Consider the following 115,343-nt stretch of genomic DNA (forward strand, 5'->3'; position numbering starts at 1 on the left):
GTGAATATCGGAGAGAAAATTTTACTTCTGCTTAAAGAAGAGATACCTGAGATAGAGTACAACAGATATATAAAACATCTTCATTATGATACAAAAAAATCTACTGCTGATACAGCTATCTTTTATGCACCAAATAATCTTGTTTTAAACTGGATTAAAAACAGATATGCCTCAAAAATCAAACATCTTTTTGAAGTTCACCAATCACTTCATCTTAATGTAAAAATTACGCTTAAAGACCAAATTCAAGACAAAAAAATAGAAACAAAAAAAGAGCAAAAACCCCAACAGCACTCGCTTTTAAACCCGTCTCACACATTTGAAAACTTTATGGTCGGCGGTTCAAACCAGTTTGCATATGCAACCATAAAAAGTGTGAGTGAAAAACCGGGTATTTTGTATAATCCCGTTTTTATCTACGGCGGTGTCGGTCTTGGAAAAACACACCTTATGCAAGCAGCGGGTAATGTTTTACAAAATCAGGGAAAAATCGTCATTTATACAACTGTTGAGCAGTTTTTAAATGATTTTATCCGTCATTTACGAAACAAAACCACGGAGCGATTTCAAGAAAAATACCGCAAATGCGATGTTTTACTTATCGACGATATACAGTTTTTAAGCAATAAAGAGGGGATTCAAGAGGAGTTTTTTCACACTTTTGAAGCACTTAAGGGCACGGGAAAACAGATTATTCTAACAGCAGACAAACATCCTAAAAAAATAGCAGGACTTGAAAAAAGACTTCAAAGCCGTTTTGAACATGGACTTGTAGCAGATATCCAGCCACCTGAACTTGAAACAAAAATTGCTATTATTGAAAATAAGTGCAAAATAAATAAAGTTATTCTTACAAAAGATATTATTCACTATATTGCAACTGTCATTGAGAGTAACGTTCGTGAAATCGAGGGAATTCTCTCAAAACTTCATGCATATTCGCAGCTTATGCATGTTGATATCGATTTACAATTTACAAAAAATGTACTCAAAGATCAACTAAGAGAAAATCGTGCAAATCTTACTCTTGATATCATCACACAAAATGTTGCAAAAGATTTAAATATCAAACCAAGCGAAATCCGCTCAAAAGGTAGAAGTAAAAACTTAGTTTATGCAAGAAGAATAGCTATCTATCTCTGCCGTGAACTCACACAAAACACGATGCCTCAGCTTGCTCAGTACTTTGGAATGCAAGACCATACAGCCATAAGTCATACACTCAAAAAGATAAACGAACTTATACAAAATGATGAAGATTTTAAAGTTAAAATAGAAGAGTTAACGAACAAAATTACGTCATCTTCTTAAAAAAGTAAAAAAAAGATATAATTGCTTAAGTGAACAAGTGTGAAAACAATTATATCGGTTCATCACATTGGAATAGCTCATAAAATAGGGTTTTAGAAGTGATATTCACATTATCACTTTCCCTTACTACTAATACTAAAAATTTTAATAATATATAGGAAAAAAATGAGAGTAACAATCCAAAAATCAATCATTGAAAATATTTTAGTTCATATGCAACCGTTTTTAGAAAAAAAAGATACTTCTCAAATCACATCTCACGTACTTATCAATGCAACAGATGCAAAGTTAATTCTAAAAGCTACTGACTACGAAATAGGGCTAATTGTCTCTACGGACAAAGTAAATATTTCTGAAGATGGAAACATTACTGCTAATGGCAAAAAACTATTAGATATCATCAGAATTTTAAAAGAGGGTGAAGTACATCTTGAAGTAAAAAATGAGCTTCTTTACATCTCTCAAGCGCACTCCAAATTTAAACTTCCTACTTTCTCATACAATGAGTTTCCTGCATTTCCCTCTTATGAAGGAAAACCACGTATTCTTATTGATTCACACTCTCTTATTGACTCTCTTAGAAAAATTACTCCATCTATTGATACCAACAATCCTAAATTTGAACTCAACGGTGCACTTATTGACATTAAAGAAAACAGTATCAATTTTGCCTCAACTGATACAAGAAGATTGTCAGTTGTCAACATCGAAAATCAGAGCAGTTCTGAACTTTCCATCATAGTTCCAAAAAAAGCAATTATTGAGATTCAAAAGCTTTTCTTTGACAATATCGAACTTTACTATGATGAAAATAATCTCATTATTCATTCATATCAGTACACTTTTTTTACAAAACTAATCAATGGAAAGTTTCCTGAATATTCAAGAATAATCCCTAAAGAAGTAGCAAATACACTCACTCTCCCAAAAGTAAACATGATAGAATCTATAAAGCAAATTACTACTATCTCTTCTGATGTAAAAATTACTTTTATAAACGATACTATTATTTTTGAATCTTTAAGTGATGATAATATCGAAGCTAAAACTGAAATGAGTTATAAAACAAACTTCTCATCCCCTTTTGTTATTGCTATAAACAGCAAATATCTTTTAGATTTTTTGAATGTTATCCATAATTCAGAATTTACGATTGGACTCAATGAGAGTAATTTACCATTTGTTCTTCGTGATGCTAATTTTAAAACAGTAGTTATGCCAATAGTCATCTAAACCACTCTTAAAAACTTTAGATTGCTCCACCTATTTACAAAAATAGGGCAATCTAAAAAACCTCTCTTCTTTGTTTAAAGCCTATAAAACTTCTTTTTAGAATAAATTAGATAAAATGGCTTAAATTATGTAAAAAGTTATATGGAGTTATTAATGGAAAATTACGGCGCTAGCAATATTAAAGTCCTCAAAGGATTAGAAGCAGTTCGTAAGAGACCCGGAATGTATATTGGTGATACGGGTCATCGCGGTTTGCATCATTTGGTTTATGAAGTTATCGACAACTCCATAGATGAGGCAATGGCAGGACACTGTAATACGATAAATGTAACTCTAACAAAAAATGGAACATGTAAAGTATCAGATAATGGACGCGGTATTCCGACTGATATGCATCCAACTGAGGGAATGAGTGCTGCTACTGTTGTTTTAACTGTACTTCACGCTGGTGGAAAATTTGACAAAGATACTTACAAAGTTTCTGGTGGTCTTCATGGTGTTGGTGTATCAGTTGTAAATGCACTCTCATCTGATCTTAAGATGACGATTTATAGAAACGGCGAGATTTTTGAACAGGATTTTAAACAAGGAATCCCTCAAGAGATTTTAAAAGTAATTGGCACAACCAAAAAAACTGGTACAACTATAGAATTTTCTCCAGACCCAAGCATATTTACCGAAACTATCATTTTTGAGTATGAGTATTTGGCTCGAAGATTTAAAGAGTTAGCCTACTTAAACCCTTTTATAACTATTAACTTTAAAGATGAAAGAACAAATGTTTCACAAACATACCACTTTGAAGGTGGAATTGCTCAATATGTTAGTGATTTAAACAAAAAGCAAGAAGTTGCAAAAGTCTTTGTATTTAGCTCTAAAATAGAAGATATAGAGTTTGACATAGCACTTATGTACAATGATACTTATGATGAGAAAGTTTACTCTTTTGTGAACAACATCCGTACTCCAAACGGCGGAACGCATGAAGCAGGTTTTAGAGCTGGTCTCACTCGTGTTATTTCTAACTACAACGCACAAAACGGTGCAGCAAAAGAGAAAGATGTAAAAATTAGCGGTGAAGATACGAGTGAGGGTCTTATCGCTGTTGTCTCTGTTCGTGTGCCTGAACCGCAGTTTGAGGGACAAACAAAAGGTAAACTGGGAAATACTTATGTAAGACCACTGGTTCAAAAATCAACTTATGAGCTTTTGAGCAAATATTTTGAAGAAAATCCAATCGAGGCAAAAGCGATAGTTGCCAAATCGTTGATGGCGGCACGTGGGCGTGAAGCTGCTAAAAAAGCTAGAGAGCTTACTCGCAGAAAAGACTCTATGAGTGTTGGAACGCTTCCAGGAAAACTTGCGGATTGTCAAAGCAAAGATGCTTCTATCTGTGAACTTTATCTGGTAGAAGGGGACTCTGCAGGCGGTTCGGCAAAAATGGGCCGTGATAGAGTTTTCCAAGCAATTTTACCTCTTAAAGGTAAGATTTTAAATGTTGAAAAAGCAAGGCTTGACAAGATTTTAAAATCTGAAGAGATTACTAACATGATTACGGCTATGGGTTGTGGCATCGGTGATGAGTATAACGAAGAGAAACTTCGCTATCACAAAATCATCATTATGACCGATGCGGACGTTGACGGTAGCCATATCCAAACTCTTTTGCTTACATTTTTCTTCCGCCACTTTAGAAGTGTTATAGAAAATGGTTATCTCTATTTGGCTCAGCCGCCTTTATATCGTTACAAAAAAGGTAAAAAAGAGATCTATTTTAAAGATGACCGTGCTATGAACGATTTTCTTATCGAAAACGGTATCGAATCTTTAGAAGAGCAGAGTGTTGGACATAATGATTTAGTCTCATACTTTAAAATGGTTGACCACTACAGAGGTTCGCTTGAAGCATTGGAGAGAAGATACGCTTTAGTTGAATTGATTCGTCACTTTATAGAAAATCCTGATTTGATAGGGCTTGATATAAAAGCAATGTATGAAAAAGTTGAAGAGTTCTTGATTCAAAATGGAAATAATATTTTAACAAAAACGATTTCACAAGACTCTATTCACCTTTTTGTTCAAACAAAAGGTGGAATGGAAGAGTTGCTTATCAATGATGACCTCTTTGCTGCTCCTCATTTTAGTGAAGCAAGTTTTGTCTATAGAAAAATCAAAGAGTGGAATTTAGATTTTAAAGATGATATTTTAAAGGTTCTTGAAAATATTATTGATTTTGCGAAAAAAGGTGCTTACATCCAACGCTATAAAGGTCTTGGAGAGATGAACCCTGAGCAGCTTTGGGAAACGACAATGACTCCAGAAAATAGAGTTCTGCTTCAAGTAACGATTGATGATGCCGAACTTGCAAGTGACACATTTACACTCTTTATGGGTGATGAAGTTGAACCTCGCCGTAACTACATAGAAACACACGCGAAAGATGTTAAGCACTTAGATGTTTAACATCTTTGTAGTGTTTAAAAATAGCAATGCTTCTTCCACAAACTAGAGAAAGAGAGTACCGCTTTAGGCTTGCTCTTAGAATGGTTCTTCCTATCTTTGCACTTGTTTTTGCACTTATTCTTCATACATTTATCACAAGTCAAAAGACTATTAGTACCTCTTTTTATATTGAAGCTACTTTAATACTTCTTTTTAGTATTTACTTTATTTTTTATCTTATCTATAAAGGTTTTGATACAAAAATAACTGATAATACTTCAAAAACTTTTACAAGAGAGTATATTTATAACTATTTAAAAAAAGAGATTAAAAATAGCAGTGAATATACACTTTTGCTTATTAGCATTGATAATCTTTATGAGATAAATAAACGCTACGGTATCAAATATGGAGATAAAGTACTCTTAGAAGTAGTTTTATGGATAGCTGAGTATCTTAAAACAAAAGAGATTACCAATTTTCCAATAGGTCGCATTAAAGGTGGTGATTTTATTATTGGATTTGGTGGAGATAAAGAGCAATATAAAACTATTATAGAATTAATGTGTCTTAAAAGTGAAGAGTTTAAAGTAGATGATATAGAGGTACAAATTTCCGCAGCTATCAATGATACAAGATTTTCAAAAAATATTGATTATCTTATGGAAAATCTTTTTGAACTTCAAAATAGTAATAAAAATGCAAAGCAGCTCATGCCAATGCAAGAGATGATAGATCCAAGTGATTTGGAGTATTTTGTTATTCAAGCAATCAAAAAAAGAGATATAGTACTTTTTACACAAGAGGCTTTTGAAGATGAAAAAACGATCTTAAAAGAGTGTTTTGTGAAGTTAAATACGACAGAACAAAAACTCTTACATCAAAAAGATTATATGAAAATTTTGGATAAATTAAGACTAATGCATGAATATGACATTATAGTTTTGGAAAAAGTTATAGAGATTTGTAAAAAATCAAAAGATGAAAAATTTGCCATCGCTATCGCACCTACATCGATTAGAAATCCAGTTGTTCTAACAAAAATCAAAGAGTTGTTTCAAAAAAATGAATGTGTCAAAGGGAGAATTATTCTGCTCTTTAGTGAGAGTGAATATTTTCCAAAAATAGAGAAATTTAACGGTTATCTCAAGCAGTTAAAAGAGTTCGGGATTATAATTGCAGTTGATAGACTAGGATCTTTGCATACATCATTTTTGTATTTAAGAGATTTAGATATTGATATGGTGCGTTTCGACTCTTTTTATAGTAAAAAGATAGATAAACATAAGTATAAAAATATTCTTAGCGGTTTTAATGTGATGGCACATGAAAAAGGCATGAAAACTTGGATAAAAATGATTGAAGATGAAGAGAGCAAAGAGTTAGCTAAAGAGATAGGGGTTGATTATTTGCAAGGCAGATTTTTAGCACTGTTAGAAAAAAATTAAGGAGTTGTTATGAAGTATGGTGAAAAAATTGTAAATGAGTTTGATATAGAAAAAGATTTGGAAATTTGGCCAAATGAGTATAAAAGAAATTATCTCATAAAGATGACACTTCCTGAGTTCTCTTGTCTTTGTCCAAGAAGTGGCTACCCAGATTTTGCAACAATACATCTCGAATATACGCCCGATGAGTGGGTAGTTGAACTAAAAGCCATAAAGCTCTATATAAACTCTTTTAGAGATAGACATATATCGCATGAAAACAGTGCAAACGAGATTTATGAAGTTTTAGAGAAAAAATTAAAGCCAAAATATATGAAAATCGTGGCGGATTATAACCCAAGAGGAAATGTTCATACTGTTATAGAGATTGACAGCTCAAAGCTTTAATATACTCTTTTAACCAAAGCAAAGCCTCGTCATAATTTTTAAATTTACCGTGCATTTGGGCTTCATAGGCATCATCTAAAATTTGAGAAAATTTTGGTGATGGATGGAGTCCAAGCTTAAGTATGTCCTTACCCATTAAAAGTGGCTGGAGCTTTTTGTCTATAATGCCTAGCTCTTCTGCTTTTTTATAGATATCTTCACATTTTTTGACCATTTTTGAATTATCATCTGTACTATAAATTGAACTGCTAAAAATCAAAAGTTCTCTAATGTTTGTCAGTGTAGCAAGTTTATAGAGTGTGTAATCATCATTTAAATTATCTAATTTTTTATGAGTTTCAACAAGTGAGACAACTCTGTGAAACAGCTCTTTTTCATTTGTAAGCTTTGATAAAAATAGCTCTATATCATTTTGTTTAAAGTTATAACAGAGTGCAGCTAACATTAAAACAAGATTTGTTTGTTCGTTAGCTGTTAGTTTCTTGACAAGTATATCAGTGATAAACATATTTTTTGTAGGAAAATCAAAGCCAAATTCATTTAAAAGGTTAAGTCCGATGGATGGTTTTTGTGATTTTAAAAGAAGTTTCTTTATCTCTTCAAATATTCTCTCTTTTGGCAATTCAGCGAGTAAATTTTTAGAGACCATATCTTTACATATAAGATATAAGTTATGTTTGATTTGAAGATTAAACCTAGCGCAAAATTGTGCGGCACGCAGAACTCTTAGAGGGTCTTGTCCAAAACTCTCCAAATCAACGGCCCGAAGCACTCTTTTTTTTAAATCTTCTCTGCCGCTAAAAGGGTCAACTATCTTTTTTTCCATAACATCGTAGCCAATGGCATTGATGGTAAAATCTCTTCTTGAAGCAGCAGTTTTAAAGTCAAGATATGGATAGACCTCTATATCAAATCCGCGATGTCCGGATTTTGTTTTGTTATCTTTTCTGGGGAGAGAAAAATCTAACTCATACCCCTTAAATTTCAGTTTACAGACACCAAAACTTTTTCCGATACTATTTACAGCCCCAAAATCTTGCAAAATTTCTTCAACTTTATCTAAAGATGAGACTCCGTAGAGTTCGATATCAATATCTTTTGATTCCTCGTTAAGAAGTTTATCTCTAACATAACCACCCACTAAAATAGGCTTAATACTGCTCTTTTTCAATGTGTCAAAGATGATGTCAAGCTCTGTAGGATAGTCTATAATTTCCATTTTTTATCTTTTTTTTGCGTCTTGCTTTTATTATATCATTGCTTTTACGTTTTTATAACATTATTTTAGATAAAATCGCAAAAAATTTACATTGGTCATTTGTACCAAATAAAGGATGCCTTGTGCAGAAAATCAGAAATATCGCAGTTATTGCCCACGTTGACCACGGAAAAACTACACTTGTTGATGGTTTGTTAGAGCAATCAGGAACATACGGCGCTCATGAACAGCATGAAGAGAGAGCGATGGACAGCAACGCTTTGGAAAAAGAGCGTGGTATTACGATTTTGTCCAAAAATACAGCAATTCGTTATAAAGACCATAAAATCAACATTATTGACACTCCAGGTCACGCCGATTTTGGTGGTGAAGTTGAGCGTGTTTTAAAGATGGTTGATGGTGTTTTGGTTCTTGTTGATGCCTATGAGGGTGTTATGCCTCAAACTAAGTTTGTTGTTAAAAAGATGCTTGCGCTTGGTAAAAAACCAATCGTTGTTATCAACAAAATCGATAAACCTTCAGCTGATCCAGAGCGTGTTGTAGATGAGATGTTTGACCTTTTTGCTGCAATGGATGCAACAGAAGATCAGTTGGATTTCCCTATCATTTACGCTGCTGCTCGTGATGGTATTGCAAAACTTGATATGGCTGACCCTGATGGAAATTTCGAGTGTATTTTTGAAACTATTTTATCTCAAATCCCAGAACCTCAGGGCGATAGAGAAAACCATACACAAGCACAGGTATTTACACTTGACTACGATAACTATGTTGGAAAAATCGGTATCAGCCGTATCTTCAACGGTGTTATCAAAAAAGGTGACAACGTTATGCTTGCAAAGGCTGATGGCGAACTTGTAAAAGGTAAAATCTCTAAACTTATAGGTTTTCATGGACTTAACCGTATGGAGATTCAAGAAGCAGAAGCGGGAGATATCGTTGCATTTGCTGGACTTGAGACAGTGGATGTTGGAGATACTATTTGTGACCCTGCAAATCCAATGCCACTTGACCCTATGCACATCGAAGAGCCGACTTTGACAGTTGTTTTCTCTGTAAATGACTCTCCGCTTGCAGGTCAAGAGGGTAAACACGTTACTTCAAACAAACTTAAAGACAGACTAGAAGCTGAGATGACAACAAACGTTGCTATGAAGCTCGAAGTTGTAGGCGAGGGTAAATTTAAAGTCTCCGGTCGTGGCGAGTTACAAATCACGATTTTGGCTGAAAATATGCGCCGTGAAAATTATGAGTTTGGTGTTAGCCGTCCGGAAGTTATCGTTAGAGAAATTGAAGGTGTTAAATGTGAGCCGTTTGAGCACCTTGTTATCGACGTTCCTGAAGAGTTAAGCGGAAGCGTTATTGAGCGTCTTGGAAAAAGAAAAGCTGAGATGAAGTCAATGGTTCCGATGGGACAAGGTTTCCAGAGAATCGAATTTGAGATTCCTGCTCGTGCGCTTATCGGATTCCGTGGACAGTTCCTAACAGACACTAAGGGCGAGGGTATCATGAACCACTCATTCTTAGAGTTCCGCCCATACAGTGGTACAGTTGAGTCAAGAAGCTATGGTGCACTTATCTCTATGGAAAATGGCGATACATTGGCGTACTCACTATTTAACATTCAAGACCGTGGTGTTCTTTTCCTTGGACCACAAACAAAAGTTTATGAGGGTATGATTGTTGGTGAGCACTCACGTTCTAACGATTTGGTTGTTAACCCAATCAAAGGAAAAGCACAATCAAACGTTCGCTCATCCGGTGCAGATGAGGCGATTAAGCTTATCCCTCATCGTGATATGTCACTAGAGCGTGCGCTAGAGTGGATTGAAGATGATGAGCTTTTAGAGATTACACCAAAAAGTATCCGTATTCGTAAAAAGTTTTTAACAGAGAGCGAAAGAAAAAGAAACAGCCGCTAATAAATCTACGTTTATGCCCCTTTGTGGGCATAAAAAAACTCCTCATCATTAAATAATTTCAACTCTTTTTAACTATGTTATACTTTTAGATAAACTTCATAAGGATAAAAAATGGATGGGTTAATGTATCCGCTCTCGCTGCTAATAGTGGCTTTAATGGCTTTTACTTTTTATCGAAACAATAGTATGAAAATGGTGTTACTCAGCTTAGCAATAGGTGTTTACATCATTTACTCTCATGAGACAGGCTATACGGCGACTGATTATAAAAATGAAGTTATTGACTCAATAGACAAGTCCGCAAAAGAGTTTGTAAAACCTATGGAAAAACCGGCATTTCAAGGGAAGTAGTTAAAAGTCTCTAAAATCTTTTAACATACCCGTGGCAGTATGGTCTGCTTCCCTTTTTTTCATAGTAGTTTTGGTGACTCTCATCGGCTGGATAAAACTCTGATTTATTGATGATTTTTGTTGCAATTTTATAGCCATTCGTCTCAAGTTTGCCGATGAGCTTGTTAACAACTTCTTTTTCATCATTGCTATTTACAAAAATTGCGGAGAGATACTGCTTGCCGATGTCTGGACCTTGACCATTCGTTTGGGTTGGGTCGTGAATCTCAAAAAATGCTTTTGCAAGTTCTTCGTAAGATATCTTGCTTTTATCGTAAATCACCTCTACCGTCTCAAGATGTCCCGTATCTGAGCGGACAACCTCATAGTAACTTGGGTTTTTCACATGTCCACCCATAAAACCAGATATGACCTCTTTGACACCATCAAGTTTTTGTAAATAGTACTCAACGCCCCAAAAACAGCCACCTGCAAAGTATGCATAAGAGAGAGCACTCTCTTTTGCATCTGGTTTTTTAACAAGGTTAAGCGAAATAGAGTTTACGCAATGTCTAGTGTTTTTTGAGGTAAAACCTTCTCCCTCAAACACATGCCCCAAATGGGCGCCACAGTTCGCGCATACTATCTCAACTCTTCTCCCATCACTATCAGAAACTCTTTTTACAGCCCCCTCTAAGGCATCATCAAAGCTTGGCCATCCGGAGCGAGAATCAAATTTTGCACTAGAATCAAAAAGCGGAGCATCGCATAGCTTGCACGTGTAGATACCACGCGATTTTTCATCTGTATATTTTCCAATAAATGGGCGTTCGGTACCTTTGTGAAGGAGTACACGTTTCTCTTCTTCTGTAAGTTGGTTGATTTTTTCTTCTAAAGATTGCAGATTGGATGCTTCTATCATTGTCAATATTAGTATGAAAATAAGAGTAAATTTCATACCGTCTCCTTTTTTGTATTTTGCACAATTATAAAAGAAGTCAATATATGAAAAGATAGAGCGTTCGAATTAGACAAATTTGTAAAGTATATTTAAAGACGGATTTTTATAGAAAAAGATATAATCTTACACTAAAATTTTAGGAGAAAAAATGCACAGAAAAAAAATATATAATCCTGAATCAAGCGAAAGTGTAAACGACAGAAGAATCTTTGGCGGTAATCCGACGGGTATTTTTGAGCTCAATGACATTAAGTACCAGTGGGCGTACAATCTTTGGGAGATGATGCTTAACAACACGTGGTTTCCAAAAGAGGTTGACATGACACGCGATGTAAGCGACTACAAACAGATAACAGATGTCGAAAAAGCGGCATACGACAAAGCACTTGCACAGCTTATATTTATGGATTCACTCCAAACAAATAACCTTATGGACAATGTCAACCCTTATGTTACATCTCCTGAAATCAATCTTATCTTAGTGCGTCAATCTTTTGAAGAGGCACTTCACTCACAAAGTTATGCAGTCATGGTTGACAGCATCTCCGCAAATTCCAAAGAGATTTATGATCTATGGAGACGTGACATGATGCTAAAAGGCAAAAATGACGCAATCGCCAGAGTTTATGAAGAGCTATCCAAAAACCCGACAGAACACAACTTTGTCAAAGCGTGTTTTGCAAATCAGATTTTGGAGGGTATCTATTTTTACAGCGGTTTTGCCTACATCTACACACTCGCAAGAAGCGGCAAGATGCTGGGTTCTGCACAGATGATACGTTTCATCCAGAGAGATGAAGTGACACACTTGGTACTTTTCCAGAACCTTATAAACTCGCTTAGAAAAGAGAGACCAGACCTCTTTACAGAGCAGCTTAAGGGCGAAGTGATAGAGATGTTTAAAGAAGCCGTAGCGCTTGAAGTAGCATGGGGAAAATACATAACAGATGGGCAGATTTTGGGACTGACAGATGCTATCATAGAGCAGTATATCCAGTATCTGGCTGATGACAGACTTACATCGGTCGGGTTTGCAAAGCTTTATAATGTGACAAATCCTATTAAATGGGTGGATGATTTTTCAAAATTTAACGACCAAAAAACAAACTTTTTTGAGGGAACAGTTGCAAACTACTCAAAAGGAAGTTTGACTTTTGACGATGACTTCTAAAAAGGGCGACTACAAACTCTATTCACTCCTTTTTGAGACAAAAGTGGGTGAGTACGATGCAAATCTCCGCACACTTCTGCAACTTATAAAAGAAACACCCCAAAACTCTCTTATCGTTGCGCCAGAGGTCTGCTTGAGCGGGTTTGACTATGAGAACTATGATGCGGCTCTTGCATTTGCCCACGAGGCAAACGAAGCACTTAAAGAGGCTTCTGATGGTAAGATTATTATCCTTACTATGCTTGAGAGACGCGGTGACGAAGTTTTTAACTTTGTCAAGATTTTCCATGATGGCGCAATTGTTTTTGAGAGGGCAAAAGCAAAGCTTTTTCGCTTTGGAGAGGAGCATAAGTTTATGTCCGAGGGAAGCGGTGAAGAGGTACAAATCGTCATAGTTGATGGCATAAAGATAGGTGTTCTTATCTGTTTTGAACTCCGTTTTAAAGAGTTTTGGCAGAGGCTTGAGGGGTGTGATGTTATAGCCATTCCTTCATGGTGGGGAGTTTTAAGAACAGAGCATTTTAGAGTGCTTACAGAGGCACTTGCAGTGATAAATCAGTGCTATGTTGTAGCGAGTGACTCACAAAATGCAGAGTGTACCGGCTTAAGCGGTATCGTCAGACCTCATGGTGAAGTAGAGCGTAACGGCGCAAAAGCCTCTTTGGAGTGTAGTTTTGATAAAAAAGAGATAGTAGCGATGAGAAGATATATGGATGTTGGCATTGGATAAAATAACCGCAATAAAAACTACAAAATTAGCCGAAGAGTGCCATAAAATATTTCCTCTAGCGCAAAACATAAAAAACGCTATTGCCAAAACAAACAGAGAAGAGTTTGTTCCTGCTGGTTTTAGACACAATGCATACAAGCTAGATGCGCTTCCCATGGGTTCGTCTCAGTGGATAAGCTCTCCGCTTACTGTTGCAAAGATGACACACTACTTAGCGCCAAAAAAAGAGGACAAAGTTCTGGAGATAGGGTGCGGCAGTGGTTATCAGGCGGCAGTTTTGTCGCATCTCTTTCGTGGTGTTTTTACTATTGAGAGGATTGAGTCGCTCATACTTGAAGCAAAACAGCGCTTTAGAAAACTTGGCATAAACAATATCCACACGAAACTTGATGATGGGCAAAACGGATGGGCGCAGTACGCTCCATACGATAGAATACTTTTCTCCGCTACTGCCAAACAGATACCTGCAAAACTTTTTGACCAACTTTGCGAGGGTGGGATTTTGGTCGCTCCGATGCAAGTTGGCGCACAGCAGATAATTGTCCGCTTTACAAAAAAAAGCGGTTACATACAAAAAGAGGAGCTTGAAGCGTGCGATTTTGTCCCTATTGTGGATGGGATACAAAAGTAGATGCTAAAGCAACTCCTTTTTTTATCTCTTTTTACACTCTCTCTTGAAGCTTCGTCAACTTTTGTAGAAGCACGCGCTCTTTATGAGATGGGCGAATATGAAAAGGCGTTAGAAATATTTCAAGGGCTTGCTCCAAGCGACCCAGATGCTGCTTATATGTTGGCAAAGATGTATGAAGATGGAGAAGGGTGTGAAGTAAACCAAAAAGAGGCGTTGAAGTGGTACAAAATCTCTTCTGCCACCTACTACGAGCAGGAACGACACAGCCCATTAAGAGAGGTGCGAAAACAGCAGAGGGAGATATATAGCTCATTTGAAAAACCGGAGGACAAAGAGACACAAAGCACGTTGCGGCAATATGCGCAATCTCTTTATAACTTCAAAGCGCATAACCCAAACTATATCTTGCCACTAAGCTATCGTTACAATGGTGACTATGCAAGTGTCAATGGGCATGAGATGAAAAAGGCGGAGACAGAGTTTCAGGTGAGTGTAAAATTTGACTTTGCTACAAATCTTTTTCGTTTTGGTGAAATATACTCCGTCGCATATACACAAAAATCTTTTTGGCAAGCCTATGCAGATTCTGCTTTTTTTAGGGAGTCAAACTATAATCCTGAGTTTTTTGTCACTTTTCCAACATCAGAGATGGGGGATGGCAGGCTGATAAAAGCGGTGCGTTTGGGCATAGGGCATGAATCTAACGGCAGAGGAGGAGAGGCTGAACGTTCTTGGAATTATCTGGACAGCAGTCTCTTTTTCCAGTATAAATCCATCCTTGCAGAGCTAAAACTATGGACACGATTGCCTGATACATATGACTATAACCCAGAACTTATCGATGTTATGGGGCATGGTTATCTTAAATTTACACTGCCTTATCAAAAACACCTCTTAGATATAAAACTAAGAAATAACTTTAGCGGCAAGGGGGCTTTAGAGTCAAATTATAGCTATCCAATTTCAAGCAGAGACGACTTTTTTTTCTATCTTAAATTTTTCAATGGATATGGTGAATCTCTTATAGACTACGATAACCATATTAAAAAAATCGGCATTGGATTTAGTATATCAAGATAGCAGAGTTAAAGAAGTTCAAGCTCTGCTTTGATTTTGTAGCTTAATGGTTTGAGTTCATTAATCTTATCGTAGTTTGCTTTTGCGTATGCAACTGTTATCTCTTTGAAGTAGAGTTTATAGTTCTCAAGGTAATGGAGCAAAAAGCTCTCTGCTTCATCATCAAGATAAAGCTCTGTTATGGTTACGACGATTTCGTTATGGATGTTGTCAAACTTTTTTTCAAGTGCAGGATTTGGTTTTTTTACAAAACTGTTTTTGATACTGCTTAGTTCTCTCCAACGAGAAATAAGTGCGTATAAACCTATGCTTGACATCTTTTTGTTGAAGGCATCAAGTTTTGCAATGCTGTTTTCATAGTGGTTTTTGAGTTTGGGTGCTTCTTGTTGAAGGTTTTTGCTTACTGCATCGATGATGGCTGCATAATTTTGAAGATTTACCGTAAGCTCTTGTTTTTTTTCTTCTGTAATTTTGAGATTTTGAATCTTTTTTGCTATGGATGAGATGCCTGCTTTGTGAGAGGGTATTTTTTCGTACTCTCCTCTCCAGATAATGGAATTTGTATCATTGACATTTTGTCTGAACTCTTCGATTAAAACTCCGCTTTTGTTCTCCTCTTTGGTAAACATAGAGGCGTTTAGGAGCAGTGATAAAGTTAAGATAGAGAGTAATATTTTCATTTTTTTCTCCATAATTTTTTTTGCAATAGTAAACTTGATTTATTACCCCATCATTACGAAACCTTTGAATACATCAAGCATTTTCATTGTAAAATATATCTAGCATAAGTGAGGGTGGTTGTATGGAAGAGATGTATGGCATAAAGTATGTAAAACCTGAAGTAGTCTTGATGCAAGATACGGGCATAGGTGTGGCAGAAGCAGCGGCTAGAACTTGTTATGATTCGTTTGAGAACAGTGAAAATGAGGCGATCAGGTCTATGGAGTACGCTATGCCTAGTAGTGATACGTGTGAGCAAATCAACACCATAGAAGAGTCAAATCTTCTAAATGATTTGGCTTGGACGCATTTTCACCACTCAATTTTGGAACATGCAAATCTGAGTTTTTTGATTCGAGGAACAAGCCGCGGTGTGCTTCAAGAGCATGCACGCCACCGCATACAAGCCATAAGTGTCAGAAGTACGCGCTATACTATGAGTTCGGTTATCAATGCCTTTGTAGCATCACAAACGACTGAAGACAAAGAATTTTTTGTAAAAAAAGTGCTTGGTTTTGATATGTTTGTCACATGCGATGAGGCATACAACAGAATCGAAATCGGAGCGATGTACGACAAGCTACGGTTTCAAGCGCAAATGGTTGCAAATTTTAATGAAATTGCCGTTGCAAAGAGTTCGCTTGGTCTTTTAGAGGAGTTTAAGGGTAACTCGGAAGCACTTTATGATGCGCTTGAGAGCGGAAAAAAGAAGCGAAATGTCGGAGATGCGTTCAAACATATCATAAGCGACAATGTTAAAGTGGATATGGTGGTGACGTTCAATCTTAGAAGTTTGAAGAACTATTTCACGCTTCGAGATAGCGGTGCGGCGTACTTTCAGATAAGATGGCTGGCTCAAGAGATGATGCGAAAAACACCATCAAAATATTTAGATTTGATAATTAAAAAAGGATAGTAGTATGTGGAAATATATTTTAGCGTCAAGTTTGTTGTTTAGCGGATGTTCTTACTTTGAGTTTAATGTGGGGATGTGTGAAAATATCGGTCCAAACGATGACCCTGCAAAAATAGAGCAGTGTAGAAACTATAACGAAGAAGAGGCGCAAAAAGCGTTTGATAATAAAAAGAAGAGCTCGTCTGCACTTCCTGAAGATGCGATAGAGTTTAAAAAAGAGGAGAAATAGTGAGTATTGAAAAAGAGTTGATTGCTAGAAGCAGCGGTAAATGTGAGCTTTGCGGGAGTAGTGAAGGTCTTAGTGTTTTTGAGATTACGCCATCGGATGGAAGTGCAGATAAATCAATCTACCTTTGTGCAACATGCAGGGAGCAGATAGAAAACCCAGATAAGATGGATGAGACACATTTTAACTGCCTTAACGAGAGCATGTGGAGTGAAGTTCCAGCCGTTTTGGTTATGTCTTACAGACTTTTAAAGAGTCTTGGAAGAGAAGATTTGGTTGATATGATGTACATGGAAGAGGATGTGAAAGCTTGGGCAGATGCTGGTGCCGGCACGCCAAGCAATATCATTGTTAAAGATGCAAACGGAGTTACTCTAAATGCAGGCGATAGCGTTGTTATCCTCAAAGATTTAGAGGTAAAGGGTGCAGGTTTTACCGCAAAGAGAGGCACAACCGTACGTAACATCACAATCCCGCAAGATGTCGAAGGACACATAGAAGGCAGAGTTAACGGAACAAAAATCTACCTCAAAACCGAATTTTTGAAAAAAGCATAAATGAAGCCTGATTATAGATTTTATGCCATTGATGATGATTTTAGAAACCCTTACGCAAGGGATCGTGACAGAATCATCCACTCTGGGAGTTTTAGAAAACTGGAGTATAAAACACAGGTTTTTTTAAATCAAGAGGGCGATTTTTTCCGCACACGCCTTACGCACTCCATAGAAGTTTCGCAAATCGCCCGCTCCATCACTTCACATTTGGGGCTTAGCGAATCTTTAGCCGAAGCCATTGCACTTGCCCATGATTTGGGACATACGCCGTTTGGACACATAGGCGGCGATACGCTTGATGAGTGCTTGAGAGAAGATGGACACAGCAACGGGTTTGACCACAATTTTCAAAGTTTCCGTGTTGTTTCGCGCCTAGAGAAAAGATACAATGGTTTTGACGGACTTAACCTCACATTTGCCACGCTTGAGGGGATTTTAAAACACTCTTACCCTTACAAAAAGAGTTTTTTACCATCTTACATCGATGAGCAGTTTCATCTTGAGACACATCCAAGCATCGAGGCGATGGTGGTGGATCGTGCCGATGAGATAGCTTATATCACGCACGATATAGATGATGGGGTTAACTCTGGACTTATCCGTTTTGAAGATTTGCGGGAGAGTGCGCTGATAGTAGAGATTTTACAAAAGGTCAAAAACGAGGGCATAAAAGAGGAAGAGGATGAGATGTTTCGCTACCGCTTTGTCTCTCATCTCATCAACCATCTTGTTTACTCACTGATAGAGTACTCAAAAGATAAGATTGACAACGCCCAGATTTATGCCGCTTCTCTTGATAGCAAGAGTGAATTGCCCATAGGTTTTGATGCAAAACTTGAGACAGAGATAAAAAAACTCAAAAAACTTCTTTTTGCAAAGCTCTATCAGCATAAAGATATCATGACTAAGATGTTCGCTGGAAAACAGGCGATTAAAGGACTTTACAGCGGTTTAATGGAAGAGCCAAAAATGTTGCCGAAGTTTTACTACAAACAACTTGAAACAAAAGAGAAGCACAGAGTTATCGCTGATTATATAGCGAGTATGAGCGACAGATACGCTTTGTCGTTTTACAATGAGATGTATGGAAGAGTGTAAGCTAAAAGAGTCAACCTAAAAATTTGATTCCAGGTCAAGCTCCATAAGAGAGTTCAAAAAAGCATGAAGAGGAAGTAGCAAATTTAAAAAATGTGACTAATAAAATATAAACAATATTGTAAAGTGCGTTATAATGGTATTTTAAAGGGTGTATGTGGGAAGTAATAAAAAAATAAAAAGGAAGTAGTATGAAAAATATTGTCATGCCAGACCCTTTTTGGGGAAGTGATTTAGCCAATATTATTTTAGATTTGGAAAAACTTAGAACCAAACAACTTGGCGGAGATGTTCCTTCTCACATATTTTTTCAACTCAAAGATATTTTTCATATTTTAGAGACTTTGGGAAGCGCAAGAATTGAAGGAAACAATACAACACTCTCAGAATATGTAGAAAAAATTATAGAAAAAAATATACCTGATGAGAGTGATGATGAAATCAAGAATTTGGAAAATGCCATAGATTTTATCGAAGAAAATACAGATGAAAATACTCTTTTTAACCGTGCTTTTATTTCAGAGATTCATCAGATTTTAACCAAAAATCTAACGCCGCCACCAAATGGTGAGGGTTCAAAAAACCCAGGAGAACTTCGAGCGCACAATGTGAGCATAAAAAGTTCGGGACACACTCCGCCTGAACATTTTTTACTCAGAGAATACTTTGAAAAGTTTATTGATTTTATAAACTTTGCACACAAAGAGCAGTACCAGCTTTTAATGGTCGCTGTTGCACATCATAGGTTTGAGTTTATACACCCGTTTGACAATGGAAACGGAAGAATGGGCAGACTACTTAACTATGCTTTTTTAATCAAACTTGGGTTTCAAGTAAAAAATGGGAGAATCATTAACCCATCATCTGTTTTTTACACAGACAGAGACAAATACTATGAAATGCTCTCTCGTGCGGACTCTTTAAAAAGTGATGATATTTTGGCGTGGTGTGAATACTTTTTGCTTGGACTAAAAAATGAGATAGAGAAGATAGATTCCCTGCTCAATAAAGAGTATGTAAAAAAACAGATTCTTTTACCTACTCTGGTTTTAGCACGAGAGAGTAAGCAGATTGCAGACCAAGAGTTTAAAATATTAGAGTACCTCATAAATAAAGATGATATGGCTATGAAGTCCGAAGAGTTGAGCTTTTTAGGGATAACAGATTCTAAGAAAAAAGCAGTAGTCATGGGTAAACTCAAAGAGAAAAATATTGTTGTTCCTGTTACTGAGGGCGGTAGAATCTACACTATAAGATTTGTAAACAACTATCTTTTAAGAGGTATTATGAAAATACTAAAAGAGAAAGGTTTTGTGTCTGATTTTTTAAATAACAACTAAGAAATAGATGTTTGTGTGAAAAATGAATGAACATGGGTAAAATGCAAAAATTACCCATATTTAAAAAATAGGTGAAATAATTGTTTGGTAGAAAAGTAGAAGTTTTGATGAGTAAGTAGAAATGGAGTAGAAATGAAGTTGAAAAGGGAAGCTTAAAAAGTGCTACAAAAGCCCATCTACACGGCTTTTAAACCGTGTAAACTTAAGCTTAGAGGCGTGATTCGTAACGTCTTAACATATAAAGACGTTTAAGCATTTTCTTGCGAGACGCAATTAAGAATTTCTTACGCTTTTCAGTTTTCGTTTCATGGAAACGACGAGCGCGAGCTTCAGTAACGATTAAGTTACGGTCAGTCTGCTTCTTGAAACGGCGGTAAGATGCGTCAAAATTATCATCGCTGCGAAGATAGATACCTGGCATATCACATCACCCACTTTCTTTAAGATTTGGAAGCGAATTGTACCATAAATAGCTTTATTTAAGATTGTGGAGAGAAAATTTGCATATTTCTTTCTAAAATTGATACAAATCAAGGCATCTTTTTTTTAAATAGGATAAAATTTCTCCGATTTAAAAATTTAGAGCGTAATGCGTTCTTACCAAGGAAAACAAAATGAAAACAATCATTTTAGCAGTCACAATATTGTTAGGTGCCCTCCAAGCTGATAACGTAGTTCACTACGACACTCAAGAAACACAAACACCGATTAGCAAGCCTAATCACCCGACTACAGATATCCGCTAATATCTGGACTTTTATTTCTCCTTCTAAAATAGGTTTATTACCGTTAACCTATTTTAGGCATAAATCTCTCTTTAACGAACCCTCTTATATAATTCTCGTATGATAAACCAAGATTCCATTGAAGCCCTTAAAGCACGCCTTGATATTGTTGATGTTGTAGGCTCTTATCTTGAGCTGAAAAAATCAGGTGCAAACTACAAAGCGCCATGCCCGTTTCATGATGAGAAGAGCGCATCTTTTGTGGTAAGTCCATCCAAGCAGATATACCACTGTTTTGGCTGTGGGGCGGGGGGCGATAGTATCAGGTTTGTGATGGAGTATGAGAAGCTAAACTACCCCGAAGCTTTGGAAAAACTCGCCTCTACTTATAACTTCTCTCTTTCATACAGTGATATCAAAAAAAACAAACCTCGCTCAGGGATTATGCAAAAGATAGATGCGTGGTACCACTCTTTGCTTGTCAAAAATCAAACAGCACTCGCCTACATCAAAGAGCGTGGTATTTATGAGAGTAGTTTGGAGCAGTTTGGGGTTGGGTACGCACCTGATTCCAACACTACCATAAACTACATAAACTCTCAGTTTTTAAATATGAGTGAAGCCATAGAGATGGGCATCGTTGGGTATGAGGGAAAGAGGGTTTTTGCGAGATTTATAGAGCGCATCACATTTCCGATTCATTCGCCAAACGGTACGATAGTCGGTTTTGGCGGCAGAACCATCACGGGACATCAGGCAAAATATATAAACTCACCTGAGACGCCATACTTTAACAAATCAAGACTTCTTTACGCTTACCACCATGCAAAAGCAACCATCCACAAGATAAAAGAGATAATCATCACAGAGGGGTATCTTGATGTTATCATGCTTCATCAGGCAGGTTTTACAAATGCCGTTGCAACTTTAGGGACGGCACTCACCCCTGAACACCTCCCTCTTTTACGCAAAGGCGAACCAAAAATCATCATGGCTTATGATGGCGACAAAGCAGGGCGTGCGGCCGCACTCAAAGCTTCAAGACTTCTTAGTATCGGCGGATTTAGCGGTGGTGTTGTCATCTTTTCGGATGGGCAAGACCCTGCGGATATGGTTAAAAAAGGCTCTGTTGAAGAACTCTCCGCCATGTTTCGCAAACCTCGCCCTTTCATAGAGTTTGTTTTGGACGAGATTTTGGCGCTCTACAACCTTTTAGACCCAAAGGCAAAAGAGAGCGCACTGCAAGAGGCGACGGCGTACCTAAAAACTCTTTCGCCGCTGCTTCAAGAGGAGTACAAATCCTATCTTGCATCACGGTTGGGGTTAAGCCCCTCTTTTGTAAAGATTGCGGGTGCGGCAAATATAAATCATAACAAAGCCATTATCGACAAGAGCCGTCATAAAGATATGTGGGAACTTACCCTCATCAAAACAGTTTTGGAAAATCCTGCATTTATAGACCAGATTTTGGATGTTTTAGACCCGTCACTTTTGCAATTTCACTCAGAAGAGTTTGCTCTGGCACTCAAAGGTGAGGCAGCACATCCTGCACTTATGGCGATTTTAGTGGATGAACAGATTAAAGCACTTCAAAGTGAAGAAGCGCTTAAGGCGGAGTTGATTGCTTTTTTGATGAAACATTATGAGAGAGAGTACAAGAAGGTAAATGCTCAAACGGAGATGAACTTTGAGCAAAAAGCCTTTCATATCCGCAAGCTTCGTGGGGTTATTACACAGCTCAAAAAAGGTGTGTTAGTGCCTTTTAAGAGTTAGGTTCTGATGGCTCTTTTGGTTTTAACGCTTTTATAGATATCTTTCTGCCGACATTTTTTGGGGCTTCAACACTCTCTTTAGGCTTTCCGTCGTAGCGGTGGTTTCTCTCGCCACTTTTACCTGAAAACTTTGCTTTGCCGCTCTCATCTTTGCCTAAAAATTTATTTGGTTTTTTATCGTACTTTGGTTTTTCAAAAGGTTTGCGTTCAGATGTCTCACCCTCTTTTTTTGGCTTGTCGTACTTTGGTTTGTCAAATGGCTTGCGTTCTGACTTTTCACCATCTCTCTTAGGTTTTTCATAAGATTTGCGCTCTGAACCATCATCTTCCCTTTTTGGTCTATCCGATTTTTGTTTATCGAAAGGTTTTTTGTCGTACTTTGGCTTGTCAAAGGGTTTGCGCTCTGCTCTTTTTGCATCACTTTTTGGTTTTAGAGAGGGTTTTGGAGCTATCTTCATCTTCTCTTGTTCAGGATACTCAAAACCTGTAACAATCTCTTGTCTGATAACTCTTCCAAGGAGTGTCTCTATGGGGTAGAGGTTGTTTTGCTCACTTATATCTAGCAGAGCAATCGCACTATCTGTTGTTTTTGCCAGTCTTGAGATGTAGAGTTCTGCACTTTGCGGTAAGTCATAGCTGATAAGAAGTTCACACTTTAGTTCAGGCACTCCCGCTAACTCTTCATCACTTAAAAGACTAACGTTAGGCTCTGTTATAGCCTCTTTTGTTAGGAGGCTGTTATCTGATAGTGCAACAACTATGCTTAAACCGCTGTTTTGAGAGAGCAACATGTTAAGAAGAGCGAGTTTTTTCTCGTTAGGACAAGGGTGGATACGGTGTTTGTTATGTTTGATAGTTATTTGATTGGTTGACATTTGAAGTCCTAAGAGGATATTTAAATGACATTGTATCTCACATTAGTGTAAAGTATGCTATTATCTATTAATATTAAATTCAGGATTATAATGTCATTTACAACACTAGGTTTGTCAGCTCCTTTACTAAAAGCTATCCAAGACCAAGGCTACACAGAGCCTACGCCGATTCAAAAACAAGCCATACCCGTTATACTTAGCAGACGTGATGTTTTAGCGGGTGCGCAAACAGGAACAGGCAAAACGGCAGGTTTTACTCTGCCACTTCTTGAGCTTTTAAGCACTACAAAACCGACAAAATCAAAACAGCGTATAAGAGCGTTGATATTGACACCTACACGAGAGTTGGCGGCTCAAGTGGGAGAGAGCGTGGAGGTTTACGGAAAGTATCTCTCATTCAAATCAGCTATCATCTTTGGCGGTGTAAGCATAAATCCACAACTTACACAGCTCCGCCAAGGTGTCGATATCGTCATAGCAACTCCAGGGCGACTGCTTGACCACGTTTCACAAAAGAGCATAGATCTAAAAGATGTCGAGTTTCTCATACTTGATGAGGCTGACAGGATGCTTGATATGGGTTTTATCAACGATATTAAAAAAATATTGGCAATTTTACCAAAACAGAAGCAGACTTTGCTTTTCTCGGCTACATACTCCGATGAGATAAAAAAACTCTCCGATAAACTATTAAATGCGCCCGTTCTTATAGAAGTTGCACGCCCAAACAGAGCTTCTGCAAGTGTAAAGCAGGCAGTTTATCCGGTTGATAGAGAGCGCAAACGTGAGCTTTTGACACATCTTATCAATGAGGGCAAATGGAAACAGGTGCTTGTTTTTACAAGAACAAAACATGGCGCAAATCGCCTCACGGGTCAGCTTGAAAAAGATGGTATAACCGCTGTTGCCATCCATGGAAACAAGAGTCAAAATGCAAGAACAAAAGCTTTGGCGGATTTTAAAGCAGGCGAGGTGAGAGTTTTGGTTGCGACAGATATCGCAGCCAGAGGTATAGATATAGACCAACTCCCGCATGTCATCAACTATGAACTTCCAAACGTACCGGAGGATTATGTTCACAGAATCGGACGAACAGGACGTGCGGGTAGCGAGGGTGAGGCGATATCGCTTGTCTGTATAGATGAGCATGAGTACCTTGCAAATATAGAAAAACTGATAAAAAACGATATCCAAAAAGTATGGCTTAAAGATTTTAAACCGGACCCGAGCATAAAAGCAGAACCCATAAATCAGGGCGGCAACAGAGGGCAGAGAGGGCAAAGACCTTCAAGCAAGCCAGAGGGCGGCAAGTCGTCACAAAGCCCATCAAAAAGCTCTGGCAACAGAAGAAGAAATAAGTAGTGTATAATTCTATCAAATAAAACAATACATAGTATAAGGAAGAAGATGAAAGCAATCGCACTCTTTAGTGGTGGGTTAGACTCAACTTTAGCATTGAAACTTCTTATAGATCAAGGCATTGAGGTTTTGGCTGTTAACATCAATACAGGCTTTGGAAGTACCAAAGATAGATATGAACATATGCTAAACCTATGCAACCAAGTCGGGGCGGAACTTAAAATCATAGACATTGAGAGCGAATTTTTGCAAGATGTTCTTTTTGACCCAAAACATGGATATGGAAAAAACTTCAACCCGTGCATTGATTGTCATGCAAAGATGTTTGCGGTTGCAAAGAGAGTTATGGAAGCGGAGGGCGCATCTTTTCTCATTAGCGGCGAGGTTTTGGGGCAGCGTCCGATGAGCCAAAACAAAGAGGCGATGCAGACGGTGCTTAATGAGAGCAACTGTGACGGGCTTTTGCTACGCCCTCTCTCCGCAAAAGCACTTGCACCGACAATCGCTGAGATAAATGGCTGGGTGGATAGAGAAAAACTTGAGGGCATCGTGGGAAGAAGCCGTGATAGACAACTTGAACTTGTGGAGGAGATAGGTCTTAAAGACTTTGAGAGTCCAGGGGGCGGATGTCTTTTGACGGATGAGAACTTTGCCAAAAAGATGTTTGACTTTATAAAACATGATACTTTTGAGGTAAAAGACATCCCAGTGATGAAGTACGGTCGCCATCTGAGACTCTCCGATGGGGCAAAACTTGTTGTTGGAAGAAACAAAGATGAAAATGTGCATCTTCAAAACATTGTAAATGAGAAGTACTACCATATAAAGACACTGGGACTTCCTGGACCTCATTCGCTTCTTAGCAAAAGCGCAACAGAGGCGGACAAAGAGCTTGCGGCAAAAATCATCTTGACTTACTGTAAAACCAAAGAAGATACGGTTTATACAATCTCTTTTGATCAAACAGAGGAGATAGAAGCGACGCCGTTTGCATCAAGAGATGCATTGCAACCTTATATGGTTATGTAATTTAAACTTAAACTTGGAGGAACACATGGCTGGAGTATATTTTGGATTTGATAACTTTAAACAACTGTTAGATTTAACGATAGGTTTGGCGCAGAGGCTTGATGAGAATCGCGCTGAGAGTTTTACGCTTCTGTATTGCGATTTTTCTAAGGTGGAGCAGTCTGTTATCGACGCTTCTCTTAAGGAGATTTTGAGAAATTCTGATGCGATTGTAAATGACAAAGCGGACTACTTTTTTGTCCTTCCCTACACGGACAAATATGGTGCTCAAATCGTTAAAAAGATGTTTTCTGAGTTTTTTGCGCAAGACTTGCATTCGCATATGGTAAGCTACCCCATCGATGGAGAGAGTGCTGAGACACTTGTTCTTGAGTTGCGAGATGGCGTAAGTGCACAACATCAAAATGATTTGAGATGTTTGGATAGCTTTAACCCTTATTGAGGCGCGTTACCAAATCTATACTCTTTAGATTTTTTGTAAAATTCGATAGCATCTGCTATCGTCTGCTCTTTATATACCTTCTTATCACACACTAATCTGCATCTGATTTTCACATTTTGAGAAGCTTGCAGGTTGGCTTCACTCTTTTTTGTTTCATACACAGACATATCCAAATCTTTTTTCAACGTCTCAAAAGGGCTTTGCGCCCATAACAGTAACGGTAAAAATAGTAGTAATGATTTCATAGACAAAATTATAACTCAATTGGAATAGTAAATGCTACTTCTTCTAAAATCTTTGAAAAAGGAGAGGTCATGGTTTTGCTAGATATGAAAAATAGTAAGGCTCCATCTTCATCTTCACCACTCAATTTATCGACTTTAAGTGAAAAACCTTTAATCTCATTTGCTGATCTTTTGAAGGGTGTTAGTAACACTAAAGATGCAAAAGCAGTCCAAAACGGCTCTTTGGTTCTTGCACTTAACGAACAGACAACTGCAAAAACAGAAAAAACTTCTTCGAAAACGCAGATACTTGCCTCTCTTATGCAAAGCGAAGAGAAAAAAGCTCCTAAAAATAGTGAAGAGCTTTTAGAGCTGAACCCAAAAGTGGTCGCAACGCTTAGTAAAGAGGAGATAAAAGAGCTTATATATGAAGCCAAAAACTACCTCAAATCAAAAATCCAAGAGAGCGATGGTTATAAAAAAGCCGAGATAAAAGAGCTTCCAACAACGCTTAAGGGGCTTGTTGAGGTTGCTAAAAAATTTGATATCGACATAAGTAAGATAACCTTTGAAGAGGTGCGTTCTAATGCTAAAGATATCGCACAAACACTTGTAGCAGAAAATAAAAAAGTAGAGACGCCAAAAGAGGCTGTTTTGGAGAAAAAAGAGCTTAAATCTGAGATGCCAAAAGCAGAAACGTCAAAAGAGACAGTTTCACAGAAGCAAGAGTTCAAAACTGAACTTACTCAAGAGCAAAAAGAGTTCAAATCTGAGATGCCAAAAGAAGCAGTGCAAGAGAAAAAAGAGCTCAAATCTGAGATGCCAAAAGAGCTAGGGCATGAGAAACAAAAGAGTGCAACCGCACAGGGTGAAGTAGCCACGCAAGCACAACAAAAAGAGCTAAAAAGCGATGAAAAAGTAAGAGAGATACCAAAAGAGCTTAAAGAGACACCTCTTTTTAAGGCACAAACTCCACTTCAACACACTTCAACGGAGCAGATTGTTCAGGTAAAAGCTGGCAATGTAACACAAAAAACAGAGCAAAAAGCACCAAAAGAGAGAGCAGATGAGACGCTCTCTCTTTTGCTTCGCGGTGAAAAAGCATCTGGTGAAAATGCATCGCTTACCGCTGACTTTTCTGTTGCCACTGCCAAGGTAGTTGCTCCAAGCGCGTCTAATGAGAATAAAAACTTAGAGCAGCTTTTGCAAGGAGACTCCTTTTCGTCACAGCAAAGTGAAAATCAGTCTGCAAAACTAGAGTCCATAGCAACGCACAAAGCCGATAGCCTTGAAGTAAAGATGAATGAAGCCAAGCAGATGATTAGGTATCTCTCGGATGATGTTAAGAGTGCTATCGATGATTACCGCTCCCCTTTTACAAGGGTTAAAGTACAGCTCAACCCGCAAAATTTGGGGGAGGTTGATTTGACCGTAGTGCAAAGAGGCAAAAATCTGCATGTTAATATCAGCTCCAACAACACAGCCATTCAAACGCTCTCCATGAACATTAACGAGCTTAGAGTGCAGTTAAACAACAATGGAATAAATAATGCTACATTTAACTTTAGTAGCGGTTCACAAGGCGGTGATGCAAATGCAAATGCAGGACAACAACAGCAACAAAACGGACAAAAAGCGCATCAAGAGTATAACTACTTTGAAAATGAAGAGACGCACGAAGAGATACTAAGCTCTTTAGAGATTATCGTTCCACGATACATATAAACAAAATCTGCCTCGAATGAGGCAAGCTTCAGTGCCATAGCGGCTAGCGAAGATGACGGAATTACTTCCGGCATCGTTTAAAAGAATGGAGGGTATCCTTCATTTTATGAAATAAAATTAAGGATTTTATTATGGCAATCACATCAACAGGTTTAAACGCAGCGACAAACGCAGAGTATGTTGCTTCGACAACAGCAGAAGATAAATCGGTTTTAGGCAAAGATGACTTTATGACGCTTCTTTTAGTGGAGCTTCAAAATCAAGACCCAACAGAGCCTATGGATAGCGAGAAGATTTTGACACAAACATCGCAGCTTGCTACGCTAGAGGCTACTGAAAACACAAACAAAGCGCTTTCAGATTTGGCTCTCTCGCTTGGTGCATCACAGCAGTTTAGTATGGTCTCAGCAATCGGAAAAACAGCAGACGTTGGCAGTAACGCGATTGTTCTGGATGAGGGTGCTGATACAACTTTTGAGATGTACTTTCCAGATGCCATAGAAACAGGAACTGTTGAGATAACAGATGTCAATGGAAATGTACTCAAAACACTTGATGTAGGGACAAATCCTAAAGGTGTCTATCAGTTTACATGGGATGGAACAAATACAGCTGGCAATGCGCTTGACAGCGGCATCTACTATGCTTCAGCAAAATATACAAATCCAGACGGCGATAGCTTAAAAACACGTATGGGCGCTTACCCGATAGAATCGGTTAAATTTGACGGCGGCAAGACTTATGTAAAACTTGGCTCATCGTATGTGGAGCTTAGTGAGGTAAAAGAGGTTTACTAAAATGATTCAGGGATTTTATACAGGGATTAGCGGTATCCAAACCCATCAGTACGGCATTGATGTCGTTGCAGACAACCTCTCCAACATCTCCACAAATGGCTTTCGTGGTTATGTTGCGGAGTTTAGCTCTCTCTTTGAAAATTACGAAAATACAGCACGTGTATCCTCAGTCGATAGCACCGTAGGTGTAGGCTCAAGTGTCCATGCAACCACAATGGATGAGTCCATAGGAACACTGGCATTGACGCAAAGAAGCACGGATTTGGCTCTTATGGGAGATGGTTGGTTTGGTATCCAAGGAGAGGGCGAACCTATCTATACGCGAGATGGCAGTTTCGTTTTTGATGTCAACAGAGACCTTGTAACCAACGATGGCTACTATGTTTTAGGAACTATGGGCAACAACATTGCAGATGGCGTACTTACAGAAGCTCAAGCAAATATACCTTTAGGCGACGTCAATGCACAGCAAAAACTTCGTTTTCCTCAAGAGCTTACCTACCCCATCACGCCAACAACTGAGGTTGATTTTTTTGGTAACATCGGTGTGGAAGATACCATAAAAGTTATCAGCGCAGAGGCGATAGATGGGCAAGGAAACAGAAATAGCATCCGTTTAGAGTTAAGCAAAGCAGACCCGCAAGTGCTTCCTGGAAGCCAGTGGGATATCAAAGCAACAGCGCAAAGTAGAGATCAAGATATCGTCTTTGATGCAGAAACAAATGAGACTACCTACCTTCCCGCAGAGGTTTATGACACGCAGTTTGGCTCTGTCTCCTTTGATGCCACAGGTGCACTTCTCTCAACCACGCTTGGAAGCATCAACAACAATGGGGCAGCTGTTTCACTGAATCTCGGGAGTGCGTATAGTGGTATTATCTCCTCAGATGGGAGTTTTACCGCTTCGAGTTCATCTAACGGCAAAGAGGGTGGAGACCTTTTGGGGTACGATATCAACCAAAATGGTCAGATTATCGCAACATTCTCTAACGGTGAGCAGAGCAGCATAGGAAGCGTGGCTGTTTTCCACTTTCAAAACGACCAAGGACTTGACCGTTTAAGCGGCACAAGATTTACGGAGTCTTCTAACAGTGGCAAGCCCATTTTTTACAAAGATGCAAACGGTCAAAATATCTTAGGAACTACTCTTGCCAACTTCCGCATAGAGGGTTCTAATGTCGAGATGGCAGCGGGTCTTACAGAGCTTATCGTTTTGCAAAGGTCTTACGATGCCAACGCAAAATCCATTACAACGGCAGATGAGATGCTCCAAAAAGCACTCAACATGAGCGCGTAAAAATTGGAACACTAAATGCTAATTACTCTTACTTTTAATCAAAAGGATTACAGATGTTAAAATCACTCTATTCAGGTGTGTCAGGACTTCAAGCACACCAAATCGCAATGGACGTCGAATCCAATAATATAGCAAACGTAAACACGTCTGGTTTTAAATACTCTCGTGCAAACTTTTCAGACCTTTTAGCACAAACAAAGGCTATCGCAACAGCCCCACAAGGCGAACTTGGCGGTAAAAACCCTGTTCAAGTCGGACTTGGCTCTACGGTAAGCTCCACGACACGTATCTTCTCGCAAGGTTCTGTACAAAACTCTGACAAGAACACAGACGTAGCTATCCAAGGGGATGGTTTTTTCATCGTCTCTCCAGACGGTGGTAACACTTACAAATATACACGTGCAGGGGACTTCAAGTTTGATGCAGGCGGAAACTTCGTCGATAACAACGGTTTTATCGTACAAGGATGGCTCAGAGATTCAGTTACTGGGTTTGTTGACTCTACAGCACCAATCACAAACATCAATATCCCTCCAGGACTTACGACTCCTGCACAACCGACGCAAAATGTGGTTATCAAAGCCAACCTTAACTCTGGTCCGCTTGTAGATACATTTTCACCCGCATACTCAGTGCCTGCAGGAGAGCCAAATAGCATCACAAACCCTGGGCAAGGAGATGCGCTTGATGCAAATGGCAACCCTATAGAAGCTGATAGCATGGGCGTTATGTTCAACGACAGCGGGGAGGCGTTTAGCCTTCAAGCAGGACAAGGTATCTGGGCATCTTTTCAAAACTCTGAAGTTGTAGCTGCCGGGCAAGTAGGTGCTTCGACTTATGCGATTGGAACAGTGACAAGCGATGATGCTCTTACAGATGCTTCATTGGAGATTACTATTGATGGTGTAAATGTTGTAGTTACTGATGTTGTAGCAGATGTGCATACGGCAGATGAAAACGGTGCGAGATACGCTGCTGCTATCAATAACGCTCTTGATGCAGCCGGAAAAAGTGGTTTAGCGGCTACATATGACAATGTGACAGGTGAACTCTATATTACTAATACCAATGCGACTCCAATAGCCATGACGGTTACAACAGTAGGTGCAAGTGGACTTACTGCTACACCGGTTATAGGAGGCAATCAACTTGCTCTTACTTTTACGCTCGACAACGGTGATGTAAAAACCATTACCACAACCGGCGGAACAGGACGAGAGAGTGAATCGCAAAATGCTGTGCGTTATGTCTCTGCTATCAATGCACAAACACCGACGACAGGAATTTTGGCAACTTATGACACTGTTGCAAAAAAAATCACGCTTATCAACTCAAATAGCAATGAACTCTCATCACACAATATCCGTCTTACAGCCGTTGGTGGCAATGATAACAGTGGATTTGTGGCAGCGACAGATACCACGGCATACAGATACCAGTATGATCCCGCAGGTGCAAGTGCAGCGGTAAATTCAGATAAAACATTTTCAACAATTGCAGATTTGCGTTATGCTATGGAGCAACAGGCGCGTACAACGATAGTAATCACTCCGACAACAACAACGCCTGCGGCAGTGGCTCCATCAAACATTGGTAATTCTAATGAAATTACAATCGAAATAGATGGTGTTCCTATGACTATCCCTGATACCAACAGTGGACTTGCAGTCGCTTTAGATGCTGATGAAAACGGAGCCTACTATGCATCTTACATTAATGCAAACTCTGGCAGAACAGATGTAGTTGCAGTGTATGATACCGATAGTAATGAATTGATTATACAAAATTATAATCTAACGAATGATTTGGATTTTGCGGTTACAGCAACAAATGGTGATATAACGGTTGCAACTTCTTTAACAGAAAATATACTTGCCGCAACAGATGATATTATTCTTAACAATATCGAACTCTCTGTAAATGAGCAAGGAAAGTTTGAGCTCAAAAATCCAGGTGGTTCACCGGGGGATTATGATATCAATCTTGCTATTACAGGTATGAATGCAAACAGTATCCTTGGTGGGGGCATTACAGAAAATGAACGCTTCACTAGAAGTATGGAAGCGCTCAATGCTACACTTCAAGCAGGAAGCACGGGAACAGCTTTTTCACAAAGTTTTAATGCTGCAACACACTCTGCAAGTATCGATATCTTTGACTCTTTAGGTTCAAAACATACTCTTAGAACAGAGTATAGAAAAACTGCAGTTGATGCCTCTACGGGAAGTACTTGGAGTATGCGCATAAGCGTACCTGAGCCAGCGGTTATAGATACTGTCTTGCCATACAACGAGAAAGATGGATTTGTACGTTTCAACAATGATGGTTCTCTTGCAACCTACAATCCGCCAAATATCTCTTTTACGGCAAACAACGGTTCAGCTCCAAATCAGCAAGTTGCGCTTGAGCTTGGAACTGCAAACCAGTTTGATGGAATGACAAGTTTCGATAGCAAGTCTTCTACATCAGGTATCAGCCAAAATGGATTTACAGGCGGGGATTTGGTCGGTATCAGGATTGACCAAAGCGGTACTTTAGTTGGTTCATTTAGTAACGGTCGCTCTTTTGGTTTGGCGCAAATCGGTATGGCGAAGTTTACAAATAACGAAGGTTTGGCGGCAGAGGGTAGTAACGTTTACGTGCAAACGGCAAACTCTGGAGACCCTATCATCGGAACGGCGGCAACGGCGGGGCGTGGGTTTATGCAGGCTTCGGCGCTTGAGGCATCCAACGTTGATCTCTCACTCTCGCTTACGCAGCTTATCATTATCCAAAGGGGGTATCAGGCAAACGGTAAAACTATTACCACTTCAGATACGCTTCTTGAGACACTTATCGGACTAAAACGATAATTTTCAACTCCGCTTTGCTATAATTCCTTCACGGGACTTCTTGCAAAATGAAAAACTAAGCGAACGATTCTGCAGCTTCGTGAAGCCTTAGTGAGCGTGTTTTTCATTTTGCAAGAAGTCGATTAAAATGAAGGAATTATCATGCGTTTTTCTGCTCCACTCAAATCAAACTCTAAAAAAATTATGTTGCTTGGCTCTGGCGAACTGGGTAAAGAAGTTGCTATTGAAGCGCAAAGACTTGGTCTTGAGGTCGTTGCGGTTGACAGATACCAAAATGCTCCGGCACACCATGTAGCTCACCGCTCATATGTTGTCAATATGCAAGACAAAGATGCAGTTTTAGAGATTATCCACCGTGAAAAGCCAGATTTTATACTTCCGGAGATTGAGGCTATCAGTATCGATGCGCTTTTTGCGGCGGAAGATAAAGGGTATAACGTTATACCAAATGCAAGTGCTGTTAGTAAAACTATGAACCGCAAAAATATCCGTACATTTGCCGCTGAGGTTTTAGGGCTTAAAACGGGAAAATATGAGTTTGTCACTACAAAAGATGGATTAAAAGACGCAGCAGGACGTATGGGCTTTCCGTGTGTTATCAAACCTGTTATGAGTTCGTCTGGACATGGACAGAGCGTGGCACGAAGTGCAGATGACATCGACGCTTCATGGGAGATGGCAAAAGAGGCACGTGGCGATGCAAGTGAGCTTATCGTTGAGGCGTTTATAGATTTTGACTATGAGATTACGATGCTCACCGCTAGAAACGGTAAAGAGACTGTGTTTTGTGAGCCTATCGGGCATGAGCAAAGAGATGGCGACTATGTATTTTCGTGGCAGCCGATGCAGATGAGTGAAGTGGCAAAACAAAAAGCGCAAGAGATGGCTAAGGCTATAACGGACGGTCTTGGCGGTCGTGGTCTTTTTGGGGTGGAGCTTTTCGTAAAAGGGGATGAGGTTTACTTCTCTGAGGTCTCTCCTCGTCCGCACGATACGGGAATGGTAACGCTCATTACCCAGTCGCAAAGTGAGTTCGCGCTTCATCTTAGAGCAGTTTTGGGGCTTCCGCTTGGATTTACCTTTTATGGCGAGGGAGCAAGTGCGGCGTTTAAGTCGGAAGTGCATAACTACGCACCTGTGGTTGAGGTAGATGAATCACTCTTTAGCGATACTTCATATGTGCGTGTTTTTGGCAAACCTGAAGCGCACAAAGGCAGACGCCTTGCGGTGGCACTTGTTTTTGACAAAGCGGACAAAGCACTTGAGAGAGCAAGAGAGCTTATCACAAAAGTGAAAGACAGCTAAGCATCGCTGCGTTAGCTCTTTTTCTCTCGGCTTTTTTAGCCGCAACTATTTTTCCCTTTAGCTCTGAAGTCGCTTTTGTGGCAGCGCTAAAGAGCGGTATGCCTCTTTATGAAGCACTCTTTTTTGCTTCAAGCGGCAACACGCTTGCCATCATTACCAACTACTTTCTGGGCTACTTGCTCTATGAAAAAACCAAAACAAAACTTTTTGCATCCAAAATCGGCACGCTCTCCTATACGTACGGACACAAATATGGCTATCTCGCACTTTTGCTCTCGCTGCTTCCCATCATCGGCGATCCGCTAACACTTGTGGCAGGTGTTGTGAGGCTTAGGTTTGTTTGGTTTGTGCTTATAGCAGGAACTCTAAGAGTTGCCAGATACTACGCACTCGCTCTTGTGGTATAATCAAGCCATGAAATATATAACGCTTTTTTTCCTCTCTATCGCCACTCTGTTTGCCCATGAGCCGCTTGAAAAAGTCTCTCTACAACTCCAATGGCTAGACCAGTTTCAGTTTGCGGGCTACTACGTGGCAAAAGAGAAAGGTTTTTACAAAGATGCAGGTTTTGATGTTGAGATAAAAAAGCATGGCAGTGATGTCGATGTTGTAGAAGATGTTTTAAGCCAAAAAACGACGTACGGTATAGGGCGTTCAAGCCTTATCTGGTATTTTGCGCAGGGCAAAGAGATTTCGCTTCTAAGTGCGTTGTTTCAGTCCTCACCCATCACGCTCATCGCCCTTGAATCATCTGAGATAAAAAGTATCAAAGATTTTGAACATAAAAAGATTATGATGACTGAAGATGCCATTGAGAGCGCACCGGTTTATGCGATGATAAAATCGGCGCAAGTAGATGAGAAGAACATCGATTTTCAAAAACATACTTTTAGCCTAGAGCAACTTACGGGTAAAGATGTCGATTTGTATGCGGGTTATAGTTCTAATGAACCTTTTTTGCTACAAGAGAGAAACATATCGTACCGCTGTTTTTCTCCCAAAGAGAAGGGGTTTGATTTTTACAGTGACATCCTCTTTACTTCACAAAAAGAGGCGACTGAGCATCCGCAGAGGGTGGCGAGATTTCAAGAGGCATCACTCAAAGGGTGGAAGTACGCTTTTGAAAATATAGACGAAACAGTAGAGCTAATCTACCAAAAGTATAACGTACAGCAAAAGAGCAAAGAGGCACTTCATTTTGAAGCAGAGGAGCTGAAAAAACTCGCTTTTGTAGGCGATACGCCCCTTGGTATGCTAGAGATAACAAAGATGAAGAGGATTTTGGATATCTATAGAGTGATGGGGTTAGTAACATCGGACGTGGACATCCAAAAGGCTCTTTTCAACCCAAGAAGAGTAGTGCTGACACCCGAGGAGAGAAGCTACCTCAAAGAGAAAAAAGAGATTCGTATCTGCGCGCCAAATATTTCTGCACCGCTTGCGTTTGAGGAAAATGGCAAGTTAAGAGGCATCGGTGGTGAGCTTTTACAAGAGCTACAAAAACATATAAGTACCCCCTTTCATCCAGTTTTTGCAAAAAGCTGGGAGGAGTGTCTCAAAAATCTCAAAGAGGGCAGATGCGATGTAGTACCCATTGCAACAGAGTCGATGTGCAACGCCTCACTGCACGTTACTTCCACCTACCACTACGAACCCCTTGTCGTTGTGACAAAGAAAACGCAAAACTACATAGTAGAGATGAGCAGTGTTTTGAAGAAAAATTTTGTAGCTATCAAAGACAATCCATTTGTCCATGAGCTTCAAAGAAGATACCCAAAATTACAGGTTTCATATGTCAACTCGCTTCAAGAGGGGTTTGCTGGTGTTGAAGATGGAAAATACTTTGGATACATCGATACGCTCATAACAACTGCATACGCTTTTAAAAATATCTCCAATGGGCATTTGAAGATTGCAGGGCAGTTTGAAGAGAAGGTTGGGATGCGTTTTGGTGTTGCAAGAGATGCGACACCTCTTTATACTATCTTTGAAAAGGGCGCACAGGAGATAGAGAAGATGGGTATCGATAAGATGGTGAACCATTGGATCTCTATCAACTATGTAAAAAGCGTCTCGTTTGCCTATATAAAAGAGGTTTTAGGTGCAGCGATGCTCCTACTTCTCATCTTTTTATATAGACAGCATCTTTTAGATAAAAAGAACAGAGAGTTAGAGATACTCAAAGAGGATTTGCAGCGAAGAGTAGAAGAGGCGGTGCGGGAGATACAGCAAAAAGAGAGCTATCTGTTTCACAAATCCAGACTGGCGCAGATGGGTGAGATGATAAGCATGGTTGCGCACCAATGGAAGCAGCCTCTTAGCTCCATAGCCGCACTTCAAATCTCTCTCTTGATGGCGATAGAGCTTGAAGAGTATGACCTAGACGACCCAAAAGAGCGGGAGAGATTTGTTGCACTTTTAGAAGAGAAGCTCAAAAAGATAGGAGCGCAAACGCAGGAGCTTAGTGCAATTATCTCCGATTTTAGTGATTTTTACAGACCAAGCAAGCTTCAAGAAGAGGTGCATCTAAATACCATTCTTCTCAAAGCATCCAACCTTTTAGAGGATACTCTTTTATCTGAAAATGTGAAGTTGCATTTGGAACTTGAGTCGCACTCAACGCTTAAACTTTTTCAAAATGAGTTCCTCCAAGCACTTCTCAACATCATCAATAATGCTAGAGAGCAGTTAAATGAGAAGCATATAGTGGATGCTCAGATAGTGATAAGAAGTTATGACAAAGAGAATATCTCTGTGGTTGAGATAAGTGACAACGCTCAGGGAATCAAAAGAGATATCATAGAGAAGATTTTTGACCCGTACTTTTCTACAAAGTTCGATAAAAACGGTACAGGGCTTGGACTTTATATGGCAAAGAGCATTATAGAACAGCACCATAAAGGCAAAATCTATGCTCAAAATATTCAAAACGGTGCGAAATTTACCATAGAGATAGGCAGGGAAAATGAAAAATAGTGTTATCGTAGTCGGAGCAGGTGGGGCTGGACTTGTTGCCGCACTAAGTGCGAATGAACATGGTGCTAAAGTAACGGTAATCACCAAAGAGTACCCCACAAGAAGCCAAACATGCATGGCGCAAGGGGGCATTAATGCCGCTTTGGGTAATGCGGGGGAAGATAGTGTGAACGCACATATCCAAAACACGCTCAAATCGGCACACGGTCTTGCAAAAGAGAGTACGGTGGAGTTTTTATGTCAAAGCGCACCGGAGGCACTTGCATGGCTTGATGGCATAGGCGTACCTTTTAGCAGAACCAAAGAGGGCAAAATCGCACAGCGAAAACTCGGAGGTGCATCCGCCGCAAGAGCTTGTTATGCGCAAGATTACACAGGGCTGAAGATACTCCACACACTTTATGACAGATGCGTGGCGGCTGGGATAGAGTTTTTAAACGAGCGTCATCTTTTGGATTTGCTAACACACAGTGACACTAACAAAACATACGTTAGCGGTGTTTTGGTTTTAAACAAAAGAAGCGGTGAAGTAGAAGTTCATGAGAGCAGTAGCGTTATCCTTGCAACGGGCGGATACGGTAGAGTTTTTCACACCCACTCCACAAACTCCGTTGCATCAAGCGGGGATGGTATGGCTGCGGCATTTAGAGCCGGAGCGGTGCTAAGTGACTTAGAGTTTATCCAGTTCCACCCAACAGCGATGAAAAACTCCTCCATCCTTATCTCAGAGAGTGCCAGAGGTGCGGGAGGGCATCTGCTCAACTCAAAAGGTGAGCGATTTACAAACGAACTAGCCCCTCGCGATGAGGTAGCACGTGCCATCCATGAAGAGATGCTAAGAGGCGAGAACGTTTTTTTAGATATCCGCCATTTGGGCAAAGAGTTTATCGAACATGAGTTGCCCCAAGAGGCAAAACTTGCAAAACTTTATGAGGGCGTTGACCCCATCTATGAACTCATCCCCATTAAACCCTCAGCACACTACACTATGGGCGGTATCTTGGTGGACACAAATGCGCAAACAAATATAACAGGGCTTTTTGCGGTGGGAGAGTGTGCAAACCAAAGAGTTCACGGTGCAAACAGACTTGGCGGAAACTCGCTTTTAGAGCTTGTAGTTTTTGGCAAAAAAGCAGGAGAGAGTGCTGCGTATCATGCAAAAAAAGCTATCCCGTTTGTAAATAGTTCTAACCAAAAAGAGTTTTGGAAAGCAAAAATTAAAGAGATAAAAAACTATACAAACGAGATAAACTTTTACCAAGCACATCAAGAACTAGGCGATGCTTTTTACAAAAATGTAGGCATTTTGCGAGAAGAGAACTCTATGCAAGAAGCAGTTGCAAAAGTAAAAGAGATGCAAAGCAGAGTGCCAAAAATGGGTGTTGGCGACAAGGCAAAAGAGTATAACACAAACCTAACGGAGTTTTTGGAGTTTGCAAACATGTTAGAACTTAGTGAGCTGATTTTGCTATGCGCACTTGAGCGTAAAGAGAGCCGTGGAGCGCATTTTAGAGTAGATGCGCCGCAAAGTGAGGTGGGATTTGAAGCGAACTCTCTTATAGGCAAAGATAGGGCGGTGCGTTATGAAAATTAGTATCAAAAGAGAAAATGCGTTTGTCTCTTACGAGGCAGAGGGAAGAACACTTTTAGAGGCTCTGAACTGGCTCAAAGCAAACGTGGATGCAACACTGGCGTATAGCAGTGGATGCAGAAGCAGTGTGTGTGGAAGTTGTGCGGTACGGGTAAACGGCAAAGAGGTTTTGGCATGCGCCCACCAACTTCAAGAGGGCGATATAGTAGAGCCTCTGCAAAATGTCCTGATTCTGCGTGATTTGGTAGTAGATATGGATAAAGCGTACGCCATGAACGCAAAAGCAAAAGCGCATCAAAGCTCTTTTGTCCAAGATGTGGCACTTAGTGTGGAGGATGAGGAGAGAAACGCACTCCAAAGTGACTGCATCCTTTGTGGTTCATGCTATAGCGCATGCCCTGTTTATGCGGTAAATGAGGAGTTTTTAGGACCGTTTGCACTTACAAGAGTTTTGCGTTATGTAAGTGACAAAAGAGAGCAAAATCCAAAAGAGAAGATAGACACCATCCAAACAAACGGTGTTTGGGATTGCACCCTTTGCAACGCATGCACCATTGTCTGCCCGCAAGGTATCTCAAGCAAAGCAGATATCGAAAAACTTAGGGCGAGAAGTGCAATGTTAGGCTACACGGATCCTAGTTTTGCAAATTTCGGCGGCGGTTTTGGGTTTGACGGAAGCCCACAGTTTTAGCATACCATTTGATGTTACACACTAAAACGAACATGTCCGTTTCAGTGGCATGGACTAAAGTCCCTACAACCCCCTAAAGCTTTTCGCATTTATGCGAAAGAACTAACATTGTTTTATGTTATAATTAAACACTATGTTATAAAAGGTAAGATAAATGGCAAAAGAGTACTCATTTGATATAAGCGCAAAGATTGATATGCAAAGTTTTAAAAATGCGATAAATTCGGTGGATAAAGAGGTTGCAAACCGTTATGATTTTAAAGGTACGACCTATGAAGTTGACTTTAAAGAAAAAGAGAAGCAGTTAGTGTTAGTTGCATCAAGCGATAACAAACTCGACGCACTAAAAGATGTTGTTATAACAAAACTCCTCAAACAAAACCTCTCTTCCAAAGTTTTAGAGGAAGTGAGAGTTGAAAATGCAAGCGGTAACACAAGAAAAGCAACCTATAAAGTAGTGGACTACATAGAGTCCAAAGAGGCTAAAAAGATAGTTGCCGAGATAAAAAATCTCAAACTCAAAGTAACCGCACAGATAGAGGGCGACTCCATCCGTGTCAAAGGGGCGAAGATAGATGACTTGCAAAAAGTTATTGCAACTATCCGCTCCATGGAGTGGGAAGCACCGCTTGTTTTTGAAAATATGAGATAGGGAGCAGCTATGTCAAAGGTAACCATCCATGATGCAGCGGAGCTTTTAGGAGTATCTAAAGAGGCGATTCACAACCGCATAAGAAGAGGCTCTTTGCAAAGCGTAGTCGAAGACGGCATCAAACTTGTTATCCTTGAGAAAGAGGAGAGCGTGCAGCCTTTGACAAAAAAAACAACCACACAAAAAACACCCCATCAAACGCCTGATAGATACTACAAGTTTTTAGAAGAGCAAAACGAAAAGCTCCAGCAAAAAGTAGAGACGCTAGAAAAAGAGACAAGAAGTCTAAGGGACCAAAAAGAGCAGATGCTCATAGAAGAACGCCTGAAAATCGAACGCATCTACAAAGAAAAAGATGAACAGCTCAAAAATATCATCAATGCCATCTCCACAAAACTTATGCTTCACGCCCCGCAGGAGATGATTGAGGGTGAGATAGCGCAAGAAGAGGCACAAGAGACCATAACCCAAGAGGGAAGAAGGCTTATATCTGTAAACAAATACCTCAAAAGCAGAGATTTTCCAAAAAAAGAGCGTAACAGAATCAAAGAGAAGTTTGAACGCGCCGCAAAAGAGGATGCCAGAATCATAACCATAGGCAAAAAATACTACATAGATTTACAAAAATACGACTACAGCGACTTAATGTAGCTCTCCTTAAGCCTTGAGAATGTACAATTGCATCCCCACAAAGGACAGTTGGGAGAGTGGTTTAATCTAGTCGCCTGGAACGCGGCCGTAGCGAAAGTTACCGAGGGTTCAAATCCCTCACTGTCCACCAGAAACCCTTGCAAAGCCCTATTTTACGGACTTTCCACCATCTAAGCTTTTCAAGTGTGCAACTTTTAAGAATAGTTTAAAATACATCATCAAACGAAAAAATATCTACTATTTTTGTATAAAAATAAAAAATAGAGTTGTTAAATATAGTCTAAAAACAGATAATGTAGAATTTGCCAAATATTTAAGAAATTTGATAGCAAATAAATTGAAAGGCTTTTTAAAAATGACACCTGATGATTTAAGAAAAAGTTTAATGGATGAATTTAACGAAACTTCCAAAAAAAGCTCTATCGGTGGCATGTTAAACAATATGCTAAATGATAAATACTCGGTAAGCTACACAATCAATGTCAATCCCGACCCAAATAACCCAGAAGAAACTGAAGAAATGGCTGAAAAAATAGCAAAAGAGTTGGCAAGTAAATACAATCTCTTTGGCAACAACCAAACAACGCCAACGCTTAAAAAAGAGGTAGAAGTTGAAAAAATCAACTATAACAACATAGAAGAGTACTTCAATGACTATTTAGATCATAAAATCAACATCGAAAAAAGAAGCATATCAAGCAAAAAGGCTTATGTGTCAAGCTTTTACTATCTTAAATTTTTAAGCACTCCAGATACTGTTTATGATTTTGCTTTCTTCAAACAATTTCAAAAGAACCTTATGCTCATTCCATCCAACCTGAACAAATTCAAAAAATTTGAAAAGCTCAAAATTGATGAAATTGAAAAAGTTTATAAAAAAGAGAAGTATGAAACACTCGCAAACAAAACTATCAACAACCATCTGGAATGACCCCTATAAAGTAGACAAACTTTTAATCAGTTAATTTGATAAAATAGCAAGAGAAATTGCTATGAAAAATTAAGGGTTAAAATGCCACCGAGATATACAGATGAATTTAAGATGGAAGCTGTAAAACAAGTTACAGTCAATGGTTATAGCGTACACGAGACCGCGGAGAGGTTGGGTGTACATTTCGAGTCTCTTAGGAGCTGGATAAAAAAGTTTCAATCCCCAGAGGCAATAGCTAAAAACAATCAAGAGTTAGCTTCTCATTTAGAGATAAAACGCCTCCAAAAGGAGCTTAAAAGAGTTACAGAGGAGCGTGATATCTTAAAAAAGGCCGCAGCGTACTTTGCAAGCCACCCAAATTAAAGTACGCGTTTATAAAAGAGTACAGCGGATATTACACAGTGAGAAGGCTGTGCAATGTAATGCAAGTACATCATGGCGGGTATTATAAATGGCTCACTACGCCTGTTTCAAGTCGAGAGATTGAAAACCGGCAATTGGTAGTTTATATAAAAGACGCATTTAAAGCGTCCAGCGGTATTTATGGTTATAGAAACATCCATAAAGATTTGTTAGCATCCGGGATACATGTAAATAAAAAGAGAGTTGCAAGACTTATGAGTATAGCGAGACTTTATGGAGTTGGCACATATAGACGCAAGCCTAAGCATAAAGCCGGTGCAATTCACAAAGCACATCCAAATCATCTGCAGCAATGCTTTATTGCAAGCTCTCCAAATGAGAGCTGGGTGAGCGATATAACTTATATCAGAACGCATGAAGGATGGCTCTATCTTGCAATAGTTATAGATCTCTTTAGCAGAAAAGTGATTGGCTGGGCGACAGCGCATAGACAAACAACAGATTTAATTTTACAAGCTTTAAAATCTACAATTTCAAGAGTAAAAAAAGCAGATGACAAAGTAATTCTTCACTCAGATCAAGGGAGCCAGTACAGCTCCTATGAGTATAGAATATTCCTAAAACATCATAATATTGTCCCAAGCATACCCTCAAGGGGCACCGAGGTGAGCAGACGCGGCAACTGTTATGACAATGCAGTAGCAGAGAGCTTTTTTAAAACTCTTAAAAAAGAGCTTGTCAGAAAAAATGTATTTTTAACAAGAGAGATTGCAGCATCTAAAATCTTTGAATATATAGAGATGTTCTACAATCCAAAAAGAAGACATAGTTATTTGGGGCATATTTCACCAAATGAATTTGAAAAAAGATATAATTTGGAGGCTTCAAAAAACAAGGTGTTAACTGAATAAGTTTCTGTCTATATAAGTGGGGTCATTCCAGCTCTGATTGTTTTTTAACCTCATTTTTTTCAATAATGCTGTCAATGTCATTTAAAACTTGATCTAGCACTTCCATTTTTATTTTTAATACCTCTAATGTTTCCATCTTCTTGTCCTTTAAATTTAAATTTTTACCTTTTTTGAAGATTTTTGAGGGGATTGTTTTTTTTCTTCCTAGCTTTTCAATTTTAGAAAGAGAAAACAGCTCTCTTAGTCTTTTAAAGTTTTTACCTCTTCTGTTAGTTTCATCGGGTTTTTATGGAATGTAGGGAATGAATTTTTCTTGGGAATAAAATAAAAATGTAAGATTTTATTTTAGTGTCAATAAATAATTTGTTAGACTGAAATTACTTAAAAACTGGAACTGATAGATGAGTGCTTTAAAAGATTATTGAGCTGGTTTCTTTTTTGGTGTTTGGCAAAAATTGGGAAGTTGGGAAGTTTTAAAATGGCTTTTTTACTGAAAAGTAGTGAAATCATTTCACAAAAGCATCTTTCTAGCTCCTGAACTTGATACATAATCATTTTTATTGATAGATTCACTTAGTTTCAAAATGGCTAGATGTCAACTCATAAGCCCAAACATCCAAAGCGGCACTTTATGTTTATGGGTAGTGGTATCTACATCTACAACCAAATAGCTTTTATATACATCTTTTATCTGTGTAAACTTTTTGCTTTTACCGCCAACCTCAAATATAATTTCACCTGCTTGAAAATCCCCTATCTCGCTATAGTAAATCTCAGCAAATGCGTTTACAAAAAATGTTTCTCTCACTGTGCCGATATCGGTAGCTATTTTTTGATCATTGGCTAGGGTATAGAGGATGTTTGTATTACAAAAGTAGAGTTTTTCAGGTTTTTTATTTTGTTTTGCACTCTGTTTTTTGAGTGTTCTGAAAATACCTGTTTTGTCTAAAATATCAAGGTAGGTATAAAGTGTCGGTTCGCTGATGCCAAGCTCTTTTGCCAAAGAATCAATCTTGACTAAAAAAGGCACTTTGGAAGCTATCACGGTATAGATAAGCTTTTTAAATACCACAAGGTTTTCAAACTTTACTTTGTTGGTTGATGGTATATCTTCATAGATGATTTTTTCTATGGAGTTGAAAAGTTTGCTATCGAAACTCTCATCGCTTTTGCTTGTAGTAAAAAAGGGATAAGCACCGTTTTTAAGATAGTTTTTAAATTCTCTAAAAAGATTTGGGTATTTGCTAGTTAGCTCAAATGATAGTTCATTGTGATTTAAGAATAGCTCTTCAAGCAAAAGTGATGGAAGCGTTGCGTTGTGTTTTATCTCAAAATACTCTTTAAAACTTAGTGTTTTAAGCTCTTTTGTGACAATCCTTCTGCTTAAATCATGACTTTGCATCAAGATACTCAGCATCGATGAACCACTTATGCGTATGGTCAAATCAGGATAAAAATCATAGAGGTTTTTGATATGTGCCGCCCACTCTTTGAACATATGCACTTCATCTATGACAACTATGCGACCACCTAGTTTATAAAACTCCTCCACTATCTCTATGATGCCAAAAGCGGCAATGCTGATATCATCCGCACTAAAATAGAGTGCTTCATCAAGAGGGTATTGTGCTAAATACTGAAGCAAAAGGGTGGTTTTTCCCACGCCTCTTGCACCGATAAGTGCTATGAGCCGCTCATCACTATTGATAAATGCAAACTCTTTTCTTGTGTAGTTTATCTCTTTAGCAAAAAAGAGTAGTTTTCTTTGTTTTTCTTGTAGTTGCTCTATCATGCCATATTCTCTTTATTTTATAAAGCAAAGTTTATCATAAATAGTATAAATGTTAAAGTGTGCTTTTGTTATTTTGTCTTAAAAAAGTGGGGCTAAAAAGATTCTTTGCTTTTTCTAAGTTACTAAAAATAGTGAAATCATTTCACAAAAAGCATCTTTCTAGCTTCTGAACTTGATACATAATCGTTTTTATTGATAGATTCACTTAGAAGCTCAATATCTTTTTTAGTGGGTATGATATACTCTTTTCCATCTATCACTTCTACAACTTCATCCGCATCATTTTTATATTCAAAGTTACTTTTACTTCTGTGATGAGACACAAAACTTTTGATATGCTCCAACGCTTGATCAAATAAACTATCATCAACATTTAACTGAATAGTTTGCATTTGAATTCCATCTATTTCATTGTTTAAAAATTATATCATAAAAAATTTATGGTACGCTCTGAGATGTTTTTATACTGTGAATCAATATAAATTTTGATAATTTTTATTTTTGTATTTAAGGAGCTAGAGCAACTCAAAAAGATAAAATAATTTTTAAATTTGTACAACCATTGTGCAACCTGTGTCCAACCAAAATAAAAGAGGCATAAAATGCTTATAAACCCCTATTTTACGGGCTTTTTCAAAGAATATTATGTTCCTGTACTAGTCCCTCACTGTCCACCAGAAATCCTTACAAAACCCTATTTTACGGACTTTCCATCATCTAAGCTTTTCAAGTGTGCAACTTTTAAGAATAGTTTAAAATACATCATTAAACGAAAAAACATCTACTATTTTTGTATAAAAATAAAAAATAGAGTTGTTAAATATAGTCTATCGAATTAATCAAAAATATTTATTGAGATGATATTGAACTAACGGTGCTATAATTTCATAAAGTTTATAGTGAGGGGTTTTTTATGCAAACTATACATTTACAAGTTGAAGATAGTTTATATAATGAGATTGTTAAAAAAGGTATCAATGTTCAAGATGAGTTTAGAAAAACACGTCACAAAATGCTCTATAAAAAAGAGCATAAAATCGCTGGTGATATAAACCAAGCAATGAACGAAGTGAAAGAAGGCAAAACGAACCCTATCCATAAGTTACTAAATGAACTTTGAAACCTCGCTACTGTTTGATAAACAATTCAAACAGTTAGCTAAGAAATACAACCTCATAAAAGATGATTTGAAAGAGTTTATAGAAAACTTTGAAGATTACCACTTAACTGCTACAAGTATTAAAAACAGTCTGTTTAAAGTTAGATTATCAAACAGCAACAAAAACAAAGGCAAAAGTGCAGGTTATAGAATATACTACTACATCAAGATAGGAGAGAGCGTATATCTTTTAACAATCTATGATAAGTCACAGATTGAGAGTGTTGATGAAAATATACTTTTTGATTTGTTAAAAGAGCTGGGACCGTTCAGAATTCTGTGTCAATCGGGTAAAATAACAAATACCCAAGGACGCAGATATGAAGATAGAAATAGATGTAGAGCAATTTGCTCGTGATATAAAAGCCGGCAAAAGCATTGGCGGTTCAGATGGAGCATTAGGCTCACTTATAAAACAGCTCACCGAAGCTGCACTTGCAGCTGAGATAGACTCTCATCTCTCTGCTGACCTCCAAAGAAACCGAAAAAATGGCTATAGCTCAAAAACTATGAAAAGTGATCATGGAACTTTCGAGCTTGATGTTCCAAGAGACCGCAACGGCAGCTTTGAGCCTGAAATCGTAAAGAAGAATCAAACTAGTATGACGAGTGAAATCGAAGAGAAGATTCTTTCACTGTTTGCACTTGGCAACAGCTATTCTCAGATAGCCAAACATATTGAAGATTTTTACTGCGTAGGCTTCTCTAAAGCCACCATAAGTGCGGTAACCGACAAGATTATTCCTATGCTTCAAGAATGGAAAACAAGACCCTTGGAGGCTGTTTATCCCTTTATTTTTTTAGATGCCATTCACTACAAAGTCAAAGAAGACGGTCGCTATATCTCAAAAGCATTTTACACAGTGCTAGGCGTCAGAGTTGACGGCAAAAAAGAGGTGCTTGGTTTATATCTCAATGAAAGTGAAGGCGCTAAGTTCTGGCTACAGGTACTTACCGACTTGCAAAACCGAGGAATTAAAGATATTCTTATAGCTTCGGTAGATGGTTTAAAAGGCTTTCCAGAAGCCATAAACTCGGTATTTCCAGATACACAAGTGCAACTCTGCATCGTCCATCAAATACGTAACAGCCTCAAGTATGTTGGTTCTGCCAATCAAAAACAATTCGCAAAAGAACTCAAAGACGTTTATCAAGCTTTTACAAAAGAAGAAGCAGAATTTGAGCTTGATAAATTGGAAGAAAAATGGGGTAAAAAATACCCTATCGTTTTTCAATCTTGGAGAAATAAATGGGAGAATTTATCTGTGTACTTTCAGTACCCAGAGGATATACGCAGAGTTATTTACACAACCAATATCATTGAGTCAGTCCATCGTCAATTCAGAACGCTTACAAAAACTAAAGGCGCTTTTCCCAATGATGATAGCTTACTCAAGCTGCTTTATATGGGGATTCAAAATGCCCAAAAAAAGTGGACTATGCCCATTAGAAACTGGAGCTTGACAATCTCTCAATTAGCCATCCACTTTGAGGGACGGCTTGATAACGCTTTAAACTTATGATACAATTTTAGGAATTACTCGATGCTGACACAGAATCTTGAACACTACCAAAGAGCTTGATTAAAAAGTATTTCAAAAAAGAGACACTTTTACTTTTAGGGGCTGATTTTAAAAATAACCTCTTTAAAGTCTATAAAATAGGCTTAATATAATTCCCTCACTGTCCACTATTTTCTAATAAAAATTTCTCCAAACACCATAAATTTTACTATAAGTTATATTTAGAATTGACGATAAAAACGGATGCCTCTTTTGCCATTTGCAGTTCTTCATCTGTTTTGACGACGAAGAGCTCTATTTTGGAGTTTGGTTTTGAGATTTTTTTTGAGTTTTGGCTGTTTGCCTCTTTGTCTAGCGCTATGCCAAGAGGTTCTAAGTCTTGCAAGATTTTTTCTCTTACAAATGCGGAGTTTTCTCCGATGCCAGCCGTGAGGGCGATGGCATCAACTTTTCCCAAAAGAGCGATGTATGCGCCTATGTATTTTTTTGCTCTTCGTGCCATCATCTCTATGGCTGTGCGTGCATTTTCATCCTCTCGTTTTTGGATTTCTCGCACATCTATCTCGCCGCACACTCCCAAAAGTCCGCTCTCTTTGTTTAAAAGCTTATCGACTTGTTCTGTGGTGTAGCCAATCTCCCTTTGGAGATAGAGGATGATTGCGGGGTCTATATCTCCGCTTCTTGTACCCATCATCAGCCCTTCAAGCGGGGTAAAACCCATGGAGGTGTCGATGCTTTTGCCCTCTTTGATGGCGCATACGCTTGAACCATTTCCGAGGTGAAGCGTGATGACATTTAGTGCTTCTGGGCTTTTTCCCATCTCTTTTGCGACCTCTTGCATGACATAGGCGTGGGAAGTCCCGTGAAAACCGTAACGGCGGATTTTGTGTTTTTCATATAACTCAAGCGGCAAGGCGTAAAGATACGCCTCTTTTGGCATTGTCGCATGAAACGCTGTATCAAAAACTGCTATCTGTGGAACGTTTGGAGCTTTTTTGAGGGTTACCAAAATCCCCTCAAGGTTGGATGGGTTGTGTAGCGGTGCGAGGGGGATAAACTCTCTTATCTTCTGGATAACTCTCTCATCTATTAACGTGGCGTTTTGGAAAAACTCTCCGCCATGCACCACTCTATGCGCTATGGCATCAAGTGATGAAAAATGATCCACAATATGCAGCTCTTTGAGCGTGGAGTTAATGAGCTTAAGCCCTTCATGATGGTTAGCGATATGCCTACTAAACTCTTTTGTCTCGTTTTTGAAATGGAGTGTTATTTTGGATGACGCTTCGGCGATTTTTTCAACAACCATTTGCGCCAAAACCCCGCCGCTTGGCATCAAAAAGAGCTTAAACTTGATAGAGGAGCTTCCGGAGTTGATGACGGCTATTTTCATACATTACCTGCTTGAATCGCTGTGATAAGAATGGTATTTACTACATCCTCGACACTACATCCACGGCTCAAGTCGTTCACTGGTTTTTTCAGTCCCTGCAAAATCGGTCCGATGGCTATGGCATCGCTTGAGCGTTGGACGGCTTTGTAGGTGTTGTTGCCCGTGTTGAGGTCGGGGAAGATAAAAACACTCGCCTCTCCCGCTACCTCGGAGTTTGGAAGTTTGATGGCCGCCACCTCTTTGTCAATCGCCGCATCGTACTGAATCGGACCTTCGATTTTAAGGTTTGGCTTGAGTGTTTTGAGTATTTGTGTCGCCTCTCGCACCTTGTCCACATCCGTACCACTGCCACTGCTTCCCGTTGAGTAGGAGAGCATCGCCACTTTTGGCTCTATGCCAAAGAGTTGGGCGGTTGCGGCACACGAGAGGGCGATTTGGGCAAGTTCCTGCGCATTTGGATTTTGGTTGAGTGCACAATCGCCGTAAACCAAAACTTTTGTCTTAAGGCACATAAAAAAGAGGCTTGAAACAAGCTGGGTCTCTGGAGTTGTTTTGATGATTTGCAGTGCTGGTCTGATGGTGTCCGCCGTTGCGTGGATTGCCCCGCTTACCATCGCATCGGCATAGCCCAGATGTACCATCATCGTGGCAAAATAGTTTACATGTATCATGGCATCTTTGGCGGCTTGAAGTGTAAGCCCTTTTGCTTTTCTCATCTCGTAAAAAGTGTTGCAAAACTGCTCGAAAAGTTCGGACGTTTCATGGTTTATGATGGTTGCTTTGCTGATGTCAATCCCTAGTTTTTGGGCTTGTTCCCGCACCTCATCCTCCCTGCCCAAAAAGATGATTTCACACACATCACGGCGCAAAACTATCTCAGAGGCTCGCAAAATCCGCTCATCGCAACTCTCTGGCAAGACTATCTTTTTTCTCTTTTTGCGTGCCATCTCAAAGAGTTTGTACGCAAACATGACGGGTGTCACGACATCGCTCTTTTGCGTCTGAATCTTTGCTTCAAGCACGGAGGCATCAATGCTGGCGTTAAAGAGACCAAGTGCCAACGCTATCTTTCTCTCGCTGTTTTGGCGCAGTCTTGAGCGGACATGGAGCAGTTTTTTTGCACTCTCAAGAGCATCATTTTTTATGCTTAAAAAGGGGATGTTGTACTCTTTTAGTCCTCTGATAATCTTCTCAATATTTGGATGGAGTTCTGCTTTGTTTATAAAAAGAATGGCGTTGATTTTTGGGTACTCTTTTGAGTAAAATGAGGCGACAAGCCCCAAAATGATATCTGAACGCTCTGCATCCACGATGACCAAATCATCCTCTTTTATCTGCTCCAAAAAGCTCTCAACTCCCGATGTAGCGATGCTAAAACCTCGAATGGCTCTTGCGTTGTCGTTTTGGCAAAAAACTATCTTTTTGGCTTCAAGTGTCTCAACAACATCTTCAAGTGTCGGCACGTCAAGCTCTCCAAGCTCCTCTAAAAAGTAGATATTTTGTTCAGCTCCTCCAAAATGTGTTTCAAAAAAAGAGCGTTTTTGTGCATCTATGCGGCTTATGAAAGTTGCAAAACATAGAGAGTTCAGAGAGAGAAGATGCTCTTTTTCGATGGAGATATTTTCATAAATCTCTTGCACCGTTCTATCTTTTGCGTTGATGATGTTGATGATGGAAGCACCAAAGTTTTGGGCGATAAGCGCATTTAAGTCATAATTTTGGCTAAGCGGTAAAAGTGAGCGGGCAATCCCCTCGCAAAGGATAAAATCGTAACGCTCTCCAAGCTTTTGAAACTTTGCCACAAGAGTGCCCAAAACCTCATCAACGCCACTTGAAGCAAGAAGCGTCTCCAAGCTATCAAGGTCAAACCCGTAACACTCCTCATACTCCATGCCGAGCTTGTAACGCTCAACCATAAACTCTATATCTCTGTCACGCACATCTTTTGATGGGATGATGGGGCGGAAAAAAGCCACTTTGTCGATGTTGCGCTTGAGCATCTCCATCATTCCCATAGAGACAAAAAGCGCACCGACATTTTTCTCCTGCGCCGATATATAGAGTGCGTTTATCTTCATTCTATCACTATCTCTTTGGCAAGACCCTCACGCACAATAAAAGTACGGCTTAAAATCATCAAATCACCTCTGTAAATATCGATAGTATGACTTCCAGCAACAATCGCATAGAGGTTGGTTTGACCCGCTACAACACCAAATCTCTGGCCCTTGTCGATAGAAATCGCTATATTTTTTGTGTTGCCATTAAAGAAAAAGTACCCTTTTGCAACAACAGCGTCCTCTTTAGAACTGCATCCCGCAAAAAAGGCAAGAAGTAGCAGCATTGCCAGAAATCGTCTCATATTTTTCTCCATTGAAAATTTTTTTTCTAGTTTAGCATATTTTTATTGCAAGGAGTGATGTTTAAGTTTTTGGAGTATGATTTGTATATATTTTGATAAAAAGGTTTTTTATGAAAAAATTTGTAAGCGTGTTAACCCTCTCTTTTGTAGCGGGGATGGTGGCGATAACTCTAGGCGGTTGTAGCGCGATGGATACGGCAATTAGCAAAAAAGATTTGGATGTGCAAACGAAGATGTCTGAAACTATCTTTTTGGAACCAGTTGCACCAGAGAAAAAGATTGTTTTTGTTGATATGAAAAACACCTCTGACCAAGAGGTTAATATCGCCTCAAGAATCGAAACGGCTTTTATCAACAGAGGTTATAAGGTGACAAAAGACCCAAAAGAGGCAACCTATATGTTGCAGGGCAATATCCTCAAAGTAGGCAAATCTGACCTCAGAGAGTCTCAATCTTATGCCAACTCAGCATTTGGCGGAGGTGCCTTGGGTGCTGCCGCTGGTTATGCGGCAACGGGAAGTGGAAGAACTGGAGCAGCCCTCGGTTTGGCAGGAGCGGTAGTAGGAATCGCTGCTGATGCGATGGTAAAAGACAACCTCTATGTGATGGTGACTGATTTGCAGATTCGTGAGAGACCGCTGGAGGGTGAAGTTGTTACGCAAACGCAAAAAGCTTATCTGAATCAAGGAAGTTCTACTACGACCAAACAAAGTATCCAAGGCGGAAAAATCGAGTGGAAAACTTATAGAACCCGCATCGTAAGCACCGCTAATCAGGTTAACTTAGAGTTTGAAGAGGCTAAGCCGGCTCTTGAGAACGCACTTGTTCGCTCTATGTCAGGTATATTTTAACAATTCTATTTTTTAACATCGGAGGGTTTTGCTATGCGCTACATTTGCTTTTTCAATGAACTTAGTATCGGAGATGTTCCCATAGTCGGCGGTAAAAACGCTTCACTTGGGGAAATGTACCAAAACCTAACCCCAAAGGGTGTCACTGTTCCAAACGGTTTTGCTACCACAAGCGAGGCTTATTGGCTGCTTCTTCAAGAAAACGGCATCAAAGAGAAGATAGCCAAAATCTTGAGTGATTTGGACATTAGCGACACCGACAATCTTCAAAAGCGTGGGCTTGAAGTCCGTACGCTTCTCTTAAATGCACACCTTCCAAAAGTTCTAGCCGATGAACTTCTTGAAGCGTACAAAACCCTCTCAAACGCTTACGGTTCGCAACATATCGATGTAGCGGTTCGCTCTTCAGGAACTGCCGAGGATTTGCCCGATGCCTCTTTTGCGGGACAACAAGAGACTTTTTTAAACGTAAGCAGCCAAGAGGAGCTTTTGGCGTGTACTCTAAAGTGTTTCGCTTCACTCTTTACCGACCGAGCCATCAGCTACCGCACAAGCCGTGGGTTTGACCATTTTAAAGTCGCTCTCTCTGTGGGTGTGCAGAAGATGGTGCGAAGCGATGAGGCATCAAGCGGGATTATGTTTACGCTTGACACGGAGAGCGGTTCGGAGAATCTCATCCTTATCAACTCCATCTGGGGGCTAGGCGAAAATGTGGTAAGCGGACGGGTAAACGCCGATGAGTTTTTTGTCTTTAAGCCCACGCTCAAAAAAGGGATAACCACCATTTTAAAACGCTCTTTGGGGAGCAAAAAAGAGAAGATGCTCTATGACGCCACCTCACGAACGCTCAACATCCCGACAACACAAGAGGAGCAAAGCCGATTTTCTATCAGCGATGATGAAGTCCTCTCTCTTGCCAAAGCGGCACTTGTTATTGAGGAGCATTATGGACGACCGATGGACATCGAGTGGGCAAAAGATGGCAATGACGGTAAACTTTACATCGTTCAGGCAAGACCAGAGACGGTTATGAGCAAACAAAACCAAAGCATGACAAGCAAGCACTACTCACTGAGCGTAAAAGGTGCAAAACTGCTCACATCGGGACGAGCCATCGGCGAGAAGATAGGAAGCGGGGAGGTTTGCATCATCAACGACACCTCCGAATTTGCCCGTTTTAAAGAGGGCGATATCTTGGTAGCAGATACGACAAACCCCGACTGGGAGCCTGTTATGAAAAAAGCCTCAGCAGTTGTAACCAACCGTGGAAGCCGCACATGCCATGCGGCTATTGTGGCACGTGAGATAGGTGTACCTGCCGTTGTCGGGTGCGGCGATGCAACCACACTTCTGCAAAACGGACAAAAAGTAACGGTAAGTTGCGCCGAGGGTGATGAGGGGCATGTCTATGAGGGTGCGCTTGAGTACACCATCAAGACAACGGACATGAGTAACCTCAAACCCACAAAAACCAAACTCTTTGTCAACGTCGGCAACCCAGCAGAGGCTTTTGGATTTGCACAAATGCCAAATGACGGTGTTGGACTTGCCAGAATGGAGTTTATCATGAACAACTCCATCAACGCCCATCCGATGGCACTTATAGACATGCATAAAGGTAAAAGCGTCAAGGATGAGGAGCAAATCCGCTCTTTTATGATTCCTCACAGTGACGCAAAAGAGTTCTTTTTGCAAAAAATCAGCGAGGGTGTGGGGATGATTGCGGCGGCTTTTTACCCAAAACCCGTCATCATACGAACAAGCGATTTTAAGAGCAATGAGTACCGTGGGATGAGGGGCGGTTTTGATTATGAGGCGGAAGAGGAGAACCCGATGATAGGTTTTCGAGGTGCTAGCCGCTACTATGACGAGAGCTACCGTGAAGCCTTTGAGTGGGAGTGTGAAGCACTGAAACGGGTACGTGAGGAGATGGGGCTTGACAATATGAAAATCATGATTCCATTTGTCCGCACACCAGAGGAGGGCAAAAAAGTCATAGCCATCATGAACGAGAAAGGGCTTGTTCAAGGCGAAAATGGGCTTGAAATCTATGCGATGTGTGAGATTCCCGCAAATGTCATCCTTGCCGATAAGTTTTTAGAGGTATTTGACGGCTACTCCATCGGCTCAAACGACCTCACACAACTTAGCCTCGGAGTTGACAGAGAGAGTGCAAAAATCGCCCATATATTTGACGAGCGAAACGAAGCGGTAAAGAGAATGCTGCAAATGGCGATAGAAGCATGCAAAACAAGAGGCAAATACATAGGCATCTGCGGACAAGCCCCCTCAGACTATCCGGAAATCACGGAGTTTTTGGTACAAGAGGGCATAGACTCCATCTCGCTAAACCCAGATTCGCTCTTTAAGATGCGTCAGGTTGTTAGTGAGTTGGAGGGGGAAATTCCACAATAATTTCACATAAATTTGCTACAATATTTTCATATCAACAAAAGAGGTGTAAAATGAAAAAGTTTACCAAGTTCATAGGCTTGAGTTTTGTTGCAGCGATGCTGTCGGTGTCAAGTCTTTATGCGGCTGAAATACCCGATAGAGGTTCGATACCTTTTGAAGCGTTTGATATCAATAAAGATGGCTTTATAACAGAGGATGAGCATACCAAAGTTAGAGAAGAGAGAATAAAAGAGAAGCAGAGCCAAAACCAAAGAATGATGAGAAATGTCGGAAATGCGCCTGATTTTAAATCTCTTGATGCAGACGGTGACGGTAAAGTGACTAAGATGGAACTGCTTGAGGGACAAAATAAGCAGATGCAAGAAAACAGAGCCAACAGAGGTCCTAGAAGTAACTAGCTCTCAATCGTCACCTCTTTTATGAGGTTGACGATTTTATTACCCCAACCATCAAAACTCTTAACGGATTGAAAATCTCTTCCTAAAAAACTTCTCCGCTTCCATGACCGCTACAAGAGTGAGCGCCAAAAAGAGGAGCGTTCCCCACATCTGTAATGTTACAGGTTCGATACTTAGCACTGAACGCATAAAAGGGCTGTACATCGCTACTATGTGGATGCCTTGAGCAACTGCGACGGATACCCACAAAAGCATATTTTTGGCATGGTTAATTTTAAAAACCGAGATATTTTCACTGCGGGAGTTAAACGTATGGACATTCTCAAAAAGTACCATTAAAAGAAGCGTGATATTTCTTGCCGCATCTTCATGGTATCCAAAAGAAAGCAGTGTATAAAAGAGTGCGAATGCCGACAAGCCCATATACAAGCCACCCACAACAATCCTACTTATCATGACTTTGTTAAATATCGGCTCTTTTGGGTCGCGCGGTTTGCGTTTTAGCACCTCCGGCTCTGCCCCCTCGGCGGCGAGTGCCATATCTTGTATGCCGTTTGCAACTATGTTGAGCCAGAGTATCTGTACGGGCAAAAGCGGCATTGGGATAAAAAAGAGGATAGAGAGTACGACAAGCACAATCTCGGCAACTCCTGTGGAAAGAAGCAGATGAATCACTTTGCGGATATTGTCATACGCCACGCGTCCCTCTTCTATACCATTTACGATAGAGCCAAAAGCATCATCTGTAAGTATGAGGTCGCTTGATTCACGTGCCACATCCGTACCGCTTTTTCCCATGGCGATGCCGATGTTGGCAAATTTTAGTGCGGGTGCATCGTTGACGCCGTCTCCAGTTACCGCCACATAATGTCCAAGCTCTTGAAACGCCCCTATTATGCGCTGTTTTTGTTCAGGCGAAACACGTGCAAAGATGCGTTTGTTTGCTATCTCCTCTTTATGCCCTCCACGCTCCATCCAGCGGGAAATCTCCAAGCCATCGATTACCTCATCTTCACTTTGAGCGATTCCAAGCTCTTTTGCAATAAAAAATGCAGTATTTGGATGGTCTCCTGTTACCATAGCGACACTGATGCCCGCCTCTTGCGCTTTAAGTACCGCCTCTTTTACACCCTCACGAAGCGGGTCGGCGATGGCGGCAAATCCTACATAGCCATACCCCTCTTTGGCGATACCGCTCTCGTCGCTCACTTTGTAGGCAAGGGCAATATTTCTAAACCCTTTTGCCGCCCATTCGTCCACTTGCGCAAGAACTGTTTTTGCATCATCCTCGCTCATGGTGCACATACCGACAACTATCTCGGGAGAGCCTTTGATAAAGTGAATCTTCTCCCCGTCTATGCGGTAGCTCGCTGCTGAGTATTTGTTGATAGGCTCATACGGTAGAGCGTCAATAGGTTTTTGTTTTTCATGTCTTTTAAAAAGCTCCTCATCAAGTTCAAGCACATAGCGTGCAAGAGCCACATCCACCTGATCGCCGATAAAGACTCTCTCTCCATCCTCTTCGTGAGAGGTTGATTCGTTGCAGAGTTTTGCACCTAGAAGCAGATGTTCGCTGATGTATTCATTTGGGTTGTAGCTTTTTTGCGGTGTGACGATGGAGGCAACGCTCAAACGATTTTGTGTCATAGTCCCCGTTTTGTCACTCGCTATTAGGGTGCATGAACCAAGCCCCTCGATGGCAGAGAGCCTGCGCACGATAACATTTCGCTTGCTCATAGCCGCACTTGCAACGCTGAGCGCCACGGTAATAGCTACGGGAAGCCCCTCTGGGATAGCCGAGACAGAGAGTGCCACGGTAAGAAGAAAAATCTCTTGAAGAGGCATCTCATGCGAGAGACCAAGTATGATAATAAAAAGTGCGACACCAGCAATTATCTTTGCGATATTGAGAGAAAATTTCTCCATTCTTGCCGTCAAAGGGGGTTGTGCTGTTTTTTCATGCGCCAAAAGAGAGGCAATTTTGCCCACCTCCGTCATCTGTGCCACCGCCGTGACAACACCTATGGCTCTGCCTTTTGTGACTAAAGAGCCGCCGTAGAGCATATTTTTTCTCTCTGCGATAGGCTCGTTGGCATCTGTGGAGATATAGTCATGCTTTTTGCCCACTTCAAGCGATTCTCCCGTGAGAAGCGACTCATTGACTTGAAGTTCATTTGCTTCAAGCAGACGTATATCGGATGGAACTTTAACACCTGACTCAAAAAAGACGACATCCCCGACCGTCACATCTTCACTCGGTATCTCCACCCTGCGCCCGTCTCTTAGAACATAAACAAAAGTCTTTATCGCCTTTTTTAAAGCATCCGCCTTCTCGCCTGCAACATACTCCTGATACGTTCCAACCACAGCATTTAAAAGAAGCGCCGCCAAAATAAACCCTGCATCGCTATACTCCCCAATCAAAAACGAAACAGTCGCCGCAATAAATAAAATATAGACGATAGGACCTTTAAACTGCTGGGCAAATATGGCAACCACGCCACGTTTTTTTGCTTGTTGCAGGACATTTTTCCCATAGCGCTGTGTGCGTTTAAGAGCCTCATCAGCACTAAGCCCCTCACTGCTACACCCCAGATGTTGCAGCGTCTCTTGCGCACTTTTAGTATGAAACATGACAACTCCTGCCTTAGATAAGGATAGTTTCTAATGATAACATAAAATAAAATTATGGTAAAATTCCGCCGATGAAATTTAATATATTACTCTCTATTCTCTTTGCTATTGTTACAAGCTTTGCGGCTATCCATGAAGTAAAGCATATAGAGCATAATGACGGCTCTAGCTGTCTCATCTGTACGGTAAACAGCAACATCGTAAGTGCAGATGCCGTCTCGTTTGTCCAAGATGTCGAACTCTCTCATTTTGAAGCCATAACGCACAGTGCGCCTGTTACATACTTTCACGTCGAGACAAAATCCAACCAAAACCGCGCCCCACCCGTACTCTCCTAAATTCACAAAAAAACAATCATTACAAAAACAAAAAATTATTTTAGGATAGAAAATTATGAAAAAAATAGTATTATCAAGTATGGTTTGCGCAGCATTAATTTATGGGGCAGATGTGCTTCCTGTTGAAAAAAGAACGTTTGATCAGTCAAAATTTATTCCGGACATCTCTTTAGTTATGGACGCTTCGTATGTTGATAGAAATGTAAAAGATGCAGAAGTTGGACATCTTGAAGTTCCGGGTGTAGCGCATGGGCTTTTGGGTTCTCATGCTCACGGCGGTGATGAGCATGCCACGTACAATGCCGACAACGGCTTTAACCTCAACTATGCAGAGCTTGTCTTATCTAGCAGTGTTGACCCATTCTTTACAATGGACGGCGTATTTCACTTCTCAGAAAATGGTGTGCATGTTGAGGAACTTTTCTTTACCTCAAACGCTTTGGGTTATGGCACAAAAATAAAAGGCGGAAAGTTTAACTCAAACTTTGGCTATCTGAACGAACAGCACCACCACGCTTGGGATTTTGCAGATATGCCACTTATTTATGAAGCATTTTTAGGAATGCATGGACTAAATGAAAAAGGTGCGCAAATCCAGTGGACAGCTCCAATACCATTTTACTTTATGGCAGGTTTAGAGGTTCTTCAAGGCGAAAATGAGCAGATGTTTGGAAAAGAAGAGATGGAGATGGTTGATAATGCTTACGCTCCAACGGCTACAGAAGAGATAGCAGGAAGCGATGGAGTGTCAATGGTTATTGCATATATAAAAGCATCTCATGACATAGGAAACACAACACTTTTAGGCGGACTCTCTTATGCGCAGGGCGACTCTAGAATAGATCATATAGATGAACATGAAGCTGAAGAAGGCCATGCATTTAGCGGTGATGCAAAACTCTATGGCGCAGACTTTGTAGTTTTACATCAGCTTGACTCTTACAGTTCTATCAAATGGCAAAGTGAATACCTTCAGAGAGAACTTGATGGAACACAGTATGCATATAATGCAACAAGTGGTGATTTAATGCAACCAACAATGCTTAAAGAGCAAGGCGGTCTCTACTCACAACTTATCTACACGCACGATAAAAACTGGAGAATGGGCGTAAGATACGATACTATTTTGAAAAATGATGTAACAAATAACGGTTCTGATGTCGAACAACCAAGCGGACTTGACAAATACACTGCAATGATAGAGTACCACACAAGTGAATTTGCAAGATTTAGACTTCAGTACAGCCACGATAATGCAATGTTCAATGAAGACGGCGAGAGAGAAAAAATCGACACTATCATTCTTCAAGCAAATATCTCCATCGGTGCACACGCAGCACATAGTTTTTAACAATGAAAAAGTTACTAACACTGCTAACACTTCTGCCGCTAACACTGTTAGCGCACATGAATATCGCAGTTAGCTACCCTTATATCGGTGCTTTGACAAAAACGATAGGGGGTGAGCATATCACAACGACGGTTTTGGCACAGGGCAACTGGGACCCGCACTTTATCATCCCGCGTCCCTCGCTCATCACAAAAGTGAGAAATGCCGATGCGCTTATCATGAACGGTGGACAGCTGGAGATTGGCTGGCTTCCCCCGCTTCTTAACCGTGCAGGAAATCCAAAAACTGCCCCTTCGGCTCCGACTTTTCTCAACCTCTCGCACCATATAGAGCTTATCCATAAACCAAAAGATGTTGATAGAAAAGATGGCGACATCCATCCCGACGGCAACCCACACTTCCATCTCGACCCGCAAAATATCCTACATCTTGCAAAAGTCATCAAGGAGTTTTTAATCTCCATAGATACGGTTGATAAAGATGTGTATGAGAAAAACTACGCCGCTTTTGCTACAATGTGGCAAGCAAAGATGCGTGAATGGGAGCAGAAGATGAGCGATAAAAAGGGGCGAAAAGTTATCCAGTTTCATGACAACCTTGCCTACTTCAACAAAGCATACGGGCTTGTAAATATCGGCACGATTGAGCCGCTCCCCGGTATTCCGCCATCATCTAAACACACTATGAACACCATAGAGTTGATTCAAAAAGAGAACCCTTGCTGCATCTTGCATGATGTCTATCACTCTACAAAGACAGCCGATTTTATAGCCGATAAAACGGGCATCAAGATTATTTTGATGCCCCACGACATAGAAGCACTTGAGAGCATTGACAACCTCGGCGCACTCTTTGACCACCTCACGAGCGCTATCAAATGACAGATATCCTCCTTGTTCCCATAGCACTAGTTGTTATCCTTGTGATGCTCCACTCATACTTTGGGATGGAGATACTAAAGCGTGGCATCATCTTTACCGACCTTGCCATCGCACAGTTTGCCGCTCTTGGCTCATCCGTTAGCCTTGGCTACTTCCATGAAGAGCATTTTTACCTTCTCACACTTGGTTTTGCCCTGTTAAGCGCACTTTTGATTGCTTTTGCTTCGACAAGAAAAGTGCATTTGGAGGCGTTTATAGGCATACTTTATGTTTTGGGAGCAAGCGGGATTATGATGGTACTCTCCCACTCGGCAGAGGGAATGGAGCATTTCAAGTCACTTTTGGCAAGCGATATACTCTTCACGCCTCCTAGTGAAGTGATGAAAAGCGGGGTTATTTACTCATTTATTGCCCTTGCTTTATACTTTTTATACCCTAAACTAGAGGGCTTTTTCAAAGAGCTTCTCTTTTTCTCGCTTCTTGCCATCACTGTTACCTCTTCCGTTTCTCTTGCGGGAGTTTTCGTGGTTTTTGTGCTTCTTATCGCTCCGCCGTTTGTCTCCCTCTCTCTTGGACTTAAGAGACCTCTGCTTGGGAGTTTTCTCTTTGGATGGTTCTTTAGCATCTGTGCGATTCTCATCTCCTACTTTTACGATTTGCCTACAGGCTACAGTGTCGTCTTTTTAGGCGCATTTTTGACGGCTCTTATCGTACTTTTTAGTTCAAAAAAGGCATAGAGATGTTTAGCGATGAGTGGACACAAAAAGAGTTTTTAGAGAACAAAAAAGCCCTTGAATCAAAGGGTATCAAAGTGCTGCTCATCGACACCATTCTCTCCCCCATCAACGGCGCAGACACCACACTTTACAACCCTTACGAACTTGCAAAAGAGCCTGAGGGGAGTGTTTTTGTCTTCTACTGCGACACGGGCAAGGCAACGCTTAACAGACTTGACGAGTACAAAAAAAAGTTTCCAAAACACCACTGCATCTCTCTAAGAGGCGGCAGAGGGTACTGGAGAGAAAATATGACGGTTTTTGACGATGCAAGAGCTTGAGCGTTTTATAGACAATATCCAAAGCGGCAATTTTTATGAAGCGCATGAGGATTTGGAAGCACTCTGGTATCCACGAAGGTTTGAGCAGAGTGATGAAGTCAAACTTCTCAAAGGATTTATCAACGCCTCTGTAAGTTTTGAGCTTGCCAAAAAAGGCAAAACAGAACAGGCAAAAAAAGTGTGGCAAACATACCTAAAGTATGAAACACTCTTAGAAAACATTGACTCACCGCACACACCAACCTACCGTCACATAGCCAAACTCCTGCACGCTAAAGCACTTTTATAGCTCTCTTTTACTACAATTCCATTTTTGATAGGAGAAATGATGGATTTTTCAAAATATACAGAACCAGCGATGCTCTACATAAGCGAATATGGACTTAAAATCATTCTCGCGCTTACTATATTTTTCATAGGAAAAATGGTGACCAAAAGAGCTGCAGCGCTTATCAAAAACTTGATGATTAAGGCGCATGTCGATCTTACCCTCGTCAACTTTCTTGCAAATGTCATCTACTTTGTTCTGCTTATCGTTGTTGTCCTAGCCGCTCTTAGCACGCTTGGCATCAATATAGCATCCTTTTTGGCGATTTTTGGAGCTGCTTCACTTGCGATTGGTCTAGCACTTAAAGATTCACTCTCAAACATCGGTGCGGCGGTGCTTATCATCATCTTTCGACCCTTTAAAGTTGGAGATTTTGTTGACACGGCAGGAGTTAGCGGAACTATCGAGGAGATAAACCTCTTCTCTACTATTATGGCGACACCCGACAACAAAACCATCATGATTCCAAACTCTGCTGTCATTGGTTCCAACATCATCAACTTCTCCAACAAGCCTACACGACGAGTCACTCTTACGTTTGGCATTGACTATGGGGATGATTTGAAACTTGCAAAAGAGGTGCTTTGGCAGGTTATCAAAGAGGACGAGAGGGTGCTTCAAGACCCCGCTCCTTTTGTAGCAGTTGCAGACCTTGCGGACAACAGTGTAAACTTTGAGTTTCGTGTTTGGGTCAAGACCGAGGAGTATTGGGCTGTTCATTTTGACATGATAGAAAAAGTAAAACTGGCGTTTGATGCCAATGGCATCTCCATCCCATTCCCACAAATGAATATACATCTACAGAAAAAGGATTAAAAAAATGGTTTCAAAATTAACCGCTCTCGCTCTTGCGACTTCGTGCCTTTTGGCACAAAATACACAAGAGATTAAAGATGAGATAAAAGAGACAAAAGAGAGAATCGCACGTTTAAATGCAAATCTCAAAGAACTAGAGAGTAGCGTGCCAAAAGAGGATGCTCTTTTTAAAACACGGGCTGAAGCTGGGTACATGCTTAACTCCGGAAACTCCGACACAGAAGCTTTTAACGTTGATGCGAAAATAACAGGTACATGGGATTTACACTCTCTTGAAATCTCCATGCTTTGGCAGTACGGAGCAGATAATGATGTAGAAAGTACAAACAGATTTTTGAGTGAATTGCTCTATGACTATAAACTCTCACAAGTACTCTCTCTTGAGTATCTTGCAGGGTATAAAGATGATAAATTTTCAGGCTTTGACTACCAGTTCTACACGGGTCCAGGTGCTAAATACGTAGCCATCAAAACTGATTTTCAGGAGCTAACCCTAGATGGCAATCTTCTTTATGCCAAAGATAAGATTTTTGGCGGTACCGACAGATCATACGCTGCATACAGAGTGCAAGCCGTTTACAATATGCAAGTGCTAGAAAATCTCAAGTTCCATCAAACACTCAACTATAGATCAGAGTTTTCAGATATAGAGAACTATTTTGCCTACTCAAAAACAGGTTTATCAACAAGATTTTCCGATATATTTTCTGCAGGCGTAGCGTACTATGTTGACTACACAAACAAACCAGCTTTTGTTGACAAAACATCTACAGACAAAAAGTTTACATTCAATCTTATCGCCGACTACTAATCTCACACACCTTTAGGAAATGGGGCTTTAGCCCCGCTTTGTTGTTAAGAAAGTTTTTTGCACGGGGCTAAAGCCCCACTTCCAAAAAAATATTTTTTATGAGATATCTCTTTTTCCCCAAAGAACTAAAAACCAAGTTGCCCCAAGTGCGATAACCATCGAACTTAAAAAAAGGTAGCTTGGGTAGAGTTCATAAACATACCCTGCGATTAACGCCCCCATAAACGCCCCAAAACCATACGTGATGCCAGAGAAGAGCTGTTGCGCCAATGATTTGTGCTTGTAAAGATAAAAAAGATAACTAATCGCTGCTGAGTGAAAAAGCGCAAAACTAAGTGCATGAAGTGCTTGAGAGAGAAACAAGAGAGCCGTGACATCCGGAAATGCAAAAACCAAAAACCAGCGCGCCGCCGTTATAAATGTAGTTACTTGAAGGATGAGAAGTAGGTTCTTACGTAGAAGCGCACCCTGAAAATAGAGCATAAATATCTCCACAACTACGCCAAAGCTCCAGAGATAAATCGTCATATCCAAGCTTACCCCGTGGTCAGTTGTATAGATAGTAAAAAAGTTATAAAAAGAGCCAAAACTTACCTGCATAAGCGTAAGCCCCAGCCACAATTTCCAGTCTGCCAAAAGGTTGATATCGTTGGTGTGTTCGCTCTGTTTTTCCAAAAGAGTGTCTGCTTTTTTGGCGATAACAAAACCAAAAAGTGCGGTTATAAGCACTAAAACCAAAAGATAAATGAGTGCAACAGAGGGTGAGGAGAGAAACTTCACCAAAACAAGTGCAACCAAGATAAAGCCGACTGAACCAAAGAGCCGAATCTTCCCATAACGCTCTTTTCCCAGATAGTTCAGCGAGATAAGTTCGATGTAGGGAAGTACGATGCTAAGCCCGATACCAAGCGATATGTTGGAGAGGAGCAGTTTATAAAAGTTATCAAGTGAAAAGTAAAACGAGAGTGCACTCAAACACATAATGAGAAGCGAGGTATTGAAAATCTTTGCATTGATTTTAAGCCCTTTGATAAAAGCAAAAGGAACTAAAAAACGCACAAGCGGCGCTGCGGCAAAGATGATACCTATATCGCTAGGAGTATATCCCGCCATAGAGAGCACTTTTGGCAGGAAAATGATATAGACACCGATAACTGAAAAGTAGAAAAAATAAAAAATTGCTAAAAGAATTGACATATGACATCATAACTCAGCTAGCCTTTACTTTACCAGAAAAAAATTGTTATAATGCACAAAATTATTAAATAAAATTATACGAAACAAGGGGATATTGTTATGTTAAGAGAGATGAAAGAGGAAGATTTTATTGTCTCAAAAACCGACCTTAAGGGTCGCATCACATACTGTAATCAAATTTTTATGGATATGGCAGAATATACAGAAGAGGAGTTACTTGGCAAAGCGCATAGCATCATAAGGCATCCGGAGATGCCAAAAGCTGTTTTTCGCTACCTATGGGAGACTATCCCTAAAAAAGAGGAGGTTTTTGCCTATGTTCTTAACAAAACAAAAAACGATAACGGCTACTGGGTTTATGCCAACATCACGGCAACACTTGATGATCGTGGCAATATCGTGGACTACTACTCGGTGAGACGCCGACCAAATCCAAAAGCACTTGATGTCATCATCCCACTCTACCAAAAAATGCTCTCTGTCGAAAAAAGCAGCGGCGTGGACGCATCATTTAAAGTTTTAACAGATATTTTACACGAAAAAGGGGTTTCATACGATGAGCTTATTATCTCTCTTCAAGATCAATAAAAACAAAAAAAGACATGAGCAGATGCATGATGAGATTATCAAAGTGCTCAAAGATGCAGCAGATGGAAAACTAAGCGGACGCATAACAGGCATACCAAATGACAACTCAAAAGAGGCGGCATTTGCATGGAGTATCAACGATGCGCTTGATCAGTTTGAGGCGTTTATGCGTGATGTACAGACATCCATAGAGAGTGCGGCAAATGGCAAAACATACAGAAGCACGAACCCGCAGGGTCTGCATGGTATCTTTCGCACAACATCCCAAAGGCTTCAACTTGCTATCTCTTCCATCGCCATGGGGTATGAAACACGTATCAAAAGCGCTCTCTCGGATGAGCTTTCACATCTTGGTGGCGGAGTGAGTGGAGGGCTTGGGGTCATTCAAAAAGACATCGTTATCTCACAAAATGGCTCAGATGAAATTTCACGTTTTTCTCAAAAAACAGCCGACCTCTCCTCACAAAGTCTAAATGATGTTGATGCCATAAGTCAAAAACTCTCCACGCTACTAGAATCCATCTCTGATTCACATGAAGTGATTATCCATCTTGAAGAGCGCTCACGTGAAATCTCCAATGTTGTCAATCTTATCAAAGACATAGCAGACCAAACAAACCTTCTCGCCCTCAATGCTGCTATCGAAGCGGCGCGCGCAGGAGAGCATGGACGAGGATTTGCCGTAGTTGCTGATGAGGTACGCAAACTTGCAGAGCGTACCCAAAAAGCAACGCATGAGATAGAGATTAACATCAAATCACTCCAGCAAGAAGCAAGCGAGATGCGCACAAGCTCTGATAGCATCTCAGACATCGCCCAAGAGTCAAGCAACGTTATCCATGAGTTCCAGCAGACATTCTCCGAACTCAACTCCTATGCGGAAAAATCATCAGAAGTTGCTTCGTCCATCAACAACCGTCTCTTTACAACTCTCGTCAAGGTGGATCACATCATTTTCAAATCAAGCGCATACTCTGCCATACTCAACTCACATGCTGATAAGCATTTTGTTGACCATAAAAATTGCCGAATGGGTAAGTGGTACGCAGGCGTTGGAAGCGAAAAATTTGGACACATGAAGAGTTTCAAAGAGATGGATAGCGTCCATGCAGCCGTGCACGATGCCGTTTTGAAAAATCTCGAATTCATCAAAAATGGAGCAGTTTTAAAAGGAGATAATCCAAAAATTATCTCTAAAAACTTTAGCGCAATGGAGCAAGCTTCCGACACCCTTTTCCAGCAACTTGATAACATGGTGCAAGAGTATATGAAAAAATAGATATTGTCATAAAATAGTCAAAAACTTTGCACTATTTACCCAACATTAACTAAGAATGCTTATCATTACACATCTCGATTATGTTCAACCCCTTTCATAGGAGAGATTTATAACCTATAAATTATTTTAATTATCCAGCCGTTCCCCCTTTTTGGCTTGGATAATATGTTAAACTTCCCTTATGAAAAAAATCATCCTCACAACGCTCAACTCAAGATTTACACATACTTCCATCGCCTTGCGCTATCTTTATGCAAATTTGCAAGAGTTGCAACAAGATGCGATGATTGCCGAGTTTAGCATCAATGATGCAGTGCAGAGCATAGCGCAAAAACTGCTGCAACACAAACCCCAAATCATCGGTATCGGGGTCTATATCTGGAATGTCTCGCAAGTTTATGAACTTATACACATCATCAAAAAAGTTGCACCGCAAACAGTTGTAGTTCTAGGCGGTCCTGAAGTTTCACATGAGCCTTTTCGTGTCAATCTTGATGCGGCAGATTTTATCATTCAAGGCGAGGGAGATGAAGCTTTTTACGAACTTTGCAAAAACATCCTCTCTTTAAATGCGCCAAAAGAGAGAATCATCAAAATGAGCATGCCCTCGCTCAAAAATATAGCACTTCCCTATCGCTACTACACAGACGACGATATCAAAAACCGCTATATTTATGTCGAAGCGTCACGTGGATGCCCTTTTGAGTGCGAATTTTGTCTCTCTTCTATGGATGAGCGTGTAAGGGCATTTGACCTTGATACACTCTTAGAGGAGTTTGAGCTTCTTTGGCAACGAGGAGCGAGAAACTTCAAGTTTATAGATAGAACTTTCAACCTTAACATCAAAACCGCCAACAGACTGCTTGACTTTTTTTTAGCAAAACCGACTCCCTATTTTGCCCATTTTGAGGTTGTGCCGGACCATTTTCCAGAGTCGCTTAAAGCGAAGATGAAACTCTTTGGCGAGGGCGCACTCCAGCTTGAGATAGGGATTCAAACACTCAACCCAGAGATTGCCGCAAACATCTCAAGACCGCTCCAGCTAGACAAAATCAAAGAAAATATCTGCTTTTTAGAAAATGAGACGCATGCACATATCCATCTTGACCTCATCGTCGGACTACCAGGGGAGACACTGGAGAGTTTTGGTAAAAACCTTGATGAGTTAGTAAGCCTAAGCAGTTGCGAGATACAAATCGGTATCCTCAAAAAACTCTCTGGAACTACTATAAACCGCCACGACATAGAGCATGGGATGGTTTATAGCGACATCCCTCCTTATGATGTTTTGCAGACTTCTAAGCTCTCATTTGAAGAGATTGGAGTTATGAAACGGTTTTCAAGATTTTGGGATTTAACCTACAACAGCGGCAACTTCAAAGAGAGCGTAAAACTTATCTGGCAAGATGAAAGCGTCTTTGAAAACTTCTACGATTTTGGTATCTGGATGTATGCACAAACGGACGCAACATGGCAGATTTCGCTTCAAAGGTTGGGGGAGCTCCTCTTTACCTATCTTTGCGAGATCAAAAAACTCTCTCCAGAGTTTGTTGCAAAAACGATGCTCCAAGATATGATGAAACTTCAAGGAAGAGTTGTCCCACCCTACCTCAAACCATACACCAACGACACCCATGCTCCAAACAAAAAAGGAACATCTGGCTTCAACAAAAGACAGCAATAAAAGGGTCGAGTTTTTTGCTATAATCACTCCATGTTTCCATTAAAAGTACTTATACTCTCAGCACTATTTTTTGCAAGCGCAACCTCATCAAGTGAGCCTTACGCTAACAAAGAGCTACTTGATGCAATAGCCGAGAAACATAAGGTTTTTGCAAAAAAAAGGTTCTTTTTTCTTCAAGAAACACTCGATGGCGTCAAAGAGAAGAGCGACTTAGAGAAGCTAGAAGCCGTCAATAATTTTTTCAATGAAGTGCGCTACGGCTCAGATATGAAAGTGTATGGACAAAAAGATTATTGGGCGACACCGTGGGAATTTTTAGGTAATGATATGGGAGATTGCGAGGACTATGTGATTAGCAAATATTTTGCCCTCAAATACCTCAGTGTTGATTATAAAAAACTCTTTTTTACCTATGTACGCTCTACGCAGTTTAAAGAACCGCACATGGTTTTAACCTACTTTGAGACACCAAAGAGCGAACCGCTTATTTTAGATAACAATAACCGAAAAATATTTCCGGCCTCACAAAGAACAGACCTAACGCCGATTTACAACTTCAACGGCGATGTACTAGATGAAGTAGGAAAAAACAATGAGAAATCACACAAAAAATGGGATGAGCTAAAGCTCAACATGCAAAGGAAAAAAATATGACACTCTTTAAACAGATTGCTTTGATGCTATCACTCTTTTTACTTATTATATTAACAACCGTTCTTGTGTTGAACTTTCAAAATGCCAACAAAGGAGTGCAAGAGCGCCTCTATGATGATGCCAAAAACACGGCAACTTCTCTTAGTCTATCGCTTGGAAGTGCCAATGGCGATATCTCCATGATGTCCACGATGATAAATGCAAATTTTGACAGCGGAAATTATCGTCACATTACCCTTGTTGATATTGATGACAAAATCATTTACGATAGAAAAACAGAGAGTGATTTGAGTGGGGTTCCAAAGTGGTTTGTCTTGCTAACTAACCTAGAAGCTCCCGTGGCACATGCAAATGTTTCGGCAGGATGGCGTCAAGTCGGTATCCTTAATGTTCAAAGTGATGCGACTTATGCCTACAAACAGCTTTACGCTATTCTCATCGACCTGCTTGCCTCTTTTGCGCTTATCGCTACCGCTGCTCTGGGTATCTTACATCTTCTGCTTCATGCCATCCTAAAACCACTCAAAGAGGTGCAAAAACAGGCAGCCGCCATCATCAGAAATGAGTTTATCATTCAAGACAATCTCCCTTACACAAAGGAGTTTAAAGACGTCGTCCTTGGTATGAACAACATGGTTTCTAAAGTAAAAGCGATGTTTGACAAAGGAAACGAAGAGTTAAAAGCGCTCAAAGAGCTTGAGTACATCGACAAAGATACACAGCTAAGAAACAGAAAATATCTTCTTGACAAACTCCCCTCATACCTCAAAGTGGACTCATCTTATGAAGGCGGTGTAAATATGATTGTCGCACTTAGCGGCATTATAGAAGCAAACGAAAAAATTGGCAGACACAGAGTGAACAAACTTTTTGCCGCTATTGCAACTATTTTTAGGGAGCAGACAAAAGCGAACAAGGATGCGATTGTCGCAAGGCTCAACGGAACAGAGTTCTCACTCCTTCTGCCTGAGTGCTCCGGCGATAACGCCCTAGAGTTGGCAGAGCGCATACAACAAGCCTGCAAAGTTGCCATCGAAGCTTCAGAGCTTGATGTGCAAGAGACTTTTGCCTCTATAGGGCTTTATGAGTACAAACATACCAACAGCATCCCAGAACTCTTTGCCCGCTCAGACAACGCTCTTGCCCAAGCAAAATTTAACCACAAAAATATCCATATAGAAAAAGCAGACGGTGCGGTAGAAGTGATGGGTAAAGAGGCATGGAAGCTCATTATCAACAATGCTTTAGAGAAAAACAGATTTCATTTTGTCTCATGGAGCGTTATAGATACAAAGATGAAAAAACTCTCCCATCGTGTACTAAGCATCCATCTTGATTTGGACAAAAACACCTCTTACAGCTATGCCCAGTTTATGGCTCCTGCGATTCAAGCAGGCTTGAGTGTAAGTATCTACCAAAAAGTCGTCTCCATGCTCTTTAAACGCTCAAACACAATGCTTAGCGCTTCTACCTATGCTCTAAGACTACCGCACGAGTACCTTGAAGACCCAAAAACCTATGATGAGCTAAGTGAACTTTTACGTGCCAATGTCTCCGCGCTTCCGTTTAAAATCATCATTGAACTACCAGATAGATTGGTACATCAAGACTCAAAACTCATAAGGGACTACATCGCACTCTTTAGAAAGTATGGTATCGATATCGGCGTATTTGAGTTTATCGGCGAGAGCAGTGACTATCAATACTTGCAAGATTTGCGTCCTGCATATATCAAAGGCGAGAGCAGCTACTTTTTGACACAAAATACCCAGTCACTCTCAGCATTGCGGCTCATCACAGACACGGTAGGCATTGCCGTTATAGCCGTAGGTGTTGTGGATATGGAAAATTTGGAAGAGCTCAAAGCCAGAGATATCCACACAGTACAAGGAAAAGTGACAGAGCTACTGGAATTTTAGATGCCTCTGGAGTTTAACCCTTTGGTCATGGCATCGTTAATCTCTTGTTTATACTCTGGGTTAAGCTTAAGAAGCTCTCTATCAAAATCGATGATTAAATCTTTGTTGGTATGCGGATGTCTACAGAGAGTAAAAATAATATCTTCATAAATCATAAACTCTGGATGTGGTCGTAAACCCATCTTTTTATGCACTTTACCGTGATGTTTTAAAATCATACCAAGTGCATACTCAAGCTTTTTTGCATCTGATTTTTTGCTTTTTACCATCGCTATAAGAACTTTAAAGTTGGTCTCCTCAACCTCTTTGGAGCTTTTTATCTCTTCCACATGCTTCACATGACTTAGAGCTTTTTTTTTGCTTTTATTTGGATTATAAAAAAGAAGAAAGATCAAAAGCGCCAATAACGCAATCAACCCCATGATAGATTTGACGATTAATTCAGGTTCCATAGAGTGCCGTTTTTTTATATCTTTGTGCAATTTAAAAATGATTGTATCTTTTTAAGTTACTTTTGCTCCTTAAAAAAACTAACATCTATTTAATAACTGCTATAAAATAAGAATTCCAAATTCAAGCGTACCTACAGGTAAAAGCGGCGGTTTTAGGGTTATAACATACTTTATAAACGAAACAGGCAATTATATTCTAAAAATATCAGTAAAGAATCATTATAGTTCAAATAATCCAATTCTTCCACATTAAACTTGCGACCAAAACAGGTCAAAAACTCAATAACCCGACAAACTAGACCGGCGAGTTGCCCAAAATCTCAAACAGCGCTCTCATCGAATTATTACATTTTTATAGAGATCAAACTGCGACTAAAATTGTTCTAAAAGTAAAAAAATATTGAAAAAGTAAATAGATAGAATAAAGTTATTGATATAAGTATTAATTATGAAAAATGTCTGAAAGTATCGTGTTTAAAGTGGTTGTGTAAAAATATGGTGGACCCTCAGAGATTCGAACTCTGGGAGGTATAACCCTCGCCGGTTTTCAAGTCTCTCTTGAGAAGCCCTAAACCTGCATAGAACGCCGACTGGAGCGTGGTTTTTTGCAGTACAAGCAAGTCTAAAACGGGTCTTTTTTTTTGACTTTTTAATGCTTAGCTAGGCGCAGAAACGCATAGAAGCTTGGAGACATCCTTGCCTCAATAAAATTACTTATCAACCCATTTAAAAATATCAAGTATTGAAATTCTATCTTTATCCAGTTCTACCAAATAGATAATCGTATAACCTTTAAAAATCATATCTCTAACATTTTCATCTTCGTTATGGGTAGAAGGTCGGAATTTATATGGGAAGTTCGCCAAATTGTTAATTTTGTTATCTATCTGGCTTTTGAAATTTAAAGCTCTGCTCTTACTGTCTTTTGAGATATAGAGCAATATACTTTTAAGTGAATCTAAATACTCCATTTTTCTAACAATTGTCATCTACAGAGTCTTCATAAATTCATCTATCTCTTTATCGTACTCTTCTTGAGTTAGAAGTATGGCATTACCATTTCTTACATCTTGAAGAGATTTTGCAACTCTGCTTTTTGCTTCTTCTTTTGAGATGGAAGGATAGCCGTCATCTAGCGAAAGCTTTATAAATTTTATAAAGTCATCAACCAAACTGTTAGTGTCATTTCCATATCTTGAAGCTATAAATTTCTCTGCTTCAGGATTGTCAATTCGGATAGTCTGCATTGTCAAACCTCCTCTTTTTATTTGTCATATTATAACATTATTCTTTTAACGCTTGTTGGTTTGATATGCGGATAAATTGAAATAATATGTCGAGAGTAAAAAAAAGTACCCGTCCCACCCATTGAGACTTAAATCTCAAAGAGTGTTTCAAGCTCTGCTTTGGTGGCGAGTTTCTCACTAACAAACAAACTAACCCCAAAATCCGCTTCCAATATACAGACAACTTGAGAGTATCCCTCAAACTCCTCAATCATCTCCACATAATCACTAAGCGGCTCTGGTATCTGAGAGATTGCAGAGTTTTGAAGTTTGATAGGCTTCTGCAGTTCTTCAATGGATTCTATAACTATAAAATATCCGTAGGTTGGATAGAGATAATCATCAGGCAGTCTCTTAAACTCCGCTTTTAAACCTGCCCTTAGAACTTCATCCCTTACAAACTCTATATCTTTAGTTGAGAGTATAGGAATCATTGTGAATGCTTTTGAAGTTCGTTGGTTTGTTTGATAACTACAGCAATAACTGCAACAGAGATACATTTTATGATAAAACATACAGCATGCTTATCCATTATCAGCTACTTTCATAAGTCTAAAAAGCTGCCCTGATGTATCTTGAGAGTTGTTGTATGAGATTTTACGGACATACTGCTTTAAGTCAGTATTCTCAGATATCAATCTTCCTAAGCGTCTTTTATCTGCTACTTTATACGCATCTCTTAGATGAAGTGTATAGCTATGGGCTTGAAACTCAACAGATAACAGCCTCTCTGCAAAAAATTGTGTAATAACATGTTGTAGCTGGGTTTTATATTGAGTGAGGTCGATAGCCTTTCGTTGCTCTGGTGTAGAGAGAATGTAAGTGTAAACGAAGCCTGTATCATCACTTTTTTGAGTGTCGGCTTCATCAGAAACTGCGGCTTGTTGCGTAGAACCTTTTTTACGAAGTGATACGGTAAGCTTCTGCCAATCATCCTCAAAAGTTCCATCCTGTGAAGTTGCAACTGTAATGTCATAATTCTTTTTATACTTATTGATAATTTTGCTCTCTTTGGATTTTTCATACCACGCTAAAGCTTCACTATGGTTTGTATTCTTGAAATCAAATTCTACTGTTGTTGTCGCTTCACCAACATTTACCTCTATACTATCTGGTACATAGGACTTAGGATACGCTCCACCTCTTTTTTGATAGTCGTCATTCGCTAATTTAAGCAACTCTTTCATCTTGTGAAATCCTTTTATATTGTAGTAGTTGCACTAAGAAGCGCTATAGATATCGCAACAAATTTGATGAAAACTTGCTGCATAAATGCCTCTTTATGTTGAACTCGAATTTATAATATATGGTTGAATTGTTTAAATAATATTTTGAGAGAACTATCCTTCAAAACACTCTTGGAGATTTTTACAATAGGGAGTTATGCTAGGAATAGTTAGTGCGCGGTTAAGTTCTTTTTTACTTTAGATAGCAGAGTAGGGGTAAAATATAAATCCCTCTCGACTTCTAAGCCTAAACGACCTCTCACGCTTTCAATTTCGCTTAGACTGAAATAGCCAAGTTCTCTCTCCAAACCAACTACATATCCAAAGCAAGTATCATTATCGCTCTTAGAAATTTCAGTTATGTACCAACTCCAAGATGAGTCAGGGGTGAAAAGTTTGACATGACAGATGGGATCTTTAGAATTCTCGGTAGAGTATAGGTCTGGTATCGCAGACAACAATGGTTGTGGTATTAATTTGCTCATGAGAGCCTCCTTGATATTTGGTATCAAGGTTATAATATATAGTTTCAAGCTATGAAATATTTTTGCTCTATGGTTCACTAAGAACGCGGGGGGAATAGATTCTCATTCGACTGGCAAAAAAAAATTACTATGTGACTGGCGAAGACCTCTTTGGCTTTATCTTTATGATTTGTGTTTTGCGTCTGGTACAAAGTTCTATGAGTTTATCTGATGTTGATTCTTGCTCAAATATTCTTATGGCAGTTGCTATGTCTCTCTTGCTCATGCCAAATAAAATAGAGATTGCATCATAGTTGCAGCCTAAGTTTATAGCCTTATCAAGGAAACCTTTTACTAATTTTTTATCAGCATCATTTTTTTTATGCTTCTTCATAATCGCTAGTAACTGCTCATAATCATATCTAGTGGCTTCAAGTTTGCTCATAAAGAACTCTTTAATGCTATAAGTCTCAACGGATGGCTTTATCTCGCGTATAATGTTGTATATTTTCTCACGAGAGAAGTGTGTAATTGAATATATCTCTTCAACTGAAAATCCTTGTCTCCCAAGCTCAAGCACCGCTTCTTTAATAAACGTATTAATTGCATCTTCATTGCCACCGCTGCATAGCTTATAATGTAGCCCATTCTTTCCTTGCTCTGCATAATCATCAGGTATAAATTCTTTCTTGCATGCCATACAGAAGTACACTTGACTATTCATGCCTCGTTTAATTATATGGCAGTCATGCGAATCAAATAATGTCCTGCAAGAAGGACAAAAATATCTCATTTCAGCTGCTTTTTTATCAACTAGATCTTTCCATATCTCCTGCGCAGTTAGCTCATTTTTGACAATTTTGACAATTTTAGTTCCTTCAGGAGTAAAAATTTTCATACATGCTCCAAAAAATTTATAAAAAATTATAGCACACATATCTACACTCAGTACCAATGCAAAACAGTTCGTGAGTGCAACTTCGACTAGTTGCTATGTAGTAATGGTACTCATATCTATGTCTATTAAATCTCGTGCCCAAGGGCTTTAAAATCTATTGACAATGGTAAATAACGCTGTTATTATTACAGCACGGATTTGATAATTGAAGCAAAAAATTACAGCTATAAATTTCAAATCTAAAGCTCTTTGAAATGTTGGTAAAGATGCTTTATCAACCGAGGTGGTTTCTGAAATGGAATCTAAAATCAATTAAAAATTAAAGGAGACTTAAATGTCCGAAATACAAAAATTAAATGTAACGCCTAATGATGCAATCGCAAATACTCTCAATTACAATGACGGCACAATCTTGTACGAGATCAGAGTTGACAAGTACACCTCCGAAGTCAAAGAACATTTTGTGATCGAAAACTCTGCTACTAAGCAAAAATTCAAGATTAACAAAAACTCAATGTTGACTTTAGCGGAGTTAAGTAATAAGGAAGTGTTCAGCTTGCTTCTCAATAACGGTTGGGAGGGTTCGGACAAGATGAAAGCGGGTACTGGTGTAGCTGTTAAAATGACTAAGAAAGCAGATGCATATAATTGTATCTTTTTCATAGGCGAACTTGGTAAGCAGTTTGATGATAAAAAAATTGCAAATAGAAACTATATTAAGCTTAACAAAGGACATCTGGAGGCTATTTTCACCTTTTTAATTATGAACGAGAAAGCTGTAGCTATTAAGAATGAGGAACTAAGACGCATGAAGACAACACTAGATTTGGTGGAATAGATCATGGCTGCTACTGCTGAAAAAATTATCGTACCGTGGTTTGAATTTCCAGACGGAGAACTGCCTCCCTAGCCCGCTAGAGAAAAAAATATTATTGATAGCTATGGATACTGAGTACCAGAGTAATTATACCGCATATACTAACTTATGTTTGTCATATCAGTATGCTACATATAATCTCTTTGACGGCATATCTAGATCCGGTATCTTTTATCCTGATATCAACCAACAAGAGAGATATACGCTCGCAAAGTATACACATAAAGTTCTAAATGAAATAGGGTTAACACCGGAAATGATGAAGGATTGGAAAATTATTTATATAGCTCATTTCTTCACGGCAGAGTGGGCTATGTTTAAAGACCGTAAAGAGCTTTATATGAAGTTTGATTATATTCGCAAGACCATGATAACGGGTAGATACCCATTAAGAACGACTATCATAGAGAAGAATGGAAAAAAAGTTGAATTTTCAAGTTATTTTAGAGACACAATGTTGCTGCTTCCAGATGGATATAAGTCTCTTGAGAAAGCTTCATCATTCATCGAAGGGTATGAAAAGGTAGATATCGGTAACCACAAAAGTAGAATGTACAAATTCATGATAGATGAACCTGCATTGTTTGAAAAGTACGCTATTAGAGACGCGGAGGTGACACTAAGGCTCTTTATCAAACTGCAGTGTATGCTCAATAAGATAAACGGCAGCAAGGGCAAACTCTTTTCAACTCTTGCCAGTGCTACAACTAACGACTTTAAGCAATTTAGTAAGGGGATGTTTGATGATGATATACATAATATGCAATACGATAGGCTTCATGATCTGTATAAAAAATATGAATCCATTGCAGATAGAAGCTATTTAGGTGGCTTAAACAGCTCTTATCATATAGGAGCAAGCGATGGATATACATACATAGATATAGATTTCAAGAACGCTTATCCAACTGCCATGAACCTTCTTAAAGTAGGTAACTTTGGCTCAAAGATAGAAAAAACAATAGAAAATAAACAAAAAATTTCACTAGAAGGGTTAGACAATGATTAGACTTCTTGCATAACCCAAAAAGCGGTTCAGAAATTGCTTTTTGTTTGTATGGAAAAATATGAACGATTGCAAAAAATGAAACCGACTGATTTTAAACGATTGGTAGGGGTAAAAAAAGAGACATTTGGGTTGATGCTTGAAGTATGCCAAGAGTATCATAAAGCCAAAAAGAGCAGAGGCGGGAAACCAAATACTTTGTCGATTGCAGACCAGCTATTGCTTATGTTGGGATACTATCGAGAGTATAGGAGTATGGCACATATTGCATTTGACTATGGCGTAAGTGAAGCGACAGTATCAAGAGTGATTCAAGAGATGGAGAGCGTATTGATACAATCAGGTAAATTTTCACTACCTGGTAAAAAAGCCTTATATGAAGATGGAGGAATTGAACTTGATTATATCGTTATCGATGCAACTGAATGCTCAGTTCAACGCCCAAAAAAAGGCAACAAAGATGCTACAGTGGAAAGAAAAAGCGACATACAGCCAAAGGACAAATCGTGATTGATAGCAATCAACGCATTATTTGTACCGCTGTTAGCGTACATAATATCCACGATTTTAAGCTGTTCAAACAATCGAGATTGCCAATCAAAAAAGAGACCAATGTAAAAGTAGATACTGGCTATCTTGGAATCAATTCTCTTCATATGAATAGTGATATTCCAAAGAAAAAAACCAAACTTCATCCTCTTACAAAAGAAGATAAGCTTTCCAACAAAATGAAAGCATCTGCTCGCATATGCGTTGAGCATGTGAATGCTAAAATAAAAACATTTAAAATACTTGGAGAAAAGTACCGAAATCGCAGAAAACGATTTGGTTTACGCTTCAATCTGATATGTGCTTTAATTAACGCAGATCGAGGATTTGGAATAAAATGTTAGGTTATGCAAGAAGTCTATTGAAGAATTTAAAGAAGAGCTAAGCCAGTTTGGTAAAGCTAAATATTTACAAATAGCTATGGCTGACATATATTTTAAGTTTCCAGACTCATGCAAATATCCTAACCTTTGTGTAAAGATTGATAGTTTTGGATTGATTAACCCTCTTGAAGGACGAACAGTAGCAACTTTGCCTGAGATTCATCTAGCATGTTATCTCAAAGCAGAGATAACTTACTATAGTGCCGTAGTGATACATAATTACCCATTTGCAGACGAAAATGAGAACAGTGCATACATGTGTCGAGAGCATCTTTTTAGACTTTATACTTTAAGAAATGATGCCAAGAAGAATGATCAAGAATTACTGCAACAGCTCTATAAGACCTACTCTAACAGTCTTTATGGGAAGCTATCGCAAGGTATAAGCGAGCGCAGAATGTATAATACAAGAGATGGTGCTACAAAGCGCTTACCAAAATCTGCCATCACTAATGCATATTACGCTTCTTTGACTACGGGGCTTATTAGAGCTGCTCTCTCATCACTGATAGTAGCTCTGGATGAGCTTATTGACGAGGGACATAACTATAAGATTATCAGCGCTACAACAGATGGCTTATTGTACGGAGTTGACGAAGCTATGATTTGTTTAGAGGATACTTTAGATATTCAAAATGCTAAATATAACTATAGTTCAGTCTTGGAAGCGTTCAAAGATGGATATAAAAAGTTCAATTCATTTGAGAGAGTTGACCCTTTATTGGCATCAAGATTGTCAAAATTCCCATCTTTAGAACTGCTCAGGATATCTCATGCATCATGGGACGACCCAGAGTATATTGAGATAAAGCATGTCGCAAATAAAGTCTTAAACATCAAAACACGCGGTCAAGTTGGCATTTATGAGGAGAATGGCGAGTCAATTTGCACTCTCTTGGCAAAAGCTGGGCACAAAGTTCAAGGTTCTCAAGATGAGCAGGCGCAATGGATATTGAAGCATTACAGAGATGCCAAAATTGAGAAGTACAGCTTTACAACGCTTAGCAATATTCAAGAGATAATTAATGAGTATAACCCAATAGACGACCTCGTAAGCATACCTCAAGAGAGAATTATCAGTCTTGATTACGATTATAAGAGATACCCGATAAATGCGAATGATACAGCTCCGCATAGAGATATAAATCAGTTTATTAAATTTCGTCAAAGTGCAGGTTACTTGAAGAGATTAGGCGAGAGAGCTTCTGTTGATAGCGTTGACTATAAGTATAAAAGAGCCTTACAGAATATTCGTAAAACAGGCTCTGATAAAGAGTTTTGCATGCGACATATCTTAAGAGCTGTACTTCATGATGTAAAACCGTTTGTAAGACTCGATATTTCATACGCTGCCTTAGCTTTCTTGCTAAGACAATACAAAGTGACAGTATCAAAAATTAAACATGCCAAAGCAGCTAAATTTACACCAAATATGGTGCAAGACACTACAGGAAATAGAGCATTTATCAGAAAAGTATTGAAACATTTGGAATATGAAACTACGACAAAATATAGCGAATATTTAGAACTACTATTGCATAAAAAAATCAGCAATCCCGAAGTAGTTTCATATTTGGATTAGGAAAAAAAATCTATAGTTTATCCCCCCCCCGCGTTCTTAGTGAACCGCGTGTAAAAAATATAAAGGCAATAATATGTATAACGATAAGAATTTAATAACAGTTAATGAAGTCATTCTAAGACTTTGCTCCGAAGCGAAGACTATTGAACAACTATTTTCAGATGATGAAGGGCAGGTGCAATTGCTATGTAAGCATTTGAACTGTGATAGAACGGCTATTTTAATGACTCAAAGCGATCTGACAACTTTAAGACAAGCTGCTCCAGTCTGCGAAGAGATAGCCTATGATTTTAGCAGTTACATTGATATATTAGAAATTTGCGAGTATCCAGAAGAGATGGCTCAGGAAGGAGAATAAAGATGAAATTTTTACAAAAAACCACAATGGACTCTGCGCCACAAGCGTATAAACCAAAGGTCTCTTATGAGAGTCTTGAAGTAGGTGAGAACTCCATAGAAATCATGGAAACTATCAAATCAGCAAGAGTGTTTGAAGAAAACGGCTTTATCAAACTAGATTATCGTGTAAACTCTTTGGCAAAACTGCCGAAGGGTAAAGATGGAAACCGCTTTAGATTCTCAACGGGTATAGCTGCTACAGCGATATCGTTTAAATCTATCTCAAATCGAAAGTTTGAAACAGCATACGCACACTATAACTCTTTGTTTCAAAGTTTGGAAAATAAAGAGGTAGTTCTATTTGAAGATATAGCGCACTTAGCACTAGAAGAGGCGGAGATAAATCGCAGAAAAACTGATAGTACAAGAGACTATAAAGGTATATTGGCAAAGTTTGTATTGCCTTACTTTGGGAGGATGCCTATCAATGATGTCAAAGTCAAAGATATTAAGGCATGGATGCTAGAGATGGGTAAACTTACCATCTCTCAAAATCGTTTCAATAAATACTACTATGTGGTAAAAAGGGTGATGGACTATGCTAATGAAAATGAGTATTCATCTTCAAATATCATGCAACATCTAAAACGATCTTCACCTCAATTTAGTAAAAGTGGTGTCAAAGATGATGGCTATTACACCAAGGAGGAAGTAGAGAAGATATTAAGCGACAATTGCGCATCTTGCTCTAAGCATGAACGCTCTAAACACGGCTTTATCAATGCGTTTGCTCATGTTGCATTCTTGACTGGTGCAAGAACTGGCGAGATTATGGCTCTTAAATGGTCGGATATCAACTTTGAAAATGGCACTATCACGATAGAGCGTTCAATTACAAGAAGCGTAATAAGCACTACTAAAACAGGTACTACGCGAAGTGTGCCAATGGTAAAAAAATTGCATGAAAAGCTTTTAGAGTACAAAGAGTCGTCATATTGCGAGTGGGTATTTCCAAATTTAGAGAGCAGGATGCCGTACACATACTCAAGAACGATAGTTGACCATAAATTCAAACCAATGCTTCAAAGATTGGGTATAGCTTATAAAGGACTTTACCAAACTAGACACACCTTTGCAAGCTTGTCCGTTCAAAATGGTATCTCGATGCACATAGTCAAAGAATGCATGGGTCATAAAGATATCAGTACAACTCAGCGATTCTACTTACGCTTTGGAAATCTAGATCAAGTTGATGTGAGAAAACAGCTTGAAGGTTTAACTGCATAAGTATCACGCTCTTAGAGTTAGTGAATGGTAAAATCCATCCACTCTCTCTAAAATTGCTTCTGTGTGATAATCAATTCCAAGCCATTTTTTTACCAATAAAAGCACAATTATTCAACTTTACGTCAAAAATCATCAAAAAAAGACAGGAAATGAGACACGCTATTTTAGGCGAAGTGCTTGAAATATAGACGGGTAGGGTGTTTGAGAGGATGTCCTCGCCGGATATGGGAATTAGCGAGATGGTTTTGTGTCTATGTAAACGTAGTTCTTAAGATGATTTTTGATTTTTGTGTTAGAATGACAAAAATAATTAATAGACATATTAATTAGCAGAAGAGAGAGAGAGTTTATTGAAAAATATTAAGATTGTTTTGTTATCTCCAGTAGTATTTGACCAGCATAATAATGATTTAGTTGAAAAAGTGATACTTAAATTAGATGAAAACAATACTGCAAAATTATTTTCTAGTAATGAATGGGAAAATCTAGACGGTGAAGATGGATATTTAAAGAATGTGAATGGTGAAATTGATATTAGGGATGCTATTTCAAAAGAAAGAAATTTAAATCCTCAAATGTATAAAAACTTTATTAATCCATTGAATACAAAATATAAAGACTATGCATTAAATATTAATACCAACTTGATTGTAAATGAAAAACATAAGTTTCTTATGTTATTTGAATTTACTTTTACGAATTTAACATTTGATAATTGTGATGAGTTTGTAAAAGAAATAATGAATAATAGAAACTTATTTATGGTGACTGATAGTATGGAGTATTATAATACGATAAAAGCTAAGTCAATGAATATTATAAATGAAATTATTGAAAAAATTTTAAATAGCAGTTCTTCCTTAATAAGTGAAAAGAATTTTACTATTGATTCAAGTTATCCATTAATTTTTATTAATGGGTTTAATAAGAATGACAACTTGTTGAATTTATTTTCTTATGAGGAAGATAGCCAACAGAGAAATACTTCTGCTTTAATTACTGAAGATTATGATAATTCTTTTGTGCATATTGGATGGAATTATGGTGTAGTTAAAGACTTACCAAAGAATGTAAGCCAAAAATATTTATGCATGCTTATATTTTTGCAATTAAATTACTATCTATTAAGATTTTACAAAAACTATTTTCAAAAAAGAATACAAAATTTGTCAAATCAAAATTCATTCGATGAAAAAGAAATAAAAGATTTTGATAGATTGAAAATTTTATATCATAAAGAATATTTGGGGTATAAGACATATAAATCAGGTTTATTTCCTAAATATTATAAAGAATTCACTAATATAGAAATTTTGTGGCATATGGAAGAAGATATAAGTTTTATAGAAAAAACATTTGAGGTTCAAAATGAATATATTAATAAACATTTTCAACTCGAGACAGATAAAAAAAATAGAAATTTGAATTATGGTATATCTATAATAGGATTAATCCAGATATTTGCTATTTATGGTATATTTAACGATTATGTATCGTTAAAAAAAGACCCTGTATATATGAGCTATTTAAATTATGCAACTATATCAATAGAAGTCATAATAGCTGGTGTTGCTGGAATCTTTGCAGTTTTATATATTAGAACAAAGGTGAAAAAGTGAGAAAAAAATATTTTGTAGAACTCTATTATTATAAGTCAGGTATGGAAGACTTTGGTTTTAAGGATGAACCGAATTTGGATTATTATAAAGCTGAAACTAAAATGGCACAAGTTGTTTCAAGCTCTTGGGATGAAGCAAAAAAAAAATTATTAGTTGATTTCCCTGATGTTGCATATATGCTTGTGCATGAGACAAGAAGTATTGATATTTAATGATAGATAAAAATAATTTTTTTATTAATTTTTTAGGGCAAAATAAAAATAAAAAAATATTAATAGGAATAGATGATTCAGTTGATATGAATAAAATAAATTTATTTTTGAGTTTATTCAAAGATATTGAATATGATTTAATAATATATAGTTCGGATAAATCATTAGAAGAAAAATTAAAGAATTCTAATCAAACTGTTATTGTAGTTTTAAGTAACAAAAATATTGGAATACAAGAAGTGAAAAATGATACAAGACTTTTTTTATTTCAAGTTTCTAAGAATCAATGTATTAATATTAATATATTGGGGTATATCGAAATAGTTTATTTTAATATCTTTATTGATAGTTTTTTTTTATCAAAAAGTTATATTAAATACAAGTCTTTAAATGATAGTTTATTCTTAAATATCAGTGCTTTTAATGGATTTGGATTATTTACGCATAATAAAATTATTAAAGATCAAAAACTTTTTTCTTTGTATGGCGAGATTGTTAGTAAGGAATTTTTAAATAATAAGAATTTTTTTGGTGAATGGAATGCATTAGCAGATGATAAATTTTTAGTAAGAAAAGATAGAACATCTTATGGATTTATAAACCATTCAAGAAAACCAAACTGCAAAATAAATATTGACACAAATGATATTATTGCTATTAGAAATATTGAAAAAGATGAAGAGATATTACTTGATTATAGAAACGAACCTTTGCCAAAAGAATATATTAATGGATTTGGAAAAACTTATTTGTAGGTAGTGTTCAAGATTCTGTGTCAGCATCGAGTAATTCCTAAAATTGTATCATAAGTTTAAAGCGTTATCAAGCCGTCCCTCAAAGTGGATGGCTAATTGAGAGATTGTCAAGCTCCAGTTTCTAATGGGCATAGTCCACTTTTTTTGGGCATTTTGAATCCCCATATAAAGCAGCTTGAGTAAGCTATCATCATTGGGAAAAGCGCCTTTAGTTTTTGTAAGCGTTCTGAATTGACGATGGACTGACTCAATGATATTGGTTGTGTAAATAACTCTGCGTATATCCTCTGGGTACTGAAAGTACACAGATAAATTCTCCCATTTATTTCTCCAAGATTGAAAAACGATAGGGTATTTTTTACCCCATTTTTCTTCCAATTTATCAAGCTCAAATTCTGCTTCTTCTTTTGTAAAAGCTTGATAAACGTCTTTGAGTTCTTTTGCGAATTGTTTTTGATTGGCAGAACCAACATACTTGAGGCTGTTACGTATTTGATGGACGATGCAGAGTTGCACTTGTGTATCTGGAAATACCGAGTTTATGGCTTCTGGAAAGCCTTTTAAACCATCTACCGAAGCTATAAGAATATCTTTAATTCCTCGGTTTTGCAAGTCGGTAAGTACCTGTAGCCAGAACTTAGCGCCTTCACTTTCATTGAGATATAAACCAAGCACCTCTTTTTTGCCGTCAACTCTGACGCCTAGCACTGTGTAAAATGCTTTTGAGATATAGCGACCGTCTTCTTTGACTTTGTAGTGAATGGCATCTAAAAAAATAAAGGGATAAACAGCCTCCAAGGGTCTTGTTTTCCATTCTTGAAGCATAGGAATAATCTTGTCGGTTACCGCACTTATGGTGGCTTTAGAGAAGCCTACGCAGTAAAAATCTTCAATATGTTTGGCTATCTGAGAATAGCTGTTGCCAAGTGCAAACAGTGAAAGAATCTTCTCTTCGATTTCACTCGTCATACTAGTTTGATTCTTCTTTACGATTTCAGGCTCAAAGCTGCCGTTGCGGTCTCTTGGAACATCAAGCTCGAAAGTTCCATGATCACTTTTCATAGTTTTTGAGCTATAGCCATTTTTTCGGTTTCTTTGGAGGTCAGCAGAGAGATGAGAGTCTATCTCAGCTGCAAGTGCAGCTTCGGTGAGCTGTTTTATAAGTGAGCCTAATGCTCCATCTGAACCGCCAATGCTTTTGCCGGCTTTTATATCACGAGCAAATTGCTCTACATCTATTTCTATCTTCATATCTGCGTCCTTGGGTATTTGTTATTTTACCCGATTGACACAGAATTCTGAACGGTCCCTATTTGTAAGCTTCTATAAATATAATTTCATCTTCCATAATATAAGTATTTGAATTATAATTATTTTTTAGTTCTTCAATACCATCACTAATCTCTTCGTCACTAAATACACTCAAATCAGACATAAACCTTGCTCGGAGCATAGCATGCCATTCTTCTTCTGGCAATTCAAAGGTAAAGCTTTCAACTGAAACTTTGACATTAAAGCCAATGCTTTTTAATTCATTCACAATGAGGTCGTAGTGAGGTTGATTTTTATAGAATTCATCTTTTGCTTTTTGAAATAGAGGAAACTTGATATTTTGAGGTCTTGTATATATTAAAACTACACCATCATCTTCTATTGTATTAAATATATCATTCCATAATTTTTTTCTATTATCAATGTGGTGAATAACTTCTTTAAATAATATTTTAGAGTATTTGTATTTTAGGTTATTAATAAAGTAAAATGCATCAGAACATATTGTTTCAAAATTAGGATATTGTTTGGCTATATCGCACATACTTTTTTCTGGTTCCACACAGTATGCTTTATTGGGATTAAATTGATTAGTTATCATACTGGTAAATATTCCAGTTCCTCCACCTATATCTACAAAAATATCACTACTATTAAGTTTTAAATAATTACCTATTTTTTCAACAGCCCAGCTTTTATAGTTGTCAGAGAATTTCCACACTTTGTTAAAGTTTTGTGCTATTTCCTTGTAATGTTCATTCATAATTGTTAACCCGTAACTTACTCAATTTTTTATATTGTAACATTGTTTTTTATGCATGGCAACATATATGCGTCGTTAAATCAATATGCTATAGTTAAAAACTTCTTGTATTACATAAGTGTGGTCATTTAAGATTTGATATAATAATTACTACACTGTTTCATTCTAAACTTAATTTATGTTAATAAACTTATAAGAAATTGTATATCCATTACCAATTTCTAGATTACCATCTTCGCCTGAAATTGTCGAAAAAGTTTTTTTAAACTCATTTTGTTTTGGAGAAATATTAATACATTCACTGTTGTCATATGCTTTACGAATTTTTTCATCATATTCAGTTACGGTATATACTTTAACCGTGCAGGAAAGTGAATTATCGACAACAGGTTGACAAAGTAGTGTAAAGGTATTATCAGCATTCAGAATCTTATTTGTTATAGTTTTTTGCATAGAGCTATCATTCTTTTCACATGTATAATTTAAATATGCATTATCACGCCCTCTTAAAATATGATGTGTTTCTTTCGGATCATTGATAAAATATTCGGAGGTTATCAGATTATTACCATTTGTTATTTTATATGAAAACTTATAGTTAAGTTCACTTGCATTAGACATAGCAAAGATAAGAGGTAAGAGTAAAGTTGTTTTCAACATTTTTATCCTTTTGTAAACAATTATTGTTTAATTGAATACGGATACCATAATAACATATTTTGAGTAAAGTAACGCGCCAATTTAAACTGCAACCAATTTCACATAAAAATCACAATAATCTGACAAACTAGACCGGCGAGTTGCCCAGAATCTCAAACAGCGCTCCCATCGAATGATTACATTTTTATAGAGACAAAACTGCGACTAAAATTGTTCTAAAAGTAAAAAAATATTGGAATAGTGAATAGATAGAATAAAGTTATTGATATAAGAATTAGTTATGAAAAATGTCTGAAAGTGTCGTGTTAAAGGGGGTTGTGTAAAAATGTGGTGGACCCTCAGAGATTCGAACTCTGGGAGGTATAACCCTCGCCGGTTTTCAAGACCGGTGCTATCGACCAACTCAGCCAAAGATCCACGTTTGTAAAAAAAGAAGTTACTATAAAATTCTGGAGGTGCCACCCAGATTTGAACTGGGGATAGCAGCTTTGCAGGCTGCGGCCTTACCACTTGGCGATGGCACCAGTTTCAACCGATTTTTATAATAGTGGTGCCCGAAGCCGGACTTGAACCGGCACACCCTTACGAGCGAGGGATTTTAAATCCCTTGTGTCTACCGATTTCACCACCCGGGCTTTGGGTTTTTTTTATCTTTAAAGATATCGGATATTTTTAAATATTTTATGGAGCGGGAAACGAGGTTCGAACTCGCGACCCCAACCTTGGCAAGGTTGTGCTCTACCACTGAGCTATTCCCGCATTTTGTGTACTTAATTTTTTAAGTGAGCGGAATTATAGCCACTTTATTTTCGTTTGTAAAGAGTTTTTACAAAAAAATTGAAAAAAATGCTATAATCTCGCTATTAATAGAAGAAAACAGCTATATATGAAGGATTTTTATGAGAAGTGATACTATAAAAAAAGGTTTTGACAAGGCACCGCATCGTTCATTGCTTCGTGCGACAGGGTTAAAGGATGAAGATTTTGACAAGCCTTTTATCGGGATAGCAAACAGTTATATCGACATTATCCCTGGGCATTTCTTTTTACATGAGTATGGAGAAATCGTAAAAGAGGCGATTCGTGAAGCGGGCGGCGTGCCGTTTGTGTTTAACACTATTGGAGTTGATGACGGTATCGCTATGGGGCATGACGGTATGCTTTATTCTCTTCCTTCTCGTGAAATTATCGCTGATTCTATTGAAACGGTTATGAATGCACACAAACTTGATGCGCTTATCTGTATCCCAAACTGTGACAAAATCGTCCCTGGGATGATTATGGGTGCGCTTCGTGTCAATGTTCCGACTGTTTTTGTTTCAGGCGGTCCGATGCCGGCAGGGCATAAAAAGGATGGTACGCCGATAGATTTGTCCACGGCATTTGAGGCGGTTGGACAGTTTAATGAGGGGACGATAAGTCAAGAAGAGCTTTATGATATTGAGTGTAACGCATGTCCGAGTGGGGGAAGCTGTTCTGGTATGTTTACTGCAAACTCCATGAACACGCTTTGTGAAGCGATGGGGATAGCACTTCCGGGGAATGGAACTATTTTGGCGATGACTCCTGCAAGAATCGAGCTTGTAAAAAAAGCGGCAAAGAGAATCGTGGAGATGGCTAAAGCGGACGATGTAAAGTACAACCTCAAAAATGTTCTTAATGAAAAAGCGGTTCACAACGCATTTGTTGTAGATATGGCGATGGGTGGAAGCTCAAATACGGTTCTTCACATGTTGGCTATCGCAAGAGAAGCGGGTGTTGACTTCCCAATCGAAAAAATCAACACAATTGCTGACAATGTAGCGCATATTGCAAAGATTTCTCCGTCATTAACAACTGTTCATATGGATGACATCAACCGTGCTGGCGGCGTAAATGCGGTTATGAAAGAGGTTAGCCGTAGAGGCGGACTTCTTCATCTTGAGAACCCGACCGTAACGGGAGAAACACTTGGCGAGAGAATCAAAGATGCTAAAATCTTAGATGAGAGTATCATCCATACAAATGAAAATGCTTACTCACAAGTCGGCGGATTGTCTATCCTTTTTGGAAATTTGGCGTTAGAGGGCGCGGTTGTCAAAACGGCTGGAATCGAAGCCAACATGAGACAGTTTAAAGGAACTGCAATCTGCTTTAACTCTCAGCCAGAAGCGATTACTGGCATCATGTCACATAAAGTAAAAGCCGGAAATGTTGTTGTCATCCGCTATGAGGGTCCAAAGGGCGGTCCTGGTATGCAAGAGATGTTAGCTCCGACTGCACTTATTCAGGGGATGGGGCTTGGCGATAGTGTGGCTCTTATAACTGATGGTCGTTTTTCAGGCGCTACAAAGGGTGCAAGTATCGGACATATCTCTCCTGAAGCGGCAGAGGGCGGCTTGATAGCACTTGTGGAAGATGGCGATGAGATAGAGCTTGATGTCGATAAGCACATCTTAAAGCTCAATGTCAGCGATGAAGAGATAGCAAAAAGAAGAGCAAACTATAAGCCGCACAAAAATGATGTAAAGTCAAAATGGCTCAAACGCTACCAACTTTTAGTTTCAAACGCTTCAAACGGTGCGATACTAAAGACAGAGATATAAAAAGGAGACCATTTTGAACGCAATAGCAATAAAACACAACGGCGAAATCATAGACATACAGACTGCAAAAGAGCTTGGATTTGAGGGGGAGCAGATTCATCTTGACAACTCGGAAGAGTCGTTAAATGTTTTGAGACACTCAACCGCACATCTTATGGCTCAAGCCATCAAGTCGCTCTATCCGGACGCAAAATTTTTCGTCGGTCCAAATGTAAAAGAGGGCTTTTACTATGACTTTAAAACTTCAAGCGAGATAGGCGAGGGCGACCTCAAAACTATCGAGCAGGAGATGCTAAACATCGCTAAAAAGAAGTATGCGATAGAGAAGTATGAGATCTCTATGGATGAAGCAAAAGAGAAGTTCAAAGATGATCATCTCAAACTTTTTGTAATGCAAAGAATCCCGAGCGACACGGTTTCTATCTATAAGCAGGGAGATTTTGAAGACCTCTGCCGTGGACCACACTTGCCAAATGTCGGGTTGATTCGCTACTTTAAACTCACTAAAATAGCGGGTGCATACCTTGGCGGAGACTCCAAAAATGAGATGCTGACACGCATATACGGTATCGCATTTGCCGACAAAGAGGCACTCAAAGCCTATCTTGATATGATGGCAGAGGCTGAAAAACGAGACCACCGTAAACTTGGTGCCGAGATGAAGATGTTTACTTTCCGTGAAGAGGTCGGAGCGGGCTTTCCTATCTGGCTTCCGGCGGGCGGGAGACTTCGTGCGAGACTTGAGTCGCTTCTATTTAAGGCACACCGCAAACGAGGTTATGAGCCTGTTCGTGGTCCTGAGATGCTTAGAAGTGACTTGTGGAAAGTTTCGGGTCACTACCAAAACTATGGCGAAAATATGTACTTTACAAACATAGATGAGTTAGAGTTTGGCGTAAAACCTATGAACTGCGTGGGACATATCAAGATATATGAAGAGGATTTGCACTCATACAGAGACCTTCCGCTCAAATATTTTGAGTACGGCGTAGTGCATCGTCATGAGATGACGGGTGCGCTTCATGGACTTTTCCGTGTCCGTGAGTTTACGCAAGACGATGCGCATATCTTTTGTAGAGCAGACCAAATAGAGGAGCAAATCATAGAAGTTGTCGATTTTGTCGATAGAATCATGACAACTTTTGGATTTGACTACAAAATGATGCTCTCTACAAGACCAGAAAAAGCGGTTGGAAGTGATGAGGTGTGGGAAGTTTCTACACGTTCACTTAAAAATGCGATGGAGAAAAACAACCTTGTTTATGAAGTAGATGAGGGAGGCGGAGCGTTTTACGGTCCAAAAATCGACATCAAAATCACTGACGCAATCGGGCGTGAGTGGCAGTGTGGTACGATTCAGCTTGATTTTAACCTGCCTAGCAGATTTGAGCTTGAGTACAACGGCGAGAACAATGACAAAATTCAGCCAGTTATGATTCATAGAGCAATTTTAGGTTCGTTTGAGCGTTTTATTGGTATATTAACAGAGCATTACGCTGGAGAGTTTCCAATGTTTATCGCTCCGACTCAAGTTGCAATCATTCCGATAGCTTCTGCGCATAACGATTATGCTAAGGAGTTGGCGGATAAATTGATAGATTTAGGAGCAGATAGCGAAATCTACTCTAAAAATGACTCTTTGAACAAAAGAATCAGAACAGCGGAAAAAACAAGAGTTCCTATGCTTATAGTATTGGGAGACGAAGAGGTTGCTTCTCGAAGTGTTGCGATTCGTGACAGAAGAACAAGAGAGCAGTACAATCTAAGTGAGAGTGAATTTCTCTCCCTTATAAAAACTAAAATAAATGAGGTAAATTTTTGAGCAAAAAAACAGACCGTGTCATAATGAATGACGATATCCGTGTACCAGAGGTACGTTGCAATATTGATGGAGCAGAGTCTTTAGGAATTATTTCTACTGACGTGGCTATGGAAAAAGCAAATGAGTTAGGCTTAGATTTGGTTCTTATAGCCCCTGATGCAAAACCCCCTGTTGCTAAAATTATGAACTACGGAAAGTTTAAGTATCAAGAAGAGAAAAAACTCAAAGAGCAGAAGAAAAACCAGACTAAGATTGATGTCAAAGAGATTAAGCTCTCGGTTAAGATTGCCGAAAATGACATCAACTACAAAGTAAAGCATGCAAGAGAGTTCATAGAAGAGGGCAAACATGTCCGTTTCCGTGTCTTTTTAAAAGGGCGCGAGATGGCGAACCCCGATGCGGCAAAAGATGTTCTTTTGAAAGTTTGGTCGATGATGGAAGATGTTGCAGTTATGGATAAAGAGCCTAAGTTTGAGGGTCGTTACTATAACATGTATGTCTTTCCTCAAAAATAACACAACAGAGCTCTCTTAGAGCTCTCTTCACAAACCATCCATTCACACTCCCATACAATTTTTTAGAACATAACAAGGATACAAAGTGATAAAAAAAATAGCAGCAGTTTTTACTAGTATCGTGGCTGTAGTACTTTTTTGGTATTTGGCGGGAGAGGTGTTTATCCTAAAAGATAGCAAAAACTCTTTTGATAAACTCGAATGCGTCTCTTATGCTCCTTTTGGCAAAGATGACTCCCCCTTTTCGCTCGCTAAAGGGATGGCTGTCTCAGAGGAGCTGGTGCGTAACGATTTAAAACTCCTTTCAAAATATACCACTTGCATCAGAACATATTCAACTATCGGCTTGGAGATAGTACCAAAGATAGCCAGAGAAAATGGTCTTGAGATGTATATGGGTGCATGGGTGAGCAGTGACAAAGCGATGACGCAAAAAGAGGTAACCACACTCATAAAACTTGCAAAAGAGAATCAGGATATCGTAAAAGGCGTGATTGTGGGCAATGAAGTACTGCTTCGTGGCGATGCGACAGAGGCGGTGTTGTCAGGGTATATCAAGCAGGTAAAAGAGGCACTCCCAAATACGGAGGTTACATACGCCGATGTATGGGAGTACTGGGTAAAACATCCGCAAATTAAAGACATCACTGACTTTGTAACGATTCACATCTTGCCGTACTGGGAAGATGACCCGATGAATATCGACCAATCTATCGGACATTTGGCAGATGTGCGCGGAGAAGTTGCCGCTCTTTTACCAAACAAAAAGATTCTTATAGGCGAAACAGGTTGGCCATCAGAGGGCAGAGCAAGAGAAGATGCGCTTCCAAGTAAAATAAATCAAGCACTCTTTGTGCGTGAGTTTGTTGCATTGGCGCAAAAAAATGGGTGGAACTACAATATCATAGAAGCGTTTGATCAACCGTGGAAAAGAGTAAGCGAGGGCGCAGTCGGCGGCTTTTGGGGGCTTTTTGACAAAGATAGAGTAGATAAGCATGTTTTTGGCGGGGATGTTTCTAATTTTGTAAATTATAAGCTTTTGGCTCTCTGCTCCGTTACGCTTATCGTGCTTTTTTCAATGTTGCTTAAAAATGCGCAAATCAGGACGAGAGAGATAATCTTATTTAGCGTACTCAATACGTTATTTGCAGTTTTATTTACGCTTCAACTGGAGCAGTATAGCGTTACGGCAAGAACTCTTTGGGAGTTTTTATGGGCGTTCTTAGTCATGTCGGTGCATGCGCTGATATACTATTTTACTCTTGCATATATCGCATTTGATAGAAAAGTAGAAGTTGTAGCATTTAGAGAAATTTTTACGAAAAAAATCAAAGGTCCGGACGCCTCATTGACACTTCTTTTTTATGCTACGTCACTTTTAATAACTATTATTACTATCTCTTTGGCGTTTGATGGAAGATACAGAAACTTTGAAATTTATGCTTTTTCTATCTCTTTCATCTCGTTTTTATGGCTTTATAGAGGGGTCTATGGCGAACTTGCATTTGGATTGTTTGAGAAAGTGCTTTTTGTAGTTTTGTCGGTAACGACGATTATGGTTTTTGTAAATGAAACGTATCTTAATCTTTTTTCAAACTTGTGGGTTGTGATCGCGTTTGGATTTGCTTTTTTACTCTTTAGCGGAAACAGGGGAGTTGCTTTTGGCAAGCTTAGCAAACTCTTTCTCTTCATACTCCTCTTTGGGACAATTTTTGCATTTTTTAAGCAGGGGTATATCTCAAATAACACTTTTGTTGCAGAGTGTGCGAGTATAAAGAAGTCTTTTTTATGTGATGCACGTGCATGGATGGCACACATGCTCTATCTAGGTTATTTTGGAGTTGTCGCGCTTTTTGGTGCGGTAATGGCGTACTTTACCCATGATAAAATTATTGCCTATGGTGCATTGGCACTGAGTGTGGGCGCGATAGTACTGCTTAACACAACACTGGGTGCAATTGCATTGTTACTTGTGTTGCTGGTTATTGCAAAGATAGAAGAGTAGCTTTATAGTGCCCCTCTTCATCTTGGAGTGCGGCATGCGTTCCTTGTTGCACAATCTTTCCGTTATCTAAAACATAGATAGTATCTGCATTTTTTACCGTGCTCAGCCTATGCGCAATGGTGATGACTGTTTTGTCTTGAAGCAGTGGCGCTATGGCTGCATAGAGCTTTGCTTCTGTATGGACATCTAGCGCAGAGGTGGACTCATCAAAGACAACTACGCTTGGATTGGCGATAATCATGCGTGCGATGCTCAGTCTTTGGCGCTGTCCGCCTGAGAGCCTTACTCCATGGTGCCCTACAATGGTATCAAGCCCTTGGCTCATAGTTTGAACCATCTCGCCAAGTTGGGCAATCTCTAAGGCTTTGTAAATAAGGGTGTCACTGATGCTCTCGTCTCCCATGGTGATGTTAAATCTAAGTGTTGCATTGAAGAGAATAGGCATCTGAAGCACTAAAAAGATTTTTTCACGTAGCGATTTTTTCTCAAGCGTCTCGATGTCAAGCCCATTGTATCGCAAGGTACCGCTTGTTTTTTCATAAAAACCACAAATGATTTGTGCCAATGTAGTTTTACCACTTCCACTTGCACCAATAAGTGCTATTTTGGAACCAGCGTTGATGTCAAGCGATATGTCTTGGAGTATCTGCTTCTCGTGCGAGTAGGAAAAAAAGAGATTTTTTAAAGAGATATTGACCTCATTTGCCTCTAGTTTTTTATCTCCACTTGCTTCTGTTTTGAGTAAAAATATCTTGTTGAGACGCTTCATAGCAGCCATTGCAGAGGTGTAGCTGTACTGCATAGAGAGCATATCTTGAACAGGCGTCATGATAAACCAGATATATCCAAACATCGCAAACATCATCCCGATACTCAAGTCACTATAAGCAACCAAAAGAAGTCCAGCGGCGCGCAAAAGCTCGAACATAGCCAAAAAGATGGTGTAAGAGAGACGTTCGTAAGCAGTGCTTTTGTACCCATACTCATTGGATTTAGCGCGAATCTCCTCTGCATCACTGATGGCATTGCCAAAAAAATAGCTCTCTTTGTTGCTCGCTTTTATCTGCCCAAAAAGTTCGAGAGTTTCGCTGATGTTGTTTTGAAAGGTTTCAATAGCTTGGTTCTCCTCTTTTTTTAAAAGACCCACTTTTTTAGACATTTGTCTGCTTAGAAGCATGATGAGAGGTTGTAAAACAAGAATCAAAACTCCTAAAATAGGGTCAATGGCAATCATAACAAGACCAACTGCGACCAAAGTGAGTAGTGAGGCGATAAAACGGCTCGCTCCTGTCATAATGAATGCATCGAGTGTGTTGACGTCGGTTATAAGGTTCGAAGAGATGGCACCACTGCCTAGCGTTTCATACGCATTCATAGAAGCACCTCTGAGATGCTCTATAAGCCAAGAACGTATTGTAAAAGTGACATGCTTTGCGATTTGGGTAAAGATTTTTGTCGTAATGATGCCTAGTAAGTAGTAGGCGAAGCGCAACAAAACGACAGCAAGAGTAACAAGGGCGATATAGTAAAAAGCAGTTGTCTCGCCTATAAAAGAGTTGATTGTTGCAACAATATAGGAGGGTTTTTGCATTAAAATCTCATCTACCATAAGAGGAAGCATAAGTGGTATGGGGATGCTCACTAAAATGGCAAGAAGTGTAACGATTTGCCCATAAATGAGGGAGGGCTTCTTCTGCAAGATAAGAGAGAGAAGAGTTTTGAGGCTGATTTGCTTGTTCATAGTATCAGCACTCAAAAGAGTTATTTGGAGATTTGCGCTACTAAATCATCTTTTTGGATGGCAAGAGAAGCATACTTGATGATAACTAGTTTCTCTGTATCGTTGATATACCATTCTGCGATGTGTGCATTTTCGAGATTTTGTAACTTGTGCATATCTACATCATCTTGTGGAAGATAGAGATGAGAGTATTTTGTCGGATTTTGAAGCTTGAGTGTCCACAAAAGCCAAACTCCTGCAACAGCAGCGATGGAGATACCAATCGTCTCTCTGTTGCTCATACCTAAGAGTAATCCTGCTGAAGTTCCTCCGATAAATGTTGCAAAGTAGGCAACAGAGTTCGCAATCCCAAGAGCTGCCCCTTTTTGATGTACTTTTGCAAACTTTGTTATCATCGACTGCACAAGCGGTTCCATCATGTTAAAAGCGATAAAGAAGAGGATAACACCTATAACAAAAAGAAGACTTGAAGTGCTTAGTCCCATGATCAAAAAGGATGCGATAAACAAAACGATAGAGAGTAAAAATATCTCTTTAGGCTTGTTGTGCTTTTCACCAAAAACAGCCGCGGGTCCCATAGCAGCGAGACCAAAGAGCATAGCAGGCAGATAGACCATGTAAAGATCAGACTTTTGCCACGAAAAAGCATCACTTGTAAGGATGATAGGGATAAGGACAAACGCGATAGTCATAAGCCCCTTTTGCATAGCGTTGATGATAATCATATTGAGAAGATTTGAGTCTCTTAAGATATCAGAAGTCTTTGTTGTTTTATGGTAAATATGCTTGATTTTGGGAGGAGTTGGTACTTTTGTAAAGAGCAAGATAATCGCTAAAACCGCAAAAACAGCTGTGAGGATAAAGAGAAACTCAACGCCATACTTTGCACCAAGAACTGGTCCAAGACCCATAGCAAGCGCAAAGCTCAGAGCGATAGAAGCACCCATGATAGCCATAGCCTTACCACGAATCTCTTCTGAAACCAAATCTGAAATCATAGCTGTGATAACAGAACCGATTGCTCCGGCACCTTGCAGAAAACGACCAAGCATCAACATATAGATGTCTGTGGAGTAAGCACAAATGATAGAGCCTACTAAAAAGATAAGAAGACCAAAGAGGAGCGTTGGTTTTCTCCCTATTTTGTCGCTCATTGAACCAAATGGGACTTGAAAAAGCGCTTGTGTGAGTGCATAACCACCCACTACGATGCCCACGAGAAGCGGTGTTGCGCCCTCAAGCTCAAGTGCATAAACAGAGATAACGGGGAGAACCAAAAAAAGACCTAAAAATCTCAGGGAGAGAATAGCAGAGAGGGGAAATACTTTTTTAAACATTGAGAACCTTGTTCTAGTATATAATTCGCAATTATATTAAAAAGATTGTTTACACAAACTTTGCCCATCAAAGAAGTGTATCTTTAAAGTAAATCATAAGGATAAGGAAATGCAACTCATTTTAGCAACCTCCAATAAGGGGAAAGTTAGGGAAATACAGGCGCTTTGTAAGGATTTTGAAGTTATCCCCTATAGTCAGCTTATGGAGGAGTTTGAGATAGTTGAGGATGGCAATAGTTTTAAAGAGAATGCGCTTATAAAAGCAAGGGCTGTTTTTAACGCATTAAAAAGAGATGATATCGTGGTTATGGCAGATGACAGCGGCATAAGCGTGGATGTGCTTGATGGTAGCCCGGGGATTTACAGCGCAAGACATGCAGGTAAAGATGCAAATGATAAGGATAATCTAAACAAGCTTATACAAGATATCAAGGCAAAAGGTGCGACTTCTTCGCCTGCCCACTACACTGCCGCTATTGCCATCGTGACAAAAAAAGGGGAGTATGTTGTACATGGTTGGATGTATGGAGAGGCGATTAGTGAGGCAAGAGGCGATAAAGGTTTTGGGTATGACCCTATGTTTATCCCGCTTGGATATGACAAAACTTTGGGTGAGTTGGATGATGATGTAAAAAAAGAGCTATCGCATCGTGCAAAAGCTCTCAAGCTGGCAAAAGTAGTTCTTCAAACGCTTTAGTTAAAAAAGAGCAGGAGTGCGACGCCAAAAATGATGCGATAGACACCAAAAGAGACAAATGTAAATCGCTCTAAAAACTTTAAAAAGAGTTTGATTGTTATGTAGGCGACTATAAATGAGGTAATAAATCCAACACCCAAAACCATCAGGTTTGCATCGCTGAAATCTTTATAATGTTTGAGCAAATCATACCCTGCAACCGCGCTCATAACAGGAAAAGCAAGCAAGAAACTAAACTCTGCACTTGTTTTTCTATCTATTCCGACAAGTAAAGCACCGATGATGGTAGCACCTGCCCTGCTTGTTCCTGGGATGAGTGCAAAAACCTGTGCAAAGCCTACTATCATGGACTGTTTGAGTGTTATCGCCTCGACATCGTGGGTTGTATGCGCATCCTCTTTAATGAAAAACTTCTCTACTATCAAAAACAATATACCGCCAACGATAAACATAACCGCAACAACCGTGATGTCAAAAAGAGCTTTTATTTGCGAAGAGAAGAGAAATCCAACCGCCCCTATAGGCAAAAAAGCTAAAAAAACTTTTGCCCATAAATCAACTTTTTGGAGTGTAAATTTGTCTCTATAGTTAAGTACAACCGCTAAGATGGCAGAAAACTGGATGATGACTTCATACGCTTTGTTTATTGCATTTTGCTCTAGTCCCAAAAATTCGCTAGCAACGATAAGATGCCCCGTTGAAGAGATAGGCAGAAACTCTGTAAACCCCTCGATAACGCCTAAAATAATGGAATCTGCAATAGTCATAAGAGCCTTTATGATAAAAATTTAACAAAATTCTACCATAAAACTAAAGAGCCAATTTAAGTTATTTGGATATAATGCGAGGTTTTGATTGATGTTACGCACTTTATGAGCAAAGCCCATAAAGTGGCAAGGACTAAAGTCCTTTGCAATCCCCTAAAGCTACGAAAAGTAAACTTTTCGAGAAATTCAGGGGTAATTATGCAAATAAAATGTGTAAAATCAGATTTTAAATTACAACTATTTAGGAATTTTCAGATGTTACTTTTTACCCCTGGTCCTACCCCTGTCCCGCAAAATGTTCGCAATGCAATGTCAGATGAGACGATGCACCACCGTACACCCGAATTTGAAGCTATCTTTGAAAAAACTAGAAAACATCTTTTTAACCTCTTTGGAAGCGATGAGGTTGTTATGCTTGCTTCAAGCGGTACTGGTGCGATGGAAGCGGCGGTTGTAAACCTTTGCCACAACACTCTTTTAAATGTAAACTCAGGAAAATTTGGCGAGAGATTTGGAAAAATCGCACTTGCTCATGGACTTAAAAATGTTACAATCAGCAACGAGTGGGATACTCCCGTAAGCGTTGAAGCAGTTGTAGAAGCGGTTGAAAACAACCCAGACATAGACGCTATCGCCGTGCAGATAAGTGAATCGGCAGGCGGACTTCGCCATCCTGTTGAAGCGATTGCAAAGGCGGTAAAAGAAGTCAATCCAAACATCATGATTATCGCTGATGGTATCACTGCTGTTGGGGTTGAGAAGATTGAGATTGCTAACATCGACTGTCTGATTGCGGGAAGCCAAAAAGCACTTATGCTTCCTCCGGGGCTTGCGATTTTGGGTCTTAGCAATGCTGCAATCGAGAAAATCGGCAAAGGCAGAGGTTACTACTTCAACCTTGCTACGGAGATAAAGTCTCAAAGAAAAAACACTACCGCATGGACGGCTGCTACGACTTTGACTATCGGGCTTTTGGAGATACTTGAGACTATCGAGAAAAATGGTGGTTTAGAGAAACTTTATGAAGAGACTGCAACAAGAGCAAATGCCGTTATCTCTGCACTTCAAGCGATAGGTCTCCATATCTATCCAAAAACTCCAGCACTCTCCATGACAACAGTTGATGATGAGAACGCATCACAAATCAGAAAAATCTTAAAAACTGACTTTGGCGTAAATGTTGCAGGCGGACAAGACCACCTTGAGGGCAAAATTTTCCGTATTAATCAGATGGGTTTAATCGCTCCTTATGAGATTTCATGGGTTGTCAACTCTGTCGAACTCGCTCTTGCTAAACTTGGAAGAAGAGCGTATGATGGGACTGCAAACAGAGTTTTCAATGAAAATTATTTTAAGTTGGCAGGTAAATGATACTAGAACACGAGATTCCTAGCGGTTCAAAACTCTACTTTGGCAAAAGCGCAAAGATAAAAAGAGAGATAGAAAAAGTCGCTAGCGATATTTTATACGCAAAAGGATTTGAGGAGATTGTCACTCCTATCTTCTCATATCATCAGCACAAAAGCATCGCTAATGAGCGTGAGCTTATCAAGGTAAATGACGAAAACAACAACTCTATCTCGCTAAGAGCCGATTCTACCATAGATGTTGTACGCATCATCGAGAAGAGACTAGGAAGAAACACCGAGCATAAAAAGTGGTTTTATATCCAGCCGGTTTTTCGCTATCCAACAGATGAGCAGTTTCAAATCGGTGTGGAGTTTATGGGAGAGAGTAAGTTATCATCGGTTTTAAATATTGCCATAGAAATTTTTGAAGCGCTTGAAGTGCGCCCGCTTATCCAAATCTCAAACATGATGATACCAAAGCTTTTAGTTGAGATGTTTGAGGGGTTAACTCTTGATGATTTTAGACATATAAATATTGAGAAGTTTTTAAATCTTAAGGTTGATTGGCTTGAAAAACTTGTCTATCTGCAACACCCGCAGCAAGTGGATGAACTACTTGAGATAGTTCCGCCTGCTATAAGAGCAGAGTTAGAGAAGATGAAGAGTTTGTGTGAAGCCATAGGGTGTCCAAACAGTGTTTTAGCACCTCTTTACTATGCAAAAATGCTCTACTATGATGAACTCTTTTTTAGAGTGATACAAAATAATGAGGTCTTTGCAAGAGGCGGAAGATATAAAAATGCAGAACTAAGTTCTGTAGGTTTTGCAATTTATACAGATGTGTTAGTAGAAACTAAAGCGAAATAGAGGAAGAGTAATGAAAGCAGATTTAGTAGTTGGCATCCAATGGGGTGATGAGGGAAAAGGAAAAATCGTCGATAGACTGGCAAAAGAGTACGATATGGTTTGCAGAAGCCAAGGCGGACACAATGCGGGTCATACGATTTGGGTTGATGGCACGAGATATGCGTTGCATCTTATCCCATCGGGTATCCTAAATCCAAAAGCCATCAACGTTATAGGAAATGGTGTTGTTCTCTCTCCTGAATCCATCATCAAAGAGATGACACAGTTTGAGGCTTTGGAGGGGAGACTTTTTATCTCCGACAAAGCACACCTAAACCTTCCTTACCACTCTCTTATCGACCAAGCACGTGAGAAGCTCAAAGGTGACAAAGCTATCGGTACAACCGGAAAAGGCATCGGACCTGCATACTCTGACAAGATTAACCGTATCGGTGTACGTGCCGGAGAGCTTTTAAACCCTGCTAAACTTTGCGATAAAGTACTTGAATATTTTGAGCAAAACAGAGCAATTTTTGAGATTTTAGAGATAAAAACACCAAACAAAGAGGCACTTTTAGAAGAGCTTCAAGGCTATAGTGCAAAACTCTCCTCTTTTATCACGGACACTACACAGCTTCTTTGGAAAGCACTGGACGAGCAGAACAAGAGAGTTCTACTAGAGGGCGCGCAAGGGACTATGCTAGACATCGACCATGGAACTTATCCTTATGTGACTTCAAGTTCAACTGTAAGTGCCGGAGCATGTACTGGTCTGGGACTTAATCCTAAAGATATAGGAAAAGTGACGGGAATCGTAAAAGCATACTGTACTCGTGTAGGAAATGGACCGTTTCCAAGTGAAGATTTGGGCGAAGAGGGCAAAAAAATTCGCGAGAACGGTCATGAGTTCGGCACAACAACAGGGCGTCCGAGAAGATGTGGCTGGTTTGATGCAGTCGCATGCCGCTATGCAAGCCGCCTCAACGGTTGTGATGAACTAGCCCTTATGAAACTAGATGTTCTTGATGGATTTAGCGAGGTAAAGGTTTGTGTCGCTTATGAACTAAAGGGCGTTGAGATTGACTATCTGCCTGAAAATCTGGATGATGTAAAACCGGTTTACAAGTCATTTAAAGGATGGGATAACTCTAAGGGTGCAAGAACTTTTGATGCTCTTCCAAAAGAGGCGCAAGAGTACATTAGAGTTATAGAAAAGATAACAAAAACAAAAGTGGGTATCATCTCGACATCGCCTGAGAGAGAAGATACTATCATTTTATAACCCCTTCTTAAAGGAGAGAGCCTATGAAAAGCCGCTTTAGCCCGCTTGTAAAAGTGAAAAAAAACAGTATGCAAAAGAGTGAGCGGTTTTTGCAAAAGGCTACGGTAAATCTCAACAGCGCTTCAAGCGCACTGGAACTCTCCTATAACACTCTCAAAGATATTGCCCCTCCAAGCCGAGGCAGCATGAGCCAAATGCTCGCTTCAAGAACACTCCTTTCCTCTCAAAGAGAACTTATCAAACATAATCAAGAGTGGGTTACATTCGCCAAAAATCAGATAGAACAAGCCAAAGCACAACTCAAAGCAGATATGATAGAGCTTGAAAAATTTCAATATTTAGAACTCCAAGAGATAAAGCAAGAACTCAAAAAAAAGGCGATGTTGGAAGCAAAAGATCTTGACGAGATTGCACTTATGACATATATGGGAAAAAACAGATGAGAAAAATAGTAACAGTGCTTCTTGTGGGATTTGTATCTTTAAACGCACTTGAGACAAGCGACAAACTCTTTGAGTGTACAGAGATTTTTAAAGCGAGAAAGAGTGAGCTTTTGATAGAGCTAGAGCGCATAGATGAGCAAAAACAGTCTTTAAGCGCTCTAAAAACCGCTACCGAGGAGCTTTTGAAAAAAAGAGAAGCCAAGGTTACGCTACAGGAAGAAAATGTTACAAAACAGCTTAATGAGATAAGCGCTAAAGAGGAATCCATCAAAAAAATGGTTCAAAAAAATGAGGAGCTTTTAAAAGAGCTCAAAGAGATTAAGATGGGCAAAATGGCAGAGACATTTGCAAAGATGAAAGCAGCCAATGCTGCAAGCGTGCTCTCTGAGATGGATGCAAAAGATGCCGTAGATATTCTCTCTTCGCTCAAACCTAAAACGACTGGAGCCATACTTAGTAAAATGGAAGCGAAAAAAGCTTCTGAACTTACAATTCTTTTAGCGAAGTAATTTTTAAGAAAAATAAGATAAAATTATCACAAAAAAACAAAAAAAGAGTAGTTTTTTGCTGAACAATATAAATTTTTATAATTTTATGCATAGACAAATCGTCGTGCTTATCGCTCTTTTTGCCTCAACTGCAACTTCCTATATCTTTATTGGTATGATGTATGGTTCTTATGTAGCAGAACCATTGTGGTACTTATATGTTCTAGCGCTCTCTTACTGGGGTTATAGACTTTATAAAGAGTATTCCGATACGACATATACAATAGAAGAGAAAGAGCGTTGGCTTGGAAAACTACGCTATTTTATCTTTTTCTACTTCTTTTCATGGACAATTATGTTTGTTGTCTATACTCTGCGTTCCAATATAGAGCTGCACTATCTTGCCATTTTTACCCAACTCGGTGTCGCTGTTGTTGCAACAACCATTCTTGTGTCAGAAAAAAAGTTAGCCATATTTATCCTTGCATCTTCGATGTTTCCTATCACGATTTATCTTCTGCTTATTGGCAAGTTTTACTCCAATGTTATCGCCGTTTTGACCATAGTTCTCGCATGGGTACTTTTTTATGGCTCACGCAATACTTACAAATATCTACAACAAAACCAGTTTGAAGCCTACCATGACTATCTTACAAAACTAGGCAATAGACGCTATTTTGTCGAACTTATAGAAGATGCCATCAAAACACAAAAAAGTGAAGCAAACTGTATGCATCTGCTCTTGATAGACTTGGATCATTTCAAGACGATTAATGACACATTGGGGCACGATATTGGGGACAAACTTCTTATAGAAGTTGCACAAAGAATGAGCAAGCTTGCAAAAGCGCATAAAACAACTGTCTCAAGGCTTGGAGGCGATGAATTTTGTATGTTGAGTGCTCCCTTTGCCGATAAAGAGAGCTGTTTGGAGAGTGCCTATGATTTTGCTTTAGGCTTGTTGCATGTCATCAAACAGACATATATCATAGAGGGACACCATCTTTACATCAGTGCCAGCGTTGGTGTGAGCATTATCGACAACCCAAATATAACAGCAAATACTCTTATCAAAGAGGCTGATATTGCTATGTATGAGGCAAAGTCCAAAGGTAGAGATGGCGTCATCCTCTTCAACAATGAGCTCTCTGTGAGAATTGAGAGAAAATTGGAAGTAGAGAGGCTCTTGCGCTTTGCATTGCAAAACAGAGAGATAGCGCTTCATTATCAGCCACAAGTCAATGGCGTGGGTGCAATTGTAGGGTGTGAAGTGCTTGTACGATGGCAAAATGAGCAGTTAGGTAGCGTAGGACCTGATGAGTTTATCCCGATTTCTGAGCAGACAGGATTTATCGTTGAGCTTGGATACTACATTTTAGAAGAGGCATTTAAAACTTTGAGCGAGTGGGACAAAAAAGGGATAGTGTTGCAGCAACTCTCTATCAATATCAGTATGCGCCAAATGTTTCATAGTACTTTTGTGGAAGATATAAAGAAGTTATGTAAAAAATATCTCGATGAGCGACTTAGTTCAAAACTTATTTTTGAGATGACAGAGACGAGCGCTGCTGAAGATATTCCTCGACTTATAGAGACAATGAACAAGATTAGAAACTGTGGAATCCGTTTTTCTATGGATGATTTTGGTACAGGTTACTCATCGCTTAGTTATCTTCGTCAAATCCCCATAAATGAACTTAAAATAGATAAATCCTTCATCATGGAGCTAGAGAACCCAGCACAAGATACAAGTTTGGTAAAAACAATTCTCAACATCGCAAAAAACCTTGGTTTAAGTGTTGTTGCAGAGGGCGTAGAGACACAAATACAGAAAAATTTTCTCATTTCAGAGGAGTGTGATATGTTGCAAGGATACCACTTTTCAAAACCTCTCTCAAAGGAAAAATTTGAAGAGTATGTTTTACAAAAAAACTCTCCTCTAATGCTAAACTAACCTTACTTATAGTAAAATCACAAAATTTATATTTACACAAGTAAGGTCTTTGGATGAAAATATCACTTAAAACTATACCTCATATAGCCAATAAGATTGCGATTGATTTAAATAAGAGTGGTGTTGTCACGATGACAAAAGGGCTTGAGCCTATAGCAAAAGAGGCACAAAAGATACTTGAAAATGACATCAAGCAGGAGATGGCGCTTGAAGAGAAAACACATCAGATATGTGAAGCCAATGAAGAGCAGATAGAGTTTAATCTGGTCGATGAGAGACAGCTCTTTTTTATGATCAAAAAGAAGCTTGCTCCGGAGTTTGGCATCATCCTTAACTATGAAGAGCGCTACTCTGACCTCTCTCACAAAATCTTGGATGAGCTCTATGAAGAGGATCTTATCCATTTTGATGTAACGGAAAACCGTATCAAAAATATTATCTACAACTCCATCGCATCATTTGTCACAGAGGCATCTGCGCTTGACAATATCATCATGGAGAAAATCAAAACTTACAAAAAGAGATATATCCCTGGGACAGATGAGTTTGATATTTTATATGAAAAACTTTATAAAGAAGAGTTAACAAGAAGAGGTATGGAGTAATGAGCATGCAAGAGTTAAAACAAAAAGCTTGGATTTATCTGGAAAACGGAACTTTTTTAGAGGCAAACAGTTTTGGTGCGAATGGCACTGTTGTTGGCGAGATAGTTTTTAACGTCTCCATGAGCGGATATCAAGAAATCATGTCCGACCCATCGTATGCAGGACAGTTTGTTACATTTACTGCACCAGAAATCGGCAATGTCGGTGTCAATGCTGAAGATATGGAAAGCTCTGCCGCACACGCAAAAGGGATGATTGTACGAAAATATCAGGAGCGTTACTCAAACTTTAGAGCAGAGGGTTCGCTTGCAGACTTTTTAAAAGAGCAAAATGTTATGGGGATTTGCGATATCGACACACGTTACATCACAAAGATGCTAAGAACCGAGGGTGCTATGATGATGATAGCTTCAACTGAGGTAAGCGACAAAGCAGAACTTAAAAAGATTTTAGAAGCAAGCCCGAGAATAGAGGATGTGAACTACATCGAGCAGGTAAGTACAAAAGTTGCCTATAAGCATGCGCAGTCTGTTTACAACGATAGAGAGTTTAAGTATGATGAAGCACCGACATCAGAGGCAAATATTGTAGTTTTGGATTTTGGAGTTAAAACAAATATCCTCAATGAGCTAGTAGCTGCAAATATCGGCGTAGAGGTTATCCCAAACAGCTTTAATGGCGATGAACTTGTTAAAAGATACAATGCAAAAGAGATAGACGGTGTCTTTTTGTCCAATGGTCCGGGAGACCCGCTAGTACTTAAAAATGAGCAACGTGAAATCAAAAAGCTCATTGACGCAAAAGTTCCTATGTTTGGGATTTGTCTAGGACATCAACTTCTCTCTATCGCGCATGGTTATGATACATATAAACTTAAGTTCGGTCACCACGGCGGTAACCAACCTGTAAAAAATATCAAAACAGGTTTGGTAGAGATTACTGCACAAAACCACAACTATAATGTTCCAGAGAACATTACAGAGGTTGCAGAGGTAACACACGTAAACCTTTTTGACAACACAATCGAAGGACTGAAGTACAACGACGCACCGATTTTTTCAGTCCAACACCACCCAGAATCCAGCCCTGGTCCAAAAGAGAGCAGATATATCTTCAACGAGTTCTTATCTTTGATAAAAAGATAGGGCTCTACCCTCCTTATACTTCCAAATAGTATTACAAAATTTTATGAACTAACATCTTTTTGTTAATAGAGTGTTAAAAAACAGAAATTTTTTTGAAAAATGTCAAAAAAATGGCAATAATTAAGAAATCTTAAACATTTATACTGTTATTATGTCTCAGTTGATTGGTTTAATAAATGCAAAGACTTCTTGTAAAATTTAAAACACGCTCTCTAAAGCTTCCTTATGCTGCAGAATCGTTTATTTAGTTTTGATTTTACAAGAAGTTAGCAAGGTTTCATTAGACTTAATTGCTTTGAATCTTTAAGGAGGCTATATATGGAGAATCGTCCATTAGAGTACGACTATACAATTGCTAAGATGTTTATGCTTACAACCATCGCTTTTGGAATTGTTGGTATGCTCATCGGTGTTATTTTGGCATTTCAGCTTGCATTTCCAGGGTTAAATCTCATCTTGGGAGATGGTTTGGCTGAATATACAAACTTTAGTCGTCTTCGTCCGCTGCATACAGATGCAGTTATCTTTGGCTTTACGCTCAGTGGTGTTTTTGCTACTTGGTACTATGTGGGGCAGCGTGTTTTAAAAGTATCAATGGCAGAATCAAGACTGCTCATGACGCTAGGAAAACTTCACTTCTGGCTCTATGTTATAGTAGTTGCTGCTGCTGTTTACTCGCTTTTTGCAGGTGTAACAACTTCAAAAGAGTATGCAGAATTTGAATGGCCAATCGATGTTGGCGTTGTTGTTGTTTGGGTTATCTTTGGTATGAGCATGTTTGGTCTTATCGGTATTCGCCGTGAAAAATCGCTCTATATCTCTGTTTGGTACTACATAGCGACGTTTCTTGGTATCGCAATGCTTTATCTCTTTAACAACATGGAGATTCCAACATACTTCGTTACTTCTCCAGCAGGTGAGAGCGGCATAGGTGCATGGTACCACTCTGTTTCGATGTACGCAGGTACAAATGATGCGCTTGTTCAGTGGTGGTATGGGCACAATGCGGTTGCATTTGGTTTTACGGTGCCTATCGTTGCAATGATTTACTACTTTTTACCAAAAGAGTCTGGTCAAGCTATCTACTCATATAAACTCTCACTCCTCTCTTTCTGGGGATTGATGTTTGTTTATTTATGGGCAGGCGGACACCACCTTCTTTACTCAACTGTTCCAGACTGGATGCAGACGATGGGGTCGATTTTTTCTATCGTTCTTATCTTACCATCTTGGGGCTCTGCTATAAACATGCTTCTTACTATGAAGGGTGAGTGGCAACAAGTTGCGGCTTCTCCGCTTATCAAGTTTATGGTTTTGGGTTCGACTTTTTATATGTTCTCAACATTAGAAGGTCCGATTCAGGCGATTAAATCAGTTAACGCGATAGCACACTTCACTGACTGGATTGTCGGTCACGTACATGATGGTGTTCTTGGTTGGGTTGGCTTTATGATTATGGCTTCACTTTACCATATGGCTCCGCGTGTCTTTAAGCGTGAGATTTATTCAAAATCTCTTATGGCTGCACAGTTTTGGATTCAAACACTTGGCGTTGTTCTCTACTTCTCTTCTATGTGGATCGCAGGTATTACGCAGGGTATGATGTGGCGTGCACACGATGAGTTTGGTAACCTTGCGTACTCATTCATCGATACAGTTACGGTTCTTCATCCTTACTACGCTATCCGTGGTGTTGGTGGACTTTTATATCTTGTTGGTTTCTTGATGTTTGCTTATAACATCTATAAAACTATGTCTTCTCGCCCTGTTGAGGAGCGTGAACTTCAAAGTGCATCGCCTATGGGCGCTTAATAGAAAGGATAAAATATGTTTCATTGGTTAGAAAAACATCCGTTCTTTTTTGCGGTAGGTGTCTTTATAGCAATTGCGTTTGCAGGTTTGATTGAGATTCTTCCAAACTTTGCTCAAGCTTCTCGTCCCGTTATCGGAACTGCTCCATACTCTACTTTAGAGTTGGCAGGTCGTCATGTTTACATCAAAAACAGCTGTAATGCTTGTCACTCTCAGCTTATTCGTCCATTTAAGTCTGAAACAGACCGTTATGGTCACTACTCTTTAAGTGGTGAATATGCATACGATAGACCATTTTTATGGGGTTCAAAAAGAACTGGACCAGATTTGATGCGTGTGGGTAACTACCGTACAACCGACTGGCATGAAAACCATATGAAAGACCCTCAGAGTGTCGTTCCAGGTTCAATTATGCCAGCGTACAAATGGCTCTTTACAAATAGTGCAGATATCGACACGGTGTATGCTGAGCAACTTACAGTTGCAAAGCACTTTGCGGTTCCATACAATCAAGATGTACCTATGAAAGATGGCTCTGTGCAAAACGTAAAGATGGCATCAAGTATTGCTGAGGCACGTTCTCTTGCGCTTGAAGAGGCAAAGGTAGTGGCTGCAGATATGAAAGATCAAGATGTCAAAGATGCAGTCGCTCGTGGTGAGATTCCTGAGATAGTTGCATTGATTGCATATATGAATAGCCTTAAATAGGGGTTTGAAGTGAGTATTGCAGAGCTTCAAGCGTATGGATATTTTGTACTGACATTTCTCCTTGTTGTGGTGTTGTATGGTTACATCTATCACCTCTACACAAAAAAGAGAGATGCAGACGGAGTTGACTACGAGAGCTATAGCAATATGGCGCTAAAAGATGATATAGATGATGCTCCAGTGTCAGCTCTATCAGACGAGAAGGTACCTTTTGAGGGTGCAAAGAAATAGGAGGGATATATGAATAAGCTTTATCTTTGGGGAATTATCATAGTTATTGCGATGCTTGGTGCTACTTTCTTGTCGGTTGGAACAAGTAAGGGTGGTTTAAATAGTGACATAGTCAATATGTTAGCTATTGCAGGTGCGATTGCAATTTTTACAATTACAGTTTTTGTTGTAATCAAATATGTACGTCAGATGCAGATGGATAACGCATCTGGTGAACTTGCTGATGAAAATTGGGATGGAATCGGTGAGTATAAAAACGAACTGCCTATGGGTTGGGCAGTTATGTTTTTGCTCACTATGATTTGGGGTATGTGGTACTGGACTATCGGTTATCCAGTAAACTCTTACTCTCAAATAGGCGAGTACAATGAAGATACTGCTGTACATAACACTAAGTTTGAAGCGAAATATAAAGACTTTACTGGCGATAAGTTAGTTGAGATGGGTGAGTCTGTTTTCTTGGCAGAGTGTAAAGTTTGCCATGGTATCAACGCTGATGGTATTGAGGGCAAAGCAGCAAATCTTAACAAAAGAATTGACGCGGCTTCTGTCAAATACGTTATCGAGCATGGTTCAAACTACAAGCTTCTTGGAACAGAGATGCCAATGCCTGATCGTAATGGTCTTTTCAATGCAAACACAGGCGCTCTCATTACTGATGCAGAGATTGAGACAGTCTCCGCGTATGTTGCAAATGGTATGAAGGGTGATGGTGCTGATATCTTTGTAGGCGCATGTTCAAGCTGTCATGGTCCTGATGGAAAAGGGATGGAGTTTGTTGCTCCAAATCTTGTAGAATATACACCGGCATTAGTAACAAATGTTCTTAACAACGGTAAAAAAGGCTCTATTGGTGTTATGCCTAAATTTGAGAGACTTAACGACAAACAAAAAGAAGCTGTTGGTGCGTATATCACTAACATAAGCAAATAAGGAGCCCTCTATGAATGAAAATAGAAGTATATTCTCTATCGATGGTATAACGGGGATGTTGATTGCAACTGTACTGCTTCTTGTGATTTTGGTTGGATTGATTGCGTGGAGCATGAACGTTCAAACAAGCAGTGCAGCGAACTATTATGATATTAAAGATGAAGCATCTATCAAGATGATTGGCTCAAAACAAGCTGACCATGTTGTAGATGTGAAAAAGTAAGGGGCAAAAGTATGGAAAAGATTATTTCATGGGGCTTAGTGCTCATGGCTCTTTATACACTCTATGCAGTTGTAACGCCAAACCATCTCTATATCGGCTAGGAAGTTGCATTGAACTTTTCAAGAGGGCTTGGCGCCCTCATCCTCACACTCTCTCTCCACTCTTCACTTTTTGCGAGTTATCTCTATAAAGATGAAATCATATTTAACCCAGCATTTAGCGCAGAAGTAGAAAAGCTTGGTTCAGAGCTTTACGAAAAAACGGGCATCTCGCTAAGACTTCTTATGCTCAAAGAGCTTCCACATGGACAAAATATGGTTGCGTATGAGCAAGAGCTGCTTAGCGAATTTGGGCAGCCTACTATTTTGCTTACTTTTTCTCAGATGGATACAAAAGTGGATATTTTGGCAAATGAGCCCTCTTTGTATAATTTGTTCGACAAAAAACAGGTTTTAAGCCCAGTCGCTTCGCCCGTTCAAGCATTTGTCATAGCACTTTTTTATAGTGATTCTCTCGCCTCTTTTAAAGAGTTAGCTACGAGTTATGGTGGCACAATCATCCCTCTTTTAGCGCAAAAAGCGAAAGATAGCGAGCTTTTGGGCAAATATTCTGGCTCAATGTTCAACGGCTACGCAGACATCGCTGAACAAATCGCTGCAAGCAAAGGGGTTGTTTTAGAAAACGCAGTAGGAGATGCAAACAAAAATAGTATATTTGTCGTCAAAGTACTCTTTTACGGTTTCATACTTTACGCACTCTTTTTATATATCAAGAGGAAAATTTACATGAGAAAACAAAATGAATCTAAGTAATGGAAGAATTTGGCCCTATGCCATAGCGGCTTCGATTATCGCCATTTTTGGTGCGTGCGTTGCAACTGTATTTGTCGCCAACACTCTCCCCGTAGAAAAAAGTGATACCTACATGATGGGCTATCATGAAGCAGACGCAAAAGCAAATGAATTGCTTCAAGCAAAGATACTCTTTGAAAAACACTATAAAGTTGAGTACGTCACACAAGAGTTTAGCACTAAAAAAGCCATACTTAGCTACAAGATAAGCGACAAAGATGCAAATCCCATCGATAACGCAAATATCAAAGTAGTTGTAACACGACCAAATAACCACAAACACGACCAAGAGCTAAACAACCCAAAAGTTCAAAACGGCATCTATACATTTGAGCCAATCACACTCCCGCAAGAGGGAAGATGGGACATCATGGCGAAGGTAAGCGTAGGCGAGCTTGAGCGGTTTTATAACATCAAAACAGATACAAGAGGGATGCAGGCAGTAGAATATTAGGCTATAATCTCTCTATGAACAGCTCCCTAATCATCCTACCGACCCAGCGTGCCATTCGTCATAAACAGTTCGATGTCGATGGTATAAATCTTTTTTTGCCCAACTATATCACGATGCACGATTTTCTCTCAAGAGTTTGTGTTGCCCATAGGCTCAAAGCCCTTGATGCGGATAGCAGAGTTTTGCTTCTTTTGGAGGCGAGTGACTTTAAAAATTTTCAAAACCTCTCTATTGAACGCAACTTTTTCACATTTACAAAAAACGCTTCTTATATTTTTGGTTTTTTTGAAGAGTTAAGTGCCGAGATGTACGACATAGAAGCACTTGAGAGAGCAGATGTCTATGGTGAGTATGAGGAGCATATCGCCATACTTCTTGAGCTTTACGGGCGTTATGAAAAACTCTGCAGCCAAAGAGGAGTGCTTGACCCCATATTTTTGCCTAAAAACTACCGTTTTAATGAAGATTATGTAAAAAAATATGAAAAAATCGAGCTTTATGCAGAGGGACATCTGACCAACTTTGAGTTTGAGGTACTTGAACGGTGTTGTGAGTTTTGCGAGGTGGAGATACATCTGAGTGCAAGCAGATTTAACACAAAAATGGTAAAAAAATTTGCAACATTTGGCATAGAACTGGAGGCGGGGTTTGACTACACAATCTCACTGGACAAAAAAGCTGTTATCGCAAAAGAGAGGAGAAAAGAGAACAAAAACATTGAGTGCCACTCCTTTAGCGAGAACCTTTTGCAAGCCGCCTATGTCAAAAAAAAGGTGTATGACTTTATCCAAAAAGGGTACAAACCCGAAAATATAGCAGTGATTCTTCCAAATGAGAAATTTGCCGACACTCTAAAGCTCTTTGATACAAAGTCAAACTTCAACTTTGCGATGGGTACACCTTTTGGCGGCAGTTTGATGTATGAAAAACTTGATGCGACATGTGCCTACATCGAGCAAAATTCCAAAGAGAATGAAGCCAGAATACAAAGAGTAGGCACCGAATTTTACCATTCGCTACGCTCCATCTATGGGCAGATGAGTCAAGATGTGGATATTTTGGGATTTTTAAAAGAGTACAAAGAGAGTTTTGGCGATAAACGAGAGATAAAGATTTTTGAAGAGGAGCTTTACGCTTTTAAGCATATTTTACCATTCATGCATGACATGAGCGTAAAATCGGTCTTAAATCTCTTTTTGCAAAGAGTCTCAAGCAGGTCGCTTGATGATGTGCGTGGCGGTAAGATTACGGTAATGGGGGTTTTGGAGACACGTTTGGTAGCCTTTGATGCGGTTGTGATAGTCGATTTTAGCGATGGAAATGTCCCAAAAAAGAGCGACAAAGATATGTTTTTAAACACAGCCATCAGAGAAGCGGCAAATCTTCCTACCATGAGCGACAGGGAAAATCTGCAAAAACACTACTACGAGAGGCTTATCAACAACTCAAAAGAGGTAGCCATAAGCTTTGTCGCCTCAAAAGAGAGCAAGGGTTCGAGATTTTTAAAACAGCTTGACATAAAAGAGAGCAACACTCATGACGAACAGGACTACGCCTCTGTACTTTTTGCACAAACAGACACGCCGCCAAAAGAGGAGCAAGAGATAGTTGTCGAGTGGAGCTTTGAGGGGCGAAAACTCTCAGCAACAGAGCTAAAAACATTTTTGACATGCAAAAGAAAATACTACTACAACTACATCGCCCATATCAACAACCACGAAATCCCAAAAGATATGCCAAAAGAGCATGAAATCGGCTCAGACGTGCATGATGCGCTAAAAGAGCTTTACGGCAAAAAAAACTTTTACGATGACGCACATGAGCTTTTGCGAGATTTGCAAAAAGAGCTTGAAAATGCATGCGGCGAGAGCGAGCTGGAACACTACCTAATGGCACTGCAAGCCAAAAAAATGGAACCTTTCTGCCGCAATGAAGTTGAGAGATTTGGCGAGGGGTGGAGCGTGGCGCATTGTGAAGCGAACATAGAGAGAGAGTTCGCAGGCATGACACTTACAGGACGTATCGACAGGATAGACAAACGAGACAATGAACTCTACATCATCGACTACAAAACAGGCTCATACGCACTTTACACAGAGAAAAACTTCACGGAAGCGACAGACTTCCAGCTAGAGTTTTACTACATCTTAGCCCAAAATTTTGGCAATGTTGTGGGTTGCGGATACTACGACCTCAAAGAGTCCAAGATAGTTGACGAACCGTTTTTAAAAGAAAAGTTGTCAGTTTTGGAGTCTCATGTTAGGGATTTGCAAAACATAGAATCTATTGAGTGCAACAGATGTGAAGAGATAAAAAACTGTTTGTTTTGTGAATATAAGGTTATGTGCGGGAGAGGGTGAAAGTGTTTTTCAAGTTTATAGCCAGTGCGGATAAAAAGATATTTATAGTGCCACTTTATAAGTATCTGTTAGAGTAAAAAAATGTGGAGATGTGAATAGTAAAATTTTATCTATATTGAACAAAAGTTTAACGATTTGTATAGCAAGTATAAGCTAAGATACAAGTAATAATAAAACAACGGAAAACGCCATGCAACAACTTTTCGGGCAAAAAGTACTTAACGATTTTATACGAAAGCAAGATGAAAAACTCATAGAAAACAGATGGCAAAAGTACAAAAACTTTTTAGCCAAAAAAGAGAAGATTTCTTCATGGATAGAGACCGACTACCAAGACGGTTTTTTAGAAGACATCTTTGAAAACTGCCTCGGTTATATCTCTAAAACACGCTCCGCAGATGAGTGCTACACGCTTGAGAGAGAAAAAAAGAATGAGACAAATGCCCAAAAAGCAGACGGTGTGCTTTTGGTTGATGACAAAGTCGTAGCAGTCATAGAGCTAAAAGACCAAAAAACAAAAGATTTGGACAAAAAATACAACCGTGAAGAGAGTGCGGTACGACAAGCTTTTGGCTACTTGCAACACAACGAACACGCAAAATATGTCATAGTCTCCAACTTCAACGAACTAAGATTTTACTTTGACAAAGCCACCGCTTATGAGCAGTTTTTTCTTTTTGACCTTGACTATGAGGGCTTTAAAAAACTTCATACGATTTTAAGTTATGAGAGCATAAAAGAGGGTTTACCGCTCAAGCTAAAAGAGAAATCACTCATTCATGAGCAAGACATCTCAAACCAACTCTACAAAGATTACACGATTTTTAGAACAAAACTGTTTGAAAATATTTTAAAGAACAATTCTGGAAGTGGGGTTTTAACCCCGCCATTAAGCGGGACTGAAGTCCCACCTCCGTTAGATAAACTCTCCCTTTTAAACGCAACGCAAAAACTTATAGACAGGATTGTCTTTATCCTCTTTGGCGAAGATACCGACCTTTTGCCCAAAAACACCATCGGCACGATTATTCAGAGACAAAAAGAGGTAAAAAAGCTTGTAAAAAACTTCACTCTTTATGATTCGTACAAAGTCTATTTTGAAGCCATAAATGCAGGGGATGAAGACCTTGACATCACCATGTACAACGGTGGACTTTTTGCGGATGATAAACTGCTTAACAAACTCATCATTGACGATGAAGTGCTAGATGCACGGGCAAAAATCCTCTCAGCTTATAACTTTGGAAGCGATATCTCGGTAAATATCTTAGGTCATATCTTTGAAAACTCCATCAGCGAACTCGAAGAGATAAGCGCACAGCTTTTAGAGAGCGACTTTGACAAAAAACAGTCGAAGCGAAAAAAAGACGGTGTGTTTTATACGCCTGCTTACATCACCGAGTACATCGTGCAAAACACTTTAGGCAAGTTGTGTGAAGAAAAAAGAGAGTCTCTCTCAATCGGAAGTGAGACTTTAGTCTCACCAAAAAACCCAAAAAACCCAACCAAAGCAGAGCAACAAACAAAAGAAAATCTACTCCTTTACAAAGAGTGGCTCTTAAATCTAAAAATCCTAGACCCCGCATGCGGAAGCGGAGCATTTCTCAACCAAGCCTTAGAATACCTACTCAAAGAACACAAAAAACTCCAAAATGACCTAGCACTCATGGGCGATTTGTTTGCCTCTTACGAAGTAGAAAAAGAGGTGCTAGAACATAACCTTTACGGCGTGGACATCAACGAGGGTGCAGTTGAGATAGCAAGACTAAGCTTATGGCTAAGAACTGCAAAAAGAGGCAGACCGCTCACAAAACTAGCCAACAAGATAAAAGTAGGAAACTCCCTCATAGACGATAAAACGGTAGTACCAAACGCCTTTGACTGGCATGCAGAGTTTCCAGAAGTTTTTGCACAGGGTGGATTTGATGTTGTGATTGGGAATCCGCCGTATATTACATTTGCACTTGGTAAAAAACAAGATTTTCAAAGTAAAGATATTGAATATTATAAAAATACATTTCCAATGTCATCAGCTTACAAAGTTAGCTCATATTTAATCTTCATTGAACAGTCATTGAAGTTAATTTCAAATAATGGATTACTTTCTTTTATTGTTCCAAATACACTTTATACAAATTATTTTTATGCAAACTTTAGAGAATATTTGATAGATAATTTTTCTATTCACAAATTGTTAAATTTACCTTATGAAGTTTTTGAAGATGCAGATACAGGAGGAAGTTCGA

Annotated in this window: 110 protein-coding genes, 5 tRNA genes and 1 pseudogene (1 of these 116 running past the window's edge); 86 read left to right on the forward strand and 30 right to left on the reverse strand. The window is 39.3% G+C overall.

Annotation, left to right across the window (positions count from 1 at the left end):
• The 5 genes from dnaA to queF all read left to right on the forward strand — a co-directional run bounded on the left by dnaA (position 1) and on the right by queF (position 6,821).
• On the forward strand, positions 1–1,311 hold the full coding sequence (gene dnaA / locus AC6H4V_RS00005; RefSeq protein ID WP_428729543.1) for a chromosomal replication initiator protein DnaA: 1,311 nt from the start codon (positions 1–3) through the stop codon (positions 1,309–1,311).
• Positions 1,312–1,476: 165 nt separating this feature from the next.
• The gene (dnaN, locus tag AC6H4V_RS00010) at positions 1,477–2,544 is read left to right on the forward strand and encodes a DNA polymerase III subunit beta (protein ID WP_497606989.1); all 1,068 of its coding nucleotides are present in this window, start codon (positions 1,477–1,479) and stop codon (positions 2,542–2,544) included.
• A 153-nt stretch (positions 2,545–2,697) separates the two neighbouring features.
• Positions 2,698–5,007: a DNA topoisomerase (ATP-hydrolyzing) subunit B gene (gene gyrB / locus AC6H4V_RS00015; protein ID WP_428729541.1), complete on the forward strand. Its 2,310-nt coding sequence runs from the start codon at positions 2,698–2,700 to the stop codon at positions 5,005–5,007.
• Positions 5,008–5,033: 26 nt separating this feature from the next.
• Entirely contained in the window at positions 5,034–6,434 is a 1,401-nt protein-coding gene (locus AC6H4V_RS00020) for an EAL domain-containing protein (protein WP_428729540.1), read from the forward strand.
• Between the two features lie 9 nt (positions 6,435–6,443).
• Entirely contained in the window at positions 6,444–6,821 is a 378-nt protein-coding gene (gene queF / locus AC6H4V_RS00025) for a preQ(1) synthase (RefSeq protein WP_497606990.1), read from the forward strand.
• Here queF and AC6H4V_RS00030 read toward each other — a convergent pair.
• Positions 6,793–8,040: a CCA tRNA nucleotidyltransferase gene (locus tag AC6H4V_RS00030; protein ID WP_497606991.1), complete on the reverse strand. Its 1,248-nt coding sequence runs from the start codon at positions 8,038–8,040 to the stop codon at positions 6,793–6,795. The genes queF and AC6H4V_RS00030 overlap by 29 nt on opposite strands.
• Positions 8,041–8,162: 122 nt before the next feature.
• On the opposite strand from AC6H4V_RS00030, the gene typA reads away from it, so the two are divergent.
• Positions 8,163–9,962 carry a translational GTPase TypA gene (typA, locus tag AC6H4V_RS00035; protein ID WP_428729536.1) on the forward strand — a complete coding sequence of 600 codons (1,800 nt, stop codon included), beginning with the start codon at positions 8,163–8,165 and terminating at the stop codon, positions 9,960–9,962.
• 111 nt (positions 9,963–10,073) lie between these two features.
• On the forward strand, positions 10,074–10,313 hold the full coding sequence (locus tag AC6H4V_RS00040) for a hypothetical protein (protein WP_497606992.1): 240 nt from the start codon (positions 10,074–10,076) through the stop codon (positions 10,311–10,313).
• Positions 10,314–10,323: 10 nt separating this feature from the next.
• Here the strand turns inward: AC6H4V_RS00040 and AC6H4V_RS00045 are convergent, their stop codons facing one another.
• Positions 10,324–11,250, reverse strand: coding sequence for a bifunctional methionine sulfoxide reductase B/A protein (locus AC6H4V_RS00045; RefSeq protein ID WP_497606993.1), 927 nt, complete (start codon positions 11,248–11,250; stop codon positions 10,324–10,326).
• Positions 11,251–11,401: 151 nt separating this feature from the next.
• Here AC6H4V_RS00045 and AC6H4V_RS00050 point away from each other — a divergent pair, with 151 nt between their 5' ends.
• The 4 genes from AC6H4V_RS00050 to AC6H4V_RS00065 are packed head-to-tail and all read left to right on the forward strand — an operon-like array spanning position 11,402 to position 14,865.
• Positions 11,402–12,424 (forward strand): ribonucleotide-diphosphate reductase subunit beta, encoded by a 1,023-nt coding sequence (locus tag AC6H4V_RS00050; protein WP_497606994.1) that lies wholly within the window; start codon positions 11,402–11,404, stop codon positions 12,422–12,424.
• A complete protein-coding gene (locus tag AC6H4V_RS00055; RefSeq protein WP_497606995.1) occupies positions 12,414–13,154 on the forward strand; it encodes a carbon-nitrogen hydrolase family protein in 741 nt (246 codons plus the stop codon). The genes AC6H4V_RS00050 and AC6H4V_RS00055 overlap by 11 nt, the downstream gene beginning before the upstream one ends.
• Positions 13,138–13,785 carry a protein-L-isoaspartate(D-aspartate) O-methyltransferase gene (locus AC6H4V_RS00060; protein WP_428729531.1) on the forward strand — a complete coding sequence of 216 codons (648 nt, stop codon included), beginning with the start codon at positions 13,138–13,140 and terminating at the stop codon, positions 13,783–13,785. The genes AC6H4V_RS00055 and AC6H4V_RS00060 overlap by 17 nt, the downstream gene beginning before the upstream one ends.
• Entirely contained in the window at positions 13,786–14,865 is a 1,080-nt protein-coding gene (locus AC6H4V_RS00065) for a phospholipase A (protein ID WP_497606996.1), read from the forward strand.
• Between the two features lie 5 nt (positions 14,866–14,870).
• Here AC6H4V_RS00065 and AC6H4V_RS00070 read toward each other — a convergent pair whose 3' ends face one another.
• Positions 14,871–15,542, reverse strand: a complete 672-nt coding sequence (locus AC6H4V_RS00070) for a hypothetical protein (RefSeq protein WP_497606997.1) — start codon at positions 15,540–15,542, stop codon at positions 14,871–14,873.
• Positions 15,543–15,664: 122 nt separating this feature from the next.
• Here AC6H4V_RS00070 and AC6H4V_RS00075 point away from each other — a divergent pair, with 122 nt between their 5' ends.
• The 5 genes from AC6H4V_RS00075 (at position 15,665) to AC6H4V_RS00095 (ending at position 19,716) form a co-directional block, all read left to right on the forward strand.
• Positions 15,665–16,498, forward strand: coding sequence for an FAD-dependent thymidylate synthase (locus tag AC6H4V_RS00075; protein WP_497606998.1), 834 nt, complete (start codon positions 15,665–15,667; stop codon positions 16,496–16,498).
• Positions 16,499–16,502: 4 nt separating this feature from the next.
• A complete protein-coding gene (locus tag AC6H4V_RS00080; protein ID WP_428729527.1) occupies positions 16,503–16,727 on the forward strand; it encodes a hypothetical protein in 225 nt (74 codons plus the stop codon).
• On the forward strand, positions 16,727–17,281 hold the full coding sequence (locus AC6H4V_RS00085) for a PhnA domain-containing protein (RefSeq protein WP_497606999.1): 555 nt from the start codon (positions 16,727–16,729) through the stop codon (positions 17,279–17,281). The genes AC6H4V_RS00080 and AC6H4V_RS00085 overlap by 1 nt, the downstream gene beginning before the upstream one ends.
• Positions 17,282–18,379 (forward strand): deoxyguanosinetriphosphate triphosphohydrolase, encoded by a 1,098-nt coding sequence (locus AC6H4V_RS00090; RefSeq protein ID WP_497607000.1) that lies wholly within the window; start codon positions 17,282–17,284, stop codon positions 18,377–18,379.
• A gap of 188 nt (positions 18,380–18,567) precedes the next feature.
• Positions 18,568–19,716 (forward strand): Fic family protein, encoded by a 1,149-nt coding sequence (locus AC6H4V_RS00095; protein WP_497607001.1) that lies wholly within the window; start codon positions 18,568–18,570, stop codon positions 19,714–19,716.
• A 208-nt stretch (positions 19,717–19,924) separates the two neighbouring features.
• Here AC6H4V_RS00095 and rpsU read toward each other — a convergent pair whose 3' ends face one another.
• On the reverse strand, positions 19,925–20,137 hold the full coding sequence (gene rpsU / locus AC6H4V_RS00100; RefSeq protein ID WP_299858698.1) for a 30S ribosomal protein S21: 213 nt from the start codon (positions 20,135–20,137) through the stop codon (positions 19,925–19,927).
• 193 nt (positions 20,138–20,330) lie between these two features.
• Here rpsU and AC6H4V_RS00105 point away from each other — a divergent pair, with 193 nt between their 5' ends.
• A complete protein-coding gene (locus AC6H4V_RS00105) occupies positions 20,331–20,462 on the forward strand; it encodes a hypothetical protein (protein WP_497607002.1) in 132 nt (43 codons plus the stop codon).
• Positions 20,463–20,561: 99 nt separating this feature from the next.
• Positions 20,562–22,214: a DNA primase gene (gene dnaG, locus AC6H4V_RS00110; protein WP_497607003.1), complete on the forward strand. Its 1,653-nt coding sequence runs from the start codon at positions 20,562–20,564 to the stop codon at positions 22,212–22,214.
• Here dnaG and AC6H4V_RS00115 read toward each other — a convergent pair.
• Positions 22,204–23,088: a hypothetical protein gene (locus AC6H4V_RS00115; protein ID WP_497607004.1), complete on the reverse strand. Its 885-nt coding sequence runs from the start codon at positions 23,086–23,088 to the stop codon at positions 22,204–22,206. The genes dnaG and AC6H4V_RS00115 overlap by 11 nt on opposite strands.
• A gap of 90 nt (positions 23,089–23,178) precedes the next feature.
• On the opposite strand from AC6H4V_RS00115, the gene AC6H4V_RS00120 reads away from it, so the two are divergent.
• Genes AC6H4V_RS00120 through AC6H4V_RS00130 form a run of 3 tightly spaced genes read left to right on the forward strand, consistent with a single transcriptional unit; the run spans position 23,179 to position 25,918 of the window.
• Complete coding sequence (locus tag AC6H4V_RS00120; RefSeq protein ID WP_497607005.1) at positions 23,179–24,450, forward strand: DEAD/DEAH box helicase; 1,272 nt, start codon at positions 23,179–23,181, stop codon at positions 24,448–24,450.
• Positions 24,451–24,495: 45 nt separating this feature from the next.
• Entirely contained in the window at positions 24,496–25,476 is a 981-nt protein-coding gene (locus tag AC6H4V_RS00125; protein ID WP_497607006.1) for an argininosuccinate synthase domain-containing protein, read from the forward strand.
• Positions 25,477–25,501: 25 nt separating this feature from the next.
• On the forward strand, positions 25,502–25,918 hold the full coding sequence (locus tag AC6H4V_RS00130) for a hypothetical protein (protein WP_497607007.1): 417 nt from the start codon (positions 25,502–25,504) through the stop codon (positions 25,916–25,918).
• On the opposite strand, the gene AC6H4V_RS00135 is transcribed toward AC6H4V_RS00130, so the two are convergent.
• Positions 25,912–26,163, reverse strand: coding sequence for a hypothetical protein (locus AC6H4V_RS00135; RefSeq protein WP_497607008.1), 252 nt, complete (start codon positions 26,161–26,163; stop codon positions 25,912–25,914). The genes AC6H4V_RS00130 and AC6H4V_RS00135 overlap by 7 nt on opposite strands.
• Before the next feature lie 69 nt (positions 26,164–26,232).
• On the opposite strand from AC6H4V_RS00135, the gene AC6H4V_RS00140 reads away from it, so the two are divergent.
• From AC6H4V_RS00140 to AC6H4V_RS00205, 14 genes are all read left to right on the forward strand, one after another.
• Positions 26,233–27,867, forward strand: a complete 1,635-nt coding sequence (locus AC6H4V_RS00140) for a flagellar hook-length control protein FliK (protein WP_497607009.1) — start codon at positions 26,233–26,235, stop codon at positions 27,865–27,867.
• Positions 27,868–27,998: 131 nt separating this feature from the next.
• Positions 27,999–28,664: a FlgD immunoglobulin-like domain containing protein gene (locus AC6H4V_RS00145; protein WP_497607010.1), complete on the forward strand. Its 666-nt coding sequence runs from the start codon at positions 27,999–28,001 to the stop codon at positions 28,662–28,664.
• A gap of 1 nt (position 28,665) precedes the next feature.
• Positions 28,666–29,961, forward strand: coding sequence for a flagellar hook-basal body complex protein (locus AC6H4V_RS00150; RefSeq protein WP_497607011.1), 1,296 nt, complete (start codon positions 28,666–28,668; stop codon positions 29,959–29,961).
• Between the two features lie 53 nt (positions 29,962–30,014).
• Entirely contained in the window at positions 30,015–32,813 is a 2,799-nt protein-coding gene (locus AC6H4V_RS00155; protein WP_497607012.1) for a flagellar hook-basal body complex protein, read from the forward strand.
• Between the two features lie 141 nt (positions 32,814–32,954).
• Positions 32,955–34,118 carry a formate-dependent phosphoribosylglycinamide formyltransferase gene (purT, locus tag AC6H4V_RS00160; RefSeq protein ID WP_497607013.1) on the forward strand — a complete coding sequence of 388 codons (1,164 nt, stop codon included), beginning with the start codon at positions 32,955–32,957 and terminating at the stop codon, positions 34,116–34,118.
• 77 nt (positions 34,119–34,195) lie between these two features.
• Positions 34,196–34,525: a DedA family protein gene (locus AC6H4V_RS00165; RefSeq protein ID WP_497607014.1), complete on the forward strand. Its 330-nt coding sequence runs from the start codon at positions 34,196–34,198 to the stop codon at positions 34,523–34,525.
• Positions 34,526–34,532: 7 nt separating this feature from the next.
• Entirely contained in the window at positions 34,533–37,094 is a 2,562-nt protein-coding gene (locus AC6H4V_RS00170; RefSeq protein ID WP_497607015.1) for an ABC transporter substrate-binding protein, read from the forward strand.
• Positions 37,084–38,688, forward strand: coding sequence for an FAD-dependent oxidoreductase (locus tag AC6H4V_RS00175; RefSeq protein ID WP_497607016.1), 1,605 nt, complete (start codon positions 37,084–37,086; stop codon positions 38,686–38,688). Before AC6H4V_RS00170 ends, AC6H4V_RS00175 begins: the two co-directional genes overlap by 11 nt.
• The gene (locus tag AC6H4V_RS00180) at positions 38,678–39,376 is read left to right on the forward strand and encodes a succinate dehydrogenase/fumarate reductase iron-sulfur subunit (protein ID WP_497607017.1); all 699 of its coding nucleotides are present in this window, start codon (positions 38,678–38,680) and stop codon (positions 39,374–39,376) included. Before AC6H4V_RS00175 ends, AC6H4V_RS00180 begins: the two co-directional genes overlap by 11 nt.
• Positions 39,377–39,530: 154 nt before the next feature.
• Positions 39,531–40,028 (forward strand): YajQ family cyclic di-GMP-binding protein, encoded by a 498-nt coding sequence (locus AC6H4V_RS00185; protein WP_497607018.1) that lies wholly within the window; start codon positions 39,531–39,533, stop codon positions 40,026–40,028.
• A 9-nt stretch (positions 40,029–40,037) separates the two neighbouring features.
• The gene (locus AC6H4V_RS00190; RefSeq protein ID WP_497607019.1) at positions 40,038–40,679 is read left to right on the forward strand and encodes a DNA-binding protein; all 642 of its coding nucleotides are present in this window, start codon (positions 40,038–40,040) and stop codon (positions 40,677–40,679) included.
• A 42-nt stretch (positions 40,680–40,721) separates the two neighbouring features.
• Positions 40,722–40,809: transfer RNA gene (locus AC6H4V_RS00195), tRNA-Ser, on the forward strand.
• A 225-nt stretch (positions 40,810–41,034) separates the two neighbouring features.
• Complete coding sequence (locus AC6H4V_RS00200) at positions 41,035–41,610, forward strand: hypothetical protein (RefSeq protein ID WP_497607020.1); 576 nt, start codon at positions 41,035–41,037, stop codon at positions 41,608–41,610.
• 81 nt (positions 41,611–41,691) lie between these two features.
• A protein-coding gene (locus tag AC6H4V_RS00205) for an IS3 family transposase (protein WP_497607021.1) occupies positions 41,692–42,884 on the forward strand; the annotation gives its coding sequence in 2 pieces (ribosomal slippage) (positions 41,692–41,941 and positions 41,941–42,884; 1,194 coding nt in all).
• Between the two features lie 595 nt (positions 42,885–43,479).
• Here AC6H4V_RS00205 and AC6H4V_RS00210 read toward each other — a convergent pair.
• A complete protein-coding gene (locus tag AC6H4V_RS00210; RefSeq protein WP_497607022.1) occupies positions 43,480–44,676 on the reverse strand; it encodes an ATP-binding protein in 1,197 nt (398 codons plus the stop codon).
• A gap of 137 nt (positions 44,677–44,813) precedes the next feature.
• Complete coding sequence (locus AC6H4V_RS00215; protein WP_497607023.1) at positions 44,814–45,068, reverse strand: hypothetical protein; 255 nt, start codon at positions 45,066–45,068, stop codon at positions 44,814–44,816.
• Positions 45,069–45,589: 521 nt separating this feature from the next.
• Between AC6H4V_RS00215 and AC6H4V_RS00220 the strand changes: the two genes are divergently transcribed.
• The 3 genes from AC6H4V_RS00220 to AC6H4V_RS00230 are packed head-to-tail and all read left to right on the forward strand — an operon-like array spanning position 45,590 to position 47,358.
• Complete coding sequence (locus tag AC6H4V_RS00220) at positions 45,590–45,796, forward strand: hypothetical protein (RefSeq protein WP_497607024.1); 207 nt, start codon at positions 45,590–45,592, stop codon at positions 45,794–45,796.
• On the forward strand, positions 45,786–46,193 hold the full coding sequence (locus AC6H4V_RS00225) for a hypothetical protein (protein WP_497607025.1): 408 nt from the start codon (positions 45,786–45,788) through the stop codon (positions 46,191–46,193). The genes AC6H4V_RS00220 and AC6H4V_RS00225 overlap by 11 nt, the downstream gene beginning before the upstream one ends.
• The gene (locus tag AC6H4V_RS00230; protein ID WP_497607026.1) at positions 46,156–47,358 is read left to right on the forward strand and encodes an IS256 family transposase; all 1,203 of its coding nucleotides are present in this window, start codon (positions 46,156–46,158) and stop codon (positions 47,356–47,358) included. Before AC6H4V_RS00225 ends, AC6H4V_RS00230 begins: the two co-directional genes overlap by 38 nt.
• 208 nt (positions 47,359–47,566) lie before the next feature.
• On the opposite strand, the gene AC6H4V_RS00235 is transcribed toward AC6H4V_RS00230, so the two are convergent.
• From AC6H4V_RS00235 to AC6H4V_RS00245, 3 genes are read right to left on the reverse strand one after another with little or no spacing between them, the layout of a single operon-like run.
• Entirely contained in the window at positions 47,567–48,751 is a 1,185-nt protein-coding gene (locus AC6H4V_RS00235) for an acetate/propionate family kinase (RefSeq protein ID WP_497607027.1), read from the reverse strand.
• Positions 48,748–50,829, reverse strand: coding sequence for a phosphate acetyltransferase (pta, locus tag AC6H4V_RS00240; RefSeq protein WP_497607028.1), 2,082 nt, complete (start codon positions 50,827–50,829; stop codon positions 48,748–48,750). Before pta ends, AC6H4V_RS00235 begins: the two co-directional genes overlap by 4 nt.
• On the reverse strand, positions 50,826–51,113 hold the full coding sequence (locus tag AC6H4V_RS00245) for a hypothetical protein (protein WP_428728713.1): 288 nt from the start codon (positions 51,111–51,113) through the stop codon (positions 50,826–50,828). Before AC6H4V_RS00245 ends, pta begins: the two co-directional genes overlap by 4 nt.
• A 110-nt stretch (positions 51,114–51,223) precedes the next feature.
• Between AC6H4V_RS00245 and AC6H4V_RS00250 the strand changes: the two genes are divergently transcribed.
• The 3 genes from AC6H4V_RS00250 to AC6H4V_RS00260 are packed head-to-tail and all read left to right on the forward strand — an operon-like array spanning position 51,224 to position 54,777.
• The gene (locus AC6H4V_RS00250; RefSeq protein ID WP_497607029.1) at positions 51,224–51,964 is read left to right on the forward strand and encodes a complement resistance protein TraT; all 741 of its coding nucleotides are present in this window, start codon (positions 51,224–51,226) and stop codon (positions 51,962–51,964) included.
• A gap of 33 nt (positions 51,965–51,997) precedes the next feature.
• On the forward strand, positions 51,998–54,379 hold the full coding sequence (ppsA, locus tag AC6H4V_RS00255; protein ID WP_497607030.1) for a phosphoenolpyruvate synthase: 2,382 nt from the start codon (positions 51,998–52,000) through the stop codon (positions 54,377–54,379).
• A 50-nt stretch (positions 54,380–54,429) separates the two neighbouring features.
• Positions 54,430–54,777: an EF-hand domain-containing protein gene (locus tag AC6H4V_RS00260; RefSeq protein WP_497607031.1), complete on the forward strand. Its 348-nt coding sequence runs from the start codon at positions 54,430–54,432 to the stop codon at positions 54,775–54,777.
• A gap of 60 nt (positions 54,778–54,837) precedes the next feature.
• On the opposite strand, the gene AC6H4V_RS00265 is transcribed toward AC6H4V_RS00260, so the two are convergent.
• Positions 54,838–57,411 carry a cation-translocating P-type ATPase gene (locus AC6H4V_RS00265; protein ID WP_497607032.1) on the reverse strand — a complete coding sequence of 858 codons (2,574 nt, stop codon included), beginning with the start codon at positions 57,409–57,411 and terminating at the stop codon, positions 54,838–54,840.
• A 71-nt stretch (positions 57,412–57,482) separates the two neighbouring features.
• Between AC6H4V_RS00265 and AC6H4V_RS00270 the strand changes: the two genes are divergently transcribed.
• The 8 genes from AC6H4V_RS00270 to AC6H4V_RS00305 are packed head-to-tail and all read left to right on the forward strand — an operon-like array spanning position 57,483 to position 62,993.
• Entirely contained in the window at positions 57,483–57,749 is a 267-nt protein-coding gene (locus AC6H4V_RS00270; RefSeq protein WP_428728718.1) for a hypothetical protein, read from the forward strand.
• A gap of 55 nt (positions 57,750–57,804) precedes the next feature.
• On the forward strand, positions 57,805–59,100 hold the full coding sequence (locus AC6H4V_RS00275) for a hypothetical protein (protein ID WP_497607033.1): 1,296 nt from the start codon (positions 57,805–57,807) through the stop codon (positions 59,098–59,100).
• Between the two features lie 2 nt (positions 59,101–59,102).
• Positions 59,103–59,981, forward strand: a complete 879-nt coding sequence (locus AC6H4V_RS00280) for a metal ABC transporter substrate-binding protein (protein ID WP_428728720.1) — start codon at positions 59,103–59,105, stop codon at positions 59,979–59,981.
• Positions 59,978–60,718: a metal ABC transporter permease gene (locus tag AC6H4V_RS00285; protein WP_497607034.1), complete on the forward strand. Its 741-nt coding sequence runs from the start codon at positions 59,978–59,980 to the stop codon at positions 60,716–60,718. The genes AC6H4V_RS00280 and AC6H4V_RS00285 overlap by 4 nt, the downstream gene beginning before the upstream one ends.
• Before the next feature lie 2 nt (positions 60,719–60,720).
• Entirely contained in the window at positions 60,721–61,038 is a 318-nt protein-coding gene (locus tag AC6H4V_RS00290; RefSeq protein ID WP_428728722.1) for a hypothetical protein, read from the forward strand.
• Positions 61,025–61,327 carry a DUF309 domain-containing protein gene (locus tag AC6H4V_RS00295; RefSeq protein WP_497607035.1) on the forward strand — a complete coding sequence of 101 codons (303 nt, stop codon included), beginning with the start codon at positions 61,025–61,027 and terminating at the stop codon, positions 61,325–61,327. The genes AC6H4V_RS00290 and AC6H4V_RS00295 overlap by 14 nt, the downstream gene beginning before the upstream one ends.
• Positions 61,328–61,366: 39 nt before the next feature.
• Positions 61,367–62,182 carry a mechanosensitive ion channel family protein gene (locus tag AC6H4V_RS00300; protein ID WP_428728724.1) on the forward strand — a complete coding sequence of 272 codons (816 nt, stop codon included), beginning with the start codon at positions 61,367–61,369 and terminating at the stop codon, positions 62,180–62,182.
• 4 nt (positions 62,183–62,186) lie between these two features.
• Positions 62,187–62,993, forward strand: a complete 807-nt coding sequence (locus tag AC6H4V_RS00305) for a DUF481 domain-containing protein (protein WP_497607036.1) — start codon at positions 62,187–62,189, stop codon at positions 62,991–62,993.
• A 96-nt stretch (positions 62,994–63,089) separates the two neighbouring features.
• Here AC6H4V_RS00305 and AC6H4V_RS00310 read toward each other — a convergent pair whose 3' ends face one another.
• Positions 63,090–64,190 carry an MFS transporter gene (locus tag AC6H4V_RS00310; protein WP_497607037.1) on the reverse strand — a complete coding sequence of 367 codons (1,101 nt, stop codon included), beginning with the start codon at positions 64,188–64,190 and terminating at the stop codon, positions 63,090–63,092.
• Positions 64,191–64,289: 99 nt separating this feature from the next.
• Here AC6H4V_RS00310 and AC6H4V_RS00315 point away from each other — a divergent pair, with 99 nt between their 5' ends.
• From AC6H4V_RS00315 to AC6H4V_RS00340, 6 genes and pseudogenes are all read left to right on the forward strand, one after another.
• Positions 64,290–64,778, forward strand: a complete 489-nt coding sequence (locus AC6H4V_RS00315; RefSeq protein WP_497607038.1) for a PAS domain-containing protein — start codon at positions 64,290–64,292, stop codon at positions 64,776–64,778.
• Between the two features lie 298 nt (positions 64,779–65,076).
• Positions 65,077–65,634: pseudogene (locus tag AC6H4V_RS00320) on the forward strand (methyl-accepting chemotaxis protein); the annotation flags it as partial.
• An 84-nt stretch (positions 65,635–65,718) separates the two neighbouring features.
• On the forward strand, positions 65,719–66,057 hold the full coding sequence (locus AC6H4V_RS00325; RefSeq protein ID WP_497607938.1) for a CZB domain-containing protein: 339 nt from the start codon (positions 65,719–65,721) through the stop codon (positions 66,055–66,057).
• 181 nt (positions 66,058–66,238) lie between these two features.
• Positions 66,239–67,741 (forward strand): B12-binding domain-containing radical SAM protein, encoded by a 1,503-nt coding sequence (locus tag AC6H4V_RS00330; RefSeq protein ID WP_497607039.1) that lies wholly within the window; start codon positions 66,239–66,241, stop codon positions 67,739–67,741.
• A 30-nt stretch (positions 67,742–67,771) separates the two neighbouring features.
• Positions 67,772–68,395 (forward strand): transglutaminase-like cysteine peptidase, encoded by a 624-nt coding sequence (locus tag AC6H4V_RS00335; RefSeq protein ID WP_497607040.1) that lies wholly within the window; start codon positions 67,772–67,774, stop codon positions 68,393–68,395.
• Positions 68,392–70,314 (forward strand): LapD/MoxY N-terminal periplasmic domain-containing protein, encoded by a 1,923-nt coding sequence (locus AC6H4V_RS00340; RefSeq protein WP_497607041.1) that lies wholly within the window; start codon positions 68,392–68,394, stop codon positions 70,312–70,314. The genes AC6H4V_RS00335 and AC6H4V_RS00340 overlap by 4 nt, the downstream gene beginning before the upstream one ends.
• On the opposite strand, the gene AC6H4V_RS00345 is transcribed toward AC6H4V_RS00340, so the two are convergent.
• From AC6H4V_RS00345 to AC6H4V_RS00375, 7 genes are all read right to left on the reverse strand, one after another.
• Positions 70,311–70,766 carry a hypothetical protein gene (locus tag AC6H4V_RS00345; protein ID WP_428728732.1) on the reverse strand — a complete coding sequence of 152 codons (456 nt, stop codon included), beginning with the start codon at positions 70,764–70,766 and terminating at the stop codon, positions 70,311–70,313. The two genes, AC6H4V_RS00340 and AC6H4V_RS00345, sit on opposite strands and share 4 nt — an antisense overlap.
• A gap of 710 nt (positions 70,767–71,476) precedes the next feature.
• On the reverse strand, positions 71,477–71,755 hold the full coding sequence (locus AC6H4V_RS00350; protein WP_497607042.1) for a type II toxin-antitoxin system RelE/ParE family toxin: 279 nt from the start codon (positions 71,753–71,755) through the stop codon (positions 71,477–71,479).
• On the reverse strand, positions 71,756–72,013 hold the full coding sequence (locus AC6H4V_RS00355; protein ID WP_497607043.1) for a hypothetical protein: 258 nt from the start codon (positions 72,011–72,013) through the stop codon (positions 71,756–71,758).
• 128 nt (positions 72,014–72,141) lie between these two features.
• A complete protein-coding gene (locus tag AC6H4V_RS00360; protein WP_497607044.1) occupies positions 72,142–72,486 on the reverse strand; it encodes a hypothetical protein in 345 nt (114 codons plus the stop codon).
• Between the two features lie 90 nt (positions 72,487–72,576).
• Positions 72,577–73,239: a hypothetical protein gene (locus tag AC6H4V_RS00365; protein ID WP_497607045.1), complete on the reverse strand. Its 663-nt coding sequence runs from the start codon at positions 73,237–73,239 to the stop codon at positions 72,577–72,579.
• A gap of 209 nt (positions 73,240–73,448) precedes the next feature.
• On the reverse strand, positions 73,449–73,763 hold the full coding sequence (locus tag AC6H4V_RS00370; RefSeq protein WP_497607046.1) for a DUF2958 domain-containing protein: 315 nt from the start codon (positions 73,761–73,763) through the stop codon (positions 73,449–73,451).
• A 127-nt stretch (positions 73,764–73,890) separates the two neighbouring features.
• On the reverse strand, positions 73,891–74,640 hold the full coding sequence (locus AC6H4V_RS00375; protein ID WP_497607047.1) for a hypothetical protein: 750 nt from the start codon (positions 74,638–74,640) through the stop codon (positions 73,891–73,893).
• 334 nt (positions 74,641–74,974) lie between these two features.
• On the opposite strand from AC6H4V_RS00375, the gene AC6H4V_RS00380 reads away from it, so the two are divergent.
• The 9 genes from AC6H4V_RS00380 (at position 74,975) to AC6H4V_RS00420 (ending at position 83,249) form a co-directional block, all read left to right on the forward strand.
• Positions 74,975–75,478, forward strand: coding sequence for a hypothetical protein (locus tag AC6H4V_RS00380; RefSeq protein ID WP_497607048.1), 504 nt, complete (start codon positions 74,975–74,977; stop codon positions 75,476–75,478).
• Positions 75,479–75,830: 352 nt separating this feature from the next.
• Positions 75,831–76,526: a hypothetical protein gene (locus AC6H4V_RS00385; protein ID WP_497607049.1), complete on the forward strand. Its 696-nt coding sequence runs from the start codon at positions 75,831–75,833 to the stop codon at positions 76,524–76,526.
• 48 nt (positions 76,527–76,574) lie between these two features.
• Positions 76,575–77,416 (forward strand): IS5 family transposase gene (locus tag AC6H4V_RS00390; RefSeq protein ID WP_497606173.1). Its coding sequence is split into 2 segments (ribosomal slippage): positions 76,575–76,974 and positions 76,974–77,416, totalling 843 coding nucleotides; the frame shifts between segments, so codons are not numbered across the junction.
• Positions 77,417–77,492: 76 nt separating this feature from the next.
• A complete protein-coding gene (locus AC6H4V_RS00395) occupies positions 77,493–79,037 on the forward strand; it encodes a hypothetical protein (protein ID WP_497607050.1) in 1,545 nt (514 codons plus the stop codon).
• A 73-nt stretch (positions 79,038–79,110) separates the two neighbouring features.
• Positions 79,111–79,395, forward strand: coding sequence for a hypothetical protein (locus tag AC6H4V_RS00400; RefSeq protein ID WP_497607051.1), 285 nt, complete (start codon positions 79,111–79,113; stop codon positions 79,393–79,395).
• Between the two features lie 2 nt (positions 79,396–79,397).
• Positions 79,398–80,663: a tyrosine-type recombinase/integrase gene (locus tag AC6H4V_RS00405; RefSeq protein WP_497607052.1), complete on the forward strand. Its 1,266-nt coding sequence runs from the start codon at positions 79,398–79,400 to the stop codon at positions 80,661–80,663.
• A 350-nt stretch (positions 80,664–81,013) separates the two neighbouring features.
• Complete coding sequence (locus tag AC6H4V_RS00410) at positions 81,014–82,282, forward strand: hypothetical protein (protein ID WP_497607053.1); 1,269 nt, start codon at positions 81,014–81,016, stop codon at positions 82,280–82,282.
• Positions 82,279–82,494, forward strand: a complete 216-nt coding sequence (locus tag AC6H4V_RS00415) for a hypothetical protein (RefSeq protein ID WP_497607054.1) — start codon at positions 82,279–82,281, stop codon at positions 82,492–82,494. The genes AC6H4V_RS00410 and AC6H4V_RS00415 overlap by 4 nt, the downstream gene beginning before the upstream one ends.
• Positions 82,494–83,249, forward strand: a complete 756-nt coding sequence (locus AC6H4V_RS00420; RefSeq protein WP_497607055.1) for an SET domain-containing protein-lysine N-methyltransferase — start codon at positions 82,494–82,496, stop codon at positions 83,247–83,249. The genes AC6H4V_RS00415 and AC6H4V_RS00420 overlap by 1 nt, the downstream gene beginning before the upstream one ends.
• 48 nt (positions 83,250–83,297) lie before the next feature.
• Here the strand turns inward: AC6H4V_RS00420 and AC6H4V_RS00425 are convergent, their stop codons facing one another.
• From AC6H4V_RS00425 to AC6H4V_RS00455, 7 genes are all read right to left on the reverse strand, one after another.
• The gene (locus AC6H4V_RS00425) at positions 83,298–84,500 is read right to left on the reverse strand and encodes an IS256 family transposase (protein ID WP_497607026.1); all 1,203 of its coding nucleotides are present in this window, start codon (positions 84,498–84,500) and stop codon (positions 83,298–83,300) included.
• Positions 84,501–84,558: 58 nt separating this feature from the next.
• On the reverse strand, positions 84,559–85,284 hold the full coding sequence (locus AC6H4V_RS00430; protein WP_497607056.1) for a class I SAM-dependent methyltransferase: 726 nt from the start codon (positions 85,282–85,284) through the stop codon (positions 84,559–84,561).
• A 171-nt stretch (positions 85,285–85,455) separates the two neighbouring features.
• A complete protein-coding gene (locus AC6H4V_RS00435) occupies positions 85,456–85,944 on the reverse strand; it encodes a hypothetical protein (RefSeq protein WP_497607057.1) in 489 nt (162 codons plus the stop codon).
• A gap of 328 nt (positions 85,945–86,272) precedes the next feature.
• A tRNA-Ser gene (locus AC6H4V_RS00440) sits at positions 86,273–86,361 on the reverse strand.
• Between the two features lie 33 nt (positions 86,362–86,394).
• Positions 86,395–86,468, reverse strand: a tRNA-Cys gene (locus tag AC6H4V_RS00445).
• 24 nt (positions 86,469–86,492) lie between these two features.
• Positions 86,493–86,579: transfer RNA gene (locus AC6H4V_RS00450), tRNA-Leu, on the reverse strand.
• A gap of 49 nt (positions 86,580–86,628) precedes the next feature.
• Positions 86,629–86,703: transfer RNA gene (locus tag AC6H4V_RS00455), tRNA-Gly, on the reverse strand.
• A 140-nt stretch (positions 86,704–86,843) separates the two neighbouring features.
• Here AC6H4V_RS00455 and ilvD point away from each other — a divergent pair.
• From ilvD to AC6H4V_RS00475, 4 genes are all read left to right on the forward strand, one after another.
• Positions 86,844–88,529, forward strand: coding sequence for a dihydroxy-acid dehydratase (gene ilvD / locus AC6H4V_RS00460; protein WP_497607058.1), 1,686 nt, complete (start codon positions 86,844–86,846; stop codon positions 88,527–88,529).
• Positions 88,530–88,542: 13 nt separating this feature from the next.
• Positions 88,543–90,351 (forward strand): threonine--tRNA ligase, encoded by a 1,809-nt coding sequence (thrS, locus tag AC6H4V_RS00465; RefSeq protein ID WP_497607059.1) that lies wholly within the window; start codon positions 88,543–88,545, stop codon positions 90,349–90,351.
• A gap of 23 nt (positions 90,352–90,374) precedes the next feature.
• Positions 90,375–90,866 carry a translation initiation factor IF-3 gene (gene infC, locus AC6H4V_RS00470; protein WP_428728951.1) on the forward strand — a complete coding sequence of 164 codons (492 nt, stop codon included), beginning with the start codon at positions 90,375–90,377 and terminating at the stop codon, positions 90,864–90,866.
• A gap of 85 nt (positions 90,867–90,951) precedes the next feature.
• Entirely contained in the window at positions 90,952–92,871 is a 1,920-nt protein-coding gene (locus tag AC6H4V_RS00475; protein ID WP_497607060.1) for a glycoside hydrolase family 17 protein, read from the forward strand.
• On the opposite strand, the gene AC6H4V_RS00480 is transcribed toward AC6H4V_RS00475, so the two are convergent.
• Together AC6H4V_RS00480 and AC6H4V_RS00485 are read right to left on the reverse strand one after the other, a co-directional pair.
• Positions 92,849–94,612: an ABC transporter ATP-binding protein gene (locus AC6H4V_RS00480; protein WP_497607939.1), complete on the reverse strand. Its 1,764-nt coding sequence runs from the start codon at positions 94,610–94,612 to the stop codon at positions 92,849–92,851. The two genes, AC6H4V_RS00475 and AC6H4V_RS00480, sit on opposite strands and share 23 nt — an antisense overlap.
• 20 nt (positions 94,613–94,632) lie before the next feature.
• The gene (locus AC6H4V_RS00485) at positions 94,633–95,949 is read right to left on the reverse strand and encodes an MFS transporter (protein ID WP_497607061.1); all 1,317 of its coding nucleotides are present in this window, start codon (positions 95,947–95,949) and stop codon (positions 94,633–94,635) included.
• A 109-nt stretch (positions 95,950–96,058) separates the two neighbouring features.
• Here AC6H4V_RS00485 and rdgB point away from each other — a divergent pair, with 109 nt between their 5' ends.
• Entirely contained in the window at positions 96,059–96,646 is a 588-nt protein-coding gene (gene rdgB / locus AC6H4V_RS00490; RefSeq protein ID WP_497607062.1) for an RdgB/HAM1 family non-canonical purine NTP pyrophosphatase, read from the forward strand.
• Here the strand turns inward: rdgB and AC6H4V_RS00495 are convergent.
• The gene (locus AC6H4V_RS00495) at positions 96,643–97,413 is read right to left on the reverse strand and encodes an undecaprenyl-diphosphate phosphatase (RefSeq protein ID WP_497607063.1); all 771 of its coding nucleotides are present in this window, start codon (positions 97,411–97,413) and stop codon (positions 96,643–96,645) included. The two genes, rdgB and AC6H4V_RS00495, sit on opposite strands and share 4 nt — an antisense overlap.
• A 255-nt stretch (positions 97,414–97,668) precedes the next feature.
• Between AC6H4V_RS00495 and AC6H4V_RS00500 the strand changes: the two genes are divergently transcribed.
• From AC6H4V_RS00500 to AC6H4V_RS00580, 17 genes are all read left to right on the forward strand, one after another.
• The gene (locus tag AC6H4V_RS00500; RefSeq protein ID WP_497607064.1) at positions 97,669–98,784 is read left to right on the forward strand and encodes a pyridoxal-phosphate-dependent aminotransferase family protein; all 1,116 of its coding nucleotides are present in this window, start codon (positions 97,669–97,671) and stop codon (positions 98,782–98,784) included.
• Positions 98,781–99,629, forward strand: a complete 849-nt coding sequence (locus AC6H4V_RS00505; protein WP_497607065.1) for an ATP phosphoribosyltransferase regulatory subunit — start codon at positions 98,781–98,783, stop codon at positions 99,627–99,629. The genes AC6H4V_RS00500 and AC6H4V_RS00505 overlap by 4 nt, the downstream gene beginning before the upstream one ends.
• A 10-nt stretch (positions 99,630–99,639) precedes the next feature.
• Positions 99,640–100,890, forward strand: a complete 1,251-nt coding sequence (locus tag AC6H4V_RS00510; protein WP_497607066.1) for an adenylosuccinate synthase — start codon at positions 99,640–99,642, stop codon at positions 100,888–100,890.
• A 23-nt stretch (positions 100,891–100,913) separates the two neighbouring features.
• Positions 100,914–101,333 carry a flagellar export protein FliJ gene (locus AC6H4V_RS00515; RefSeq protein ID WP_428728742.1) on the forward strand — a complete coding sequence of 140 codons (420 nt, stop codon included), beginning with the start codon at positions 100,914–100,916 and terminating at the stop codon, positions 101,331–101,333.
• Positions 101,330–101,842 (forward strand): MotE family protein, encoded by a 513-nt coding sequence (locus tag AC6H4V_RS00520; RefSeq protein ID WP_497607067.1) that lies wholly within the window; start codon positions 101,330–101,332, stop codon positions 101,840–101,842. The genes AC6H4V_RS00515 and AC6H4V_RS00520 overlap by 4 nt, the downstream gene beginning before the upstream one ends.
• Positions 101,843–101,927: 85 nt before the next feature.
• Positions 101,928–103,775: a putative bifunctional diguanylate cyclase/phosphodiesterase gene (locus tag AC6H4V_RS00525; protein ID WP_497607068.1), complete on the forward strand. Its 1,848-nt coding sequence runs from the start codon at positions 101,928–101,930 to the stop codon at positions 103,773–103,775.
• Between the two features lie 53 nt (positions 103,776–103,828).
• Positions 103,829–104,380, forward strand: a complete 552-nt coding sequence (locus AC6H4V_RS00530; protein ID WP_428728745.1) for a DUF507 family protein — start codon at positions 103,829–103,831, stop codon at positions 104,378–104,380.
• On the forward strand, positions 104,380–105,525 hold the full coding sequence (gene carA, locus AC6H4V_RS00535; RefSeq protein ID WP_497607069.1) for a glutamine-hydrolyzing carbamoyl-phosphate synthase small subunit: 1,146 nt from the start codon (positions 104,380–104,382) through the stop codon (positions 105,523–105,525). Before AC6H4V_RS00530 ends, carA begins: the two co-directional genes overlap by 1 nt.
• Positions 105,526–105,843: 318 nt before the next feature.
• Complete coding sequence (gene ccoN / locus AC6H4V_RS00540; RefSeq protein ID WP_428728747.1) at positions 105,844–107,337, forward strand: cytochrome-c oxidase, cbb3-type subunit I; 1,494 nt, start codon at positions 105,844–105,846, stop codon at positions 107,335–107,337.
• A 15-nt stretch (positions 107,338–107,352) separates the two neighbouring features.
• Complete coding sequence (gene ccoO, locus AC6H4V_RS00545; protein WP_428728748.1) at positions 107,353–108,045, forward strand: cytochrome-c oxidase, cbb3-type subunit II; 693 nt, start codon at positions 107,353–107,355, stop codon at positions 108,043–108,045.
• A 9-nt stretch (positions 108,046–108,054) separates the two neighbouring features.
• Positions 108,055–108,276, forward strand: a complete 222-nt coding sequence (locus AC6H4V_RS00550; protein WP_497607070.1) for a cytochrome c oxidase, cbb3-type, CcoQ subunit — start codon at positions 108,055–108,057, stop codon at positions 108,274–108,276.
• A gap of 9 nt (positions 108,277–108,285) precedes the next feature.
• A complete protein-coding gene (locus AC6H4V_RS00555) occupies positions 108,286–109,209 on the forward strand; it encodes a c-type cytochrome (protein WP_428728750.1) in 924 nt (307 codons plus the stop codon).
• A gap of 10 nt (positions 109,210–109,219) precedes the next feature.
• Complete coding sequence (locus AC6H4V_RS00560; RefSeq protein WP_428728751.1) at positions 109,220–109,432, forward strand: DUF4006 family protein; 213 nt, start codon at positions 109,220–109,222, stop codon at positions 109,430–109,432.
• Between the two features lie 110 nt (positions 109,433–109,542).
• Positions 109,543–110,244 carry a 3-dehydroquinate dehydratase gene (locus tag AC6H4V_RS00565; protein WP_428728752.1) on the forward strand — a complete coding sequence of 234 codons (702 nt, stop codon included), beginning with the start codon at positions 109,543–109,545 and terminating at the stop codon, positions 110,242–110,244.
• Positions 110,231–110,737 (forward strand): FixH family protein, encoded by a 507-nt coding sequence (locus tag AC6H4V_RS00570; RefSeq protein WP_497607071.1) that lies wholly within the window; start codon positions 110,231–110,233, stop codon positions 110,735–110,737. The genes AC6H4V_RS00565 and AC6H4V_RS00570 overlap by 14 nt, the downstream gene beginning before the upstream one ends.
• Positions 110,738–110,751: 14 nt before the next feature.
• Complete coding sequence (locus AC6H4V_RS00575) at positions 110,752–113,097, forward strand: PD-(D/E)XK nuclease family protein (RefSeq protein WP_497607072.1); 2,346 nt, start codon at positions 110,752–110,754, stop codon at positions 113,095–113,097.
• A 190-nt stretch (positions 113,098–113,287) separates the two neighbouring features.
• A protein-coding gene (locus tag AC6H4V_RS00580; RefSeq protein ID WP_497607073.1) for an Eco57I restriction-modification methylase domain-containing protein crosses the window boundary here: on the forward strand, positions 113,288–115,343 show its 5' portion. Its footprint extends 1,040 nt past the window's final position; 2,056 of the gene's 3,096 nt are visible here — the first part of the coding sequence; it begins with the start codon at positions 113,288–113,290; the stop codon falls past the right edge of the window.

The sequence above is a fragment of the Sulfurimonas lacustris genome, from assembly GCF_059705355.1.

Bases quoted from the DNA above. Each gene is read 5' to 3' on its own strand.
- AC6H4V_RS00105 (WP_497607002.1), top strand. From the start codon at position 20,331: ATGAAAACAATCATTTTAGCAGTCACAATATTGTTAGGTGCCCTCCAA.
- AC6H4V_RS00075 (WP_497606998.1), top strand. From the start codon at position 15,665: ATGGAAGAGATGTATGGCATAAAGTATGTAAAACCTGAAGTAGTCTTG.
- AC6H4V_RS00295 (WP_497607035.1), top strand. From the start codon at position 61,025: ATGCAAGAGCTTGAGCGTTTTATAGACAATATCCAAAGCGGCAATTTT.
- AC6H4V_RS00420 (WP_497607055.1), top strand. From the start codon at position 82,494: ATGATAGATAAAAATAATTTTTTTATTAATTTTTTAGGGCAAAATAAA.
- AC6H4V_RS00230 (WP_497607026.1), top strand. From the start codon at position 46,156: ATGAAGATAGAAATAGATGTAGAGCAATTTGCTCGTGATATAAAAGCC.
- rdgB (WP_497607062.1), top strand. From the start codon at position 96,059: ATGCAACTCATTTTAGCAACCTCCAATAAGGGGAAAGTTAGGGAAATA.
- gyrB (WP_428729541.1), top strand. From the start codon at position 2,698: ATGGAAAATTACGGCGCTAGCAATATTAAAGTCCTCAAAGGATTAGAA.
- AC6H4V_RS00115 (WP_497607004.1), bottom strand. From the start codon at position 23,088: ATGTCAACCAATCAAATAACTATCAAACATAACAAACACCGTATCCAC.
- dnaG (WP_497607003.1), top strand. From the start codon at position 20,562: ATGATAAACCAAGATTCCATTGAAGCCCTTAAAGCACGCCTTGATATT.
- AC6H4V_RS00395 (WP_497607050.1), top strand. From the start codon at position 77,493: ATGGCTGACATATATTTTAAGTTTCCAGACTCATGCAAATATCCTAAC.
- AC6H4V_RS00090 (WP_497607000.1), top strand. From the start codon at position 17,282: ATGAAGCCTGATTATAGATTTTATGCCATTGATGATGATTTTAGAAAC.
- ccoN (WP_428728747.1), top strand. From the start codon at position 105,844: ATGGAGAATCGTCCATTAGAGTACGACTATACAATTGCTAAGATGTTT.
- AC6H4V_RS00400 (WP_497607051.1), top strand. From the start codon at position 79,111: ATGTATAACGATAAGAATTTAATAACAGTTAATGAAGTCATTCTAAGA.
- AC6H4V_RS00350 (WP_497607042.1), bottom strand. From the start codon at position 71,755: ATGACAATTGTTAGAAAAATGGAGTATTTAGATTCACTTAAAAGTATA.
- AC6H4V_RS00510 (WP_497607066.1), top strand. From the start codon at position 99,640: ATGAAAGCAGATTTAGTAGTTGGCATCCAATGGGGTGATGAGGGAAAA.
- AC6H4V_RS00500 (WP_497607064.1), top strand. From the start codon at position 97,669: ATGTTACTTTTTACCCCTGGTCCTACCCCTGTCCCGCAAAATGTTCGC.
- AC6H4V_RS00495 (WP_497607063.1), bottom strand. From the start codon at position 97,413: ATGACTATTGCAGATTCCATTATTTTAGGCGTTATCGAGGGGTTTACA.
- AC6H4V_RS00265 (WP_497607032.1), bottom strand. From the start codon at position 57,411: ATGTTTCATACTAAAAGTGCGCAAGAGACGCTGCAACATCTGGGGTGT.
- AC6H4V_RS00215 (WP_497607023.1), bottom strand. From the start codon at position 45,068: ATGCAAACTATTCAGTTAAATGTTGATGATAGTTTATTTGATCAAGCG.
- AC6H4V_RS00375 (WP_497607047.1), bottom strand. From the start codon at position 74,640: ATGAAAATTTTTACTCCTGAAGGAACTAAAATTGTCAAAATTGTCAAA.
- AC6H4V_RS00180 (WP_497607017.1), top strand. From the start codon at position 38,678: ATGAAAATTAGTATCAAAAGAGAAAATGCGTTTGTCTCTTACGAGGCA.
- ccoO (WP_428728748.1), top strand. From the start codon at position 107,353: ATGTTTCATTGGTTAGAAAAACATCCGTTCTTTTTTGCGGTAGGTGTC.
- AC6H4V_RS00050 (WP_497606994.1), top strand. From the start codon at position 11,402: ATGCACAGAAAAAAAATATATAATCCTGAATCAAGCGAAAGTGTAAAC.
- AC6H4V_RS00020 (WP_428729540.1), top strand. From the start codon at position 5,034: ATGCTTCTTCCACAAACTAGAGAAAGAGAGTACCGCTTTAGGCTTGCT.
- AC6H4V_RS00430 (WP_497607056.1), bottom strand. From the start codon at position 85,284: ATGAATGAACATTACAAGGAAATAGCACAAAACTTTAACAAAGTGTGG.
- AC6H4V_RS00070 (WP_497606997.1), bottom strand. From the start codon at position 15,542: ATGAAAATATTACTCTCTATCTTAACTTTATCACTGCTCCTAAACGCC.
- AC6H4V_RS00405 (WP_497607052.1), top strand. From the start codon at position 79,398: ATGAAATTTTTACAAAAAACCACAATGGACTCTGCGCCACAAGCGTAT.
- AC6H4V_RS00380 (WP_497607048.1), top strand. From the start codon at position 74,975: ATGTCCGAAATACAAAAATTAAATGTAACGCCTAATGATGCAATCGCA.
- AC6H4V_RS00330 (WP_497607039.1), top strand. From the start codon at position 66,239: ATGAAAAAAATCATCCTCACAACGCTCAACTCAAGATTTACACATACT.
- ppsA (WP_497607030.1), top strand. From the start codon at position 51,998: ATGCGCTACATTTGCTTTTTCAATGAACTTAGTATCGGAGATGTTCCC.
- queF (WP_497606990.1), top strand. From the start codon at position 6,444: ATGAAGTATGGTGAAAAAATTGTAAATGAGTTTGATATAGAAAAAGAT.
- AC6H4V_RS00340 (WP_497607041.1), top strand. From the start codon at position 68,392: ATGACACTCTTTAAACAGATTGCTTTGATGCTATCACTCTTTTTACTT.
- AC6H4V_RS00150 (WP_497607011.1), top strand. From the start codon at position 28,666: ATGATTCAGGGATTTTATACAGGGATTAGCGGTATCCAAACCCATCAG.
- AC6H4V_RS00335 (WP_497607040.1), top strand. From the start codon at position 67,772: ATGTTTCCATTAAAAGTACTTATACTCTCAGCACTATTTTTTGCAAGC.
- rpsU (WP_299858698.1), bottom strand. From the start codon at position 20,137: ATGCCAGGTATCTATCTTCGCAGCGATGATAATTTTGACGCATCTTAC.
- AC6H4V_RS00525 (WP_497607068.1), top strand. From the start codon at position 101,928: ATGCATAGACAAATCGTCGTGCTTATCGCTCTTTTTGCCTCAACTGCA.
- AC6H4V_RS00125 (WP_497607006.1), top strand. From the start codon at position 24,496: ATGAAAGCAATCGCACTCTTTAGTGGTGGGTTAGACTCAACTTTAGCA.
- AC6H4V_RS00360 (WP_497607044.1), bottom strand. From the start codon at position 72,486: ATGATTCCTATACTCTCAACTAAAGATATAGAGTTTGTAAGGGATGAA.
- AC6H4V_RS00220 (WP_497607024.1), top strand. From the start codon at position 45,590: ATGCAAACTATACATTTACAAGTTGAAGATAGTTTATATAATGAGATT.
- AC6H4V_RS00185 (WP_497607018.1), top strand. From the start codon at position 39,531: ATGGCAAAAGAGTACTCATTTGATATAAGCGCAAAGATTGATATGCAA.
- purT (WP_497607013.1), top strand. From the start codon at position 32,955: ATGCGTTTTTCTGCTCCACTCAAATCAAACTCTAAAAAAATTATGTTG.
- AC6H4V_RS00135 (WP_497607008.1), bottom strand. From the start codon at position 26,163: ATGAAATCATTACTACTATTTTTACCGTTACTGTTATGGGCGCAAAGC.
- AC6H4V_RS00200 (WP_497607020.1), top strand. From the start codon at position 41,035: ATGACACCTGATGATTTAAGAAAAAGTTTAATGGATGAATTTAACGAA.
- AC6H4V_RS00355 (WP_497607043.1), bottom strand. From the start codon at position 72,013: ATGCAGACTATCCGAATTGACAATCCTGAAGCAGAGAAATTTATAGCT.
- AC6H4V_RS00435 (WP_497607057.1), bottom strand. From the start codon at position 85,944: ATGTTGAAAACAACTTTACTCTTACCTCTTATCTTTGCTATGTCTAAT.
- AC6H4V_RS00280 (WP_428728720.1), top strand. From the start codon at position 59,103: ATGAAAAAGTTACTAACACTGCTAACACTTCTGCCGCTAACACTGTTA.
- ilvD (WP_497607058.1), top strand. From the start codon at position 86,844: ATGAGAAGTGATACTATAAAAAAAGGTTTTGACAAGGCACCGCATCGT.
- AC6H4V_RS00275 (WP_497607033.1), top strand. From the start codon at position 57,805: ATGAAAAAAATAGTATTATCAAGTATGGTTTGCGCAGCATTAATTTAT.
- AC6H4V_RS00555 (WP_428728750.1), top strand. From the start codon at position 108,286: ATGAATAAGCTTTATCTTTGGGGAATTATCATAGTTATTGCGATGCTT.
- AC6H4V_RS00250 (WP_497607029.1), top strand. From the start codon at position 51,224: ATGAAAAAATTTGTAAGCGTGTTAACCCTCTCTTTTGTAGCGGGGATG.
- AC6H4V_RS00145 (WP_497607010.1), top strand. From the start codon at position 27,999: ATGGCAATCACATCAACAGGTTTAAACGCAGCGACAAACGCAGAGTAT.
- AC6H4V_RS00290 (WP_428728722.1), top strand. From the start codon at position 60,721: ATGTTTAGCGATGAGTGGACACAAAAAGAGTTTTTAGAGAACAAAAAA.
- AC6H4V_RS00170 (WP_497607015.1), top strand. From the start codon at position 34,533: ATGAAATATATAACGCTTTTTTTCCTCTCTATCGCCACTCTGTTTGCC.
- AC6H4V_RS00210 (WP_497607022.1), bottom strand. From the start codon at position 44,676: ATGATAGAGCAACTACAAGAAAAACAAAGAAAACTACTCTTTTTTGCT.
- AC6H4V_RS00570 (WP_497607071.1), top strand. From the start codon at position 110,231: ATGAATCTAAGTAATGGAAGAATTTGGCCCTATGCCATAGCGGCTTCG.
- AC6H4V_RS00480 (WP_497607939.1), bottom strand. From the start codon at position 94,612: ATGAACAAGCAAATCAGCCTCAAAACTCTTCTCTCTCTTATCTTGCAG.
- AC6H4V_RS00060 (WP_428729531.1), top strand. From the start codon at position 13,138: ATGTTGGCATTGGATAAAATAACCGCAATAAAAACTACAAAATTAGCC.
- AC6H4V_RS00515 (WP_428728742.1), top strand. From the start codon at position 100,914: ATGAAAAGCCGCTTTAGCCCGCTTGTAAAAGTGAAAAAAAACAGTATG.
- AC6H4V_RS00425 (WP_497607026.1), bottom strand. From the start codon at position 84,500: ATGAAGATAGAAATAGATGTAGAGCAATTTGCTCGTGATATAAAAGCC.
- infC (WP_428728951.1), top strand. From the start codon at position 90,375: ATGAATGACGATATCCGTGTACCAGAGGTACGTTGCAATATTGATGGA.
- AC6H4V_RS00365 (WP_497607045.1), bottom strand. From the start codon at position 73,239: ATGAAAGAGTTGCTTAAATTAGCGAATGACGACTATCAAAAAAGAGGT.
- AC6H4V_RS00080 (WP_428729527.1), top strand. From the start codon at position 16,503: ATGTGGAAATATATTTTAGCGTCAAGTTTGTTGTTTAGCGGATGTTCT.
- AC6H4V_RS00260 (WP_497607031.1), top strand. From the start codon at position 54,430: ATGAAAAAGTTTACCAAGTTCATAGGCTTGAGTTTTGTTGCAGCGATG.
- AC6H4V_RS00225 (WP_497607025.1), top strand. From the start codon at position 45,786: ATGAACTTTGAAACCTCGCTACTGTTTGATAAACAATTCAAACAGTTA.
- AC6H4V_RS00130 (WP_497607007.1), top strand. From the start codon at position 25,502: ATGGCTGGAGTATATTTTGGATTTGATAACTTTAAACAACTGTTAGAT.
- pta (WP_497607028.1), bottom strand. From the start codon at position 50,829: ATGAAGATAAACGCACTCTATATATCGGCGCAGGAGAAAAATGTCGGT.
- AC6H4V_RS00270 (WP_428728718.1), top strand. From the start codon at position 57,483: ATGAAATTTAATATATTACTCTCTATTCTCTTTGCTATTGTTACAAGC.
- AC6H4V_RS00505 (WP_497607065.1), top strand. From the start codon at position 98,781: ATGATACTAGAACACGAGATTCCTAGCGGTTCAAAACTCTACTTTGGC.
- AC6H4V_RS00055 (WP_497606995.1), top strand. From the start codon at position 12,414: ATGACTTCTAAAAAGGGCGACTACAAACTCTATTCACTCCTTTTTGAG.
- AC6H4V_RS00155 (WP_497607012.1), top strand. From the start codon at position 30,015: ATGTTAAAATCACTCTATTCAGGTGTGTCAGGACTTCAAGCACACCAA.
- AC6H4V_RS00560 (WP_428728751.1), top strand. From the start codon at position 109,220: ATGAATGAAAATAGAAGTATATTCTCTATCGATGGTATAACGGGGATG.
- AC6H4V_RS00575 (WP_497607072.1), top strand. From the start codon at position 110,752: ATGAACAGCTCCCTAATCATCCTACCGACCCAGCGTGCCATTCGTCAT.
- AC6H4V_RS00120 (WP_497607005.1), top strand. From the start codon at position 23,179: ATGTCATTTACAACACTAGGTTTGTCAGCTCCTTTACTAAAAGCTATC.
- AC6H4V_RS00190 (WP_497607019.1), top strand. From the start codon at position 40,038: ATGTCAAAGGTAACCATCCATGATGCAGCGGAGCTTTTAGGAGTATCT.
- AC6H4V_RS00040 (WP_497606992.1), top strand. From the start codon at position 10,074: ATGGATGGGTTAATGTATCCGCTCTCGCTGCTAATAGTGGCTTTAATG.
- AC6H4V_RS00140 (WP_497607009.1), top strand. From the start codon at position 26,233: ATGGTTTTGCTAGATATGAAAAATAGTAAGGCTCCATCTTCATCTTCA.
- AC6H4V_RS00065 (WP_497606996.1), top strand. From the start codon at position 13,786: ATGCTAAAGCAACTCCTTTTTTTATCTCTTTTTACACTCTCTCTTGAA.
- carA (WP_497607069.1), top strand. From the start codon at position 104,380: ATGAGCATGCAAGAGTTAAAACAAAAAGCTTGGATTTATCTGGAAAAC.
- AC6H4V_RS00310 (WP_497607037.1), bottom strand. From the start codon at position 64,190: ATGTCAATTCTTTTAGCAATTTTTTATTTTTTCTACTTTTCAGTTATC.
- AC6H4V_RS00095 (WP_497607001.1), top strand. From the start codon at position 18,568: ATGAAAAATATTGTCATGCCAGACCCTTTTTGGGGAAGTGATTTAGCC.
- AC6H4V_RS00530 (WP_428728745.1), top strand. From the start codon at position 103,829: ATGAAAATATCACTTAAAACTATACCTCATATAGCCAATAAGATTGCG.
- AC6H4V_RS00045 (WP_497606993.1), bottom strand. From the start codon at position 11,250: ATGAAATTTACTCTTATTTTCATACTAATATTGACAATGATAGAAGCA.
- AC6H4V_RS00485 (WP_497607061.1), bottom strand. From the start codon at position 95,949: ATGTTTAAAAAAGTATTTCCCCTCTCTGCTATTCTCTCCCTGAGATTT.
- AC6H4V_RS00305 (WP_497607036.1), top strand. From the start codon at position 62,187: ATGGTTTCAAAATTAACCGCTCTCGCTCTTGCGACTTCGTGCCTTTTG.
- AC6H4V_RS00030 (WP_497606991.1), bottom strand. From the start codon at position 8,040: ATGGAAATTATAGACTATCCTACAGAGCTTGACATCATCTTTGACACA.
- AC6H4V_RS00245 (WP_428728713.1), bottom strand. From the start codon at position 51,113: ATGAGACGATTTCTGGCAATGCTGCTACTTCTTGCCTTTTTTGCGGGA.
- dnaN (WP_497606989.1), top strand. From the start codon at position 1,477: ATGAGAGTAACAATCCAAAAATCAATCATTGAAAATATTTTAGTTCAT.
- AC6H4V_RS00285 (WP_497607034.1), top strand. From the start codon at position 59,978: ATGACAGATATCCTCCTTGTTCCCATAGCACTAGTTGTTATCCTTGTG.
- AC6H4V_RS00370 (WP_497607046.1), bottom strand. From the start codon at position 73,763: ATGAGCAAATTAATACCACAACCATTGTTGTCTGCGATACCAGACCTA.
- AC6H4V_RS00315 (WP_497607038.1), top strand. From the start codon at position 64,290: ATGTTAAGAGAGATGAAAGAGGAAGATTTTATTGTCTCAAAAACCGAC.
- AC6H4V_RS00385 (WP_497607049.1), top strand. From the start codon at position 75,831: ATGTTTAAAGACCGTAAAGAGCTTTATATGAAGTTTGATTATATTCGC.
- AC6H4V_RS00175 (WP_497607016.1), top strand. From the start codon at position 37,084: ATGAAAAATAGTGTTATCGTAGTCGGAGCAGGTGGGGCTGGACTTGTT.
- AC6H4V_RS00235 (WP_497607027.1), bottom strand. From the start codon at position 48,751: ATGAAAATAGCCGTCATCAACTCCGGAAGCTCCTCTATCAAGTTTAAG.
- AC6H4V_RS00345 (WP_428728732.1), bottom strand. From the start codon at position 70,766: ATGGAACCTGAATTAATCGTCAAATCTATCATGGGGTTGATTGCGTTA.
- AC6H4V_RS00300 (WP_428728724.1), top strand. From the start codon at position 61,367: ATGGATTTTTCAAAATATACAGAACCAGCGATGCTCTACATAAGCGAA.
- AC6H4V_RS00520 (WP_497607067.1), top strand. From the start codon at position 101,330: ATGAGAAAAATAGTAACAGTGCTTCTTGTGGGATTTGTATCTTTAAAC.